Origin of the sequence: Actinoplanes sp. NPDC024001, assembly GCF_040638955.1 — a bacterium.
In the GTDB taxonomy this organism is placed as follows: Bacteria; Actinomycetota; Actinomycetes; order Mycobacteriales; family Micromonosporaceae; genus Actinoplanes.
In genome coordinates, this window is sequence record NZ_JBEZZB010000009.1 from 1 (window position 1) to 103,452 (window position 103,452).

At 71.8% G+C, this 103,452-nt stretch carries 90 protein-coding genes and 1 pseudogene; 49 read left to right on the plus strand and 42 right to left on the minus strand.

The window, feature by feature from the left end:
• Positions 1–108: 108 nt before the first annotated feature.
• Positions 109–873 (minus strand): annotated as a pseudogene (locus AB0F81_RS05560) (DUF1932 domain-containing protein); the annotation flags it as partial.
• 144 nt (positions 874–1,017) lie between these two features.
• Between AB0F81_RS05560 and AB0F81_RS05565 the strand changes: the two are divergent.
• From AB0F81_RS05565 to AB0F81_RS05580, 4 genes are read left to right on the plus strand one after another with little or no spacing between them, the layout of a single operon-like run.
• Positions 1,018–1,743 carry a PIG-L deacetylase family protein gene (locus AB0F81_RS05565; RefSeq protein WP_360191409.1) on the plus strand — a complete coding sequence of 242 codons (726 nt, stop codon included), beginning with the start codon at positions 1,018–1,020 and terminating at the stop codon, positions 1,741–1,743.
• The gene (locus tag AB0F81_RS05570) at positions 1,740–2,426 is read left to right on the plus strand and encodes a 4-carboxy-4-hydroxy-2-oxoadipate aldolase/oxaloacetate decarboxylase (RefSeq protein ID WP_360191412.1); all 687 of its coding nucleotides are present in this window, start codon (positions 1,740–1,742) and stop codon (positions 2,424–2,426) included. The genes AB0F81_RS05565 and AB0F81_RS05570 overlap by 4 nt, the downstream gene beginning before the upstream one ends.
• Positions 2,423–3,475 (plus strand): 4-oxalomesaconate tautomerase, encoded by a 1,053-nt coding sequence (locus AB0F81_RS05575; RefSeq protein WP_360191414.1) that lies wholly within the window; start codon positions 2,423–2,425, stop codon positions 3,473–3,475. The genes AB0F81_RS05570 and AB0F81_RS05575 overlap by 4 nt, the downstream gene beginning before the upstream one ends.
• Entirely contained in the window at positions 3,468–4,409 is a 942-nt protein-coding gene (locus AB0F81_RS05580) for a VOC family protein (RefSeq protein WP_360191416.1), read from the plus strand. Before AB0F81_RS05575 ends, AB0F81_RS05580 begins: the two co-directional genes overlap by 8 nt.
• On the opposite strand, the gene AB0F81_RS05585 is transcribed toward AB0F81_RS05580, so the two are convergent.
• Together AB0F81_RS05585 and AB0F81_RS05590 are read right to left on the minus strand one after the other, a co-directional pair.
• Entirely contained in the window at positions 4,406–5,152 is a 747-nt protein-coding gene (locus tag AB0F81_RS05585; protein WP_360191418.1) for a GntR family transcriptional regulator, read from the minus strand. The genes AB0F81_RS05580 and AB0F81_RS05585 overlap by 4 nt on opposite strands.
• A gap of 82 nt (positions 5,153–5,234) precedes the next feature.
• Complete coding sequence (locus AB0F81_RS05590; protein ID WP_360191420.1) at positions 5,235–6,002, minus strand: alpha/beta fold hydrolase; 768 nt, start codon at positions 6,000–6,002, stop codon at positions 5,235–5,237.
• 159 nt (positions 6,003–6,161) lie between these two features.
• Here AB0F81_RS05590 and AB0F81_RS05595 point away from each other — a divergent pair, with 159 nt between their 5' ends.
• On the plus strand, positions 6,162–7,118 hold the full coding sequence (locus tag AB0F81_RS05595; RefSeq protein WP_360191423.1) for a LysR family transcriptional regulator: 957 nt from the start codon (positions 6,162–6,164) through the stop codon (positions 7,116–7,118).
• A 623-nt stretch (positions 7,119–7,741) separates the two neighbouring features.
• Positions 7,742–8,341, plus strand: coding sequence for a hypothetical protein (locus AB0F81_RS05600; protein WP_360191426.1), 600 nt, complete (start codon positions 7,742–7,744; stop codon positions 8,339–8,341).
• Between the two features lie 55 nt (positions 8,342–8,396).
• Here the strand turns inward: AB0F81_RS05600 and AB0F81_RS05605 are convergent, their stop codons facing one another.
• The 8 genes from AB0F81_RS05605 to AB0F81_RS05640 all read right to left on the minus strand — a co-directional run bounded on the left by AB0F81_RS05605 (position 8,397) and on the right by AB0F81_RS05640 (position 17,094).
• Positions 8,397–9,608 (minus strand): VWA domain-containing protein, encoded by a 1,212-nt coding sequence (locus tag AB0F81_RS05605; RefSeq protein WP_360191429.1) that lies wholly within the window; start codon positions 9,606–9,608, stop codon positions 8,397–8,399.
• An 11-nt stretch (positions 9,609–9,619) separates the two neighbouring features.
• Positions 9,620–10,768 carry an SRPBCC family protein gene (locus tag AB0F81_RS05610; protein ID WP_360191432.1) on the minus strand — a complete coding sequence of 383 codons (1,149 nt, stop codon included), beginning with the start codon at positions 10,766–10,768 and terminating at the stop codon, positions 9,620–9,622.
• Complete coding sequence (locus AB0F81_RS05615; protein ID WP_360191435.1) at positions 10,765–11,628, minus strand: MoxR family ATPase; 864 nt, start codon at positions 11,626–11,628, stop codon at positions 10,765–10,767. The genes AB0F81_RS05610 and AB0F81_RS05615 overlap by 4 nt, the downstream gene beginning before the upstream one ends.
• On the minus strand, positions 11,615–12,193 hold the full coding sequence (locus tag AB0F81_RS05620) for a nucleotidyltransferase family protein (RefSeq protein ID WP_360191438.1): 579 nt from the start codon (positions 12,191–12,193) through the stop codon (positions 11,615–11,617). Before AB0F81_RS05620 ends, AB0F81_RS05615 begins: the two co-directional genes overlap by 14 nt.
• Positions 12,193–13,185: an XdhC family protein gene (locus tag AB0F81_RS05625; RefSeq protein ID WP_360191441.1), complete on the minus strand. Its 993-nt coding sequence runs from the start codon at positions 13,183–13,185 to the stop codon at positions 12,193–12,195. Before AB0F81_RS05625 ends, AB0F81_RS05620 begins: the two co-directional genes overlap by 1 nt.
• Before the next feature lie 62 nt (positions 13,186–13,247).
• Positions 13,248–15,641 carry an aerobic carbon-monoxide dehydrogenase large subunit gene (locus tag AB0F81_RS05630; RefSeq protein WP_360191443.1) on the minus strand — a complete coding sequence of 798 codons (2,394 nt, stop codon included), beginning with the start codon at positions 15,639–15,641 and terminating at the stop codon, positions 13,248–13,250.
• Between the two features lie 85 nt (positions 15,642–15,726).
• Entirely contained in the window at positions 15,727–16,215 is a 489-nt protein-coding gene (locus AB0F81_RS05635; RefSeq protein WP_360191446.1) for a (2Fe-2S)-binding protein, read from the minus strand.
• A gap of 3 nt (positions 16,216–16,218) precedes the next feature.
• Positions 16,219–17,094 (minus strand): xanthine dehydrogenase family protein subunit M, encoded by an 876-nt coding sequence (locus tag AB0F81_RS05640; RefSeq protein WP_360191449.1) that lies wholly within the window; start codon positions 17,092–17,094, stop codon positions 16,219–16,221.
• 120 nt (positions 17,095–17,214) lie between these two features.
• Between AB0F81_RS05640 and AB0F81_RS05645 the strand changes: the two genes are divergently transcribed.
• Complete coding sequence (locus tag AB0F81_RS05645; RefSeq protein WP_360191452.1) at positions 17,215–18,267, plus strand: XdhC/CoxI family protein; 1,053 nt, start codon at positions 17,215–17,217, stop codon at positions 18,265–18,267.
• Between the two features lie 134 nt (positions 18,268–18,401).
• Here the strand turns inward: AB0F81_RS05645 and AB0F81_RS05650 are convergent, their stop codons facing one another.
• Both AB0F81_RS05650 and AB0F81_RS05655 read right to left on the minus strand, forming a co-directional pair.
• Positions 18,402–19,310: an aminoglycoside phosphotransferase family protein gene (locus tag AB0F81_RS05650; protein ID WP_360191455.1), complete on the minus strand. Its 909-nt coding sequence runs from the start codon at positions 19,308–19,310 to the stop codon at positions 18,402–18,404.
• A gap of 218 nt (positions 19,311–19,528) precedes the next feature.
• Positions 19,529–19,825, minus strand: coding sequence for a metal-sensitive transcriptional regulator (locus AB0F81_RS05655; protein WP_360191458.1), 297 nt, complete (start codon positions 19,823–19,825; stop codon positions 19,529–19,531).
• Positions 19,826–19,923: 98 nt separating this feature from the next.
• On the opposite strand from AB0F81_RS05655, the gene AB0F81_RS05660 reads away from it, so the two are divergent.
• From AB0F81_RS05660 to AB0F81_RS05675, 4 genes are all read left to right on the plus strand, one after another.
• On the plus strand, positions 19,924–20,136 hold the full coding sequence (locus AB0F81_RS05660; protein WP_360191461.1) for a heavy-metal-associated domain-containing protein: 213 nt from the start codon (positions 19,924–19,926) through the stop codon (positions 20,134–20,136).
• Positions 20,133–21,062: a hypothetical protein gene (locus tag AB0F81_RS05665; RefSeq protein ID WP_360191464.1), complete on the plus strand. Its 930-nt coding sequence runs from the start codon at positions 20,133–20,135 to the stop codon at positions 21,060–21,062. Before AB0F81_RS05660 ends, AB0F81_RS05665 begins: the two co-directional genes overlap by 4 nt.
• Positions 21,063–21,070: 8 nt before the next feature.
• Positions 21,071–23,275 (plus strand): heavy metal translocating P-type ATPase, encoded by a 2,205-nt coding sequence (locus tag AB0F81_RS05670; protein ID WP_360191467.1) that lies wholly within the window; start codon positions 21,071–21,073, stop codon positions 23,273–23,275.
• Between the two features lie 101 nt (positions 23,276–23,376).
• Positions 23,377–25,659, plus strand: coding sequence for an esterase-like activity of phytase family protein (locus AB0F81_RS05675; protein WP_360191470.1), 2,283 nt, complete (start codon positions 23,377–23,379; stop codon positions 25,657–25,659).
• A 43-nt stretch (positions 25,660–25,702) separates the two neighbouring features.
• Here the strand turns inward: AB0F81_RS05675 and tuf are convergent, their stop codons facing one another.
• Positions 25,703–26,893 carry an elongation factor Tu gene (gene tuf / locus AB0F81_RS05680; RefSeq protein WP_360191473.1) on the minus strand — a complete coding sequence of 397 codons (1,191 nt, stop codon included), beginning with the start codon at positions 26,891–26,893 and terminating at the stop codon, positions 25,703–25,705.
• A gap of 311 nt (positions 26,894–27,204) precedes the next feature.
• Between tuf and AB0F81_RS05685 the strand changes: the two genes are divergently transcribed.
• The 4 genes from AB0F81_RS05685 to AB0F81_RS05700 all read left to right on the plus strand — a co-directional run bounded on the left by AB0F81_RS05685 (position 27,205) and on the right by AB0F81_RS05700 (position 31,454).
• Positions 27,205–28,479 carry a tyrosinase family protein gene (locus tag AB0F81_RS05685; protein WP_360191476.1) on the plus strand — a complete coding sequence of 425 codons (1,275 nt, stop codon included), beginning with the start codon at positions 27,205–27,207 and terminating at the stop codon, positions 28,477–28,479.
• A 76-nt stretch (positions 28,480–28,555) separates the two neighbouring features.
• Entirely contained in the window at positions 28,556–29,398 is an 843-nt protein-coding gene (locus tag AB0F81_RS05690; protein WP_360191479.1) for a hypothetical protein, read from the plus strand.
• Positions 29,391–30,536: an SCO family protein gene (locus AB0F81_RS05695; RefSeq protein ID WP_360191482.1), complete on the plus strand. Its 1,146-nt coding sequence runs from the start codon at positions 29,391–29,393 to the stop codon at positions 30,534–30,536. The genes AB0F81_RS05690 and AB0F81_RS05695 overlap by 8 nt, the downstream gene beginning before the upstream one ends.
• Positions 30,537–30,545: 9 nt before the next feature.
• Entirely contained in the window at positions 30,546–31,454 is a 909-nt protein-coding gene (locus tag AB0F81_RS05700; RefSeq protein WP_360191485.1) for a PfkB family carbohydrate kinase, read from the plus strand.
• Here AB0F81_RS05700 and AB0F81_RS05705 read toward each other — a convergent pair.
• Positions 31,420–31,785, minus strand: a complete 366-nt coding sequence (locus tag AB0F81_RS05705) for a nuclear transport factor 2 family protein (protein ID WP_360191488.1) — start codon at positions 31,783–31,785, stop codon at positions 31,420–31,422. The genes AB0F81_RS05700 and AB0F81_RS05705 overlap by 35 nt on opposite strands.
• A gap of 252 nt (positions 31,786–32,037) precedes the next feature.
• Here AB0F81_RS05705 and AB0F81_RS05710 point away from each other — a divergent pair, with 252 nt between their 5' ends.
• Complete coding sequence (locus tag AB0F81_RS05710) at positions 32,038–32,667, plus strand: DUF4360 domain-containing protein (protein ID WP_360191491.1); 630 nt, start codon at positions 32,038–32,040, stop codon at positions 32,665–32,667.
• A gap of 306 nt (positions 32,668–32,973) precedes the next feature.
• Here the strand turns inward: AB0F81_RS05710 and AB0F81_RS05715 are convergent, their stop codons facing one another.
• Entirely contained in the window at positions 32,974–33,636 is a 663-nt protein-coding gene (locus AB0F81_RS05715; RefSeq protein ID WP_360191494.1) for a response regulator transcription factor, read from the minus strand.
• Positions 33,633–34,841, minus strand: a complete 1,209-nt coding sequence (locus AB0F81_RS05720; protein ID WP_360191497.1) for a histidine kinase — start codon at positions 34,839–34,841, stop codon at positions 33,633–33,635. The genes AB0F81_RS05715 and AB0F81_RS05720 overlap by 4 nt, the downstream gene beginning before the upstream one ends.
• Before the next feature lie 116 nt (positions 34,842–34,957).
• On the opposite strand from AB0F81_RS05720, the gene AB0F81_RS05725 reads away from it, so the two are divergent.
• From AB0F81_RS05725 to AB0F81_RS05755, 7 genes are all read left to right on the plus strand, one after another.
• A complete protein-coding gene (locus tag AB0F81_RS05725) occupies positions 34,958–35,665 on the plus strand; it encodes an ATP-binding cassette domain-containing protein (RefSeq protein WP_360191500.1) in 708 nt (235 codons plus the stop codon).
• Complete coding sequence (locus tag AB0F81_RS05730; protein ID WP_360191503.1) at positions 35,662–36,411, plus strand: hypothetical protein; 750 nt, start codon at positions 35,662–35,664, stop codon at positions 36,409–36,411. The genes AB0F81_RS05725 and AB0F81_RS05730 overlap by 4 nt, the downstream gene beginning before the upstream one ends.
• Positions 36,408–36,986, plus strand: coding sequence for a hypothetical protein (locus AB0F81_RS05735; RefSeq protein WP_360191506.1), 579 nt, complete (start codon positions 36,408–36,410; stop codon positions 36,984–36,986). The genes AB0F81_RS05730 and AB0F81_RS05735 overlap by 4 nt, the downstream gene beginning before the upstream one ends.
• A 412-nt stretch (positions 36,987–37,398) precedes the next feature.
• The gene (locus AB0F81_RS05740) at positions 37,399–38,235 is read left to right on the plus strand and encodes an NAD(P)H-binding protein (RefSeq protein WP_360191509.1); all 837 of its coding nucleotides are present in this window, start codon (positions 37,399–37,401) and stop codon (positions 38,233–38,235) included.
• Between the two features lie 131 nt (positions 38,236–38,366).
• On the plus strand, positions 38,367–41,249 hold the full coding sequence (locus tag AB0F81_RS05745; protein WP_360191512.1) for an AAA family ATPase: 2,883 nt from the start codon (positions 38,367–38,369) through the stop codon (positions 41,247–41,249).
• 68 nt (positions 41,250–41,317) lie between these two features.
• Positions 41,318–42,709 (plus strand): FAD-binding oxidoreductase, encoded by a 1,392-nt coding sequence (locus AB0F81_RS05750; protein WP_360191514.1) that lies wholly within the window; start codon positions 41,318–41,320, stop codon positions 42,707–42,709.
• Complete coding sequence (locus tag AB0F81_RS05755; RefSeq protein WP_360191517.1) at positions 42,706–43,569, plus strand: SDR family oxidoreductase; 864 nt, start codon at positions 42,706–42,708, stop codon at positions 43,567–43,569. Before AB0F81_RS05750 ends, AB0F81_RS05755 begins: the two co-directional genes overlap by 4 nt.
• A gap of 16 nt (positions 43,570–43,585) precedes the next feature.
• On the opposite strand, the gene AB0F81_RS05760 is transcribed toward AB0F81_RS05755, so the two are convergent.
• The 3 genes from AB0F81_RS05760 to AB0F81_RS05770 are packed head-to-tail and all read right to left on the minus strand — an operon-like array spanning position 43,586 to position 47,641.
• On the minus strand, positions 43,586–45,283 hold the full coding sequence (locus AB0F81_RS05760) for a glycerol-3-phosphate dehydrogenase/oxidase (RefSeq protein ID WP_360191519.1): 1,698 nt from the start codon (positions 45,281–45,283) through the stop codon (positions 43,586–43,588).
• A 2-nt stretch (positions 45,284–45,285) separates the two neighbouring features.
• Complete coding sequence (gene glpK, locus AB0F81_RS05765; protein WP_360191522.1) at positions 45,286–46,803, minus strand: glycerol kinase GlpK; 1,518 nt, start codon at positions 46,801–46,803, stop codon at positions 45,286–45,288.
• On the minus strand, positions 46,796–47,641 hold the full coding sequence (locus tag AB0F81_RS05770; protein ID WP_360191525.1) for an MIP/aquaporin family protein: 846 nt from the start codon (positions 47,639–47,641) through the stop codon (positions 46,796–46,798). The genes glpK (AB0F81_RS05765) and AB0F81_RS05770 overlap by 8 nt, the downstream gene beginning before the upstream one ends.
• Positions 47,642–47,766: 125 nt before the next feature.
• Between AB0F81_RS05770 and AB0F81_RS05775 the strand changes: the two genes are divergently transcribed.
• Together AB0F81_RS05775 and glpK (AB0F81_RS05780) are read left to right on the plus strand one after the other, a co-directional pair.
• The gene (locus AB0F81_RS05775; protein WP_360191528.1) at positions 47,767–48,522 is read left to right on the plus strand and encodes an IclR family transcriptional regulator; all 756 of its coding nucleotides are present in this window, start codon (positions 47,767–47,769) and stop codon (positions 48,520–48,522) included.
• A complete protein-coding gene (gene glpK, locus AB0F81_RS05780) occupies positions 48,519–50,012 on the plus strand; it encodes a glycerol kinase GlpK (protein ID WP_360191531.1) in 1,494 nt (497 codons plus the stop codon). The genes AB0F81_RS05775 and glpK (AB0F81_RS05780) overlap by 4 nt, the downstream gene beginning before the upstream one ends.
• A gap of 1 nt (position 50,013) precedes the next feature.
• Here the strand turns inward: glpK (AB0F81_RS05780) and AB0F81_RS05785 are convergent, their stop codons facing one another.
• Together AB0F81_RS05785 and AB0F81_RS05790 are read right to left on the minus strand one after the other, a co-directional pair.
• Positions 50,014–50,580, minus strand: a complete 567-nt coding sequence (locus AB0F81_RS05785; RefSeq protein ID WP_360191534.1) for a hemerythrin domain-containing protein — start codon at positions 50,578–50,580, stop codon at positions 50,014–50,016.
• Between the two features lie 39 nt (positions 50,581–50,619).
• The gene (locus AB0F81_RS05790; protein WP_360191537.1) at positions 50,620–50,853 is read right to left on the minus strand and encodes a zinc-ribbon domain-containing protein; all 234 of its coding nucleotides are present in this window, start codon (positions 50,851–50,853) and stop codon (positions 50,620–50,622) included.
• A 132-nt stretch (positions 50,854–50,985) separates the two neighbouring features.
• Between AB0F81_RS05790 and AB0F81_RS05795 the strand changes: the two genes are divergently transcribed.
• The 4 genes from AB0F81_RS05795 to AB0F81_RS05810 all read left to right on the plus strand — a co-directional run bounded on the left by AB0F81_RS05795 (position 50,986) and on the right by AB0F81_RS05810 (position 53,950).
• A complete protein-coding gene (locus tag AB0F81_RS05795) occupies positions 50,986–51,495 on the plus strand; it encodes a pyruvoyl-dependent arginine decarboxylase (protein WP_360191540.1) in 510 nt (169 codons plus the stop codon).
• A gap of 24 nt (positions 51,496–51,519) precedes the next feature.
• On the plus strand, positions 51,520–52,248 hold the full coding sequence (locus tag AB0F81_RS05800) for an NAD(P)-binding domain-containing protein (protein WP_360191543.1): 729 nt from the start codon (positions 51,520–51,522) through the stop codon (positions 52,246–52,248).
• Positions 52,249–52,385: 137 nt separating this feature from the next.
• Entirely contained in the window at positions 52,386–52,757 is a 372-nt protein-coding gene (locus AB0F81_RS05805; protein ID WP_360191546.1) for a YciI family protein, read from the plus strand.
• Positions 52,745–53,950 carry a sigma-70 family RNA polymerase sigma factor gene (locus tag AB0F81_RS05810; protein ID WP_360191549.1) on the plus strand — a complete coding sequence of 402 codons (1,206 nt, stop codon included), beginning with the start codon at positions 52,745–52,747 and terminating at the stop codon, positions 53,948–53,950. The genes AB0F81_RS05805 and AB0F81_RS05810 overlap by 13 nt, the downstream gene beginning before the upstream one ends.
• Here AB0F81_RS05810 and AB0F81_RS05815 read toward each other — a convergent pair.
• On the minus strand, positions 53,898–54,941 hold the full coding sequence (locus tag AB0F81_RS05815) for a GNAT family N-acetyltransferase (RefSeq protein ID WP_360191552.1): 1,044 nt from the start codon (positions 54,939–54,941) through the stop codon (positions 53,898–53,900). The two genes, AB0F81_RS05810 and AB0F81_RS05815, sit on opposite strands and share 53 nt — an antisense overlap.
• A 237-nt stretch (positions 54,942–55,178) precedes the next feature.
• Between AB0F81_RS05815 and AB0F81_RS05820 the strand changes: the two genes are divergently transcribed.
• From AB0F81_RS05820 to AB0F81_RS05865, 10 genes are read left to right on the plus strand one after another with little or no spacing between them, the layout of a single operon-like run.
• Positions 55,179–55,949 carry a polysaccharide deacetylase family protein gene (locus AB0F81_RS05820; RefSeq protein ID WP_360191555.1) on the plus strand — a complete coding sequence of 257 codons (771 nt, stop codon included), beginning with the start codon at positions 55,179–55,181 and terminating at the stop codon, positions 55,947–55,949.
• Positions 55,942–57,084: an aminotransferase class I/II-fold pyridoxal phosphate-dependent enzyme gene (locus AB0F81_RS05825; RefSeq protein ID WP_360191558.1), complete on the plus strand. Its 1,143-nt coding sequence runs from the start codon at positions 55,942–55,944 to the stop codon at positions 57,082–57,084. Before AB0F81_RS05820 ends, AB0F81_RS05825 begins: the two co-directional genes overlap by 8 nt.
• Positions 57,085–57,091: 7 nt before the next feature.
• Positions 57,092–58,327: a glycosyltransferase family 4 protein gene (locus tag AB0F81_RS05830; RefSeq protein WP_360191561.1), complete on the plus strand. Its 1,236-nt coding sequence runs from the start codon at positions 57,092–57,094 to the stop codon at positions 58,325–58,327.
• An 18-nt stretch (positions 58,328–58,345) separates the two neighbouring features.
• On the plus strand, positions 58,346–59,992 hold the full coding sequence (locus tag AB0F81_RS05835; RefSeq protein ID WP_360191564.1) for a polysaccharide biosynthesis tyrosine autokinase: 1,647 nt from the start codon (positions 58,346–58,348) through the stop codon (positions 59,990–59,992).
• Positions 59,985–61,280 (plus strand): polysaccharide biosynthesis C-terminal domain-containing protein, encoded by a 1,296-nt coding sequence (locus AB0F81_RS05840; protein WP_360191567.1) that lies wholly within the window; start codon positions 59,985–59,987, stop codon positions 61,278–61,280. Before AB0F81_RS05835 ends, AB0F81_RS05840 begins: the two co-directional genes overlap by 8 nt.
• Positions 61,277–62,476: an O-antigen ligase family protein gene (locus tag AB0F81_RS05845; protein WP_360191569.1), complete on the plus strand. Its 1,200-nt coding sequence runs from the start codon at positions 61,277–61,279 to the stop codon at positions 62,474–62,476. The genes AB0F81_RS05840 and AB0F81_RS05845 overlap by 4 nt, the downstream gene beginning before the upstream one ends.
• Positions 62,473–63,612 carry a hypothetical protein gene (locus AB0F81_RS05850; protein WP_360191572.1) on the plus strand — a complete coding sequence of 380 codons (1,140 nt, stop codon included), beginning with the start codon at positions 62,473–62,475 and terminating at the stop codon, positions 63,610–63,612. Before AB0F81_RS05845 ends, AB0F81_RS05850 begins: the two co-directional genes overlap by 4 nt.
• Before the next feature lie 19 nt (positions 63,613–63,631).
• Positions 63,632–64,654 (plus strand): GNAT family N-acetyltransferase, encoded by a 1,023-nt coding sequence (locus AB0F81_RS05855; RefSeq protein ID WP_360191575.1) that lies wholly within the window; start codon positions 63,632–63,634, stop codon positions 64,652–64,654.
• 9 nt (positions 64,655–64,663) lie between these two features.
• A complete protein-coding gene (locus AB0F81_RS05860) occupies positions 64,664–65,896 on the plus strand; it encodes an FAD-dependent monooxygenase (protein WP_360191578.1) in 1,233 nt (410 codons plus the stop codon).
• Positions 65,897–65,925: 29 nt separating this feature from the next.
• On the plus strand, positions 65,926–66,939 hold the full coding sequence (locus AB0F81_RS05865; protein WP_360191581.1) for a GNAT family N-acetyltransferase: 1,014 nt from the start codon (positions 65,926–65,928) through the stop codon (positions 66,937–66,939).
• On the opposite strand, the gene AB0F81_RS05870 is transcribed toward AB0F81_RS05865, so the two are convergent.
• Positions 66,930–67,280: a MerR family transcriptional regulator gene (locus AB0F81_RS05870; protein ID WP_360191664.1), complete on the minus strand. Its 351-nt coding sequence runs from the start codon at positions 67,278–67,280 to the stop codon at positions 66,930–66,932. The genes AB0F81_RS05865 and AB0F81_RS05870 overlap by 10 nt on opposite strands.
• Before the next feature lie 62 nt (positions 67,281–67,342).
• Between AB0F81_RS05870 and AB0F81_RS05875 the strand changes: the two genes are divergently transcribed.
• A complete protein-coding gene (locus AB0F81_RS05875; RefSeq protein ID WP_360191584.1) occupies positions 67,343–68,383 on the plus strand; it encodes a 12-oxophytodienoate reductase in 1,041 nt (346 codons plus the stop codon).
• A gap of 26 nt (positions 68,384–68,409) precedes the next feature.
• On the opposite strand, the gene fdhA is transcribed toward AB0F81_RS05875, so the two are convergent.
• Complete coding sequence (gene fdhA, locus AB0F81_RS05880) at positions 68,410–69,657, minus strand: formaldehyde dehydrogenase, glutathione-independent (RefSeq protein ID WP_360191586.1); 1,248 nt, start codon at positions 69,655–69,657, stop codon at positions 68,410–68,412.
• 174 nt (positions 69,658–69,831) lie between these two features.
• On the opposite strand from fdhA, the gene AB0F81_RS05885 reads away from it, so the two are divergent.
• The 3 genes from AB0F81_RS05885 to AB0F81_RS05895 are packed head-to-tail and all read left to right on the plus strand — an operon-like array spanning position 69,832 to position 72,493.
• Positions 69,832–70,935, plus strand: coding sequence for a histidine kinase (locus AB0F81_RS05885; RefSeq protein ID WP_360191589.1), 1,104 nt, complete (start codon positions 69,832–69,834; stop codon positions 70,933–70,935).
• Entirely contained in the window at positions 70,932–71,585 is a 654-nt protein-coding gene (locus AB0F81_RS05890) for a response regulator transcription factor (RefSeq protein WP_360191592.1), read from the plus strand. Before AB0F81_RS05885 ends, AB0F81_RS05890 begins: the two co-directional genes overlap by 4 nt.
• Positions 71,586–71,596: 11 nt before the next feature.
• Positions 71,597–72,493: a fructosamine kinase family protein gene (locus AB0F81_RS05895; RefSeq protein ID WP_360191595.1), complete on the plus strand. Its 897-nt coding sequence runs from the start codon at positions 71,597–71,599 to the stop codon at positions 72,491–72,493.
• Here the strand turns inward: AB0F81_RS05895 and AB0F81_RS05900 are convergent.
• The 7 genes from AB0F81_RS05900 to AB0F81_RS05930 all read right to left on the minus strand — a co-directional run bounded on the left by AB0F81_RS05900 (position 72,484) and on the right by AB0F81_RS05930 (position 81,288).
• A complete protein-coding gene (locus AB0F81_RS05900; protein WP_360191598.1) occupies positions 72,484–72,957 on the minus strand; it encodes a DoxX family membrane protein in 474 nt (157 codons plus the stop codon). The genes AB0F81_RS05895 and AB0F81_RS05900 overlap by 10 nt on opposite strands.
• Before the next feature lie 1,120 nt (positions 72,958–74,077).
• On the minus strand, positions 74,078–74,500 hold the full coding sequence (locus AB0F81_RS05905) for a hypothetical protein (protein ID WP_360191601.1): 423 nt from the start codon (positions 74,498–74,500) through the stop codon (positions 74,078–74,080).
• Positions 74,501–74,882: 382 nt separating this feature from the next.
• Positions 74,883–76,121 (minus strand): hypothetical protein, encoded by a 1,239-nt coding sequence (locus AB0F81_RS05910; RefSeq protein WP_360191604.1) that lies wholly within the window; start codon positions 76,119–76,121, stop codon positions 74,883–74,885.
• 94 nt (positions 76,122–76,215) lie between these two features.
• Positions 76,216–77,292: a hypothetical protein gene (locus AB0F81_RS05915; protein WP_360191607.1), complete on the minus strand. Its 1,077-nt coding sequence runs from the start codon at positions 77,290–77,292 to the stop codon at positions 76,216–76,218.
• The gene (locus tag AB0F81_RS05920; protein ID WP_360191610.1) at positions 77,282–77,983 is read right to left on the minus strand and encodes a sugar transferase; all 702 of its coding nucleotides are present in this window, start codon (positions 77,981–77,983) and stop codon (positions 77,282–77,284) included. Before AB0F81_RS05920 ends, AB0F81_RS05915 begins: the two co-directional genes overlap by 11 nt.
• A 12-nt stretch (positions 77,984–77,995) precedes the next feature.
• Complete coding sequence (locus AB0F81_RS05925; RefSeq protein ID WP_360191613.1) at positions 77,996–79,252, minus strand: nucleotide sugar dehydrogenase; 1,257 nt, start codon at positions 79,250–79,252, stop codon at positions 77,996–77,998.
• A gap of 41 nt (positions 79,253–79,293) precedes the next feature.
• Entirely contained in the window at positions 79,294–81,288 is a 1,995-nt protein-coding gene (locus tag AB0F81_RS05930; RefSeq protein ID WP_360191616.1) for a nucleoside-diphosphate sugar epimerase/dehydratase, read from the minus strand.
• A 432-nt stretch (positions 81,289–81,720) separates the two neighbouring features.
• Here AB0F81_RS05930 and AB0F81_RS05935 point away from each other — a divergent pair, with 432 nt between their 5' ends.
• Complete coding sequence (locus AB0F81_RS05935; RefSeq protein WP_360191619.1) at positions 81,721–82,917, plus strand: glycosyltransferase; 1,197 nt, start codon at positions 81,721–81,723, stop codon at positions 82,915–82,917.
• Here the strand turns inward: AB0F81_RS05935 and AB0F81_RS05940 are convergent.
• From AB0F81_RS05940 to AB0F81_RS05955, 4 genes are all read right to left on the minus strand, one after another.
• Positions 82,832–83,413 carry a VanZ family protein gene (locus AB0F81_RS05940; RefSeq protein WP_360191622.1) on the minus strand — a complete coding sequence of 194 codons (582 nt, stop codon included), beginning with the start codon at positions 83,411–83,413 and terminating at the stop codon, positions 82,832–82,834. The two genes, AB0F81_RS05935 and AB0F81_RS05940, sit on opposite strands and share 86 nt — an antisense overlap.
• A gap of 50 nt (positions 83,414–83,463) precedes the next feature.
• A complete protein-coding gene (locus AB0F81_RS05945) occupies positions 83,464–84,069 on the minus strand; it encodes a response regulator transcription factor (RefSeq protein ID WP_360191625.1) in 606 nt (201 codons plus the stop codon).
• A gap of 480 nt (positions 84,070–84,549) precedes the next feature.
• Positions 84,550–84,966 carry a DUF6010 family protein gene (locus tag AB0F81_RS05950; protein ID WP_360191628.1) on the minus strand — a complete coding sequence of 139 codons (417 nt, stop codon included), beginning with the start codon at positions 84,964–84,966 and terminating at the stop codon, positions 84,550–84,552.
• Between the two features lie 87 nt (positions 84,967–85,053).
• Entirely contained in the window at positions 85,054–87,129 is a 2,076-nt protein-coding gene (locus AB0F81_RS05955) for a M14 family zinc carboxypeptidase (protein ID WP_360191631.1), read from the minus strand.
• Positions 87,130–87,290: 161 nt separating this feature from the next.
• Here AB0F81_RS05955 and AB0F81_RS05960 point away from each other — a divergent pair, with 161 nt between their 5' ends.
• From AB0F81_RS05960 to AB0F81_RS05970, 3 genes are all read left to right on the plus strand, one after another.
• Entirely contained in the window at positions 87,291–88,658 is a 1,368-nt protein-coding gene (locus AB0F81_RS05960; protein ID WP_360191634.1) for a hypothetical protein, read from the plus strand.
• A 99-nt stretch (positions 88,659–88,757) separates the two neighbouring features.
• Positions 88,758–89,996 carry an AAA family ATPase gene (locus tag AB0F81_RS05965; RefSeq protein WP_360191667.1) on the plus strand — a complete coding sequence of 413 codons (1,239 nt, stop codon included), beginning with the start codon at positions 88,758–88,760 and terminating at the stop codon, positions 89,994–89,996.
• Between the two features lie 199 nt (positions 89,997–90,195).
• Positions 90,196–91,416, plus strand: a complete 1,221-nt coding sequence (locus AB0F81_RS05970; protein ID WP_360191637.1) for a VWA-like domain-containing protein — start codon at positions 90,196–90,198, stop codon at positions 91,414–91,416.
• Between the two features lie 418 nt (positions 91,417–91,834).
• Here AB0F81_RS05970 and AB0F81_RS05975 read toward each other — a convergent pair whose 3' ends face one another.
• The 4 genes from AB0F81_RS05975 to AB0F81_RS05990 all read right to left on the minus strand — a co-directional run bounded on the left by AB0F81_RS05975 (position 91,835) and on the right by AB0F81_RS05990 (position 96,103).
• Positions 91,835–92,647 (minus strand): alpha/beta hydrolase, encoded by an 813-nt coding sequence (locus AB0F81_RS05975; RefSeq protein ID WP_360191640.1) that lies wholly within the window; start codon positions 92,645–92,647, stop codon positions 91,835–91,837.
• Positions 92,648–92,667: 20 nt separating this feature from the next.
• Complete coding sequence (locus AB0F81_RS05980; protein WP_360191643.1) at positions 92,668–93,315, minus strand: phosphotransferase; 648 nt, start codon at positions 93,313–93,315, stop codon at positions 92,668–92,670.
• Between the two features lie 462 nt (positions 93,316–93,777).
• Positions 93,778–95,355 (minus strand): DHA2 family efflux MFS transporter permease subunit, encoded by a 1,578-nt coding sequence (locus tag AB0F81_RS05985; protein ID WP_360191646.1) that lies wholly within the window; start codon positions 95,353–95,355, stop codon positions 93,778–93,780.
• A gap of 166 nt (positions 95,356–95,521) precedes the next feature.
• Positions 95,522–96,103: a CPBP family intramembrane glutamic endopeptidase gene (locus AB0F81_RS05990; protein ID WP_360191649.1), complete on the minus strand. Its 582-nt coding sequence runs from the start codon at positions 96,101–96,103 to the stop codon at positions 95,522–95,524.
• 260 nt (positions 96,104–96,363) lie between these two features.
• Between AB0F81_RS05990 and AB0F81_RS05995 the strand changes: the two genes are divergently transcribed.
• Positions 96,364–98,211 carry an elongation factor G gene (locus AB0F81_RS05995; RefSeq protein ID WP_360191652.1) on the plus strand — a complete coding sequence of 616 codons (1,848 nt, stop codon included), beginning with the start codon at positions 96,364–96,366 and terminating at the stop codon, positions 98,209–98,211.
• A gap of 42 nt (positions 98,212–98,253) precedes the next feature.
• Here the strand turns inward: AB0F81_RS05995 and AB0F81_RS06000 are convergent, their stop codons facing one another.
• On the minus strand, positions 98,254–99,087 hold the full coding sequence (locus AB0F81_RS06000) for an alpha/beta hydrolase (RefSeq protein WP_360191655.1): 834 nt from the start codon (positions 99,085–99,087) through the stop codon (positions 98,254–98,256).
• Between the two features lie 47 nt (positions 99,088–99,134).
• Positions 99,135–99,926, minus strand: a complete 792-nt coding sequence (locus AB0F81_RS06005) for a methyltransferase domain-containing protein (protein WP_360191658.1) — start codon at positions 99,924–99,926, stop codon at positions 99,135–99,137.
• Between the two features lie 143 nt (positions 99,927–100,069).
• Between AB0F81_RS06005 and AB0F81_RS06010 the strand changes: the two genes are divergently transcribed.
• Complete coding sequence (locus AB0F81_RS06010; protein WP_360191661.1) at positions 100,070–103,366, plus strand: tetratricopeptide repeat protein; 3,297 nt, start codon at positions 100,070–100,072, stop codon at positions 103,364–103,366.
• Positions 103,367–103,452 lie beyond the last annotated feature (86 nt).

Sequence of the window (103,452 nt, forward strand, 5' to 3'; positions counted from 1 at the left end):
GCCTGGCTCCATACCTACAATCACCATCGCGGACACACCGCGCTCAACGGCCTACCACCCGCCAGCCGCATCCCCAACCTCTCGGGTCAGTACAGTTAGCCAGTCGCGGCTCGCTTGCGCGACCCGCGACGGAACCCCCAGGTCGCCGAGAAGTTCGACGGCGGCGGCCATCTCCTCACGACGGCGTACGGCGTGCTTGTGCGAGCCGTCCCAGAGGCGCTCGAGGGTGCCGGCGTCGGCGCGGGTCAGCTCCGCGCTGATGTTGCCGCGCAGCCACTCCTCCAGGCCGGCCGCCCTCGCCGCGGTCAGCGCCTCCACCACGGCGGCGGCCATCCCCTTGTAGAAGACACTGCGCAGCAGCTTGCGGGTGGCGGCGGCGCCGACCGGGCCGTCCAGCACGTCGACGCTCGCGCCGAAGCCGCGCAGGACACCGGCCAGCTCTTCGGCGGCCGGGCCGCTCATGGTCATCGGGGTGCGCAGCCCTCGGCCGGGCACCGGGGACATCAGGGCCACGTCGACGACCCGGACGCGGCCTTCGCCCACCGTACCCAAGCTCTCTTTGAGGCCCGGGGTGGCGGTGTTGAGATCGGCCCAGATGGTGCCGGGCCGCAGGGCCGGCAGCGAGGCCCGCAGGGCGTCGGCAGCGTCGGCCGCGCTGTTGACGCTGAGCACGATCGCGGCGCCGGCGCAGGCCGCGGCGTCGCTGTCGGCGGCGCGGACCCCGGGCGGCGCGGGCACGTGCGGGTCGAAGCCCTGCACGATCACGCCGGCCGTGGCGAGATCGGCGGCGATCAGACTGCCGGCCTCGCCCAGGCCGAGCACGGCGACGACGGTTCCACTCACGGTGGCCTCCTTCTGCACCCGACTGATCACCCTACGCCCGGCGCCGATGCTGCAACCGGGTCACAGGATTGTCAACAATTGTTGGGTACGGCGGGTTGGCCTAGGCTGAGCCGCACAGCGAACGATGGCCGGTGATTGTTGACAATTTTGTCATTAATATGGACGGGAGGCGCGATGACCGACGCGACCCTGGTGCTCACCGCTCACCCCGGCGACTTCGTCTGGCGGGCTGCCGGCGCGATCGCCCTGGCCGCCTCCCGCGGGCAGCGCGTGGTGATCGGGTGCATGAGCTTCGGTGAGCGGGGCGAGTCGGCCTCGCTGTGGCGCAAGGGCTACACGCTCGACGAGGTGAAGGCGCACCGCCGGGGCGAGGCCGAGCAGGCCGCCGAGGTGCTGGGCGCGGAGATCCGGTTCTTCGACGCGAACGACTACCCCCTGGTGGAGACGCCGGAGCTGCTGCAGGGCCTGATCGACCTGTACCGGGAGGTGCAGCCGGCGGTGGTGCTGACCCACGCGGCCGCCGACCCCTACAACGGGGACCACCCGTTCGCGCACGCCATCGCGCTCAAGTCGCGGATCCTGGCGCAGGCACCCGGCGTCGAGGGGCCCGGCGAGGTGATCGGCGCGCCGCCGGTCTTCTGTTTCGAGCCGCACCAGCCCGAGCAGTGCGGGTTCGTCCCGAACGTGCTGCTCGACATCACCGAGGTGTGGGAGCGCAAGCGCGAGGCGATGCGGATCCTGGCCGCGCAGAAGCACCTGCACGCCTACTACACCGAACTGGGCGCCCGGCGCGGCCTGCAGGCGGCACGCAACTCCGGGCCGAACCTGGGCCTGCCCAACGAGACCAGGGCGGAAGCGTTCATGCGGCTCTACCCGCAGGTCACGCAGGTGCTGTCGTGAGCCGGCACCGGATCGTCCGGACCTCCCGGCGGGTGCCGCAGGACGTGCTGGCCGGGCTGGCCGAGGCGGGCGCCGCCACGGTGCACGAGGCCGACGGGCGGCGCGGCGCGGTCTCCCCCGACCTCAGGCCGATCCAGGCCGGGGCCCGGATCGCCGGGTCCGCGGTGACCGTCTCCTGCCACCCCGGCGACAACCTGATGATCCACGCGGCCGTCGAGCAGGTCCGGCCCGGCGACGTCGTGGTGGTCACGACGACCTCGCCGTGCACCGACGGGATGCTGGGCGACCTGCTCGCCACCTCGCTGCGGGCCCGCGGCGCGATCGGCGTGGTCCTCGACGCCGGGGTGCGGGACGTGGCCGAGCTGCGCGCGATGGGTTTCCAGGTGTGGTCACGGGCGATCAGCACGCAGGGCACCGTGAAGGCGAGCCCCGGCTCGGTGAACGTGCCGATCGTCGTCGGCGGCCAGGTGATCAACCCGGGTGACGCGATCGTGGCGGACGACGACGGCGTGGTCGTGGTCCCGCACGAGCGGGCCGCCGCCGTGCTGGAGCAGGCGAGGCAGCGGGCCGCGAACGAGGACGCCAAGCGCGAACGGCTGGCCGCCGGAGAGCTCGGCCTGGACATGTACCAGCTGCGGCCGCTGCTGGAGAAGCTCGGCGTGCGGTACGTGGACGAGTCATGAGCATCCCGGTTCTGATCATGCGCGGCGGCACCTCCAAGGGCGCCTACTTCCTGCGCGAGGACCTGCCGGCCGCCTCCGCGGAGCGCGATGAGCTCCTGCTGTCGATCATGGGCTCGCCGGACCCGCGGCAGATCGACGGCATCGGCGGCGGGCATCCGCTGACCAGCAAGGTCGCGGTGGTCGGCCGCTCGGCGGATCCGGAGGCGGACGTCGACTACCTGTTCCTCCAGGTGCAGGTGGACCGGCCCCGGGTCAGCGCCGAGCAGCCGTGCGGCAACATCCTGGCGGGGGTCGGACCCTTCGCGATCGAACGCGGCCTGGTGGCCGCGGCCGAAAAGATCACCCCGGTACGGGTCCGCATGGTCAACACCGGCGCGCTGGCGACGGTGCACGTCCCGGTGCGTAACGGCCGCCCGGTCTACGCCGGTGACACCGCGCTGAGCGGGGTTCCCGGCACCGCCGCCCGCATCGAGGTGGAGTTCCGGGACACGGCCGGCTCGGTCGCCTCGGGCTTGCTGCCCACCGGGCGGGTGCTGGACGACCTCGACGGGGTGCCGGCGACGCTCATCGACAACGGCATGCCGGTGGTCCTGGTGGCGGCCGCCGCACTGGGTGTCACGGGTTACGAGACACCGGCCCGGCTCGAGGCGGACGAGCGGCTGCGGCACCGGGTGGAGAGACTGCGGCTGATCGCGGGCACCCTGATGGGCCTCGGCGACGTGAGCGCGACGACCGTACCGAAGATGTGTTTGATCGCGCCCCCGGCGAAGGGTGGCGCGCTGTGCACGCGGATGTTCATCCCGCATCGCGTGCACTCCTCGATCGGCGTGCTGGCGGCGGTGACCGTCGGCACCGCCGTGGCGATGCCGGGCAGCGTGGCACACGCCGACACCGGCGCGACGATCCGGGTGGAGCACCCCACCGGCTTCTCCGACGTGGTCGTCGACCTCGACGCCGGCCGCTCGGCGATCGTCAGCACCGCCCGCCTACTCCTGGAGGGGCAGGTCCACCCTCGCCTGACTGCGGAAGGGGCCATCACGCATGGCTGAGAAGACCCGCGACATCGCGCACGTCTCCGCGGTGGAGCTGCTGACGCCGGTTCTCGACGACACGGTCCGGTTCTTCACCGACCAGATGGCGATGGAGGTCGTCGAGCGCCGCGGCGACAGCGCCTACCTGCACGCGTGGGACGACTACGAGCGGTTCACCGTGAAGGTGACCGGCGCAGCCACCTCCGGCATCGGCCGCACCTGGCTGCGCGCCCGCAGCCCGGAGGCGCTGGAGCGGCGGGTGCGCGACATCTCCGCCGCGGGCCTCGCGGAAGGCTGGAGCAAGGACGAGCCGGCCTACGGCCCGGTCTTCCACTTCACCGACCCGGACGGGCACCCGTTCGGCATCTACTACGAGACCGAGCGTTACGTGGCTTCGGACGCCACCCGCCCCTCGCTGAAGAACCAGGCCGCCCGCTTCCCCGGCCGCGGCGCCAACGTGCGGCGGCTGGACCACGTCAACTTCCTCGCCTTGAACGTGCCGGCCGACTTCGTCCCCACGGTCCTGACCGGCCGGGCCAGCGAGCAGATTGTGCTGGACAACGGCACGACCGCCGCGATCTGGTTCACTTTCTCCGACAAATCGTACGATGTCGTCTACACCCGTGATCGAACTGGCTCGCGGGGCCGGCTGCACCACGTGGCGTTCGCGACCGACACCCGCGAGGACATCCTGCGCGCCGCCGACGTATTCCTGGAGGCCGGCGTGCACATCGAGACCGGGCCGCACAAGCACGCCATCCAGCAGACATTCTTTCTGTACGTGTGGGAGCCCGGCGGCAACCGCATCGAGCTGTGCAACGCCGGCGCCCGGCTGCTGCTCGCCCCCGACCACGAGGTGGTGACCTGGACCGAGGCGGAGCGGGCCAAGGGCCAGGCGTGGGGTCTCAAGACGATCGAGAGCTTCCACACCCACGGCACCCCGCCGGTCTAAGGCATCACACCCCGGTCGTCGAGGGTCCGCAGCACCTCGATGACGCTGGCGATGTGGTCGCGCATCGCCGCCTCGGCCTCTTTCGGGTCACGCTCGCGGATCGCGGTGATGATCCGCTCGTGCTGCGGCAGCGAGACCATCGGGCGGCCCGGCAGCAGGGAGAGCATGAACTGGTGCCGGGCCAGCTGCGCGCGCAGCGTGTCGATCAGCCGGTCCGCGGTGCGGTGCCCGGAGATCCGGCGGACCAGGGCGTGCAGCTGCTGGTTGAGGTCGCTGTAGCGGCGGAACTCGCCGGCCTCGACGGCGCGCCGCATCAGCAGGCCGATCTCGTCGAGCTCGCTGGCCTCGTCGTCGGTGACCCGGGTCGCGGCCTGCGCCGCCACCAGGCCTTCCAGCACCATCCGCACCTGGGTGATCTCGATGGTCTCGGCGAGGGAGATCTTGCGAACCTGGGCGCCGCGGTTGCGCTGGATCTCGACCAGGCCCTCACCGGCGAGGTCCTGCAGGGCCAGGCGGATGTTGAACCGGCTCACCCCGAACCGCTCGGTCAGCTGCGCCTCGACCAGGCGCTCCCCCGGCGTGAACTCGCCCGCCAGGATCGCCTCACGCAACGCGTCGCGCGCGGCCGCCTTGTCCTTCCCCTCACCCGTTCTGCGCGGTCGTGGCCGGCGTGCGCCGGTGAGGTTGCTCTCCGCAGACATGTACGTCCCGTCGCCCTGGTGCCGATCGAACAGCGGTTCCACGAGCTGAGCAGCGTCGATCGCCAGCCGACGGCCCTGCCCGGTGCCGGTACGATACCGCGCGTCCGCACCCCCGGGTCGTCTGCTACTCGCCGAGGAACTCGAGCAGCTCAGCGATGAAGGTGGGCTCCCGCACCGCCCCGAGATGATCACCGTCGACGATGCTGAGCTGAGCCCCCGGGATCGCCTTCGCCAGCACCTCGGGGCGCCCGGCCAGCACGTCGTCGCGGCCGGCCAGCACCAGCGTCGGCGCCGCGATCGCGTCCAGCGGGATCGGCTCGGCGTGCATCCGCTGTGCCTGCGCGCCCAGCGCCACCCGGTCCCCGCCGACCGCGTCGATGAACGCCCGGAACCCGGCCGCCGCCACATCGGTGATCGTGGCCGGGTCCTCGGCGTCCAGCGCCTCCCGCAGCGGCCCCGGGCCGATCACCCGGGTGTCGACCCCGCCGAGCTCCACGACCGCCGCGCCCACGCCGCCGACGACCAGCCGCCGCAGCCGGCTCTCCCGGGCCGCCACCAGCAGGGAAACGACCGCGCCCATCGAATAGCCCACCAGGTCGACACTGGACAGCCGCAACAGGTCGATCAGGCTGACCACGTCCTCGGCCATCCGCGCCTCACCGTAGAACGCCGGATCGTGCGGGCGGCCCGACCGGCCGTGCCCGCGCGCGTCGATCGCCACCACCCGGCGGCCGGCCGCGTTCAGCGCGTCCACCACGCCGGTCAGCACCCAGTTGGTGGTGCCGTTGGCGATGAACCCGTGATGCAGCAGCACCGGCGGCAGGTCGGAGGAGCTTCCCGCCCAGTCCTGATAGAAGATCTCGACACCGTCGGTGGCCTGGAACGCGGGCATGGACAGCGGTCCTCTCTCTCAGCTGCTCTCGGCTTCGCGGAGCCTAGCGCCGGCATCGGCGTGTGCGGATCGGCTAGATCGCCGGTGTCACGCCGGGACGACGATCGCGATAGATTGCGGGTGAGCTACCAACCACTGTCGTAGGGGGATGGACGGGCTGTGACCCCCACTCAGTTACGTGCCTATTCCGCCGTCGTCCGGCTCGGGTCGGTCAAACAGGCCGCGGCTCAGCTGGAGGTGTCCGAGTCGGCGGTGTCGCTGCACATCGGGCAGTTGCGCAAGGAGCTGGGTGACCAGCTGTTCTCCCGTACGTCCGGGGGCCTCATCTTCACCCCCGGCGGCCTGCGGCTGGCCAGCCGCGCAACCGAGATGCTCGGGCTGCAGGACATCACCGTCCTGGAGGTCAGCTCCGCCGGGCAGGGCCGGCGCCTGCTGCGGATCGGCGCGTCCAGCCTCTTCGCCGAACACGCCGCGCCCGGCCTCATCGAGCTGTTCGCCAACCGGGCGGCCGACCTCGACCTGGAACTCAGCGTCCGCAACCCGGGAGCGTTCCGCGAACTGCTGATCGAACGCACCATCGACATCGCGATCGGTCCGCCGCCGGCCACGCCGGACCCGGCGATGGTGTGCCGGCCGGTCATGTACTACCGGGTGGTCACCGTGGCCGCGCCGGAACATCCGCTCGCCGGCACCCAGCCGACTCTGCGCCAGCTGCGTGATCAGACGTGGCTGCTGGGCCCGTCAGCGGCGGCGGACGGCGGGGCGATCCGCACGCTGGTGCGGCGGCTCGGCGTGCCGGACGACCGCCAGCAGATCTTCCAGAGCCACGCGGCGGCGGTGGAGGAGGCCAAACGCGGTCGCGGGGTGGCGGCGGCGTTGTCGTTCACGGTCGCGCCGGAGGTTCGTAAAGGGCATCTGGTGCAGTTCTGCGGGCCGCACGCGAGCCTGGAAGAGGTGTGGCACTCGCTGACGCTGGCCGAGCCCGGCACGCCGTCGGCGGCGGCGGAGCTGGCGCGGTTCGCCTCGACGCCGCGGGCGATCCAGGCGATGATGCGCGGGACGGGGATCAATGTGGGGCGCTTCCGCCCGTCGGTGCACGTCACCCTGTGGAGCTGACGGGGCGCTCTTTTTCAGCACGTCGCGGTAACGATCGGCCCGCAACAGCCCGGCCGGCCGGCGGCGTCCGGCGTCTCAGCGCCCCACGCCAGCCCGCCACACCAGCTGACAGCCAGCGCACCCCCACCGGACCGCGCACAACACCCCGCGACAGCCGGCCGAACCGGCTGACAGCCAGCCCACACCCGCCGGCCCCAACACAACACCCCACGACAGCCGGCCGAACCGGCTGACAGCCAGCCCACACCCGCCGGCCCCAACACAACACCCCACGACAGCCGGCCGGGCAGGCCGACAACCAGCCCACCCCCACCACCCCAACACAACACCCCACGACAGCCGGCCAAACCGGCTGACAGCCAGCCCACCCCCAGCAGCCCCAACACAACACCCCGCGACAGCCGGCCGAACCGGCCGACAACCAGCCCACCCCCACCACCCCAACACAACACCCCACGACAGCCGGCTGGACAGGCTGACGGCCGGTGCGCCCTCGGCAGGCTGGGTCTGATCCCTGGGACGCTTCCGCGGCGGGCTGACCGCGAAGACCCATGCCCTGGCTGGCAGCCGAGGCTGGCCTCCCTCGCCGCCGGGGCACTCACTGTGAGTGACACGATAGGGCGATGCTCTGGCCGGTCTTGCTCGACACTTCTCCTCGCGACACCGTGTGGTCACTGGGTGAACGGGTCACGACCCGCCTCCGATGGCTCGCCGAGCCGGATCTGCCCGGCGACATGGTGCTGCGCCGGGTCGCGGTGCGGGCCAGCATGTTGCTCACTGTCGAGGGGCAGCCCTGGGCGCAACTCATCGAGGCCGGCGACCTGCGCGCGGTCCGGGAAGGCGGGACCGGGGCGGGGGACGTCACGCTCGACGGATGCCTGGGCTTCGACGCCTTCCTGCGGCTCATCGGTGAGCTGCCTGTCACGGTGGGCGTCGTCCGGCGGGTCCGGGTGGTGCATGACCTGCACGATCGCGGCGCCACGGAGTGGATCCGGCGGCCTGGGAGCGTGCGGCTGACCGATGTCCCGGATGCCTGCCCGACACGTTTGCGCGACGAACCGTCGCTCGGCGAACCGATGCCGGACGACTGGGAACCCGAGCCCGGCGAAGTGCAGATTCTGAGCCCGGAGGAATACTTCCTGCTGGCACGCGAGCACCTGCCGGCGGAGCAGTGGCAGGCCCGCGGCTTCCTCGTCGATCTGGACGTCGCCGATTACTCCTGAGCCCACCTCCACGGCACCCAGCGATCTTGAGCGGTCGGGAGCGAGCGAGCTGAGGCTAGCGCCGGTGGGCGGACAGTGACTGCAGGTGGGTGGCGGCGGAGGCGAGGTCGGCGAAGGTCGCGGCGGGGAGCAGGTGGTCGCAGAACGGCAGGGCAGCGGCCATCCCGCCCACGCGCGGGGCGAAGCCCGGAGCGCCGGCGCGGGGGTTGAGCCAGAGGATGCGATAGGCGCGGCGGCGCAGACGGGCCATGGCGGCAGCCATCCGGTCGGGTGGGTCGCTGTCCCAGCCGTCCGAGGCCAGGAGCACGATGCCGCCGCGGAGGGTGTTGCCGTGGTGGGAGTCGAGCAGGGCGGTGATGTTGCGGGCTATCCGGGTGCCGGTGAAGCGGTCGGTCACGGCGAGGCTCGCCTGTTCGATCGCCTCGTGGGCTGAGGTGTGCCGCAATGCGGAAGTCAGGCGGGTCAGGCCGGTGGCGAAGGCGAACACCTCAGCGTCGGCCACCAGCGTGAAGGCGCGCATCAGATGCAGGTAGGCGGTGGCCTGGGCGCGCATCGACTCGCTCACGTCGCAGAGCAGCACCACCCGGCGGGGGCGGCGTAAGGGGCGTTCGCGGACCACCGAGACGGCCTCCCAGCCGGTGCGCCGGGCCCGGGCGATGGTGGGCCGCAGGGCGACGCGGCGGCCGCTGGGATCGGGGGCGTGCCGTCTGGTGCGGCGTTGCGGCCAGCGGGTGAGGGCGGCACGCAGGGCGTCGGCCAGGGCTTCGGTCTGGTGGGCGTCCAGGTCCTCGAAAGGGTGGTCGGCCAGGGCGGCCAGAGCGCTGGGGCGCAGCTCCGGGACTCGCAGGCCGGAGTCGTCGAGGGTGTCGTCGGCGGCTATCGGGGGCGGCAGGGTGGCCCAGGGCAGACCGCCGCCGGCCACGACCTCGTCGCCGCCGGCGGGGACGGTGACGTTCACGCCCTCGTCGCGTCTCGGCGCCGGGCCGGAGGAGCGGGTCAGCGGCAGTGGGGCGGCATCGTCGAAGACCGCGGCGAAGACCCGGTCGAAGACGGTCAGGTCGGCCTGCCGCCGGACCAGGGCGACCCGTGCGGTCCAGTACAGGGTGTCGCGCGAGGTGGGCGGGCTGACCTCGAAGGCCCGGACCAGGTCGTCGGTCTCGGTGATGCCGGCGTTCAGGCCCGCACGGCGCAACCGGGCCACGAACGCGACAGCGAACGCGGCCCGGTCGATGCCGCGCAGCAGCACCGGGGCGGGGTCGGCGGCCAACGGTTCGCCGATCAGGGACGGGCGGCGACCCAGACGATGACGGCGGCGGCCACGGCCACCCCGACGACCACCGGGATCACTCGCTTGTAGATCGACTTGCCGGCGATGTCGAGCAGATCCAGCGCCTCGGGCTCAGCGCTCTCGATCTTGCGCTCGACAGGGGCGGCCGACGAAGCCGGGGCAACGGACGAAGCCGGGGCAGCCGACGAGGCCGGGACGACCGACGAAGCCGGGGCATCGGACGAAGCCGCGGCAGCCGACGAGGCCGGGGCGTCAGCAGTTGCACCTGAGGCTTGCGGCACGGCACCTGCCGCCTTGGTCAGGTCGGCGGGCGGAACGTTGAGCGGGGCGATCGGCTCGGGCGTGCCTTCGGCGGTCTCCAGCCGGCCGGCGGCGGGCTCGACGGTTCCGGACGACGGGTCCGGCGCGATCGGCGCGGCCGCCGAGGTATCGACGTCGGGAACACCGGGCGCCACCGTGCCGAGCGACACTGCCGCGTCCGGAGCGGTCTCGACGGCCGCCGCCGAGGCCGTGCCCTCGGCCGCCCCACCGCCGACGGGAGCGGCAGCAAGATCAGCGGCGCCCGGCGCGGAAACCGGCCCAGAAGCAGGCGCGGAGGAAGCAGGACCGGAAGAAGCAGACGCAGCAGGCGCGGAGGAAGCAGGCACAGCAGACGCGGAGGAAGCAGACGCGGCGGAAGCAGGCGCGGCGTCATCGGCGGCCAGCTTGGCCTCCAGGTTGGTGACGAACTGGGCGAGCAGCTTCCCCGACACCTCCTTGATCATCCCGCTGCCGAACTGCGCCAGCTTCCCGCTGATCTTCAGGTCGGTGTCGACACTGACCTTCGTGCTGTTCTCGCCCTCGGGCGTCAGCACGGCCGTGACCAGCGCCGACGCGTTGCCCGCGGACCGCGCGTCGCGGCCCTTGGCGTCGATCACGGCCCGGTAGTTCGCGTCGTCCTTGGCGGTGAACTGGGCCGTTCCGGAGAAGTCCGAGATGACCGGGCCGACCTTGACCTTCACCTTGCCCTGGTAGACCTCACCCTCCACCCCGGTCAGCTGGGCGCCGGGCATGCAGGGGGCGATGCCCTCCAGATCGGTCAGCACCTGCCAGGCCCGCTCGATCGGGGTGTGCACGGTGAACTCGTTGGTGATCTTCATGCGCGGGTCTCCTGGTGTACGGCGTCGGCGACCAGGATCCGGTCGTCGGGGGTCTTGGCGATGGTGCCGATGGTGCGCAGCACGTCGGCGTCGGTGAGTTCGGAGACGCCGAGCGCGGCGAGGGCGGACACCCAGTCGATGGTCTCGGCGAGCCCGGGCGCCTTGTCGAGGTCGAGGCGCCGGACCCGGCCGATGAACTCGGTGGTGGAGCGGATCAGCGGCGCCGCGGCGCCGGGCACCGACCGGCGCACGATGTCGGCGGCGCGCTGGGCGGAGGGGAACTCGATCCAGTGGTAGAGGCAGCGGCGGCGCAGCGCGTCGTGCAGGTCGCGGCTGCGGTTGGAGGTGAGCACCACGATCGGCGGCCGGGTGGCGGCGAAGGTGCCCAGCTCGGGCACGGTGATCGCGGCCTCGCCGAGGAACTCGAACAGCAGCGCCTCGAACTCGTCGTCGGCCCGGTCGATCTCGTCGATGAGCAGCACCGGCGGGGTCGGCCCGGTGTGCCGCACGGCCCGCAGGATGGGCCGTTCCAGCAGGAAATCGGCGCCGAAGAGGTCGGCGTCGTGCACCGCGCGGCCCTGCGCCTCGGCGAGCCGGATGTGCAGCAGCTGCCGCTGGTAGTTCCATTCGTACAGGGCTTCGCCGGCGGTCAGGCCCTCGTAGCACTGCAGCCGGATGAACGGGGTGTCCAGCGCCTGGGCGAGGGCTTTGGCCGCGGCGGTCTTGCCGACGCCCGGTTCGCCTTCCAGCAGCAGCGGTTTGCCCAGCCGCAACGCCAGGAAGACCGCCATGGCCAGGCCGTCGTCGACCAGGTAGTCGACGGCGTCCAGCCGCTGGATGACCTCGTCAGGATTGTTCATTCGTCAGCAGCCGCTCGTAGTCTTCTCGGGTGTCCACATCGATCGGCACGGTACCGGCGGCGTCGATCTCGGTCACCGGGTACTTACCGGAGTGCAGCAGCTTCCAAACCGCCTTGTCGCCGTGCAGTTCCGCCAGCTCGCCGTAGACGAGACGGTGGAACAGGAACGGGTGGCCGAGGCCGTCGGTGTACCGGCACACGCCCAGGGGTGTCGGCACGTCGACCAGCCGCCGCACGTCCGATGGCCGAACTCCTGGCTGATCCCCCAGCAGCAACACCAATTTGTCAGCAATATCGGACAAGTGGCTGACGGCGGCGCTGATCGACGACCCACAGCCCGTCGAGAACGCCGGGTTCTCGATCACGCGTACCCCGGAAAGGTCCACAGCGGCGCGGATCGCCGCCGCCGATCCGCCCAGGGTGACCAGCAGGTCGTCGAAGCCGCAGGCGCGCGCCATGTCGAGGGTGGCGTCGAGCAGCGTGCGGCCGCGGAACGGCAGCAGCTGCTTGGCCTCGCCGAGCCGGCGGGAGCCGCCGGCCGCCAGTACCAGACCAGTGACGCCCACTAGGCCGCCGTGTACTTCTTCAGGCAGCCGGGGCAGCAGAACCAGTAGTCCTGGCCGTCCACCACGCCGTGCGGGGTGTCCGGTCCGATCACCACGGTCATCCCGCAGACCGGGTCGATCGCGGTGGCCGCCGGCGTCTCGGCGGCGGGGGCGGGGACCGGCCCGACGGGCAGTGTCGGGCCGGCGATCAGTTCCGGTCCGGCTTGGGCGAGGGCCGCAGCCTCCCCGTGGGCTGCGGCCCGGCGCGGCGCGGTCGCGCGCGCCGGTTCGGCGGATCCGGCGGCCAGGCCGCCGACCCGCACTTCCCGGACGATTTCGGCGAGCACGGAGAGCGCGATCTCCTTGGGCGTACGGGCGCCGATGTCGATCCCGGCGTGCGGGCGGATCCGGGCGCGTTCGCCGGTGCTGAGGTTCATGGCGTCGAGCAGGACCGCCGAGCGCCGGTGGCTGGCGATCAGCGCGATCAGGCCGACCCCCGCGTCCAGGGCTGCCCGGATGGCACGTTCCTCGTCGCGCCCGAGCCCGGCGACCACGGCCGCGGTGACCCCCGCGTACGACTCGTCCGGGGCCACCTCGAAGTCGAGGAACTCGGCCAGGTCGGCGACGGCCGTACCGATCGGGGTGTTGCCGGAGACCGCGACCAGCGGCCGCGGCAGCACCGGACGCAGGAAGATCTCGATGGCCCCGCCGGAGTGGCAGGGGTTGACGACGACCAGCGCGCCGGGCGTCTCCGGGAAGCCGGTCTCGTCCTCGGGCAGCACCCGCAGCAGGATCGTGTTGCCGTCGCGCAGGGTCTCCATGGCGGCGGCGCGCACCGACGTCTCCGCGCAGACCCCGCCGACGAAGCCCTCGATGGAGCCGTCGGCGAGGATCACCGCGTCGTCGCCGGCCCGGGCGGAGGTCGGCTCCTGGGCGCGGACCACGGTGGCGTGCACGAACGGCCGGCGCGCGTCGGCGAGTTCGCGCACCCGCTCGGCGATGCTGGTCGTCATCCGTACTCCTCAGGGGTGTTGAGACGGTGGGTGCCGCGCCGCGCGGCACCCACCGCGAGTGCCTAGATCGGCGGCGTGGCCTGTCCGCGCATCGCGTCCCAGACCCGGGACGGGGTGAGCGGCATGTCGGCGTGCCGCACCCCGAACGGCTTGAGCGCGTCGACGACCGCGTTGACGATCGCCGGCGGCGAGCCGACGGTGGCGGACTCGCCGATGCCCTTGGCGCCGATCGGGTGGTGCGGCGACGGGGTGACGGTGAAGCCGGTCTCCCAGTCGGGCACCTCCAGCGCCGTCGGGATCAGGTAGTCCATCAGCGAGGCGCCCAGGCAGTTGCCGTCCTCGTCGAAGGAGATCATCTCCATCAGGGCCATGCCGACGCCGTCGGTGAGGCCGCCGTGCACCTGCCCCTCGATGATCATCGGGTTGATCCGGGTGCCGCAGTCGTCGACCGCGATGAAGCGGCGGACCTTGACCTCGGCGGTGCCCGGGTCGATGTCGACGACGCAGATGTACGCCCCGTGCGGGTAGGTCAGGTTCGACGGGTTGTAGCAGATCTGCGCCTCGAGCGCGCCCTCCATGCCCTCGGGCAGGTCACCGGCGCCGTGCGCCTTGAAGGCGATGTCCTGGATGGTCACCGACTTGCCCGGGTCGCCCTTGACCTGGAAGGCGCCCTTGACCCAGTCCAGGTCGGCGACCGACACCTCGAGCATCGCCGAGGCGATCAGCTGCGCCTTGTCGCGGACCTTGCGGGCCACCAGGGCGGCCGCCGCGCCGGAGACCGGGGTGGACCGGCTGCCGTAGGTGCCCAGACCGAACGGGGTGTTGTCGGTGTCGCCGTGCACCACGTCGATGTCGTCCGGCGGGATGCCCAGCTCCTCGGCGATGATCTGGGCGAACGTGGTCTCGTGGCCCTGGCCCTGGGTCTTGACCGACAGCCGCACCACGGCCTTGCCGGTCGGGTGCACCCGCAGCTCGCAGCCGTCGTTCATGCCGAGGCCGAGGATGTCCATGTTCTTGCGCGGGCCGGCGCCGACCGCCTCGGTGAAGAACGCGATGCCGATGCCCATCAGCTCGCCCTTGGCCCGCTTGAGCTCCTGCTCCTTGCGCAGCTCCTCGTAACCGGCCATCTCCATGGCCAGCCGCATGGTGGGCTCGTAGTTCCCGGAGTCGTAGACCCAGCCGGTCTTGGTCGTGTACGGGAACTGGTCGGGCTGGATGAAGTTCTTCAGCCGCAGCTCGGCCGGGTCCATCTCCAGCTTGTGGGCGAGGCAGTCGACGATCCGCTCGACCAGGTAGACGGCCTCGGTGATGCGGAACGAGCAGGCGTAGGCGACACCGCCGGGCGCCTTGTTCGTGTAGACCGCGGTCATCTTGCAGTGCGCGGCCTTGAGGTCGTAGCTGCCGGTGAAGACGCCGAAGAAGCCGGCCGGGTACTTCACCGGGGCGGCGGTGCCGTTGAACGCGCCGTGGTCGGCGAGCACGTTCGTCCGGATCGCCAGGATCTTGCCCTCGGCGGTCGCCGCGATCTCCGCCCGCATGATGTAGTCGCGGGCGAAGCCGGTGCTGATCAGGTTCTCCGAGCGGTCCTCCATCCACTTCACCGGCTTGCCGGTGACGATGGAGCCGACGATCGAGTGCACGTAGCCGGGGTAGATCGGCACCTTGTTGCCGAAGCCGCCGCCGATGTCCGGCGCGATCACCTGGATCTTGTGCTCGGGGATGCCGGCGACGATCGCGTAGAGGGTGCGGTGCGCGTGCGGGGCCTGGGTGGTCGACCAGAGCCGCAGCTTTCCCTCGACCGGGTCGAAGTCGGCGACCGAGCCGCAGGTCTCCATCGGCGCGGGGTGCACCCGCGGGTAGACGATGTCCTCCTGGACGATCACGTCCGCCTCGGCGAAGACCCGGTCGGTCTCCTCGGCGTCGCCGGTCTCCCAGTCGAAGACGTGGTTGTTCGCCTTGCCCTCGAGGTCGTCGCGGATGATCGGGGCGTCCGGCTCCAGGGCCTTGCGGACGTCGACGACCGGGTCGAGCACCTCGTACTCGACGTCGATCAGCTCGAGGGCGTCGCGGGCCTGGTAGCGGTCCTCGGCGACGACGAACGCCACTTCCTGGCCCTGGAAGCGCACCTTGTCGGTGGCGAGCACGGCCTGCACGTCGTTGGAGAGCGTCGGCATCCAGGCCAGGCCGAGGCCTTTGAGGGTCTCGCCGGTGACGACCGCCTTCACGCCGGGCGAGGCCTCGGCGGCGCTGGTGTCGATGCTGAGGATCTTCGCGTGCGCGAACGGCGAGCGCAGGATCGCCAGGTGCAGCATGCCGGGCAGTTGCACGTCGTCGACGAAACGGCCGCGGCCGCGCAGCAGGCGGGCGTCCTCCTTGCGCAGCATCCGCCCGAAGCCGACCGGCTTCTGGTCGTTGTCCTCGAACTCGGTGAGCTTGCGGTCCTGAACGTCGGTCATGCTCGCCCCTCCGTCGTCATGCCCTTCTGGCCCTCGCCTGCGAGGCCACACGAAGCTGCGGCTGGGTGCCGCTCGGTGCAGTCGGTCATGACCTAGCCACCTCCTCCTTCGCGTTGGCCTCGTGGACCGCGGCCCAGCGGACCGAGCGGATGATCGAGGAGTAACCGGTGCAGCGGCAGATCTGGCCGGAGATGGCCTCGCGGATCTCGCCCTCGGTCGGGTCCGGGTTCTTGTCGAGCAGCGCCCGGCAGGTCATCAGCATGCCCGGCGTGCAGAACCCGCACTGCAGGCCGTGGCACTGCCGGAAGCCCTCCTGGATCGGGTCCAGCTCGGCGCCGTTGGCCAGGCCCTCGACGGTGCGCACCTCGCGGCCGCCGGCCATCGCGGCGAGCACGGTGCAGGACTTCACCGGCTCGTTGTCCATCCACACCACGCAGACACCGCAGTTGCTGGTGTCGCAGCCCCAGTGGGTGCCGGTCAGGCCGAGCACGTCGCGCAGGAAGTGCACGAGCAGCATGCGGCCCTCGATCTCACGGGTGTACTCGACCCCGTTGACGGTCATCGTGACCTGCATCAGCTAGCTCCTCGCCCTGTCGACGGCGCTGCGCAGCGTGCGCCGGGTCAGCTCGTCCGCCAGGTGCCGCTTGTAGTCGGCGCTGCCACGGGTGTCTGTGGCCGGGTCGCAGCTGCGTGCCGCGATCGCGCCGGCCAGTTCGTACAGACTCTCGTCGGGGGCCTGCCCGCGCAGCGAGGCGGAGATCTCCGGGATGCCGGTGGTGTTCGGGCCGACGGCGGCCAGCCCCACCCGGGCGTCGACGATCTTGCCCTGCTCGTCGAGCCAGACGGCGGACCCGGCGGAGACCACGGCCCAGTCGCCGGCCCGGCGCTCGACCTTGGCGTAGGCGCTGCCCGACCGGTACGACTTAACCGGGATGCGGATCTCGGTGAGGATCTCGTTGTCGGCGACCGCGGTCTCATAGGGCCCGACGTGGAACTCCGCCATCGAGACCACCCGCTCCCCCTGCGAGCCGCGGATGACGCAGCTGGCGTCCAGCGTGGTGCAGACCGCCGACAGGTCCTCCGAGGGGTCGGCCTGGCACAGCGAACCGCCCAGCGTGCCCCGGTTGCGCACCACCGGGTCGGCGATCACCCGCTCGGCGTCCCGGAAGATCGGGAACACCTCGGCGAGGGCATCGGACTCCAGCAGCTCCCGGTGCCGCGTCATGGCCCCGATCCGCACCTCGTCGCCGCTGAGCCGGATGTAGCCCAGCTCGCCGTGCAGATCGTTGATGTCGATGAGATATTCGAAGTTGGCCAGCCGGAGTTTCATCATCGGCAGCAGGCTGTGGCCGCCGGCCACCAGCCTGGCTGAACTGCCCAGACGTTCCAGCAGACCAATGGCTTGATCTACGCTCGTGGCACGTTCGTACTCGAACGGAGCCGGCACCTGCACCCTGCACCTCCCGCGAATTCGCGCCGACCCTCGCGCGCCGGGAGTCCAATGTCAACAGCTACCTAAGGGTTCTCTTAACTAGTCGTTGACTCGGCCGCGGAGATCACGGAATCTGCTGGGATGCGCGACATCGTGGACGGCCTGCTCGCCTGGCGTGCCGCGGGGATCACCTTCGCGGTGGCGACCGTGGTGAACACCTGGCGGTCGGCGCCCCGGCAGCCGGGTGCGGCGATGGCGGTCAACGAGCACGGCGACGTGCTGGGCAGCGTCTCCGGCGGGTGTGTGGAGGGCGCGGTCTACGCCGCCGCTCAGGATGTGCTGGAGACCGGAAAAGCGCAGACCCATACGTACGGGGTGAGCGACGGCGACGCGTTCGAAGTGGGGCTGACCTGCGGCGGGACCATCGAGGTGATGATCCAGCCGGAGTCGGCGCTGTTCGGCCTGGACGCGCTGCTGTCGGCGGTGGCCGCCGGCCGGCCGGTCGCCACGGTCTCGCTGCCGGACACTCAGCTGGTCGTCTGGCCGGACCGGGTCGAGGGCACCCTCGGTGACGCGGAGCTCGACCGGATCGCCGGTCAGCGGGCCGCCGGGCTGCTCGCCCACGGCCGCACCGGCATGATCACCGCCTGCGAGCGGGAGGTGTTCGTCCAGTCCTGGGCCGCTCCCGCCCGGATGATCGTCTTCGGGGCGATCGACTTCGCGGCGGCGGTCGCCCGGATCGGCAAGTTCCTCGGCTACCAGGTCACCGTCTGCGACGCCCGCGGGGTGTTCGCCACCGCGGCCCGCTTCCCGGACGCCGACGAGGTGGTGGTGGAGTGGCCGCACCGCTATCTGGAGGCCACCGAGGTCGACGAGCGCACCGTGCTGTGCGTGCTCACCCACGACCCGAAGTTCGACATCCCGCTGTTGCAGGTGGCACTGCACACGCCGGCCCGCTACATCGGGGCGATGGGCAGCCGGCGCACCTGCGAGGACCGCCTGCGGCGGCTGCGCGAGGCCGGAGTCTCCGAGCAGGCGCTGTCCCGGTTGCGCGCCCCGATCGGGCTGGACCTGGGCGCCCGCACCCCGGAGGAGACCGCGGTGGCGGTGGCCGCCGAGATCGTCGCGCTCTCCTGGGGCGGGTCGGGCGTCCCGCTGACCGGCCTGGACGCCCCCATCCACGGCCCGGCCTGACCCCGCAGGCAGGTCTCGGCCGCGCCTCCGGAGCGGCTCCCTCGCCTCTGAGCCCGGCTCCCGCGCCTCACCCCGGCCGCGCGCGCCGGTCCGGTTTCACGCACGCGGGGCCTCGGTGCCAGCCTCGCGGCCGGTCACCGGCGGGCGTGATCGGACAGCACCTCGGCGATCACGCGCATGTTGTCCTCGATCTGGGGCCGGTCGCCGGCGTCGAGGGCGCCGCCGAGCACGAGCATCGCCTTCCACAGGGCCCAGCCGCGGGCCCGGGCCCAGGTGCTCTCGTCCTGCGCGACGGTTTCCCGGAACGCCTCGCGGCTGTCGCCGTGGAAGACGGTCCAGGCGATCACCAGGTCGCAGGCGGGGTCGCCGACGCCGGACGTGCCGAAGTCGATCACGGCGGACAGTTTGCCGTCGACCACGAGCAGGTTGCCGGGGGCGATGTCACCGTGGAACCAGACCGGGCGGCCGCGCCAGTCGGCGGCCAGGGCGGCCTGCCAGACCTCGGCGGCCCGGGCCGTGTCGATGTGGCCGGCCAGATTGCGCAGGTCACGGTACACCTGGTCGGCGTAGTGCCGGGGTGAGCAGCCGCGGAACCAGCTGTGCTCACCGCCGGCCGGGCCGCCGGTGGTGTCGCACGCCTGGAGCGCCAGCAGGAACGCGGCCACCGAGCGGGCGAACTCCGGCAGGTCGGCGATGCGCTCCGGCACGGCGGTCTCGCCGGGCAGCCAGGCGCGGACCGACCAGGGAAATGGATACCCCTCCCCGGGTATGCCGGCGGCGAGCACCTGAGGGATCGCGACCGGTAGCTGCGGCGCCAGCCGGGGCAGCCACTCGTTCTCCTTGGCGACCGCCGCGACATAGCCGGCGGCGGTGGGCAGGCGCACGGTCATGTCGTCGCCCAGCCGGTAGGTGCGGTTGTCCCAGCCGTCGACCGCCACCGGGGCCACCGGCAGGTCCGCCCAGCGGGGGAACTGTGCCGCGATCAGACGCTTCACCAGCGCCGCGTCGATGCCGGCCCGGCCGTCGGGGCCTGTCGAAGTCATGTCATGGATCATCGTCAGTACGCACGGCGGGGCCAACCGATTTAGCGGGTGCCGGCAGGCACTGGGCCGGCAGCGGCCTCCGGCTCGGGACGGCACGACCGACCGCATTGACGGTGACGACAGGCATGAGCCGGCGGCGGTCTCGGGCCGCGGTGGCGGGCCTGGCCGGCCCGCCGCACTCAGGAGAGCCGTGCTGCTTGCGTACCTTTGCCTGGTTTTTATCCGCGTTTCATCAGGCGACCGACCGCGGCCATCAGCTCGGAGGCCATCTCATCGGCGCGCCCTTCCTGGGCGCCCTCGTGCATGCAGTGGCGGGCGTGCCCGTCGAGCAGGCCGAGCGCGACCTTGTCGAGGGCGGCCTGGATGGCGGAGATCTGGGTGAGGACGTCGATGCAGTAGCGATCGTCCTCGACCATGCGCTCGATGCCGCGCACCTGGCCCTCGATGCGGCGCAGCCGGGACTGCAGGTTGTCCTTGGTGGCCGTGTAACCGCGGATCGGCGCAGGGTTGGTCATACCCGCCATGATACAACCCCCGGGGGGTATTGAACCGGTGCTTGCAATACCCCTACGGGGTATGTGTATGGTGGTGGAGACGACGAAGGGAGCACGCCATGACCACCACGACCTACTCCGTCCTCGGAATGACCTGCGGGCACTGTGTCGAGTCGGTGCGCACCGAGATCGGCCGGATCCCGGGTGTCAGCGACGTCACCGTCGACCTGGCCTCCGGTTCGGTGACTGTCACCGAGCTGTCACCCGTCGACCGGCAGACTGTTCGTGCCGCGGTCGAGGAGGCCGGATATGAGCTGGGGGTGCCGTCGTGAGAACGTCCGTGAAGCTGACGGCCTACGCCCTGGGCCTGGTCGTCGTCTTCGGCGCCGCCGCCGGTGCGGGGCGCGCCCTGGGCCCGGAGGAGAAACCGGCGCCGGCACCGGCCGCGCACGGCGACGCCCACGCCCCGGCGCCGGACGAGACCGCCGCAACCGCCGCAACCGCCCATGTGCCCGGTGGCCTGCAGGTCGCGCAGGACGGTTATCGGCTGACCCCGGTCACCACCGCCCTGAGCACCGGTGATCCGCAGCCGTTCCGGTTCCGGGTGCTCGGCCCCGACGGCAAGCCCGTCACCGCCTACACGACCAACCACGACAAGGACCTGCACCTGATCGTGGTTCGCCGTGACCTGGCCGGGTTCCAGCACGTGCACCCCACCCTCGCGGCCGACGGCACCTGGTCGATCCCGCTCGCGGTGGATACCCCGGGGCAGTATCGGGTGTTCGCCGACTTCCAGCCGGCCGACCGCGACGAGGGCCTCACCCTCGGCGTGGACGTGCCCGCCGCCGGCGACTACCGGCCACGGCCGCTGCCCGCGCCGGCACGCACCACCGAGGTCGACGGCTACACCGTGACCCTCGCCGGTGACCTGACCGCCGGCGCGTCCGCCCAGCTCACCCTGACGGTGAGCCGCGACGGGAAACCGGTGGTCCCGGAGCCCTACCTGGGAGCGTCCGGCCACCTGGTGGCGCTGCGCGACGGCGACCTGGCCTATCTGCACGTGCACCCGACCGACGAGCAGAGCCTGTCGTTCGCGGCGGAGGTGCCGTCCGCCGGGGTCTACCGTCTTTATCTGGACTTCAAGCACGACGGGACGGTGCGCACCGCCGAGTTCACCGCCACCACCAGCGGCATCGTGGTGCCGGCGCCGCCATCGGCGCAGCCGGCACACGACGCCGACGGCCACACCCACGATTAGGAAGCGTCATGACGTTGCAGATTGCGCCCCAGCGGATCGAACTGGCGATCGGCGGCATGACCTGCGCCTCGTGCGCGGCCCGGATCGAGAAGAAACTCAACCGGATGGACGGGGTGACCGCCACGGTCAACTACGCCACCGAGAAGGCGACGGTCACGGTCGACGGCGGGGTCACCGCCGCCGACCTGATCGCCACCGTGGAGAAGACCGGCTACACGGCGGCGGTCCCGCAGACCGCCGAGCCGGACGAGCCGCGCGAGTCCGACCCGCTGCGCACCCGGCTGTTCGTGTCGATCGCGCTGAGCGTGCCGGTGATCGCCCTCGCCATGGTTCCGGCCTGGCAGTTCACCTATTGGCAGTGGCTGTCGCTGACGCTGGCCGCGCCGGTGGTGGTCTACGGCGGGTGGCCGTTCCACCGGGCCGCGGCGGTCAACCTGCGGCACGGCGCGGCCACCATGGACACCCTGGTCTCGCTCGGCACCCTGGCCGCGTTCGGCTGGTCGCTGTGGGCGCTGTTCCTCGGCACCGCCGGCGAGCCGGGGATGACCCACCCGTTCAGCATCGACATCGCCCGCAGCGACGGCGCCGGCAACATCTATCTGGAGGCGGCCGCCGGGGTGACCGCGTTCATCCTGGCCGGGCGCTATTTCGAGGCCCGCTCGAAGCGCCGCGCCGGCGCCGCCCTGCGGGCCCTGCTGGAGCTCGGCGCCAAGGACGTGGCGGTGCTGCGTGACGGCGCCGAGGTGCGGGTGCCGATCGGCCAGCTGGCCGTCGGTGACCGGTTCGTGGTCCGGCCGGGCGAGAAGATCGCCACCGACGGCGTCGTGGAGGACGGCTCGTCGGCGGTGGACCGCAGCATGCTCACCGGCGAGAGCGTCCCGGTCGAGGTCGGCCCGGGCGGCTCGGTGGCCGGCGCGACGGTCAACGCCGGCGGCCGGTTGGTCGTGCGGGCCACCCGGGTCGGCGCCGACACCCAGCTGGCGCAGATGGCGCGCCTGGTCGAGCAGGCGCAGGCCGGCAAGGCCGACGTGCAGCGCCTCGCCGACCGGATCTCCGGGGTCTTCGTGCCGATCGTCATCGCCCTCGCCGTGGGCACCCTCGGCTGGTGGTTCGGCACCGGCTCCGGCTGGACCGCCGCGTTCACCGCCGCGGTGGCCGTGCTGATCATCGCCTGCCCGTGCGCGCTCGGCCTGGCCACCCCGACCGCGCTGCTGGTCGGCACCGGCCGCGGCGCCCAGCTCGGCATCCTGATCAAGGGGCCGGAGGTGCTGGAGTCGACCCGCCGCGTGGACACCGTGGTGCTCGACAAGACCGGCACGGTCACCACCGGCACGATGGCGCTGGCCACCGTGGTCGCGGCGCCCGGCGTCGACCGTGACGAGCTGCTGCGCCTGGCCGCGGCCGTGGAGGCCGCGTCCGAGCACCCGATCGCCCGCGCGATCGCCGTCTCGTCGAGCGAGACGGTCAGCGACTTCACCAACATCGAGGGCCTGGGCGTGCGCGGCACGGTGGACGGCCGGGACGTGCTGGTGGGCCGGATCGCCCTGCTGCAGCGGGAGGGTTTCGAGATCCCGGCCGAGGTGGCGCAGGCGGCCGTCACCGAGCAGGAGGCCGGGCGGACCGCGATCGTGGCCGGCTGGGACGGGGTGGCCCGCGGTGTCCTCGCGGTCGCCGACGCGGTGAAACCGACCAGCGCCGAGGCGGTCGCCGGGCTGCGCCGGCTCGGCCTGCACCCGGTGCTGCTCACCGGCGACAATCGCACGGTCGCGACAGCGGTGGCCGCCGAGGTCGGCATCGACGAGGTGATCGCCGAGGTGCTGCCGGCCGACAAGGTCGACGTGGTGAAACGGCTGCAGGATTCCGGCAAGGTCGTCGCGATGGTCGGCGACGGGGTGAACGACGCGCCGGCGCTGGCCCAGGCCGACCTCGGTTTGGCGATGGGCACCGGCACCGACGTGGCGATCGAGGCGTCCGACCTGACCCTGGTCCGCGGCGACCTGACCGCCGCGGTGGACGCGATCCGGCTGTCCCGGCACACCCTGCGGATCATCAAGAGCAACCTGTTCTGGGCGTTCGCCTACAACGTGGCGGCGCTGCCGCTGGCCGCCGCCGGCCTGCTCAGCCCGATGATCGCCGGCGCGGCGATGGCCTTCAGCTCGGTCTTCGTCGTCGCCAACAGCCTGCGGCTGCGCCGCTTCCAGCCGCTGGCCTGATCACGTTCACTCCACATCGGCCGTCGTGTTCATGTGCTGTTCCGCCCGGCACTGCAGGGTGTCGGGCGGCATGAACACACAATCGGGCCCGTGGAGGGAACGTGGCTGGTAATTCGATTCGCATTCCGGCAGTCGCGGCCGTCGCCGCGACCGTCGTGCTCACGGCGGCCCCGCTTCCGGCAGCCGGCGGCACGGGGCCGGCCACCGGCACGGCCGGCCCGGCCACCGCGGCCGGCCCGGCCGGCGGGACCGGGCCGGCCACCAGCGCCGCCTGTTCGCCGGACGCCTCGCTGCTCGGCTTCACCGACTCGCTGGACAAGACGACCTTCGCGGGTACCCCGGTGTCCGGGCTGTCCGCGCTGGCGCTCGCCGGCCGGGGCCGGGCGCTGGCGCTGGTCGACAACATCGCCACCACCCCGGCCCGGGTCTACGAGCTGGGCCTGAGCACCGGCCGCCGCGGGGTCGCCGCCGCAGTCAGGGACGTCATGCTGCTCACCCGGGCGGACGGCACCGCGTACACCGGGGCCGACTTCGACGGTGAGGGGCTGATCGCCGAACCGGGCGGCACGATCCTGGCCAGCTCGGAGCGGGAGCCGTCGATCCGCCGGTTCCGGCTCTCCGACGGGCGCGAGATCGCCTCGCTGCCGGTGCCGGCCCGCTTCCAGGTCGCCCCGGCCGGTGAGGCGGCGACCAACCAGACGTTCGAGGCGCTCACCGCCACCCCGGATCACCGGGTGGTCTACGCCGGCATGGAGGGCGCGCTCGCCGGGGACGGCCCGGGACTCAACCGGATCATCCGCTACCAGGGCCGCTCCGGCGGGGCCTACACGGTGGCGGCCCAGCACGCGTACCGTACCGACGCCGGCCTGAACCTGGTCGAGCTGGTGGCCCTCGGCGACGACCAGCTGCTGTCGGTGGAGCGCGGCTTCACCGCCGGGGTGGGCAACACCGTCCGCGTCTACCAGGTCGACGCGACCGGCGCGGCCGACGTCTCCGGCGCCGCGTCGCTCACCACGGTGACCGACTCGCGTGCCTGGCTGGGCAAGCAGCTGCTGGCCGACATCGCCGACTGCCCGCCGTCCGGCGCCACCGCCAAGCAGCCGCAGCCGAACCCGCTGCTGGACAACATCGAGGCGGCCGCGGTCGGCGAGAGCCTGCCGGGCGGGCGCCGGCTGCTCTACCTGCTCTCCGACGACAACGGCAGCGCCACCCAGATCACCCGGGCGTACGCGCTGTCGGTCAAGCCGCGCCCGCGGGTGACGCTGCGGGAGCGGGCCATCCTGCCGGCCACCGCCTACCAGCCGGGCCCGGTCTCCGGCACCCAGCTGGGGACGGCGCCGGTCAACGGGATCACCGCGCCCTTCCCGGGCCAGCCGATCCCCGGCTTCTCCGCGGTGATCCCGGCGCGGGCCGGCGACACCTCGGGCAAGCGCCTGCTCGCCATGCCGGACAACGGGTTCGGCGCCAAGAACAACTCGGCTGACTTCCTGCTGCGCGCCTACGACATCTCCCCCGACTACCGCCGCGGCACCGTCAAGGTCAACGGGTGGATCAGTTTCCGCGACCCGGGCCGCAAGGTGCCGTTCCCGATCGTCAACGCCGACACCACCGAGCGGCTGCTGACCGGCGCGGACTTCGACATCGAGTCGCTGGCCCGCGACTACCGCGGCGACCTGTGGATCGGTGAGGAGTTCGGGCCCTACCTGGTGCGCACCGACCGGACCGGCAAGGTGCTGCAGGCGCCGATCCCGCTGCCCGACGGCGGCAAGTCGCCGCAGTCACCGGACCTGAAGCCGGGTGAGGCGGCGACCGTGCCGGGCAGCCGCGGTTTCGAGGCGATGGCGGTCAGCCGCGACGGCAAGTGGCTCTACCCGATCCTGGAGGGCGCCCGCACCGACGACGCCGACCAGAAACGCCGCATCGTCTACGAGTTCGACGTCCGCGCGAACAGGTACACCGGCCGGACCTGGTCGTTCTTCGTGTCCGACCCGTCGCTGGTGGTCGGCGACGCGGCCGTCCTCGACGGGCGCCGGCTGCTGCTGATCGAACGGGACAACTTCATGGGCGCGCAGTCGCAGGTCAAGCGCCTGGTGGTGACCGACCTCGACGAGGCCGCCGCCGACGGCAGACTGACCGACCGCACCGCGGTCGACCTGATGCGCATCGCCGACCCGCGCGGTGTCTCCACCCCGGCCCGCCCCGGCGAGTACGGCGTGGGCCCGCTGTTCTCGTTCCCGCTGCAGTCGGTCGAGTCGGTCCTGCCGCTCGGCGGTGGCCGCATCCTGGTCGCCAACGACAACAACTTCCCCGGCAACGACGGCCGCATCCCGGGCCGCGCCGACGACACCGAGCTGATCGTCATCGACGTGCCCGGCCTGCGCTGACCCGGCGAAGGCCCCCGGCCGGACAGCCGGGGGCCTTCGTCTCTCAGTCCAGAACCGCGGTCACCGTGCCGGCCGCGACCGTGCGGTTGCCCTCACGGACCGCGAAGCCGAGACCCACCTCCAGGGCGATCTCCTTGCCCAGGGTCACGGTCACCTCCTCCAGGGTGTCGCCCGGCATGACCAGGTCACGGTCGCCGAGGTCCATCCCGCCGGACACGTCGGTGGTGTGGAAGTAGAACTGCGGCCGGTAGTTCGCCTCGAACGGCGTGTGCCGGCCACCCTCCTCCTTCGTCAGCGCGTACATCCGGGCCTTGAAAACCCGGTGCGGCTGCACGCTGCCGGGCGCGGCAAGCACCTGGCCCCGCTGCACCTGCTCGCGCTTGATGCCGCGCAGCAGGACGGCGGCGTTGTCGCCGGCCTGCGCCGACTCCAGGACCTTGCCGAACATCTCCAGGCCGGTCGCGACGCTGGAGACGGTCGGGCCGAGGCCGACCACCTCGACCGGCTCGCCGGCGCGCAGCTCGCCGCGCTCCACCTTGCCGGTGACCACGGTGCCGCGGCCGCTGATCGACAGCACGTTCTCGATCGGCATCAGGAACGGCTCGCCCAGCTCGCGCGGCGGAACCGGCACGTAGTCGTCGACCGCGTCGAGCAGCTCGACGATCTTGGCGGTCCAGTCCGGGTCGCCTTCGAGGGCCTTCAGCGCGCTGACGCGCACCACCGGCACCTCGTCGCCGGGGAACCCGTACTGCGACAGCAGCTCACGCACCTCCAGCTCGACCAGGTCGAGCAGCTCCGGGTCGTCCACGGTGTCGCTCTTGTTCAGGGCGACCACAAGGTACGGCACGCCGACCCGCTGAGCGAGCAGCACGTGCTCACGGGTCTGCGGCATCGACCCGTCCTGCGCCGAGACGACCAGGATCGCACCGTCCACCTGCGCCGCACCCGTGATCATGTTCTTCACGTAGTCGGCGTGGCCGGGCATGTCGACGTGGGCGTAGTGGCGGTTCGGGGTCTCGTACTCGACGTGGGCGATGGTGATGGTGATACCGCGCGCGGCCTCCTCCGGGGCCCTGTCGATCCCCTCGAACGCGACGTACCGGTTGGAGGCCGGGTCGCGGTCGGCGAGAACCTTGGTGATGGCGGCGGTCAGGGTCGTCTTGCCGTGGTCGACGTGACCCATCGTGCCGATGTTGACGTGCGGCTTCGTACGGATGAACTGGCTCTTGGCCATCGTTGATCAATCCTCACTGGATGCGAGGCGTGGGGTGTCGCGCCACCCGATGCCAGCCGGGAAGCGCCAGAACCGCGCAGGGAACAGCCACCCTTCCCCTGGGTTCTGCTGCTGGTGGGGAAGGGTCAGATTCGCGAATCGGCGCCGGTGAGAAACGCGCACACGGGAGCCACCGTCGAGGGCAGCTGCAGACCGGGCGCGAACATGAACAGCACGATAGGCGTCAACCGTCTCCTGCGCGACTGAATTCCCGGACGCCTCTCACTACCGTCGGTGCGAGGCAGCACCCGACAGCGCCGGAAGGCGGAGCCATGGCAATCGGGCTCGAGCTCACCATCAACGACACCACCGACCAGGGCGGCCGCTACCTCACCTGGGCCGCCACGCCGTGCCAGCTGCGGGTGTCGGCCCCGGACGGCGCGGTCCAGCCGATCCCCGTCACGATCTCGACCGGCGCCGGCAGCCGCGGCCGTCTGGAGTTCCGGATGTCGCGGGACGGCCAGGCGGCCGGTCAGCTGCGGGCCGAGCTTCCCGTCGACGGTGAGGCCGTTGCGTTCTTCGTCTCGGGCAGATTCGGATCGCCGAGCGTCGACGACGGCGACACCCACATCGAGATCAGGAATCGCGACACCGGGGCCGTGCTGTCGTCGGTGCCCGTCATGGTCCGCATCCGCAAGAACGCCAATCTGCTCCGGCCCGCCGAACGTGACCGGTTCCTGTCCGCGATCGCCCGGTTGAACAACCAGGGCCAGGGCCTGTATCAGAACTACCGCGACACCCACGTCGACAACACCCGGCTGGAGGCGCACGGCAGGCACGGATTCCTGCCGTGGCACCGGGCCTACCTGCTCGACCTGGAACGCGAACTCCAGCGGATCGACCCGGCCGTCACCATTCCGTACTGGCGTTTCGACCAGCCGGCCCCGAACGTGTTCACCGCCGCGTTCCTCGGCACCACGGGCACCTCCGGCTTCGCGCGTTTCCTGCCGTCGAATCCGCTGCGGGTCTGGACCACCGACGGCCAGATCGGCATCCTGCGCCGCCCCTTCTTCGAACCGGGCACCTCGGCGGCGCACGACGACAACGGCCAGCGGGTACGACGGGAAGCCGTCATCGTCGGCTTCCGCGGCCCGTTCAGCACCCTGACCGGCCCGTTCGAGAGCAACCCGCACGGCAGCGCCCACGACAGCTTCAGCGGCCACGTCAGCGCGATCGGGTCGGCGGTGCGCGACCCGCTGTTCTTCCTGTTGCACTGCAACGTCGACCGGCTGTGGGCCAAGTGGCAGTGGTTCAACCGGCGCTTCGATCCGCAGGACCCGGGCACCTACCAGTTCAACGGCGCCGCCGGCACCGCGAACGCGACCCGGATCGGGCACAACCTGCGGGACACCATGTGGCCGTGGAACGGCGACACCCGCAATCCGCGCCCGGCCACCGCGCCCAGGACCCCGTTCCCCGACTCGCCGGTCACCCACCTGCCCGGCCCCGCGCCGACGGTCGGATCGATGATCGATTTCCAGGGCCTCGGCCCGGACGCGCATCACCTCGGCTTCGACTACGACGACGTGCCCTATCAACCGGAGTGACACGATGGACCCTGAGGAGTACCGCCGTCAGTACGCGACGGAGATAGCGCAAGTCGCCGGGCCGGACCAAGCGGCGATGACCGCGATGGAACCGGACGCCGCGGTCGCGCTCATCGGCGACACCGGCACGGCAGTGGACCTGCGGCTGGCCGCCATCGACGCGGCCCGGTTCGACGCCACGTCCCATCCCGAGGTGATCGCGAGCCTGCTCGCGGTGCTGGGCAACCGTGCCGACGAACCGGCCGTGCGCCGGGCCGCCCTCGGCGCCCTGCGGGAGAACACGTTCCGGGTGGCCGCCTTCCGGCAGTACGCCCCGGACTACCTGAACACCCTGCGCGGCATCCTCGACGACCCGAACCAGCAACTGCGCGAACGCGTCGTCGAAGTCCTGGCCCTGGAGAACGACGAATACACCCAACGCCGGCTCCTCGACGGGCTCGAGAACCCGGAGGTGGCGCTGGTCGCGCCGCAGCGAGCGCTTCAGCTGCTGGGGTACGACCTGCACGCCGAGCACTACGAGTTGCTGCGCGACTTCGCCGGTCAGGACACGGACCCGGCCGCGCGCAACACCGCGCTGCGCCTGCTCGCCGCCGACGGCGCATCGGCGGATCTGTTCGCGCGGATCCTGCAGGACCGGTCGCAGGACCTCGGTGCCCGCGCGCTGAGCGGCGTCGCCCTCAGCTCACTGGCCCCGGCTGAGTTCTCGTCGGTCGCCGAGGAGATCGTGCTCGACGACACCGACGACGACGACCTGCGCGCCACGCTCCTCACGGCGTTGTCGCACGGCACCGCCCGACCGGAACGCGCGGACCTGGCCGAGCGGGTGCTCGCGCACGCGTCGACGCCGGAGCTGACCCGGGCCGCGGAGCAGTACGCGCAGGCCGCACCGGCAGAGGCCGAGGAAACCACCGATGGATAGCGGGGCCGGCGCCCGGACGGCGTCCGAGGACCGGGTCGCCGACGTCGTGCGCGCGGTCCGGGCGGATCCGGAGCAGCGCGAATCTCTCATCGACCTGCTGCGCGAGGACTCGCCGCTCTACGACGGGCGCGGCGCCGGCGCCACCGCCCGGATCCGGGCCTGGGTGATCGCCACATTCGCCGACGTCGGGCTTCCGGACTCGGGACTGCCGTACGTCCTGGAAGAGCTGGAAAGCGGCCGTGAGCCGCTGCTCGTCGCCGCAGCCGCCCGGGCAGTCCGCGGCCGGGCGGAGCCGAGCCCGTCCCTCGCCGGGTTCCTGGTGCGGGCACTGCGCAACGTCGGCGACCGCGACGACACGGTGACCTTCGAGGCGCTGCGGCCGCGGTGGCCGGCACAGCAACCCACGACGGCGGCCCGCGAGATCCTGGCCGGGCTGCGCCACGTCGGTGTCGACGCCGGGACACGGGCCGAGCTGGTGGCGGTCCGTTCGGCGTACGCCGACGCCCTCCCGCCGGACATCCACCAGTCACTGGACGAGCTGATCGGTGCGGCGCCGCCGGGACACTGCTGCGCGCCAGCGGCCGCGGCGCGACCCGAGGCCGGCCACCCGGTCGCCGGGCGGATGAGTTCCCCGGACATCGTCTGGGAGGACCAGGACGGGGCCCGGCTGGGTTTCGACGACTTCTTCCTCGGGATGCCGAGCGTCGTCGCGTTCTTCTACACCCGGTGCGGCAACCCCAACAAATGCTCGCTGACGGTCACCCAGCTGGCCGCGCTCCAGCGGCTGTTCGCCGAACGCGGCCTGACCGGCGCCGCCCGGATCGCCGCGGTCACCTACGACCCGGCCTACGATCTGCCCGGCCGGATGCGCCGCTACGGCCAGAGCCGGGGGCTGGCCTTCGGCCCGCACGTGCGGATGTTGCGCGCGACATCAGGTCACCTCGAGGTACGGCGGCTGTTCGCGTTACGCGTCGGCTACACGGGATCCCTGGTCAACCGCCACGCCATCGAACTGTTCCTGCTCGACGGGAACGGCGGCGTCGCCCACACCTGGTCCCGGCTGCGCTGGGAACCGGCCGAAGTCACGGCCCGCGTCGCCGCCCTCACCGGCACGTGTCGGACGGCGCTGAGTGGGTAGCCGCAGAGCGTGACCTCGGAACGTGTGGTGGTGGCCGGACAGCTGGCCCGGGACCTGGTGCTGCTCGTCGACGACATGCCGGAGGCCGGCACCTCCGCCGACGCCCGGCTGCGCCGCGAGATGCTCGGCGGCAAAGGGGCCAACCAGGCGGTGGCGCTCGCCCAGCTCGGCGCGGCGCCCGCGCTGGTCGCGGTCCGCGGCGACGACCTGATCGGGGACGAACTCGTCGCGCAGGCCCGCCGCGACGGCATCGACGTGTCCGCGGTGGTGTGCCGGGCCGGCACGCTCACCGGACTGATCGTGGAAGCGCTCGACAGCGACGGGAACTGGCGTTACCTGCAGCACCTGCCCGAACCGATGCTGCTCACAGCGGACGACGTCGCCGCGGCGGAGCCGGTGTTCCACGGGGCTCAGGCCGTACTCGTGCAATTGCAGCAACCCGGCGCCGCGGCACTCGCCGCAGCCCGGCTCGGCCGCGCGCAAGGCGCGCTCGTCGTGCTCGACGGCGCGCCCGGCGACGACGCCGACCGCGACGCCCTGCTCGCCGCGGCCGACGTGGTCCGCACCGACGACACCGAGACCGAACTGCTCACCGGCCTGCCGGCCAAAGACCCGGCCGCCCTGCGCGACGCCGTGCGCCGGCTGACCGGGCCCCGGCTGTACGCGCTCGGCCTGCCGGACGCCAACTACTTCGTCTGGCCCGACGGGGAACTGCTCATCCCCCTCGGCGACGCCAGGGTCGTCGACACCACCGGCGGCGGCGACGCCTTCACCGCCGCCCTCACCGTCGCCCTGCTGCGCGGCTGCCCGCCGCAGGCCGCCGCACGGTACGCGGTGGCGGCCTCCGCAGCCACGGTCGGTCACCCCGGCGGCCGCCCCGACCTCACCGACCTGGGGCCGGTTCCAGCGGATTGCTGACCGCCCAGTGCTCGACGATCAGGAAATTCTCGAACCGCCAGATGTCCACCACCGCCTCGCTGAGCCCACCCTCGGGCGGGGTCACGTGATAGTGCGCGACGACGAACTCCGGATCGGCGACCACATGGATCAACTCCAGCGTGGCGGACGCAATCGGCGAGTTCTTGATGAACTCGATCCAGGCGTCCCGCCCGGCCGGCGCACCCGGAACATGAGAGACGAAATCCTCTCGGATGATCTGCCGGAGCACCTCGGTGTCACCCTCCGCGAACCGGGTGAACGCCTCCAGGAAAAGCCTCTTGTTCTCTGCCGCGACATCGATGTCAGTCATGACCCCACCGTGGCACCGACCGCACCGGCCTGTCGACCGTCCAGACAGGCATAGCATCGACTGCCGCGTTTGTCCGGCGTTTCCGCAATGTCTGCCCGGACGTCCGGGCGCGGTGCGCCCGGACGGTCAATAAATCAGCCCGGCAGCACACCGGGAGGCGTTTCACTCGCGCTATTCCCTGCGCCGCCCAACAGCCCTTACGTACGTTTCTTCAGCGGCGCTCTGCCCATTCTCACTTTCTGGAGGACATTCATGCTGACCGCGATCACCGCCGGAGCCATGCTCGCCTCGACGCTGGGCGCGCCGGCCACGACATGGCCGATCGCCCCGCCACCACCCGACGAGATGGTCATCGACGTGGTCGCGGCCAACGGATCCGGCTGCCCGAAGAACACCGCGGTGGTGTCGGTCTCCCCCGACAACAAGGCGTTCACCGTCGCCTACAGCGAGTTCGTCGCCCAGGTCGGACCGGACGCGAAACCCACCGACTTCCGCAAGAACTGTCAACTCGCGCTGGACGTGCACGTTCCGGAGGGCTACACGTACGCGGTGGCCGGCGCGGACTACCGCGGATACGCCAGCCTGGAAGAAGGCGCCACCGGATCGGAAACCGCCTACTACTACTTCCAGGGGGAACCGCACACCACCCGCATCCGGCACGAGTTCAAGGGATTCATGGCGGAGAACTGGCAGCGCACCGACAAGGTGGAGATCAGTTCGATGTCGTTCCTGCCGTGCGGTGAGAAGCGATACCTCAACGTGAACACCGAACTGCGGGTCAATGCCGGCACGGCGAAGAAATCGAGCACGAACTTTTTGACGATGGACTCCTCCGACGGCAACCTGGAGACGATCTATCACATCTCCTGGATGAAGTGCTGAAACCGGCCGGCGCCGACGTGCCGCGGTCGCGCGGCACGTCGACCGCGCTGCTCAGCGGGGATGTACCAGGCCGGCGGTGACCCGCTGGGGCGCGGTGGCGCGGCACGTCGGCCGCAGCGCTCAGCGGAGGTCTACCAAGGCCGGCGGTGACCCGGCTGCGCGGCACGACTGCCGCAATTGCTCACCTCGGGCCCCTTGAAGGCAGCGAAGCCCCTTGGTCGCGGTCACGCGGCACTGGTCAGCGGGGGCGCACCAAGCCCGCGTTGAAGGCAGCGAAGCTCCTTGGTCGCGGTCACGCGGCACTGCTCAGCGGGGGCGCACCAAGCCCGCGTTGAAGGCGGCGATGACCAGCTGGGCGCGGTCGCGGGCGGCCAGCTTGGCCAGCAGGTGGGTGATGTGCGTTTTCACCGTCTTGATCGAGATGACCAGAGCGTCGGCGATCTCGTCGTTCGACAGCCCGTTGCCGATCAGCGCCAGCACCTCGACCTCGCGCGGGGTGAGGCCGCGCAGCTCCGCAGCCGGACGCTCCGGGCGGGGCGCCGCCACGTAGTGGGCGACGAGCCGGGTGAGAATCGACGGCGCGAACAGCGACTCACCCCGGTGGGTCCGCCGAACAGCGTCCAGCAGTTCCTCGGGGCGGGCGTCCTTCAGCAGGAAGCCGGACGCGCCCGCGTGCAGGGCCTCGTACACATACTCGTCCAGCTCGAACATGCTCAGCACGAGCACTCGGCAGGATGTCAGCGCCGGGTCGGCGCAGATCCGGCGGGTGGCCTCCAGGCCGTCCAGGCCCGGCATGCGCACGTCCATCAGCACGACATCGGGCCTGGTGGCGTGCGCGCACCGCACCGCTTCGGCGCCGTCCCCGGCCTGACCCGCCACGATCAGGTCCGGCTCGTTGTCGATGATCATGGCAAGGCTGCGCCGCAGCAGCGGCTGGTCGTCCACCAGCAGCACCCGGATCTTGGTCACGGCCGCTCATGCCCAGGACTGCGCCCGTCCGGGCTGTGCTCCAGCGGCTGCGCCCCAACAGCGCGGCCCAGCCGCGGTCCGGCAATGCGGTCCGGCCGCGGGCCGGCAGCGCGGTCCAGTTGCGGGCCGGCAGCTTGGTCTGCGAGCTGCGGGCTGGCAGCGAGGCCCGGCGGCTGCGGGCTGGCAGCGAGGCCCGGCGGCTGCCGGCCGGCAGCCTGGCCCGGCAGCTGCGGGCTGACAGCGAGGCCCGGCGGCTGCGGGCTGGCAGCCTGGCCCGGTGGCTGCGGGCTGGCTGCGGGGCCCGATGGTCGAGAACCGGGGGCGTGGTCGGGCGGCCGCGGGTCGGCGGTGTGCTCCGATGGGTGCGGGTCGGGGATTCGGGCGGTCAGCCGGAAACCGCCGTCGACCGGCTCAGCGGTCAGCGTGCCGCCCAGGCTGGTGACTCTCTCCCGCAAGCCGGCCAGGCCGTGGCCGGCGCCGGGCACGGCGTGCCAGCCCGGTGTCGCGGGGCCTCGATCGGCCACGCTGACCACCACGAACCCGCCGTCACGGTGCAGCCGCACCAGCACGTCGCACGGACCGGCGTGGCGGGCGGCGTTGTTCAACCCTTCCCGTACCGTCCGGCAGACCGCGACCTGCACGCCCTGAGTGACCTCGCCCAGCGGCTCGGCCGCGAGCCGTGGCCGCAAGCCGGCCGCCTCGGCGGCCCGGACGATCTCCGGCAAGGCCTCCAGGCTCTCCAGCGGAGCCCGCGGACCGGCCGCCCCGGGCTCGCGCAGCACCGTGAGCATCCGGCGCAGCTCAGCCGTCGCATGCCGGCCGGCCTCCTCGATGTCGGTGAGCGCCTCCCCCACCTCAGCCGATTTCGGCAGGTGCCGGGTGCTCGCCGCCCGCACCGTGATCAACCCCAGCCCGTGCGACACCAGATCATGCAGATCCCGCGCGATCCGCAGCCGCTCCTCGAGCACCGCCTCGGCCGCCGCCCACTCGGTGAGCCGCCGCTCGTAGTCGGCCCGGTCGGCACGCCACCGCCGCACCGCCCAGACCGCCGCGGCCACCGCGCCGCCGCCGATCAGCACCGGCACCACCCGCGCCGCCGGCCCGGACGCGCCGACCGTGCACATCGCCAGCACCAGCACGGTCGCGACCACGGCGACGACCGGGACGGCACGGCTGCGCCAGGCCGGACGGGGATGGATGAACACCCGCCCGACTGTAATCTCCGAACCGCGCCCCGGCCTCGGACCACGGTCCGAGACGGCCGCCGACAATCGGAGCACGGTCCGATGTGCACGCGGCGCGGCACCGGTTGACTGGCCCCATGCTCACGATCGATCAGGTCTGCCGGACCCGCGGCCGCACCCGGATTCTGCACGAGGTCAGCTTCGACGCCCGGCCCGGCCGGGTCACCGGCTTCCTCGGGCCCAACGGCGCCGGCAAGACGTCCACCCTGCGCATCCTGCTCGGCCTGGACCGCCCGCAGAGCGGCACCGCACTGGTCGACGGCCGGCCATACGCCGCCTGGGACCGTCCGCTCGCCGTCGTCGGCGCGCTGCTCGACGGCAGCGGCGCCCACCGCGCCCGCACCGCGCGCGCCCACCTGCGCTGGGTGGCCGCCAGCAACGGCCTGCCCCGCTCCCGCATCGACGAGGTCCTCGACCTGGTCGGCCTCACCGCCGACGCCCGCAAGCGAGCCGGCAGGTTCTCCCTCGGCATGAGCCGCCGGCTCGGGCTGGCCGCCGCGCTGCTCGGCGACCCACCCATCCTCGTCCTCGACGAGCCCGTCAACGGCCTCGACCCGGCCGGCATCCGGTGGATGCGCACGTTCCTGCGCGACAGCGCCGACCAGGGCCGCACCGTGCTGCTCTCCAGTCACCTGATGGGCGAGCTCGCCGAGATCGCCGACGACGTGGTGATCATCGACCACGGCCGGGTGGTGGCCCGGGGCACCCTCGCCGAGGTCACCGGCGGCCACCCCACGCTGGAAGACGCCTTCCTCTCCCTCACCGCGGCCGGCCAACCGTGGTGAGCCTCGTCCACGCCGAGCTGCGCAAACTGCTCGGCCTGCCGACCGCCTGGGTCGGCCTCGTGCTGGGCCTGCTCGCCGCCCCCGCGCTGGTCGTGCTCAACGCGCCGGCCACCCGCCGAGCGCTCGCCGACGGCATCGTCAGCGACGCCTCCGACGTCGGCTTCCAAAACCTCGGCATCGGCGTGCTCGGCGCCATGATCCTCGGCGTGGTCACCGTGAGCAGCGAATACACCGCCACCGGCGACGACACCCCAGGGGCACGCCAGCTCACCGCCACCCTCACCGCGGCACCACGCCGCACGCGGCTGCTGGCCGCCAAGGCGGCCGCGCTCGCCCTCATCGTCGCGGTCCAAGGCACGCTCACCGCGATCGCGACCCTCGCGCTGACCACACACCTGCACGGTACGGCGGTGCCAGCCCCCCATCCGGTACGAATCGGGGCCGCCGTCCTCTACTGGACCCTGATCGCCCTGCTCGCCTACGCCATCACCCTGATCGCCCGCAACGGCATCATCACGCTGACCGTGCTGATCGTGAACTCCGCCGTGGTCTCCTTCTCCTACCTGCTGACCAAGGTGACCCCGATCGCCGCCTACCTGCCGGACATCGTCGGCGCCCACATGTTCCTGCGCAGCATCGACGTCCCCGTGCACATCTCCCCGCTGACCGCCGGCATGGTCATGACCGCCTGGGTCGCCGCCCTGCTGGCGCTCGCCGGCTACCTCTTCCACCGGCGCGACGCGTGAACGCACTCCGCGCCGAGATCGGCAAACTCCTCACGCTGCCCTCACTGTGGATCACCGCCCTGCTCACTCTCGCGGTGACGCTGCTGCTGCGCGCCCTGGACCTGCCCGGCTCGGTGCTCGTCCACACCCAGGCCGGCCTGCTGGTCTTCGGCGTCCTCGCGGCCACCCACGAATACCAGGGCGGCGGCCAGATCCGGACCACCCTGCTGGCCCTCCCCCGCCGGCTGCCCCTGGCCATGAACAAAGCGCTCGCCCTGACCATCGTGGCCGCACCGCTCGCAGCGACCACGGCCCTGCTAGGCGGTGACACCTCCGCCGCCCTGCCGCTGACCGCCTCAATGCTGCTGGCGGCCGGCATCGGCGGGTTACTCCGGCAGGCAGTCGCCGGTGTCGGTGTGGTACTGACGGCCTATCTCATCGCCTGCCCATTGCTGCGGGCTCGCTGGCCCGCAAGCGATCCCTGGCTGCCGGACACCGCCCTGCTCGACCAAGCCCAAGGCCTGCCAGGCGCACTCGTCTGGACCGCCGCCACTCTCGGCGCTGCCGCCTTCGCCCTCCATTCCCGCGACGCCTGACCACCCACCGCCTCGGCCGAACCAACGCTGTCAGCTCCGCCTCAGCCGTCGCCCGCCTCAGCCGTCGCCCACGCAGGTGTCGCGAAGCTGGTTGGGTGCCTGGCGCGGCGGCTGGCACCGCGCGGCCGTCGCCAATGCTTGCGCCGCAAGGCAGGTTGGTTGCATGAGCGACGGCTCGCGCTGCTCGGCCGCCTCTCATGGAAGGCAGGCTCGCTGACCGTCGCTGGGCGTGCAGGCGTCCGGACCGCGGTAGGTCTCCGGAGGGGCTAGGCACATCGCGTAAAGCATCCTAGGAACCCATCCCAATAGGCTATGCAGCCGTGGGATGCGCACGGGAGACGACGGCGGGGCGACTTCGGATCAATGAATGCTGCGGACAGGGAGTGACCGCAATCGGTCCTAGCGTGCGGGCATGACGACTTCCGAACCTCGCACCGTCCTCGTCACCGGCGCCACCGGCAACGTGGGCCGCCCGCTTGTCGACAGCCTGCTCGCCGCCGGCCACCGGGTGCGTGCCCTGACCCGTGATCCGTCCCGGGCCGCCCTCCCCGAAGGGGTCGAGGTGCTGGCCGGCAACCTGTCCGACACCGCCGCCCTGGCCCCGGCGTTCGAGGGCGCGGACGCCGCCCATCTGATCACGTTCGGCGATGACTATGCCCCGCTGACCAACGGCGAGCAGATCACCGAGCTGGCCGCCAAGTCCGGTGTCTCGGCTGTGTCGGTTCTCAAGGGCGACGTCACCAAGAGCCCACTCGAGGAGGCCATCGAGGCCAGCAGCCTGCGCTGGACCTTCCTCGGCCCGGTCGAGTTCATGTCCAACACCCTGGAGTGGGCCGACTCAGTTCGCACCGAGTCGGTGATCCGGGCCGGCTTCCCCGGCGCCCGCAGCGCGATGATCCACGACGGGGACATCGCCGAGACCGCGGCCGCCGTGCTGACCGGCGACGGGCACCACGGCCGGGAGTACTGGCTGACCGGCCCGGAAGTGCTGACCCCGCCCGACCAGGCGAGGATCATCGGTGAGGTGCTCGGGCGGGAGATCCGCTTCGTCGAGCTGTCCCGCGACGAGGTCGTCGCGCAGTGGCGGTCGCAGGGCTTCGGCGACGAGGACATCGAGTTCTTCCTGACCATGCGCACCGACCCGCCGGAGGCCGGCTATACCGTGCTGCCGACGGTCGAGGAGGTGACCGGCCGACCGGCCCGCACCTACCGGACCTGGGTCACCGAGAACCTGGAGGCCTTCCAATAGGTACGAACCAAAAGGTACGAAGGCGCGGCGGGGATGACGGCAGCTGGCAGCGCTGGGCGATGAGAACTGCCGGCCCGACGCCCGCACCCCGGCACCTGGCGGCCTTTCCTCAGGACGGCGAGGATAGGGCTGTGCTGGAGGCACGCCTGTTCGGCGCATTCGCCCTGTCCGCACCGGACACGCCCGTCACGCCGGCCTCGGCCCGGGCGCGGTCCCTGCTGGCCTATCTGGCTCTGCGCCCGGACATCCCGCACCCCCGCGACCGGGTCGCCTTCCTGTTGTGGCCGGACTCCACCGCGTCGCAGGCCCGCACCAACCTGCGCCACCTCCTGCACACCCTGCGCCGGTCCGTCCCGGCCCTGGACGCCCACCTGGTGACCGGAGCCGGGACGCTGACGCTGCACCACGTCCGCTCCGATGTGGCCGATTTCGACGCCGCCCTCGCCAAGGCGGACAGCGCCGAGGACCCCACCCCCTGGCTGCGGGCCGCCGCCGACCTCTACACCGGTGACCTGCTGGACAGCTGCTACGACGACTGGCCGGCCGGCGCCCGGGACGACTACCGCCGTCGGGCCGGTGCGGCGCTCGACCGGCTCGTCCCACTGCTCGAGTCCTCCGGCGACCCGCACGCCGCGGTGCGCTACGCCGAGCAGGCCCGGCGGCTGGACCCGCTGGCCGAGGCGCCCTACCGCAACCTCATGCGCCTGCACGACGCGCTCGGCGATCGGGCCCGGGCGATCCGGGTCTACCACGAGTACACATCGGTGCTCGCGGACGAGCTCGGCGTGGACCCGTCGCCGCGGGTGCGGGAACAGTACGAGGCCCTGCTCCCCCGCCACGACCCCACTCCCCGCAGGGGCGGCGGCACCCCGTACGTCGGCCGCCGTACGGAGCGGCAGCGCCTGACCGGCCTGTGGCGCGACGCCGCCGCCGGCGCCTCGCACCTGGTGGTGGTGACCGGCGAGCCGGGCATCGGCAAGACCCGCCTGGTCGAGGAGTTCCGCCACTGGGTGGCGCACCAGGGCGCCGCGCACGCGTTCGCCCGTTCCTATCCCGCGGAGGGCACCCTGGCGTACGCGCCGCTGGCCGCCTGGCTGCGTGATCTCGGCCCGGCCCGGTGGCGGGCCCGGCTCACCGCCGCCCAGCTGGCCACGCTCGCTGTGCTCCTGCCCGAACTTCCCGTCGATCCGGCGCCGCCGGAGCCGGGCGCCCGCCTGCGGCTGTTCGACGCGGTGGCCGCCGCCCTGCGCGACGGCGACCGCCCGGTCCTGCTGGTCGCCGACGACCTGCACGCCGCCGACCCGGCCACCTGCCAGTTCGTGCACTACCTGCTGCGCACCGGCTCCCGGTCTCCGCTGCTGCTGGCCGCGACGGCCCGGCCCGCCGAGACGGATCCCGGGCACCCGGCGCACATCCTGCTCGCCGAGTTGCGAGCCCGCGGACACTGCACCGAGTTGCCGCTGGAGCGGCTGGACCGCGCGCAGACCGGAGCGCTCGCCGCCCGGCACGGGCACTCGTTCAGCGAGCGCGACCTGACCCGGCTGCACACCGAGACGGAGGGCAATCCGCTCTTCATCGTGGAGGCTCTGCGGGCCGGCTGGCACGGCGGCGGCACGCCACCGGTGCTCACCCCGCGGGTGCAGGCGGTCCTGGAGAGCCGGCTGCTCCAGCTGAGCGACGGCGCCCGCGAGCTGCTCGGGGTGGCCGCCACGGCCGGGTCGTCGGTGTCGGTGGACGTGCTGGCCCGCGCGCATCCCGGCGGCGCGGACCGGGTGGCGCCCGACCTGGACGAGCTGTGGCGGCGGGAGCTGTTGCTCACCGGCGGCGGGGACACCTACGACTTCAGCCACGACAAGTTGCGGGAGGTGGCGTACCGGAGGCTGTCGCCGGCCGGGCGCCGCCGCAACCACGAGCTGCTCGCCCGCGCTCTGCCGGAGGTGCACGCCGGCCGGCTGGATCTGGTCGCCGGCCAGGTGGCCGCGCATCTGCGCGCGGCCGGGAAGGCCGACGAGGCGGTCGGCTGGTATGTGCGCGCGGCGACCGCCGCGAGCCACCGCTACGCCGACGCGAACGCCGCCGACCTGCTGCATCAGGCGTGGGAGTCGGTACGCTCCGATCCCGGCACCGACCGCGAGCTGGAGCTGCTGTCCCGGCTTCCCGGCCCGCTCGTCGCCGCCGAGGGGTACGCGTCGCGGCGGCTGCGCACCGTGCTGGACCGGGCGTTCACCATCGCCGCCCGGCTCGGCACCGAACCGGGCGCCCCGCTGCTGCGGGCCCGGGCGATGGCCGAGCTGTCCCGCGGCGAGTTCGAGGCGGCCCGCGAGTCCGGCGCCCGGCTCTGCGCGCTCGGCGCCGACGACAACGTGCTCGCCGTGGAGGGCCATTTCGTCCAGGGCGTGGCCGCGGCCTGGCGCAACGAGACGGCGCTGGCCCGGATGCACCTGCGCGCCGCCGTCGACCGCTACCGGCCGGAGAACCGGTCGGCGCACCTGCTCGCGTACAGCCAGGATCCGCAGGTGCTGTGCCTGGCCCGGCTCGCGCACGTGCACTTCTGCTCGGGCGAGCCGGCGCGGGCCCGTACCCTGCAGGGCCGTGCGGTGGAGCTGGGCCGCGCCGTCGGTCATCCGTTCACCCTGGCCGCCGCGCTGCTCTTCGCCGCGCTGCTCGACCTCGACCTGGCCGACCTGGGGTCGCTGCGCGGCCGGGCCGGCGAGCTGGCCGCGCTCTGCGACCGGGTCGAGGCCCCACCGATCCGGCTGTGCGCGCAGGCCATGACGGGCTATCTCGCGGTGCTCGACGGGTCGGCCGGCCCCGGCCTGGACCGCATCGACGCCGCGCTGGCCGATCCGGGCCGCGACTCCGCGCCGGGCGTGCCGGCGATCCTGCTGCGGATCCGGCTGGCCGCGGCCCAGGCGGCCGGGCTGACCGGCGAGGCGACGGCCACCGCCCGGCGGCTGCTCGCCGGCAACGTGCGGGTCTGGGACGCGACGGCCCGGGAGGCGCTGAGCGGTTAGCCGCGTGACCGCGGGCCCGGCCTGTCCGTGGAACGCCGGTGGAACGCCTCCCGGCGCATCCTGCCCGCATGACCACAACAGTGCATCGCGATCTCGCGAACCGGCTGCGTGCCCGCTTCCGCGGCACGCTGCTGCGGCCCGGCGAGGAGGGTTACGCCGAGGCCCGCCGGGTCTGGAACGGCGCGATCGACCGGCATCCGGCTCTGATCGCCCGCTGCGCGGGCGCCGACGACGTCCAGGAGGCGATTCGCTTCGCCCGCGAGCACGACCTTCCGGTCGCGGTCCGCGGCGGCGGTCACTCGGTCCTGGGGTACGGGGTACGCGACGGCGGCCTGGTCATCGACCTCTCGGGGCTGAAGTCCGTCACGATCGACCCGGTCCGCCGCACCGCCCGCGCCGCAGCCGGCCTGACCTGGGCCGAGTTCGACCTGGCCGCCCAGCGGCACGGGCTGGCCACCACCGGCGGGACGATCAGCTCCACCGGGATCGCCGGGGTGACGCTCGGCGGCGGCTTCGGGCATCTGCTGCGCCGCCACGGCCTGACCGTCGACAACCTGCGCGGCGCCGACGTCGTGACGGCCGACGGCGAGCGGGTCCGGGCCGACGCCGACCTGCTCTGGGGCCTGCGCGGCGGCGGCGGCAACTTCGGCGTAGTCACCGCGTTCGAGTACGACCTGCACCCGGTCGGGCCGCTGGTGCTGGGCGGGCCGATCTTCTGGCCGCTCGACCAGGCCGCCCGGGTGCTGCGGTTCCTGAACGACTTCGCGCCCACCGCCCCGGACGAGCTGAGCGTCGTCCTCCTCGCCGCGCCGGCGCCGCCGATGCCGTTCCTGCCGGCCGACCGGTACGGCACCCCGGTTCTCGGCCTGCTGCCGGTCTGGTGCGGCGACCTCGCCGAGGGCGCCCGGGTGCTGGCCCCGCTGCGCGGCACCGGCACGCCGATCGGTGACCTGGTCCGCCCGGTCCCGTACCGCTCGATCCAGTCGATGCTCGACCTGAGCGCCCCGGCCGGTACCGCCTCCTACTGGCGCTCGCGCCGGCTGCCCGCCCTCACCGGCGCGGTGGCCGACCTGATCACCGCGTTCGTCACCTCGATGACCTCGCCGTTCTCGCTGGTCAACGGCTGGGTGATCGGCGGGGCGGCGAGCCGGGTGGCGCCGGAGGCCACCGCGGTCGGCGCCCGGGCACCCGGCTTCGAGCTGCGGCTGATCGCGAACTGGCGCCCCGGCGACCCGGACCCCGGCCGCCACCGCGCCTGGGTGCGCGACGGCTGGGACCGGCTCGGCCCGCACAGCGACGGCCAGTACGCCACCTTCCTCTCCGACGAGGGCCCGGACGGCGTCCGGGCGGCGTACGGCGACCGGCTCGCCCGGCTCACCGCCCTCAAGCAGCGTTTCGACCCGGAGAACGTCTTCCACCTCAACCCGAACATCCGACCCGGCAAGGGAGAAATCCGATGACCATCCTGGTGACCGGCGCCACCGGCAATGTGGGCGGGCACCTCGTCCGCGTTCTCACCGCCCGTGGCGTGCCGGTACGCGCCCTCGTCCGCCGTCCCGCCCGCTCCGGCGAGATCACCGGCGACTTCGCCGACCGTGCCTCGCTGGACCGCGCCCTGGCCGGCGCCGACCAGCTCTTCCTGGCCTGCGGCAACGTTCCCGGCCAGGTGGAGTACGAGTGCGCGGCGATCGACGCGGCCGTCGCCGCGGGTGTCCGCCGGATCGTCAAACTCTCCGGCCCGGACGCCTCCCCCGGCTCGCCGCTGCTCTTCGAGCGCTGGCACGGCGCCATCGAGCAGCACCTGGCCACGAAGAACATGGCCACGGCCGTGCTGCGCCCCAGCACCTACCTCACGAACCTGCTGGCCTACGCCGGGTCGATCGCGCGGACCGGCATGCTGTTCGCCCCGGCCGGCACCGCGGCGATCTCGTTCGTGGATCCCCGCGACGTCGCGGAGGCCGCCGCCGAACTGCTGACCGGCGACCTGACCGGGATCTACACCCTGACCGGCCCGGAGGCGGTCACCTATGAACGGATCGCCGCCGAACTGTCCGCGGCCACCGGCCGCACCGTCTCCTACGTGCCGGTCAGCGACGACGACGCCCGCCGGGCGATGACCGCCGAGGGGATGCCACCGGAGACCGCCGACGCCATCGTCGCGATCTTCGCCGCCCAGCGGTCCGGCCGGATGGCCGGCGTCACCGACACGATCCCGCGGCTCACCGGGCGGCCGGCCCGGACGCTGGCCGGCTTCGCCCGGGACTACGCCGCGGCGTTCCGCCCGATCGCGGATCAGCCGGCCACCACCGCCGCCGGCTGATCATCGCCGGGTTCTCTCAGGACAGCCGGACGGGGATGACATCCGGGGCGCCCAGCCGGGCGGCGTCGGCGGTCTCGTCGTCCTGCTGTTCCTGGGAGGCGCGTTCGGCCTCCACCCGCAGCCGGTAGTTCTCCACCTCACGGTCGCACTGCTCGGGTGTCCACCCCAGCACCCGGCCCATCAGCTCGGCCGCCTCCGGCGCGGCCACGATGCCGCGGTCGAAGGTCTCGATGGAGATCCGGGTACGCCGGGCCAGCACGTCCACCAGGTGCCGGGCCCCTTCGGCCGCGGCCGCGTAGATGAACTCGGCCCGCAGGTAGTCGTCGGCCCCGTCGATCGGCCGGCCCAGACCGGGCTCCTCGCGGATCAGGTCGAGCAGTTCGCTGGTGAGCGTCCCGTACCGGCGCAGCAGGTGCTCGACCCGGGCCACGTGCAGCCCGGACTCGGCGGCCAGCAGCCCGCGCCGGTTCCACAGCGCCGGATAACCCTCCGCGCCGAGCAGCGGCACCTCGTCGGTGACGCAGCGCGGCACCGTGCGGGCCAGCCCGTGCACGCACGCGTCGATCGCGTCGCGGGCCATCACCCGGTACGTCGTGTACTTACCCCCGGCGACCACCACCAGTCCGGGGACCGGGCTGCCCACCGAGTGCTCGCGGGACAGCTTCGACGTCGAGTCGGACTCACCGGTGAGCAGCGGCCGCAACCCGGCGTAGACGCCTTCCACGTCAGCGCGTTCCAGCGGCCGCGACAGCACCTTGTTGACCTCGGCGAGCAGGTAGTCGATGTCCTTGCTGGAGGCGGCCGGGTGCGCCTTGTCCAGCGACCAGTCGGTGTCGGTGGTGCCGACGATCCAGTGCCGGCCCCACGGGATGACGAAGAGCACGCTGGTCGTGGTACGCAGGATCAGCCCGGTCGACGACTGGATCCGGTCCCGCGGCACGACCAGATGGATGCCCTTGGAGGCGCGGACGTGGATCTGCCCGCGTTCGCCGACCAGTGACTGGGTGTCGTCGGTCCACACCCCGGTCGCGTTGACCACCTGCTGGGCGCGGATCTCGAAGGTCCGGTCGTGTTCCAGGTCGTGGACCCGCACCCCGGTGACCCGTTCCCCCTCGCGCAGGAAGCCGACCACCTCGGTCCGGGAGGCGACGTGTGCCCCGTACGCGGCGGCGGTACGGGCCAGGAACATCGTGTGCCGGGCGTCGTCCACCTGCGCGTCGTAGTACTGCAGCGCGCCGACCAGGGAGTCCGCCCGCAGTGCCGGGCAGGCGCGCAGCGCGCCGCGCCGGGTCAGGTGCCGGTGCCGGGGCAGCGAGTGCGACCAGGCCATCGTGTCGTAGAGGGTGACGCCCAATCCGGCGTACAGGCGCTCCCATCCGTGGTGCTTGAGCGGGTAGAGGAACCGGACCGGCCGGGCCAGGTGCGGCGCGAGGCGCTGCAGGATCAGACCACGCTCCCGCAGCGCCTCACGGACCAGCCCGAAGTCCAGCATCTCCAGATAGCGCAGCCCGCCGTGGATCAGTTTGCTGGACCGGCTGGACGTGCCGGAGGCGAAGTCGCGCGCCTCGACGAGGCCCACGGTCAGTCCCCGTGTGACCGCGTCGAGCGCGCAACCCGCCCCCACCACTCCCCCACCGATCACCAGCACGTCGACCTCGGCCGCGGCGAGCGCGGTCAGGGCGGCGTCCCGGTAGGAAGGTGACAGAGCTGTCATGATCAGTCCACATCCACCCAGTCGAGGGTTCGCTGCACCGCCTTCTTCCACTTGCCGAAGCCCTGCTCGCGCTGTTCCTGCGACCAGTTCGGCTGCCAGCGCTGCGACTCGTTCCAGTTCTCGCGCAGCTCGTCGGTGTTCTTCCAGAAGCCGACCGCGAGCCCGGCCGCGTACGCGGCGCCGAGCGCGGTGGTCTCGGCCACCACCGGGCGGCTGACCGGCACGCCGAGCACGTCCGCCTGGATCTGCATGCAGAGGTTGTTGACGGTGATGCCGCCGTCCACCTTGAGCACGTCCAGCGTCACCCCGGAGTCCTGCGCCATCGCGTCGACCACGTCGCGGGTCTGATAGCAGATCGATTCCAGGGTGGCGCGGGCGATGTGCGCGCTGGTGTTGAAGCGGGACAGCCCGACGATGGCGCCCCGGGCGTCGGAGCGCCAGTACGGCGCGAACAGCCCGGAGAACGCCGGCACGAAGTAGACGCCGCCGTTGTCCGGCACCTGCGCCGCCAGTGTCTCGCTCTCCGGCGCCGAGTTGATGATGTGCAACTGGTCGCGCAGCCACTGCACGGCGGAGCCGGTCACCGCGATCGAGCCCTCCAGGGCGTAGACCGGTGCGGCGTCGCCGAGTTTGTAGCACACCGTGGTGAGCAGCCCGTTCTCCGAGCGGACCAGGTTGTTGCCGGTGTTGAGCAGCATGAAGTTGCCCGTACCGTAGGTGTTCTTGGCCTCGCCGGGCGCGAAGCAGACCTGGCCGACCGTGGCGGCCTGCTGGTCGCCGAGATCGCCGGTGATGGGCACGTCGCCGCCGAGGGGTCCCGGCGAATGGGCCACGCCGTAGGTGTTCGGGTCGGACGACGGCCGGATCTCCGGCAGCATCTGCCGGGGGATGGTGAAGAAGGACAGCAGTTCGTCGTCCCAGTCCAGCGTCTCCAGGTTCATCAGCATGGTGCGGCTGGCGTTGGTGACGTCGGTGAGGTGGTTGCCGCCCTCGACGCCGCCGGTCATGTTCCAGATCAGCCAGCTGTCGGTGTTGCCGAAGATCGCGTCGCCGCGTTCGGCCGCCTCGCGGACCCCGTCGACGTTCTCCAGGATCCATTGGATCTTGCCGCCGGAGAAGTAGGTGGCCGGCGGCAGGCCGGCCTTGCGGCGGATGACGTCGCCACGCCCGTCGCGGTCCAGCGCGGAGGCGATCCGATCGGTACGGGTGTCCTGCCACACGATCGCGTTGTAGTAGGGCCGCCCGGTGCGCCGGTCCCACACCACCGCGGTCTCGCGCTGGTTGGTGATGCCGACCGCGGCCAGGTCGCTGGCCGCCAGGTTGGCCTTCTGCATGGCCGTGCGCACGACGGCGACCGTCCGCTCCCAGATCTCGATCGGGTTGTGCTCCACCCATCCGGCCTGCGGCAGGATCTGCTCGTGCTCCAGCTGGTGACGGCCCACCTCGTTGCCGCCGTGGTCGAAGATCATGAAGCGGGTGCTGGTCGTGCCCTGGTCCACGGCACCGACGAAATCAGCCACGGCGTGCCTCCACGTTGTCGTCGTCTCCTCGGGGTGTCGGCACCCGGCCCGGTTCCGGCGGCCCCTCGGCGGGCAGGAAGCGCCCGACCAGAACTTTGTACAGGCCCGCGCCGAGAATCCCACCGAGGATGGGCGCGACTATCGGCACCCAGAAGTAGAGATACCCCGTCTGATCTCGGAAAGCGTCCTCATAGCCGGTGAGGAAGCTGGCGAGGCGCGGCCCGAAGTCACGGGCCGGGTTGATCGCGTAGCCGGCGGCGGTCCCCCACGCCATGCCGATGCCGACGACGATCAGGCCGATGATGAACGGGGCCAGGTTGGCCTGCGGCGGCGTGCTGAGCACGTCGGTGACCGCGAGGATGAGGAACAGCAGGATCGCGGTGCCGATGATCTGGTCGCGGAACGCGCCCCACTCGCTGATCGGCAGCGTGCCGTTGCCCGGCAGGGTGGAGAAGACACCCTGCGTCTTGATGGTCAGTCCGGGGTCCGCCGCGTTCAGGACCTCGGTGTAGTTCCAGCGCACCAGCAGGGCGGCGACGAAAGCGCCGAGGAACTGGGCGACGATGTAGGGTGCCACCTTGCGCCACTCGAAGCCCTTGAAGACCGCGAGCGCGATGGTGACCGCCGGGTTGAGGTGCGCGCCGCTGATCCGCGCCGCGACGTAGACGCCGAACACCACGCCCAGGCCCCAGGCCCAGGCGATGCTGTCGTGGTCTCCGATGCCCGCGCCGGCGACCTGCGCCACCACGCCGACACCGAACAGGATGAGAATCATCGTGCCGGCGAACTCGGCCGCACACTCGCCGAGCAAGCCTGGAATCCTGGGTCGTTTAGCCATGCTCCCTCCCCTAATCCGTTGCCTGGGACGCTAGGAACGACATCGGTATGGGGCAATGAACAGCGGTCGACAATGTCGAACGCCGAACACAGCGGGTCGTCACACGGTGGCATAGGGTCCGGAACATGCCCGGTACGGTGCAGTCGATCGAGCGAGCCGCCGCGATCCTGCGGATACTCGCGACTGGGCCGGGCAAGCTGGGCCTCAGCGAGATCGCCCGGGCGCTCGACCTGGCCAAGGGCACCACCCACGGCATCCTGCGCACCCTGCAGGTGGTCGGCTTCGTCGAGCAGGACCGGGTCTCCGGGCAGTACCAGCTCGGCGGCGCCCTGCTGCACCTGGGCACCAGCTATCTGGACATCAACGAGCTGCGGTCCCGGTCGATCAACTGGGCCGATCCGCTGGCCGCACGCAGCGGGGAGGCGGTCCGGATCGGGACCGTCCTGGAGGGACGGGTGCTGGTCGTGCACCACGTCTTCCGGCCCGACGACACCTTCCAGACGCTCGACGTCGGGGCTCTGCTGCCGTTGCACGCCACCGCTCTCGGCAAGGTGCTCCTGGCGTACCGGGCCGGCGCTTTTGATTTCAACGACCTGGAGGCCTTCACCCGCCGCACCCTGGTCGAGCCGCGCGCGCTCGGCGCCGCCCTGGACGGCGTGCGGGAGTCGGGCTGGGCCGCCGAGGTCGAGGAGTTCCTGCTCGGCCAGGCCGCGGTGGCCGCGCCGATCCGCGGCTACGGCGGTCTGGTGGTCGGCGCGATCGGCGTCTCCGGGCCGGTCGAGCGCATCTGCGACAGCCACTACCGGCCGCATTCCCGCCTCGTCACCTACGTCCGGGACGCCGCCCGCGCGGTCTCCCGGGACCTGGGAGCCACCCGATGACCGAGCGTTTCGTGGTCGCGATCGATCAGGGCACCACCTCCACCCGCTGCATCGTGTTCGACCGGCGCGGCCAGCTGGTCTCGCTGGCCCAGCAGGAGCACAAGCAGCACTTCCCGAGGCCCGGCTGGGTCGAGCACGACGCGGCCGAGATCTGGCGCAACGTGGAGCGGCTGGCGCCGCGGGCGCTGCGCCGGGCCGGGATCGGCCTGGACCAGGTGGCCGCGCTGGGCATCGCCAACCAGCGGGAGACCACCGTGCTGTGGGACCGGCAGACCGGCACCCCGATCGGCCGGGCGATCATCTGGCAGGACACCCGGACCGACGCACTGGTGCACGAGCTGGCCGCCCGGCCGGAGGCGAAATCCGTCGAGGAGCGGTGCGGGCTGCCGCTGGCCACGTACTTCTCCGGGCCGCGCCTGCAGTGGGCGCTGGACCACACGCCCGGCCTGCGCGAGCGCGCGGAGCGCGGCGACGTGCTCTGCGGAACCATGGAGACCTGGCTGATCTGGAACCTCACCGGCGGCCTGCACGTCACCGACGTCACCAACGCGAGCCGCACCATGCTGCTCGACGTGCGCACCCTGGACTGGTCGCCCGAGTCGCTGGCCTTCTTCGGCATCCCCCGGGCCATGCTGCCGGAGGTCCGCCCGTCCATCGGCGTGTTCGGTACGGCGACCGCGGCCTTCCCCGGGGTGCGGATCGGGGCGGCGCTCGGCGACCAGCAGGCGGCGCTGTTCGGGCAGACCTGTTTCACGCCGGGCGAGGCGAAATGCACCTACGGCACCGGCAGTTTCCTGCTGCTCAACACCGGCACCGAGCTGATCCGCTCGGACCACGGGCTGCTCAGCACGGTGGCGTACCGGATCGCCGGCGAACCGGCGGCGTACGCCCTGGAGGGCTCGATCGCGATCACCGGATCGCTCGTGCAGTGGTTCCGCGACCAGCTGGAACTGATCTCCAGCGCGCCGGAGATCGAGACCCTGGCCCGGACCGTCGCCGACAACGGCGGCTGCTACATCGTGCCCGCCTTCTCCGGCCTGTACGCCCCCTACTGGCGCAGCGAGGCCCGGGGCGTGATCGTGGGCCTGACCTCGTACATCACCAAGGGGCACCTGGCCCGTGCGGTGCTGGAGGCGACCGCCTGGCAGACCCGCGAGGTGGTCGACGCGATGAACGCGAACTCCGGGCTCACCCTCACCACGCTGAAGGTCGACGGCGGGATGACCGCGGACAACCTGCTGATGCAGATGATCGCGGACGTGCTGGACGTGCCGCTGGTCCGGCCGCTCGCGGTGGAGACGGTGTCGCTGGGCGCGGCGTACGCCGCCGGGCTCGCCGTCGGTTACTGGCCGGACCTGGACGGGCTGCGCCGCAACTGGCACATCGCCGGGCAGTGGATGCCGGCCATGGACCCGGCGGTGCGCTCCACCGAGTACGCCAACTGGCGCCGCGCGGTGGAACGCACCTTCGACTGGATCCAGCCGGCCTGAGTCACTTCGTGGCGCGGCCGGTCAGCTTGTCGCGGAGCCGGTCGACCAGGCCGACGCCGGGGCCGACCAGCTTGTGGAACAGCTCGGCGTTGGGGGCGCCGGGGTGCGGCCGGGTGGGCGCCAGCTTCTTGGCGGTCTCCACCTTGCCGGCGAGCTCGGTCAGCTCCTCCGCCGGGACCCGGCGGCGCAGCTCGGGGAACTGCTCGTTCTCCTCGTCCTGCACGTGGTCGGCGAGCAGCTCCTCCAGCTTGTTCAGCGCCTGGGAGAACTCGGACGTCTCGACGTCCAGGCCCTCGAGGCGCTTCATCGTCGTCTCGAGCTCCTTGTGCTCCTCGATGTCGTGCTGGACGGCCTTCTCGCCGTCGGGCAGGTACTTCTTCATGACCGGGTAGACGTACATCTCCTCGGCCACGGCGTGCCGTACCAGCTCGCTGATCGCGGTGTCGGTGAGGTCGCGCCGGATCATCGGGTCGGCCACCGACCGGATGTTGCCGATCAGTGCGGTCACGTCGCGGTGGTCGGCGACGAGGACGTCGATCACGTCCCCGCCGCTCTGCGGGTTCGCCACGGTCTCCTCCAGGGGGCAGTCGGTTGGAACGACTGCCGCCTACCCCGGATAGGCCAGATCATGCGAGCGGCCCGCCTCGCGGAATCCGCGGCAGTGGCCGCACACCAGGTATTCCCGGCTGGGCTTGACCGGGAACAGCGGGATGAAGAACAGGGTGAACTTCGTGCTGCGCCGCAGCACCGACTGCGGCGCCTCCCACCCGCAGATCTCGCAGGTCATCATGCGGGTGCCGACCATGTGGTCCTTGGTCCGCAGACCGAACAGCAGAAACACGGGATCTCCTCGACGTGCGGGCGTGACTGGATCCCATGGTCTTACCCACAGGCAAACCCTTCAGTACGCCCGCCGGCCTGCCGACTGAGAAGTCCGAGAGTTGACGACGCAACGAGCAAAGGACGGCTTGGCTTGCAGACTTCCGCGGTTTACGACGAGATCCCGGTCATCAAGGTCATCGGGCGGGGCTCCACCACGCTGTCGGCGTTCCACGACGCGCTGGTGCAGGCCGACATCGCCGTTTACAACCTGGTCCGGCTGTCGAGCGTGATCCCGCCCGGCACCCAGGTCGACGCGACCGGCAAGACGCCCGCGCCGCAGGGCGCCTGGGGCGACAAGCTGTACTGCGTCTACGCCGAGCAGTACGCGACCGAGCCGGGCGAGCAGGCCTGGGCCGGCATCGGCTGGGTGCAGCGCCTCGACGGGCAGGGCGGCCTGTTCGTGGAGCACGAGGGCACCAGCGAGGGCTACGTCACCCAGGCCATCAAGAACAGCCTGCGTGACCTGGTCCGCGGCCACGAGGAAGGGTTCACGGACCCCGACTTCGTGGTGCACGGCGCGGTCTGCGAGGGCGAGCCGGTCTGCGCGATGGTGATCGCGCCGTACGAGACCGCGACCTGGGCGGGCGCCGCGCGCAACTGATCCACCGCATCGCCGATCCGGCCGGTGTGCCACCCGTCACGGTGTGCCGCCGGCCGGAATCGGTCGGGCCCGCCGGAGGTTCGCGCTGACATGACGACGATCGGACTCATCGGCAGCGGAAACATCGGCAGCACCGTGGCCCGCCTCGCGGTGGCCGCCGGCCACGACGTGGTGCTCAGCAACTCGCGTGGCCCCGAGACTCTTCAAGATCTGGTCGGTGAGCTGGGCCCGAAGGCCCGCGCCGCGACCCCGGCCGAGGCCGCTGCCGCAGCCGACATCGTGGTGGTCACCGTGCCGCTGCGCGCCTACCGGGACGTCCCGGTGGAGCCGCTGGCCGGCAAGGTGGTCATCGACACCAACAACTACTACCCCGAGCGCGACGGCAAGTTCCCCGAGCTGGAGGACGGCTCCAGCACCACCGGTGAGCTGCTGCAACGACACCTCGCCGAGGCGTCCGTGGTGAAGGGCTTCAACAACATCTGGTTCGAGCACCTGCGCACGCTGGGCCGCCCGGCGGGCAGCCCGGACCGCTCCGCGCTGCCGATCGCCGGTGACGACGCGGCCGCCAAGCAGGCGGTGACCGCCTTCTTCGACAGCATCGGCTACGACACCGTGGACGTCGGCCCGCTCGCCGAGAACCGGCGCACGCAGCGGGACACGCCGGTCTACGTGACTCCTTACGGCCCCCACGGGGTACTTCCCGGTACGCCGGCGAGCGCGCAGGCCGTCCGCGACCTGGTCGCCGCGGCCTGACAGGTCTTTCCCCGGGCTGAGGCCCGCCGCCGAGGGGCGTCGGCGGCGGGCCCAGCGCATCCCCCTTCTTTCTCCGCGATGATGTCGAAACCCGGCCGGCCGGGTTCGACGTCCCGGACGAGAGGAAGGGGAGACACATGAAGTACCTGATCCTGATCCAGTCCAACCCGCAGTCGCTGGCGGCCTGGGAGACCCTGACCGACCAGCAGCGCACCGACTTCGGCCTCGGCCATCTGCGGCTCACCGAGCAGATGCGCGAGGCCGGCGTGCTGGTGGTGAGCGAGGGACTGGGCGATCCGGCGCTGGCCACCCAGGTGTCGGTCCGCGACGGCCGGACGATCACCTCAGACGGGCCGTTCGCCGAGGTCAAGGAACATCTGGCCGGGTTCTACCTGATCGACGTCGCCGACCTGGACGAGGCGGTCGCGTGGGCCGCGAAGGCGCCGGACGCGGCCTACACCCGGGTCGAGGTGCGGCCGGTCCTGGACATGAGCACGTGGGAGATCTGACCACCCTGCCGGACCTGCTGCGCGAGTACGCACCGCAGGTCCTGGCCGCGGTGGTGCGCCGCTACGGCGACTTCGAGGCCTGCGAGGACGCGGTCCAGGAGGCGCTGCTGGCGGCCGCCCAGCAGTGGCCGGCGAGCGGCATCCCCGCGCAGCCGCGGAACTGGCTGATCACCGTGGCCGGCCGCCGCCGGGTGGAGCTGCTGCGCAACGAGAGCGCCCGGCGCCGCCGGGAGGAGACGGTCCGGCACGAGCCGGCGCCGGAGGTTCGCGGCGACGACGAGCTGGCGTTGCTGCTGCTCTGCTGCCATCCCGCGCTGGCCGTCCCGGCGCAGGTGACGCTCACCCTGCGGGCGGTGGGCGGGCTCACCACCGCGGAGATCGCTCGGGCGCTGCTGTTGCCCGAGTCCACCGTGGGCCAGCGGATCAGCCGCGCCAAGCAGCGGATCCGCGACACCGGCACCCGCTTCGAGATGCCCGCGCCGCACGAGCTCTCCGATCGCCTCGCGGCGGTGCGCCAGGTGCTCTACCTGATCTTCAACGAGGGCTACACGGCGAGTTCCGGCGAGCAGTTGCACCGCCTCGACCTGACCCGGGAGGCGATCCGGCTGACCCGCCAGCTGCACCGGCGCCTGCCCGACGACGGCGAGGTGGCCGGGCTGCTGGCGTTGATGCTGCTCACCGACGCACGGCGCCCGGCCCGTACCGGTCCGGACGGCAGCCTGATCCCGCTCGCCGAGCAGGACCGGGGTCGCTGGGAGGCGGCCGCGATCGCCGAGGGCGTCGCGATCATCACCCGCACGCTGGCGCGGGCCCCGATCGGCCCCTTCCAGCTGCAGGCCGCGATCGCGGCGATCCACGACGAGGCAGCGCGGCCCGAGGAGACCGACTGGCCGCAGATCCGGATTCTGTACGGCATGCTGCACGCCCTCGCGCCCAGCCCGATGGTGACCCTGAACCGGATCGTGGCCGGCGCCATGGTCGACGGCCCGGCCGCCGGGCTGGCCGCCCTCGACGAGGCCGCGACCGACCCGGTGCTGGCCCGCCACCACCGCACCGCCGCGGTCCGCGCCCACCTGCTGGAGCTGGCCGGTGACCTCGACGGCGCCCGGGAGCAGTACCGCCGGGCGGCGCGGCTGACGCTCAGCCTGCCCGAGCAGCGCTATCTGGAGTCGCGGGCTTCCCGGCTCCGTTGAGCCGCGCCGCCGCCCGCTGCTTGAGCGCAAACCCCTGCTTGGCCGCGTCGCGCAGCCGGGCCACCAGCGGCGAGCGGGACCGGCGGGCCCACGGCACCGGCACGTCGGTGGTGCCGTACTTCGCCTTGTAGGCGTTGCCGCCGACGAAGTCGAACTCGGTGACGCCGCGCTCCTTCGCCCAGCGCAGCGCGTGCCAGATCAGCGTCTCGTTGGGCCGCAGGTGCTGGTGCTCGCGGTAGCTCGCGCCGCCCCAGAAGTACATGGTCCGGTGGTACCAGGGCAGCACCGCGGTGGCGATGCACCGGCCCTGCGGGTCGCGGGCGCGTAACAGCAGGATCCGCCCGGCGGGTTCCAGGTGACGGATCAACGACCGAACTCTTTCCACCGAATAGGTGGGCACCAGATTCTGCTTGGCGAATACGTCCCGCAATTGATCGTAGAATTCATCGGCGAATGCGGGATCGTCGTGCACCTCTTCGACGACCACACCGGACTTCGCCGCCTTGCGGATGTTGCGGCGGCAGGCGCTGGCCATCGCACCGAAGAGGGCATCCTGCGCCGGGCTCAGGTCGATCACCGCGGTCGGCGCGCTGTCCCAGACCAGGCCCATGCCGCCGAGCTCCGGCTCGGTCAGGAACCGGTCGCGGATCTCCAGGTGCGCGCAACCGAGCTCGTCGAAGGCGAACGGCATCAGCGCCCGCAGCGCCTCGCGCCGCGGCACCCGCGGATCCAGGTTGAAGCCCACGTAGGACGTGGTCCAGCCGGCCATCGGGCTGCCCAGGATGCGCAGCCCGTACTTCTTCGTGATCAGGCCGGTGAAGTGGCCGACCGGGGTGCCGCCGTCGGTGACGGTGGCCAGCACCGGGTCGGCGCCCTGGCACTCGGCCACGAAAGAGATCCACTCGGGAGTGTGGAAGATCAGGCGATCGGGGTAGCCGGCCCGGTCGCCGAAGAGGGCGGCTGACGGCTCCACCCGGTGCAGACGCAGCATGACACTCCCCGCTGAAGGAATTAGGCCTATTGCCGGATGATGCTCCGCCGTGAGGCTATTCCACAAGAAGCCGATCGGGCTATTCCTAATTGAAGTGAATAATACTCGCGTTCCTTATGACAATTGCTACTGCCGCCGCCCGTACGCATTTGCAATCGTGGGTGAAGGCCGCGATGGGCCACGCTGCGCCGTGGCCGGGAGCGGGTCGGGAACGACTAGCGGGAGGATGCCGATCGCATGCAGCCGCCGACGGCGATCAAGCGACGCCTGAACGAGCTGGGGTTGCGCAGCCGCCTGCGGGCCCGGCCCCGATTGCAGGGCCGGATCCTGGCCCCGGCCGGCCTGCGCCGCCGGCTGCCCCGGGCGCCCGGCCTCTACTTCCCCTTCTACCACGACGTCCCGCCGGAGTACGGCAACGATCTGCGGCGCCACCTGCGCACCCTGCAGCAACTCGGGCCGATGGTCTCCTGGGACGAGGCGCTGCGGATCCTGGCCGGTGACCGGCCGCTGACCGGGCCGGTGTTCTGCCTCTCCTTCGACGACGCCCACCTGACCTGGCGCGACGTGGCCGCGCCGGTGCTGCTGGAGATGCGGGTGCCGGCGATGTTCTTCCTCACCTCCGGGCTGGTCGGGCAGCCGGGCAACCTGACCTGGCAGGACTGCCGCGACCTGCTGGCAGCCGGCTTCGACTTCGGGTCGCACACGGTCACCCACCACCGGCTGGCCGACCAGGACGACGCCACCGCGGCCGCCGAGATCGCCGGCTCCAAACGCGAGATCGAGGCCGAGCTCGGCGTCGAGATCCGCGACTTCGCCGCGCCGTACGGGCATCCCACGGTCGACTTCGGCGAGCGCGACGTGCGGGCCGCCCGGGAGGCCGGCTACCGCAGCTTCGCCACCACGCTGCGCCCGGCGATGCACCCCGGCGACTCACCGATGTTCATCCACCGGCAGGGCCTGCACCCGGCCTGGCCGATCCTGGCGCTGAGGACCCGGGTCCATGACTGACACCCGCATCTACCTCTCCCCTCCGGACGTCACCGACGTCGAGCGCAAGCTGCTGCTCAAGGCGTTCGACTCGAACTGGGTCGCCCCGGTCGGCCCGGACCTGGACGCCTTCGAGGAGCAGGTGGCCGAGGTCACCGGGGTGCGCCACGCGGTGGCACTCAGCAGCGGCACCGCGGCCCTGCACCTGGCGCTGATCGCGGCCGGGGTGCGCCGCGGCGACACCGTGCTGGTGCCCTCGTTCACCTTCGCCGCCACCGCGAACGCGGTCGCCTACCTGGGCGCCCGCCCGGTCTTCGTGGACAGCACCCCGCACAACTGGAACATCGACCCGGAGCTGGTCGCCGAGGAGCTGCGCACCCGGGCCGAGCGCGGCCGGCTGCCGCGCGCGGTGATCGCCGTGGACATGTACGGGCAGTGTGCCGACTACGACCCGCTGCTCGCCGCCTGCGACCGCTACGGCGTGCCGCTGATCGAGGACGCCGCCGAGGCACTCGGCGCCACCTACCGCGACCGGCCGGCCGGGTCGTTCGGGCTGGCCGGCGTGCTCTCCTTCAACGGCAACAAGATCATCACCACCGGTGGCGGCGGGATGCTGGTCACTGACGACAGCAGCGTCGCCAAGCAGGTCCGGCACCTGTCCACCCAGGCCCGCGAGCCGGTGCCGCACTACGAGCACCGCAGCGTCGGCTACAACTACCGGCTGAGCAACCTGCTCGCCGCGGTCGGCCGCGGCCAGGTCCAGCGCCTCGGGCAGATGATCGAGGCCCGCCGCCGGACCTTCGAGCACTACCGCGCGGCCCTCGGCGACCTGCCCGGCCTGCGATTCATGCCGATCGCCGGCTACGGCGTGCCCAACTACTGGCTGACCTGCCTGCTGATCGACGCCGAGATGTTCGGCGCCGGCCGCGACCGGATCCTCGCCGCGCTGGCCGAGCGGGACATCGAGGCGCGCCCGGCCTGGAAACCGATGCACCTGCAGCCGGTCTTCCAGGACTGCGTGGTGCGCGGCGGCGAGGTCAGCGCCGACCTGTTCCACCGCGGGATCTGCCTGCCGAGCGGATCCGCCCTCACCGACCGCGACCGGGACCGCGTCGTCGACGCCGTCCGGTCGGTCGCCTCCGAGAAGAAAGGCTGACAGGCCGGTGCGCATCGTCTACATCCACCAGTACTACTGCAATCCGCGGATGGCCGGCGGGATCCGCTCCTACGAGCAGGCCCGCCGCCTGGTCGCACGCGGCCACAGCGTCGACGTGATCACCACCGACATCACGCCCGGAGCCCGGGAGCTGGGCTGGCGGGTGACCGACGACGACGGGATCACCGTCCACTGGTTCCGGGTGCCCTACTCCAACAACATGTCGTACGCGCGGCGGCTGCGCGCCTTCGCCGAGTTCATGGTTCTGGCCGGGGCGAAAGCCGCCCGGCTCAAGGCCGACCTGGTCTTCGCCACCAGCACCCCGCTGACCGTCGCGGTGCCCGGGGTGATCGCCGCCAAGCTGCGCCGGGTGCCGTTCGTCTTCGAGGTCCGCGACCTCTGGCCGGAGGTGCCGATCGAGATGGGCGCGCTGCGCAACCCGCTCGCCCGGGGCCTGGCCGGCGCGCTGGCGAACTTCGCGTACCGCAACGCCCGGGAGGTCATCGCGCTGTCGCCGGGGATGGCCGCCGGGGTCACCGCGCGCCGGCCCGGCACCCCGACCACGATCATCCCGAACGCCGCCGACCTGGACCTGTTCGCGGTCGCCCCGGAGCAGGTGCGGCACTTCCGGGCCGCGCACGACTGGCTCGGCGACCGGCCGCTGATCGTCTACACCGGGGCGCTCGGCGCCGTCAACGGCGTGGAATACCTGGTGCGCGCCGCGCAGCGGATGCGGCAGCTGGACCCGGACGTGCGGGTGCTGATCGTCGGGCACGGCAAGGAGTGGGAGCCCACCAAGCGGCTCGCCGCGGAGTCCGGCCTGCTCGGCGACGTGGTGCACATGTGGGAGAAGGTGCCCAAGACCCAGCTGCCGGTGATCCTCGGCGCGGCCACCATGTCGTCCAGCTTCGTCCGGCCGATCCGCGGACTGTGGGACAACTCGGCCAACAAGTTCTTCGACGCCCTCGCCGCGTCCCGGCCGATCGCCATCAACTACGGCGGCTGGCAGGCCGACCTGCTGCGCGAGACCGGCGCCGGCCTGGTGCTCCACCCGGAGAACACCGAGGAGGCCGCCGGCCTGCTGGTGCGGCACCTGCGCGACGAGCAGTGGCTGCGGCAGGCGCGGCAGGCGGCGCACCGGCTGGCCGTCGAGCAGTTCTCCCGGGACCTGCTCTTCGACCGTTTCGAGGAAGTTCTGGACCGGGCGCACGGCCGGCGTCCGATGCTGTCCGAGCGGGTCTGACGATCGGGGGAAGTCAGCGTGGAACTTCGTGCGTACGTTCGGGCCTGCCGGCGCCGATGGCTCTGGCTGGTGGTGCCGGTGCTGCTCGCCGCCGGCATCGCGGCGGGGCTGACGCTGACCGCGCCGCCCGCCTACCGGTCCTCCATGATCCTGTTCGTGACCGGGGGCAACGGCGACCCGGACGCCGAGGCACGCCGGCTGAACTCCTACATCGCGCTGCTGACCGGGCCGCGGGTGGCACAGGGTGTGGTGGACCGGCTCGGTCCCGAGCTCACCGCCGACCAGGTGCAGAAGAGCCTGTCCGCGCAGGTCCAGGAGGGCACCGATCTGCTGGTCGTCTCGGCGGTGGACGCCGACTCGGTGCGCAGCCGGGAGATCGTCACGACCGCGGCGTCGGTGCTGGTCGGGCTGGCCCGGCAGATCGGCACCCCGGCCGGTGAGGACGGCCCGGCCCCGGCGGTCTCGATCGTGCAGGACGCGGTGACCGTGCAGGATCCCGACAACATGCTGCGCAACGTCGGCTTCGCCGCCGTGCTCGGGCTGCTGATCGGGGCGATCGCGGTCGCCGTCCGGGAGGCCACCGCGAAGACGGTCGGCGACGAGGACGACCTGCGGCGGCTGGGCCTGGAGACGGTCGGGATGATCTCGCTGGGCAGCCGGGCCGGCCGGGCCGGCCACCCCGACCGGGACCTCGCCGAGGCGTTCCGGCGGTTGCGCACCCTGATGCCGGCGCTGGCCGACCCGCATCGCGGCGGCCGCGGGCGCTCGCTGCTGCTCACCGGCTCGCACCGTAAGGAGGGCACCACCGCGGTGACCTGCGGGCTGGCCATCGCGATGGCCGAGACCGGCGCCCGGGTGGTGCTGGTCGACGCCAACATGCGCCACCCCGGGATGGGCCGCTTCCTGGCGATGGAGGGCGCTCCGGGCCTGGCCGAGGTGCTGTCCGGCACGGCCCGGATGACCGACGTGCTGCAGACCTCGCTGAACGGCCGGGTGACCGTGCTGCCGGCCGGTGAGCACGCCCCCGACCCCGGGGAGATCCTGGCGTCGCCACGGCTCAACGCGACGGTCCGCACCCTCACCGAGCGCTTCGACGTGGTGCTGGTGGACGGGCCCGCACTGCACGGCGTGGCCGACGCGACCGTGCTGAGCCGGGTCACCGACAGCGCGCTGCTGGTCGTGCGCGCCAACCGGACCCGGACCGCCGACGTTCAGCGCTCCATGGACCTGCTGGAACGGGTCGGCGCCCAGCTCGCCGGCGCGGTGCTCAACGCGCTGCCGCGCAAGCTGCCGACCGGCAAGGACTGGCCCGAGGGCGTGGCCGAGGTGCCGGCCGCCGACACCGGCCTGAGCCTGTTCTCCGACGCCGACCAGGCCCGCCCGGCCCGGCCCGACGACACCTTCGTCTCGCTGCCGCCGGTCGGCACCGCGCGGGGCCGCGCCCGGGTGGTGAAGGCGGTGATCGACGCCGAGCCGGAGCAGACCGGCACCGACGAGCCCGGCGCGGAGGCGAACGTGGTCCGCGGCTGGGCCCGGGTGTTCACCACGCCGGCCGAGCAGAAGGACGCCCCGCACCTGCCGGTGCAGCGCAACTCCGGCGAGATCGAGGCGCCGGCCGCCGAGACGCCGAAGGACACCGACGAGGAGCAGCAGCGCGGTGAGTGAGGTCCAGGTGGACCGGCCGCAGGCCGGCCCGCTCAGCCCGCCACGCCAGGGTGGCCCGGTCACCTGGGTGCGGACCCTGCTGCGCGAGCCGACGGTCCTGCTGCTCGCCTCGCAGGTGCTCACCGGCGTGGTGGCGCTGGCCGCGAACATCCTGATGGTCCGCTCGCTCACCCCCACCCATCGCGGCGAGGTCGCGCTGCTGCTGCAGGTGGTCTATCTGGCGACCCAGGTGATGCTGCTCGGCACCGAGCGCAGTTTCGTGGCGAGCTACCACAACGTGGCCCCGGCGTCGGCGGTCCGCGCGTACGCTCGGCTGCTTGCCGTGCCGTGCTGCCTGTTCCTGACCGCCGCGCTGATCTGGTGGATGGCCGCCCCGGAGAGGCTCACGCCGGGCGCCGCGGTGTGCGCGATGGTCGCCTGGTTCGCGCTGATCGAGACCACCGGCCTGGCCACCCGGTCGATCGCGATCGCGGTGGGCCGGACCCGCGACTTCCTGCTCAGCCGGGTGATCGAGGCGCTGCTGCTGCTCACCATGCTGATCGGGCTCTACCTGGCGGGCGCCGGCAACCCGGCCGCCTGGCTGCTGGCCTACCTGATCGCCGGCGCCGTGCCGACCGTGGCCTATCTGGTCTTCTGGCTGCGGTTGCCGCCGGCCGCCGATGCGGTCCCGGTGCGGCCCGAGCAGAACCGCCTGGTCCGCCGGGAGGGCCTCGCGCTCTTCCCGGCCGCGATCTCCAACATGGCGATGCTGCGGGTCGACCGGCTGGTCATCCCGGCGCTGGCGTCCACCGCCGCCCTGGGCCTGTACGCCTCGGTCGCCACCATGACCGAGTTGCTGGCGTGGCCGCTGCGGGCCTACGCGGACTCCCGGCTCGGCCGGTGGCGGTCGGCGCACCAGGAGGGCACGCTGCGGACCCGGCCGATCATGACGGCGGTCGGTCTCTACGTCCTGGCGGTCGTGCCGATCGCGGCGGGCTCGCTCTACCTGCTGATCGTGCCGCTCTTCGGCGAGCAGTACGCGGAGGCCGTGTCGATCGTGGTGCCGCTGGTCGTCGCGGCCGGTCTCTACGGGATCTCCCGGGTCGCCCTCGGCCTGCTGATCGCGAAAGGGCACGCCAAGCTGGTCTCGGCCGCCGAGATCACCGGCTTCGTGGTGAGCTTCGCGGCATACGTCCTGCTGATCCCCCGCCTGGGCATCCTCGGGGCGGCCTGGGGCTCGCTGGCCGGCTATGCCACCTGCCTGGTGTTCGCGCTGGTCACCACGGTGACCACCAGGGATCGGGCATGAGCTCGCGGGTCTTCTTCGCGCCGGGGCTGCTGCTGGTCCTGGTGACCATCGGCGGCCGGTACACGCTGGACCGGGCCGGCCTGCTCGACCTGGCCTGGGTGGACCTGCGGGTGATCGGCCTGGCGATCGCGCTGGTGCTGCTCGGCCTGGACGCCGCACACCGGCCCCGGAGCACCGGCGGCCCGGGCCGGGAGGGCTGGCTGGTCGCGGCCGTGCTGTTCTTCCTCTATCAGATCGCCTCCGGCCTGTGGGCGCCGCCGGCCGCCCGGGTCGGCCCGCAGACCCTCGACCTGGTTCTGCTCGGCGTGCTGGTGCTGGCCTTCTACGCGTACGCGACCGCCGATCCGGAGCGGGTGATCCGGATCGTGTTCGTGCTGATGTTCGTCGCCGCGGTGGTGTTCGCGCTGGCCGCGCTCGCCGGTGGTCCGGGCGAGCAGGGCCGCTACTCGGCGTTCGGCGGCGGGCCGAACGTGTTCGTCCGCATCCAGATCCTCGGGGTGATCAGCGCGGTTGCCATGTTCCTGCTGACGGGCCGGGTCTGGCCGCTGCTGGTGACGCCGTTGTTCCTGCTCGCGGCGGTGCTCTCCGGTTCCCGGGCCGGGCTGCTCGCCGGTGGTGTGGTCGGGTTCGCCGCCCTGCTGAAGCTGCGCCGCCGGCTGCGGACCGGGCCGGTGGTGGCGGCCGGCGTGCTGCTGCTGGGGGTGTGCGCCGCGCTCTGGGCGTTCGCCCCGCCCGCCTTCACCGACCTGTTCCAGGAGCGGTTCGTCGAGCAGACCGTGCAGGAGCAATATCTGTCCGACCGCACCTCGATCTGGGCGGCCGCGTGGAACCTCTTCCTCGACCATCCGATCCTCGGCGCCGGGCTGGACGGCTTCTACGGGGAGATCGGCGTCAACCAGATGGTCGAGTACCCGCACAACTACGTGCTCGGCGTCGCCGGCGAGGGCGGCCTGATCGGGCTCGGCCTGCTCGCCACCTCGCTCGTGCTGTGGACCCGGATCGTGCACGGCGGCGGGCAGCGGCCGCAGCTGACCGGGCTGGCCGTGGCCGCGTCCGTGTTCGTGTCGCTGAGCAGCCTGTTCTCCGGCGACTACTACGACTCCCGGCTGGCCTGGATCTTCGCTGCGCTGGCCGCCGCGGCCGCCCTGACGCCCGACGGCGCCAGGCAACCCGAGCGAGAGCTGGTCGTCCGATGAAACGACGCACGCTGATGATCACGATCGGTCTGGGGGCGGCGGCCGCCGCCACCGCCGCGGCACACACCGCGGTGAGCGACCGCGCCGACGTTCCCGAGGTGCGCGAGCCGATGCCGGGCGCGCCACCGTCCGCGCAGGACGCGGAGAAGGTCAAGACGGTCGCGTTCTGGACCGGGATCTTCATGAAGAGCTGGGATTTCTCGTACCGCAACGGGCTGCCGCTGAGCCAGTCGGGCGACAGCCGGGACCACTACGACCTGGCGTACGACGTGGACGGTTGCGTCGCCATGTTCCGGGCCACCGACCAGCGCCGGTTCCTGGACCGGGCGCTGCTGCTCGTGGAGAACGTGGTCGCCATGGCGAAACCCTCCACGGCGCTGGCGGTCAGCTCGTTCCGCGACCAGTACCAGGGCTGGTCGTCGCAGCGCACCGGCGAGAACGACGAGGTGCCGCTCTACGAGAGCTACTTCTGGCGCTACGCGACCGCGCTGCTCGTCGCGATGCGCGACAACAAGGGCGTCTTCGCCGACCCGGCGTACCGCGCCCGGTACGACAAGCTCCTCGCCTTCGCCGAGACGCAGATCTTCGAGAAGTGGTTCTCGCGGGGCGCCGACGAGACGATCTACCGCTCCCGCACCCACATGGCCTCGCACTGGGCGCTGATCTCGCTCCACCTCGGCCTGCTCACCGGCGACGAGGGCCGCCGGGCGCGGTACGCGACGGTCGCCGGCACGATCAGCACCCGGCTGCACGCGCAGATGCGCCGCAACCCGGTCGAGCCGACCGCCTACTTCTGGAGCGACGTCTGGGACTCGGCGAAACGGCCCGGGCAGGACGTCGGGCACGGCAACGGCGTCCTGGCGTACGTGGTGGAGGCCCGCGACCGCGGCACCAGCTGGACCGCCGCCGACATCGCGGCGTTCTCCGCCCTGCTGACCAGGGTGATCTGGCCGAGCGGGACCACCTATCGCGCCTACGTGGACGGCACCGGCGAGGACAACGGCTGGTTCGCCGACGGTTTCGTGAAGCTGGGCCGGTACGACCCGGCCGTGCAACTGCGGCTGGAGAAACACCAGGTGGTGAACGACCAGTTCGCCGCGAACATGGCGCTCAACGCCCGCATTCTGCGGTCGTGAGGCGCCGGAAGGGGATGCGATGACGGCAACGCTGCTGGACCCAGCGGCACGCGAGTGGAAGGAGACGCTGCAACACGTCAACCACGACATGTACCACGTGCCGGACTACGTCGTCCTGGACGCCCGTCTCTACGGCGGCTCACCGGCCGCGTTCTGGTTCGAACGCGACGGACGGCGACTGCTCGTTCCCCTGATCGTCCGGGAGATTCCCGACTCGGAGTGGCGCGACGCGCTCTCGCCGTACGGGTATCCCGGCCCGGTCAGTGACGCGGCGCCGGGGGACGCCGGGTTCTGGGAGGCGGCCTGCGCCGCGTTCGTGGACACGCTGCGCGGGGAGGGCGTCGTGTCCGCGTTCATCCGAATGCATCCGCTGCTGAACGTGCTGCCGCCGGCCTTGGGGAAGTTCGGCGCGCTGGTCTACCACGGCGAGACCGTGTCGATGGACCTGACGGTGAGCGTCGAGGAGATGTGGAAACAGACCCGCAGCGATCACCGCAACCACATCAACCGGGCCAAACGCGCCGGGACGCGGGTGGTCTTCGACGACTGGGACCGGCTGCCCGAGTGGGTGGAGGTCTACCACGACAACATGCGGCGGGTGGGGGCCACGTCGTACTACTTCTTCACCACCGAGCACCTGGCCGCGCTGCACGACGCGGTCGGCGACCGGATGCACCTCGCGGTCGCGCTGGAGGGTGACGAGGTGGTCGGCGGCAACACGTTCTTCGAGTACGACGGGATCGCCACCGGTTACGTGTCGTCGACCCGCCGGGCGCCGAAACGCTACGCCGACGAGCTGCTCTACGACGAGGTGCGGCGCTGGTGCAAGCAGCGCGGCGCGGAGGTCTTCCACCTCGGCGGGGGCAAGGGCGGCTGCAACGACTCGCTGTTCACCTACAAGGCGGGCTTCTCGACGAGCCGGCACCCGTTCCACACCTGGCGGGTGGTGGCCGACCGTCCGGCGTACGAGCGGCTGGTGCGCCGGCGCCGCCCGGGCGCCGACCCGGCCGATCTGACGACCACGTTCCCCTCGTACCGATAGGAGACCGCCATGCGGATCACCTGCGTCGGCGGCGGCCCCGCCGGCCTGTACTTCGCGGTGCTGGCGAAACTCGCCGACCCCGGCCACGAGATCACCGTGCTGGAGCGCAACCCGGCCGGCGTCACCTGGGGCTGGGGCGTGGTCTTCTGGGACGACCTGCTCGACGACCTGTTCCGCTACGACCCGGTCAGCGCGGAACGGATCTGGCAGTCCGCCCGCCAGTGGGACGAGTACGAGGTGCGCGCCACCGGCAAACCGGTCACCCACCTGGCCGGTTACGGGTTCAGCCTGGGCCGGCACCGGCTGCTGGAGATCCTCGCCGAGCGGGCCACCGAGCTGGGCGTGCAGATCAGCTACCGCGACGAGCTGGACGATCTCTCGGATCTGCCGCCGGCCGACCTGGTGGTGGCCTGCGACGGCGCCCGCAGCCGGATCCGCGAGCAGCACGCCGAGCACTTCGGCGCCGAGGTCGAGGTGGCCCGCAACAAGTACATCTGGCTGGGCACCCCGCACGTCTTCGACACGTTCACCTTCGGCTTCGAGAAGACCGAGGCCGGCTGGATCTGGTTCCACGCGTACCCGTTCAACGACCGGACCAGCACGTTCATCGTGGAGTGCCAGCCGTCGACGTGGGCCGCGCTGGGCTTCGACACCCTGGACGCCCGGGCCGGCTGCGCCAAGCTGGAACAGATCTTCGCGAAGCACCTCGACGGCAAGGCACTGATCGACCACCGCGCCGAGGTGGGCGGCACCGGCTGGCTGAACTTCCGCCGGGTCACCGCGCAGCGCTGGGACCACGGCAACGTCGTGCTGATGGGCGACTCCGCCCACACCACCCATTTCGCCATCGGCTCCGGCACCAAGCTGGCCATGCAGGACGCGATGGCGCTCGCCGACGCCGTCGCCTCCGGCGACGAGCTGCCGGTGGCTCTGGAACGCTACGAGCACCGGCGCAAGGTCGCACTGGCCCCGCTGCAGCGGGCCGCGCGGGCCAGCAGCGCCTGGTTCGAGAGGATGCCGGAGTACGGGGACCTGCCGGCCAAACGTTTCTCGTACGCTCTGTCGAACCGTCGTGGTGAATATCCGATGTGGCGTTACCTGCTGCACATGGCGACGCAGAGCACCGTGCCGCGCACCCTGTTGCGCTGGACGCTGAGCCTCCGGCGATGGAGCCGGGCCCGGCGCCGGCCGGCCACCGATCACTCCGTGGCCGCCGGGCAGGCGATACCGAACACCGCGTGAGAGAACTCCCCACCGCGAAGGGATGACCGATGGCCGAAGGCGCCCTCCTGCAACCCGACGACACGGCGTGGGCGGATGCCCTGGACCGGATCCGCCACGACGTGTACCACCTGCCCGCGTACGTCACCCTGGACGCCCGGCTCTCCGGAGGCACACCGGTCGCGTTCCGCTACGACGAGGCGGACCACGTCCTCCTGCTCCCCCTGGTGTTACGCCCGGTGCCGGGAACCGGGCTGCGCGACGCCGTCTCCCCGTACGGCTACCCGGGCCCGATCAGCGACGTCCCCTCGACGAGCACCGGCTTCTGGGCCCGCGCCGCCCGGGCCATGGTCGAGCTGCTGCGGACCCACGACGTGATCACCCTGTTCGCCCGGCTGCACCCGCTGCTGCCGGCCCCGCTGGTCTCGCTGGAGCGGGCCGGCACGGTGGTGCACCACGGCGAGACCGTCTCGGTCGACCTCACCCTCTCCCCCGAGCAGATCTGGCAGCAGACCGGCCGCACCCACCGCAACCAGATCAACAAGGCGGGGCGGGCCGGGGTGCGGATCGTCTTCGACGAGTGGGACCTGCTGGACGAGTGGATCGGCACCTACCACGCGACGATGCGGCGGGTCGGCGCCACCGAGTTCTACTTCTTCGAGCGCGACCACTTCCACCGGTTGCGCGAGGCGCTCGGCGGCAGCCTGCATCTGGCGGTGGCGCTCTGCGACGACGAGGTCCTCGGCGGCAACCTCTTCTTCGAGCACGGCGGGATCATGCACACCCACCTGCAGTCCACCCGGGACGGTCAGATCTGGTGGGCGGACAAGCTGCTCTACCACGAGGTCCGGCTCTGGGGCCGGGAGCGCGGCAACCGGGTCTACCACCTGGGCGGCGGCGTGGGCGGCGCGGACGACTCGCTCTTCCGCTACAAGGCGGCCTTCGCCGCGGGCCGGCAGCCGTTCCACACCTGGCGGGTGGTCACCGACCCGGCGGTCGTCACGGAGCTCGCCGGGCCGTTGACCCCGGACTCGCTGACCGGGCACTTCCCGCCTTACCGCTGATCGACGTCGTAGCGTTTCACCAGGCCGGCGAGGATGTCGCGGGTGCGGTGCAGGTCGGCGATCTGGGTCTCGACGCGCTCCAGCTCCGCGCCGAGGCGGGCGGCCAGCCACGGGGTCCGGATGCTCTCGTCGGCGACGCAGGGCAGCACGTCCCGGATGGTCGCGGTGGTGAGGCCGGCGCCGAGCAGGGAGCGGATCAGCCCGACCCGGTCGACGTCGGCAGCGCAGTAACTGCGCTGCCCGCCCGGACCGCGGTCGCTGGCCAGCAGGCCCTGCTCCTCGTAGTAGCGCAGCGAGCGCGCGCTCGCGCCGGTCGCCGCGGCCAGGTCGCCGATCCGCATCGCTGTCTCCCGGGTCACAAAGGCTTGAACCTCACATCTGTGTCAAGTTTTAGCGTGACCGCATGACGACGACAACCCGCCTGCTCGGCCCGCTCACCAGCCCGGTCACCCTGGCCGGCCTCGACCTGCCCAACCGCTTCGTGATGGCGCCGATGACCCGGTTCCGCTCGCCCGGCGGGGTTCCCACCGCCGAGGTGGCCGGGTACTACCGGCGGCGCGCGGAGAACGGGATCGGGCTGATCGTCACCGAGGGCGTGCTGGTGGATCACCCCAGCGCCGGCCACGAGACGACCGTGCCGCGGATGACCGCCGGGCCCGCCGAGGAGGGCTGGCGGCGGGTCACCAGCGAGGTGCACGCGGCCGGCAGCCGGATCGCCGCCCAGCTCTGGCACATGGGCAGCGAGCGGGAGCCGGTCGACGGTTACCCGTCCTGGACCCCGTCGACCATGTCGGTGGCGGACATCGGCACCCTGGTGGCGGCCTACGCGGAGGCGGCCCGGGTGGCGGTCCGGGCCGGGTTCGACGCGGTGGAGATCCACGCTGCGCACGGATACCTGCTGGACGAGTTCCTCTGGCCGCACACCAACCGGCGCACCGACCGTTACGGCGGCGGCCCGGCAGGCCGGGCCGCCTTCCCGGCCGAGGTGATCAGCGCGGTGCGGGCCGAGCTTCCCGCGACAACCCCCTTGATCGTACGGTTCTCGCAGTTCAAGGAGCGCGACTACACCGCACGCATCGCCGAGTCACCCGACGAGCTGGCGGCGCTGCTGTCCCCGCTCGTGTCGGCCGGCGCGGACGTGCTGCACGCCTCCCAGCGCCGTTTCTGGGAGCCGGCCTTCGACGGTTCGCCGCTGAACCTGGCCGGCTGGGCCAAGCGGATCACCGGCCTGCCCACGATCACCGTCGGCTCGATCGGCCTGACCCGCGAGTTCCCGGTCTCGGCCGGGATGGACGAGCTGGTCTCCCGCCTCGGCAGCGAGTACGACCTGGTCGCCCTCGGCCGGATCCTGCTCGGCAACCCGGCCTGGGCGCGGCTGGCCGGCGCAGGCCGGCTCGACGAGATCCGCGACTACACCAAGGCCCACGAGGAGACCTACTTCTAGGGCTCCCCGTGGGCGGATGCGGTGTCTCAGTTCGAGCGGCCGCGGAGGTAGCCGTGCGGGTCCAGCACGTACTTGCGGGCGGCGCCCTGGTCGAACTCCTGGTAGCCCTGCGGAGCCTGCTCGATCGGGATCGCGGTCGCGTTGACGTTCTTCGCGATCTGCACCCGGTCGTGCAGGATCGCCATCATCAGCCCGTGGTTGTACTTCATCACCGGGCACTGGCCGGTGACGAAGGAGTGCGACTTCGCCCAGCCCAGGCCCAGCCGCAGGGAGAGCGAGCCGACCTTGGCGGCCTCGTCGACGCCGCCCGGGTCGCCGGTGACGTAGAGGCCCGGAACGCCGATCGCGCCGCCGGCCCGGGTGAGGTCCATCAGCGAGTTCAGCACGGTCGCCGGCATCTCGGTCTGCGCGTCCCGGCCGTGGCCGCGCGCCTCGAACCCGACCGCGTCCACCGCGGAGTCGACCAGCGGCTGGCCGATCGCCGGGGCGGCCTTGCCGAGGATCTGCTGCACCTGCTCCGCCGGTTCGCCCTGGGACACGTTGATCGTCTCGCAGCCGAAGCTGCGGGCCTGGGCGAGCCGCTCGTCGTTGAGGTCACCGACGATGACGACCGCCGCGCCGAGCAGGAACGCCGAGGTGGCCGCGGCCAGGCCGACCGGTCCGGCGCCGGCGATGTAGACCGTGGAGCCGGTGGTCACGCCCGCGCTCACGCACCCGTGGTAGCCGGTCGGGAAGATGTCGCTGAGCATCGCCAGGTCCAGGGCCTTCTCGATGGCCTGGTCCCGGTCCGGGAACCGCAGCAGGTTCCAGTCCGCGTACGGCACCAGCACGTACTCGGCCTGACCGCCGACCCAGCCGCCCATGTCGACGTAGCCGTACGCCGAGCCGGGCCGGTCCGGGTTCACGTTGAGGCAGACACCGGTCTTGCGCTCCTTGCAGTTGCGGCACCGGCCGCAGGAGATGTTGAACGGCACCGAGCAGACGTCACCGACCCGGATGTACTCCACGTCCGGCCCGACGTCGACCACCTCGCCGGTGATCTCGTGGCCGAGCACCAGGCCCTCCGGCGCGGTGGTGCGCCCGCGCACCATGTGCTGGTCGCTGCCGCAGATGTTGCTGGCGACCGTCTTCAGGATCACCCCGTGCGGTGTCTTGCGCCCGACGTTCATCTTGTTGACGCCGGGTCCGTCCTTCATCTCGTAGGTCGGGTAGTCGAGATCGCGGATCTCGACCCGGCCGGGGCCCTGATAGACAACGGCTTTGTTGCCTGACATGGTGCGCTCCCATCCTCGAGCGTGGAACGAGCCTCCTGGCGCCATGCTTCTCGCGCAGTGACCGAAACAGAACCGTCGGTAGTCTCGATAAACGTCGATAGTCCCATTTGGTGCGCTCCGATCTACGCTTCCGGACGGATGACGGACCCGGAGCGCGTCGGCCAGAGTGGACCCGTGACTTCCGTCCGCAGACGAGACCTGGTGGGTGCGCTCGTCATCTGCGCCTGGCTGCTCGCGTGGACCCGGTGGGTGTCCCCGCAGATGCCGTTCGGCCGCGAGATCGACGTCGGCGCGTACCTCTTGGTGGCCGTCAACTCACTCGCGCTGATCTGGCGGCGCTCCGCCCCGCTGCGCGTTCTGGCCGTCACCACCCTCGCGTCGTCGGCCTACATGTGGCTGGAGTACGCGTACGGCCCGGCGCTGCTGCCGTTCGCGATCGCCGTCTACACCGTCGCCCGGCACCTGCCGTGGCGCACCGCCGCGGTGGCCGCCGGGATCGCCCTGCCGGTGCTCGCCTCGCACAACCTCAACGACGGCCTGGCCGTCACCGACCTGACCAGCATCTTCCCCGCCGCCGGGTGGGTCGCCGTGCCGTTCGCGATCGGCACCACCATCGCCCAGCGCACCGAATCGGTCACCCGGGACCGCCGGGAAGCCGTCGAGCGCGGCATCCAGGAGGAACGGCTGCGGATGGCGCAGGAGGTGCACGACATCGTCGGGCACGGCCTCGCCGCCATCAAGATGCAGGCCGACATCGCCCTGCACGTGCTGCACAAGCAGCCCGAGATCGCCCGGCCGACGCTGGAGGCGGTCAGCACCACCAGCGCCCAGGCCCTCGACGAGCTGCGCACCACGTTGCGGATGCTGCGCTCGGCCGACGAGTCGAAGGCGTCCACGCCGGGGCTCGCCGACCTCGACGCCCTGTACCAGCGGATGCGCGACGCCGGCCTGCGCGTGCGCGTGCGCACGATCGGGTCGCCGAGCGCCCTGCCCGCCGAGACGGACATGACGGCGTACCGGACCATCCAGGAATCGCTGACCAACGTGCTGAAGCACGCGTACCCGAAAGAGGCCGACATCGTGCTGGAGAACGAACCCGGCGCCCTGCGCATCCGGGTGATCAGTGCCCACCCGGAGTCGGAGACGCCGCGCAGCGGCGGCCTGGGCATCGCCGGCATGCGCGAGCGCATCGCCGCCCACGGCGGCAGATTCGCCGCCGGCCCGGCGCCCGGCGCGCGGTTCGTCGTCGATGCCTGGCTCCCGGTGGGCACGTCATGATCTCGGTCCTGCTCGTCGACGATCAAGATTTGGTACGGCTGGGCCTGCGCACGTTGCTGTCCAGCGAAGATGGGTTCACCGTCACCGGAGAGGCGGCCGACGGGCTGGCCGCGGTCGAACGGGCCGCCGCCCTGCGGCCCGACGTGGTGCTGATGGACGTGCGGATGCCCGGCATCGACGGCCTGGAAGCGACCCGCCGCATCATGGCCCGCCCCGACCTGACCGGCACCCGGGTCATCGTGCTGACCACTTTCGAGCGCGACGAGTACGTCTTCGAGGCGCTGCGCATCGGCGCCAGCGGTTTCCTGCTGAAGGACACCCCGCCGGTCACGCTGCTGGAGGCGATCCGCACGGTCGCCGACGGGGGCGCGCTGCTGTCGCCGTCGGTCACCCGCACGCTGATCCGGGAGTTCGTCACCAACGGGCCGCGGCGGCTGAGCCCGCATCCCCGCCTCGGCCGGCTCACCGAGCGGGAGCGTGAGGTGGTGGCCCTCGCGGCGGAAGGCCTCAGCAATCAGGAGATCGCCGGCCGGCTCGTGGTGAGCCCGGCCACCGCCCGTACCCATGTGAGCCGCGCGATGGTCAAGCTGGGCGCGCGGGACCGCGCGCAGCTGGTGGTGTTCGCCTTCCAGTCCGGTCTGGTCACCTAAGATCGGGGCGCATGACCACAGGCTCGGCGGCGTTCCTCCTCGACAGGCTGCATCGGGCCGGGATGCGCGATGTCGTCGCCGTGGAACCGGCGGAGGGCGGGCTCGCCGCACTCGCCGGCATAGCGACCCGCCGGGACGCGCCACCGGTGTTCGTCAAGGCGTTCGCCGAACCGCCGGACGACGACGTCTTCGCCGCGGAGGCCGAAGGGCTGGCCGCCCTGCGCGAGCTCGGCGGCATGCCGACACCCGAGGTGATCCTCGCGGGCCGGGACCTGCTGGTCCTGTCGGTGCTGCGGCCGCGACCGCCCAGCGAGACCTATTGGGAACACTTCGCGCACGCGCTCGCCCGCCTGCACCTGACCACGGTCCACCCGCGCTTCGGGTGGCGCCGCGACAACTGGCTGGGCCGGCGCCGGCAGATCAACACGTGGAACGACGACGGCTTCGCCTTCTTCGCCGAGCATCGGCTGCTCCGCTGGCTCGGCGAACCCCGCGTCGAGGCGGCCCTCGACGCCGTCGACCGGGCGGCGCTGGAGCGGCTGTGTCACCGGCTGCCCGAGCTTCTGCCGCAACGGCCGGCCTGCCTGACCCACGGTGACCTGTGGGCGCAGAACCTGCTGTCCACCCCGGAGGGCCGGCCCGCGCTGATCGACCCGGCCGTGTCGTACCTGTGGGCCGAGGTCGATCTCGCCCACGTCTGGACCACCGCGCCCCCACCCGAGGCGCACCGGTTCTTCGCCCGCTACGCCGAGCTGACCTCCCTGGACGCCGGCTGGCAGGACCGGATGCCGATCATTCAGCTGCGCCAGCACCTGGCGGTGCTGGCGCAGTTCGACGACGACTGGGGTGCGGCCGACCAGATCCGTGCCACGCTGGCCCCGTTCCGGGCCACCGGCCGCTATCGGTGAAGAGCCCGGCCCGCGACGACCATGGCGGCCGCGGCCAGAATGACGTCCTTCAGGATGTACTGCGCTTCCAGCGTCGGCAGCATCCCCGGGAACATGTCCCCCGGGAAGAGAACCAGCGGCGACATCATCCCCGCGATGACCGGGAAGAGCAGCAGCACCCCGAACCGCAGCCCGACCCCGGTGATCAGCGTCAACCCGATGATCGTCTCCACCACCGCCGTGGCGGCGACCGCCGGCGTGCCGGAGATCAGCCCGAAGGTGAGCGCGTCGACGGTACGCATGACCAGCGCCTCGGCCGGGGAGGCGCCCGGAAAGAACTTCAGCGCCCCGAAGCCCAGCAGAACCAGGCCGAGGCTGACCCGCAGCGCGACAGCCCCGTAGGCGGCGAACATCCCCGCCGCGCGCTCCCGCAGCGTAGGCGCGACAAGGACAGCAGCGGGCGGGGCGAGTTCGGTGACGGACATGGGTGGCTCCTTCGAGGTCCCGGACGCCGTGTCGCGTCCTGCACCTGACGATCCCGGCAATCCCCCGCCCCCGAATCCCGCTCGCAGCGGCCTCCCCCCTGCGCACCCCGGCCCCGCCGGGGCCGTTCCGCCTACGCCCCCAGCGGTACTCCTCGTCCCTTCACCCGTCCAACGCAGCGCGGCCCCAGCGGTAACTGTCCGTCACCCCAGCCTTCCGCCGCGCTCCCTCCCGCCGCGCGTCCTCTCCCCGCCTCCGCCGCGCTCACTCCCACCACCTGGGCACCCTCAGCGCTCAACCGCGCTCGCCCCCGCCACCTGGGCGCCCTCCCAGCCCTCCACCACGCTCGCCCCCGCGCGTGGGCACCCTCCCAGCCCTCCACCGCGCTCGCCCCAGCCGCGTGGACACCCTCCCAGCCCTCCACCGCGCTCGCCCCAGCCGCGTGGACACCCTCCCAGCCCTTCACCGCGCTCGCCCCAACCGCGTGGACACCCTCCCAGCCTCCGTCGCGCTCGCCCCGCCACGTGGGCACGTTCCAACTGGCGTCGCGCTCACTCCCCGGCCGCCCACCCTCAACACCAGCCACCCCGCCGCCCGAAGCGCAATGCTCGCTCGGCAAGTCCCACCCCAACACCCAGCCGCAGCCGCCCTACCCCGGCTGACACACAGAGCTGGGCCAACATCCCGCACGCAACACCAGCCGTCAGCCGACCAATCTGGCCGACGCACAGCGCTCGCCCAACAGCCCGCACCCAACCCCAGCCGCCAGCCGACAACCTTGGCCGACACATAGCGCCCACTTCGCCGCCCGAAGGCGACGCTGAACGCCAGCCGACCAAACCGGCTGACACACAGCACCCACCCGCCCACCCGAACACGACCCTGAACGCCAGCCAACCAAACCGGCTGACACACAGCACCCACCCGCGCACCCGAACACGACCCTGAACGCCAGCCGACCAGACCGGCCGACGCGCAGCGCTCGCTCGGCCGGCCGAAGGCGGCGCTGGATGTCGGCCGGGATGATCGGCGTTAGGCGGTGGCTCGCCGAGCGCGTGAAGCAACGGGAAGCCTTAGATCACCAGCGCCGGTGGGCCTGGCGCGGGGAACTTCCGGCGGGCTTCAGGCCGCGATCACCGCGCCGGTGGTGGTCGGCGGCCTGGAGGTGGCGAGGGTGAGCCGGGTCAGGACCGGCTCCTCGGGGATCGGCGCGGCTCCCGCGCCGATGATCGGCCGGGGACGGCGAGGCTCGGTGCGGCCCGCGCTACCACCCCGGCCGGGGTAGATCAGCAGCCCGTTGACCGGATCGGGCACGGCGTCGAGCGCGGCGCGGACGATGGGCAGATCCCGGTAGGAAGACCAGCGATCCTCACTCCGGAAGCCGATCTCGAAAAGCACGCCCCAGGTGAATCGGTGCCAATGCCACTCATAGGCCCCGTGCGTGATGGCGGCCTCGACCAGAACATTGCCGTAGGAATCCTGCCAGCGCGCCGCGGAGAGCTGCGCGCCGTCCAGAACCTCGATCGACCACCACTGCAAATTCATGGTGCCCCGATGCTACTGCGCATCGACAAGCATGCTCGCCGTTTCCGCCGACAAGACTGAGGTTGGCATCCGCCCGGAGCCACGCACAGCTCCCGGACACATCCGACGGCGGCGTCACCCCACAAGCTACGGCAAGGGCCCGAGCAAGAAACCAGAACGCCGGCGCGCTACGGCGGAAGGGCGAGCATGAGGCCGGAACGCCAGCGCGAGCGCGGCAAGAGAGCGAGCAGCATCAAACAGCGGCGGAACGCCAGCGCGAGCGCAGCAAGAGAGCGAGCAGCATCAAACAGCGGCGGAACGCCAGCGCGAGCGCAGCAAGAGAGCGAGCAGCATCAAACGGCGACGGAACGCCGGCGGGGGTGCGGCGAGAGGGCGAGCGGCGTCAGGCGGCGGTGGAGCGGCGGCGGCCCGAGGGGAGCGCGTGTGCCGGCTTGTGACCTAACGGGCGGCGGGCACGCCGCAAGGCGGGCTGGGCGCCGGCGGCGTGGCGGGCGTCGGGGAGCTGGGGGCCGGCCCAGGCGGGGAGCGCGCCGGGTGGGTTGAGGGTGCGGTTGGGTGGCACCCAGAGCGCCTGCGGCGCCGTCGGCGAACCCCACCACAGGAACGTGCCGTAACCGCGGACCAGCGGAGGCTGCAGAGCCGGCCAGTGCGCTTCGGGTGGGATCGCCAGCCGCCACGCCTCGGCGGGAATCAAGGCCAGGCCGGCCTGGGGCGGCGGGACCGGCAGGCGGGCGCCGGCGCCGGCAGAACCAGAGGCAGAACCAGAGGCAGTGGCGGGCACGGTGCCGGCGGGGGCGGTGGCGGCGGGAGCGGAGGCCAGGACGACGGCGGCGCCGATGGTGACGATGCCGGCGATCAGGGCGGCCGGCTCCCAGCCGGGGCGGACGGTGTCGCCGAGCAGGGTCAGGGCGATCACCGAGGGGGCGACGACCTCGCCGGTCCAGTGGACCGCGGTGACCCGGCCGACGTCGCCCGTCTGCAGGGCGTTCGCATACATGATCATGCCGTTGACCGGGTAGATCAGCAGCGCCCAGACCAGCGGCTCGGTGGCGATCGCGAGGATCGTCGACGTCGTGGTGGTCATCGACTCGGCGGGAATGTGCAGGGCCCGGCCGCAGAGGGCGGCGCCGCCGAGGGAGAAGCCGCCGACGGCGGCCATCAGGCCGGGATTGCCGATGCGGGTGGTGGCCCAGCCGAGGACGACGAGGGCGACCGCGCCGGCGCAGAAGGCGAGCCGCATCGTCTGGCTGGGCAGCACCTCGTGCTGCTGGCCGGCGGACATGGCGAGCACGGTCAGCGCCGTGCTGGTGCTGATGATCGCGACGACGTCGCGGCGCCGCAGCCGGGATTTCAGGAACAGCCAGGCGAGCACGGCGGTCACGGCGAGGGAACCGGCCAGCACCGACTCGACCACATAGACCGCGAGCTGCTGCAACGCGAACATCGCGGCGACCCACGCGGAGATGTCCAGCGCGATGCCGATCATGTAGAGCGGATGGCCGAGCGTGCTGACCGTGCTGGTGCTGCGGCTGGCGCCGACCGCCTGCAGGATCGACCCCACCGCATAGCTGAGGGCGCCGTAAACGGCCAGGCCCAGTGCGATCCAGCCCGCGGTGGTCATCGCTCACCGCCCGGGCCGAGCGGAAAGCTGATCACTCAGCGTAGATCGACCGATCACGCCCCGATGATATGACGTGGGATGAATCCACGCGACCCTATGCGGCCCCGGCAACGCGCGATGGCACGAACGACCGCACGACCTCGGCGATCCGCCGCACGTCGCCCGGTCCGCAGCGGTGATCCACCGGCAGCGTCAGCATCCGCGCGGCCAGGTCGGCGGCCTCCTCGTCGCCGCTCCACAGTCGATCCCGGTCCTGCCGCCAGTGCACCGGCGCGTAGACACCGTGGGCGGCCAGGTGCGCGAGCAGGGCGTCGCGCACGCTTTCCGACGCGCACTCCAGCTGCACACGGAACGGCCCACCGGCCGAGACCCACCAGGCAGCCGTACGGGAGGACAGCGCCTCCGCGAGGGTGGCGGCGTGCCGGGCGCTCGCCGTACGCAAGCCGGTCACGTCGAGGAGCGGCAGCGACGCGGCGGTGACCGCGCTGACCGGCGCCGTGCTGCCGAGAAGTTCCTGCTCGCCCTGCTGTTGCAGGGCGCGGAACCGGTCCTTGGGGATCGGCCGGCCGTCCCGCCAGGCCGCCTTGAGCAGCATGCCGGCGAGTTTCAGGGCGGCGCCCGGGCTGGGCGCGCCCCGCGGCCGGGGCAGGTCGAGGCCGCGCGGCGACCAGAGCAGGCCGCCGTCCGGCAGCGGCAGCGTCTTGCGCAGGGAGGCGACCGCGTACGCCGCGGTGCTCGTGCACGCCCACTCGCTGAACGGGTCGTGCGAGTGGTCCTCGATCACCGTGACGCCGGGGTGTGCCCGCATCCAGGTGTCCCACGGCGCGCCGGTGTCGCGCCCGAACAGATTCTGGGCGAGGACCACGTCTCCGTCGGCGACCCGCAGCGTCTCCCAGTGCGGGCCGTGCCCGTCCGGCAGATGCCGGTACCAGGTGATCGGGATCTGCGCGGAGAGGAACTCGGCGACGCCCATGCAGAAGTAGGACGGGACGTGCAGCCGCCCGGCCGGGGCGAGCAGGCGCAGCAGGTCGCTCAGCGCCCCGCACCCGGTGGCGTAGAGCGCCCGCCGGGCCGGCAGCCATCCGGGCAGGCCGCCCTGCTCGGCGCTGAGCAGGGCGGCCGGGTCCCAGTGGAACTCCGACCCGATCTCCCGGGGCGGTTCAGGCGGCACGGCTCATGTCCTGGTCAGGTGCTGCCTCGGCCGGAGCCGCTGACGCCGGCGAGGCCTGGGCGGGCGGCTGCGCGTGCTGCGCCCGCTGGATGTTGAGCTGGTCGACGTGCACCGGCGGCTCGCCGCGCTGCAGCGTGACCGCGGTCCGCCAGAGGATCTTCAGGTCGAGGGCCGGCGACCAGTTGTCGACATACCACCGGTCGAGGATGAAGCGCTGCGGCCAGTCGATGTCGTCGCGCCCGTTGACCTGCGCCCAGCCGGTGATGCCGGGCTTGACCTCGAGGCGCCGGGCGTCCTCGGCGGAGTATCCGGCGACCTGCGGCAGCACGTCGGGGCGGGGCCCGACCAGGTTCATCTGGCCGAGCAGCACGTTGATCAGCTGGGGCAGCTCGTCGAGGCTGGTCCGGCGCAGGAACCGGCCGCAGCGGGTGATCCGCGGGTCGTCCTCGATCAGCCCGAACGGGTCGTCGATGCCGAGCTGGGCGCTGAGCGCGACCGAGTTGTGGACCATGGAGCGGAACTTGAGCATCCGGAACGGTCGGCCGTCCTTGCCGGCCCGGTCCTGCACGAAGAGGACACCCTTGCCGTCGGCGATCCGGATCCAGGCGGCGATCGCCAGTATCACCGGAGCGAGCAGGAGCAGGAACACGGCGGCGACCAGTCGATTCAGGCCGTTCCAGAACAAGCGCACGGATTGTCCCCTTTACAGTGACTCGACCGTTGGTCCGGTCAAGCGGTGGCGGGTGTCCAGCACGTACTGCGCGTGCTCGACGACGAGGTCGAGGTCGAAGTCGTCGTGGTCGGCGAGCAGGATCACCGCGTCGGCGGCGGCGATCTGCTCGGCGCTCAGCACGACCCGTTCCACCCGGCTGTCGACGTGGGCGTCCTCGACGACGTGCGGGTCGGCTGCGCGTACCTCGGCGCCCATGTCCAGCAGGAGCGCGGCAACGCGCCGGGCCGGCGACTCGCGCGCGTCGCCGCTGTTCTTCTTGTAGGCGAGGCCGAGCAGCAGGACGGTGGAGCCGTTGACCGCCTTGCGCCGCTGGTTGAGCGCGGCGACCAGGCGGCGCGCGACGTAGTCGGGCATGTGGTTGTTGATGTCGTTGGCCAGCTCGACGAAGCGGAAGCTCTGGCCGAGGGTCCGCTGCACCCGCCAGGACAGGTAGGACGGGTCGATCGGCAGGCAGTGGCCGCCGACGCCGGGGCCGGGCACGAACCGCATGTAGCCGAACGGTTTCGAGGACGCGGCGCCGATCGCCTCCCAGACGTCGATGCCGAGGTCGTGCGCGTACACCGCCAGCTCGTTGACCAGGGCGATGTTGACGTGCCGGAAGGTGTTCTCGAGCAGCTTGGCGAGCTCGGCGACCTTGGTGTCGGAGACCGGCACCACGTGGTCGACGACCGAGGCGTAGAAGGCCTGGACGTGTTCCAGGGAGGCCGGGTTGACGCCGGAGACGACCTTCGGGGTGGTGGTGAGGTTCCACTCGCGGTTGCCCGGGTCGATGCGCTCGGGGCTGTAGCCGAGGTGGAAGTCGACGCCGGCGATCAGGCCGGAGCCCTCCTCCAGCAGCGGCGCGACCAACTCGGTCGTGGTGCCCGGGTAGGTGGTCGACTCGAGCGCGACGGTGGCGCCCGGCCGCAGGTAACGCGCCAGCGTACGCGCGGAGTCCTCGATGTAGCGCAGGTCGGGCGTGCCGTCGCGCAGCGGGGTCGGCACCGCGATGACCGCGACGTCGAAGCCGGCGCAGGAGCGCGGGTCGGCGGAGGGCAGGAACCTCCCGGTGGCGAGGATGGCCTGCAGGTCGGCGGAGGAGATGTCGTCGACGTAGGACTCGCCGGCGGCGAGCCGCTTGATCCGGTCGTCGTCGACGTCGAAGCCGACGACCGTGTGGCCGACCTGGGCGGCGCGGACCGCGAGCGGCAGCCCGACATATCCCTGGCCGGCGATGACGACCCGCATGGGTGTGTTCTCCCTCTTGTCGGTTCGGGCCCGGCGGCGGCTCACGAGCGCCCGCCCGGTGGGACGGCGGCGGTCTCGGGGTGGCGCTGCTTGCGGCCGACGGCGGCCGGGTGCCGCCCGCTCGGGATCGGGCCGCCGGGTGTCGGCTTGTCCCGCCCGGTGGGCAGGGCCGGCGACTCGGCGAGCCAGTGCAGGACGGCGATCAGGTCCTCGCGGGGCGCGGCCGCGTCGAGCAGCGACAGCACCGCGCCGTCCAGCGGCGGCACCGGCGCCTGCGAGATCAGCGGGTGGTTGGGCCGGTGGTCGGGCTCGTCCGGGCCGAGCAGGATCTCGGCGAGTTTCTCGCCGGGGCGCAGTCCGGTGTAGACGATCTGGATGTGCTGGTCGGCCGCGTCGGCGATGCGCCGGGCGACGTCGGCGATGCGGACCGGCTCGCCCATGTCCAGCACCAGCACCTCACCCTTGCTGTCCAGCGCGCCGGCCTGGATGACCAGCCGGACCGCCTCCTGCACGGTCATGAAGTAGCGGGTGACGTCCGGGTCGGTGACGGTGATCGGGCCGCCGGCCTCGACCTGGGCGGCGAACGCGGTCAGCACCGACCCGCGGCTGCCGAGCACGTTGCCGAAGCGGACGCTGCTGTAGGTGCCGGAGGCGGTGGCGTCGGCCGCGGCGGTGAGCCGCTCGGTGATCCGCTTGGAGTAGCCGAGCACGCTGCACGGGTCGGCGGCCTTGTCGGTGGAGATGTTGACCAGCCGGTCGACGTTGTGCCGCAGCGCGGTCTGCAGGATCTGGTACGTCCCGATGATGTTGGTCTTGAGCGCCTCGGACGGGTGCATCTCCAGCAGCGGGAGGTGCTTGAGGGCGGCCGCGTGGAACACCACGTGCGGCTTGTGCTCGGCGAACACCTCGTCGAGGCGCTGCTGGTCGCGGATGTCGGCGACGACCAGGTTGCGGTCGTCGAGCATGCCCCGGCCGTCGAGGGACAGCTGGACGGCGTGCAGGCCGGACTCGTCGCGGTCCAGCATGATCAGCTTGGCCGGGTTGAAGCGGGCCACCTGCCGGCACAGCTCCGAGCCGATCGACCCGCCGGCGCCGGTCACCAGCACCCGGCGGCCGGCCAGGTAACCGGCGACGGCGGCCAGGTCGATGCCGATCTCGCGGCGGCCGAGCAGGTCCTCGTGGCTGACCGGGCGGATGTCCTCGACCCGGACGGTGCGCCCGAACAGCTCCACCACCGGCGGGACGACCTTGAGGTCCACGTTGAGCGGCTGGGCCAGGTCGGTGAGCCCGCGGATCAGGTCGGCGCTGGCGCTCGGGATGGCGATCACCACGGCCTCGGCGTTGAACCGGCGGACCACCTCGGCCATCGCGTACCGGTTGCCGGCGACCGGGACGCCCATCACGTGCAGGGCGCGCTTGGCCGGGTCGTCGTCGAGCAGCGCGACCGGGACATACGGACTGTTCGGGCTGCGCAGCATGGCCCGGATCACCTGAGTGGCGCCCTCCCCGGCGCCCATCACGACGACCCGGGCGCCGTGCTCGAACGACGGCCGCAGCCGGCTGTCCTGCAGCAGGCGGACGAAATAGCGGACGCCGGCCGCGAGGACCAGCATGATCAGGCCGGCGCCGATGATCGCCGAGCGCGGCACCAGCCGGCCCAGCAGGGTGTCCAGGACGAAGACGGCCGGGACGGTGACGGCGACGGTTTTCGCCAGGGCGGCGATCTCCTCGAAGCACCCGTAGGACCAGCGGCCGGTGTAGAGCCCGAAGCGGATGCCGGCGGCGGTCAGCACCACCGCGGCGACGGCGGAGAGCACCGCCAGGTCGAGCAGGTGCACGTCGCCGATCTGGCCGTCGTGGCGCAGCAGGGTGGCGATGAGCAGCGCGACGGCCAGGGCCAGCGCGTCGGTGGCGGCCCGGGCGGCCCGGCCGGGCAGAACGGTGCGGACCCAGGGCGCCGGACCGGTAATCCCGCGCCACTCACCGGGATTGGCGTCGGCCTCGGAGTCACCGGGCCGGGTTCGCCTTACCTGCATGGATTCCCCCTCGTACGATGCCGGCGCAGCCGGCCGCGGATCCTTCGCTCGACAAGGAAAAGCAAGTGGTCGAATTCGCAATTCCGGCCACCGGAAATGCCCGTCGCCACTCGCTGTGCAACGCCCTTTCGCCCTATCGCAAAAATCAGGGTTCCAGCCCGCCAGGGCGGTTTACAGTAGCAATTGTCATGGGCTATGTGAGAATTCTTCACGTTCCCTGATTAGCCCAGAACACGCCCTTGATCGGCGTTGGCCGCAAATACTTTCAGACCCGCCCCACCGGCCATTCGGCGGAGGATGTCATAGGGAGAGTGAGAAGCTCTCACCTTAGGCATGACATCTGCGACTTCCATTACGGCGCACATTACGGCAGCGTTCTGACCGCGGGAGTGTCGCAAGCGTTCTGTCGAAAATGCGACCGGGGGATACGAGATGCGGGTGCTGCACGTCATCAGCACGCTGGAGCCGGGTGGGGCCGGGCACCAGCTGCGCCTGCTGGTGCGCCGACTGCCGCACGACAGCGAGGTGGCGGTGCTGACGTCACCCGCCGCCGTGGACACCCTGCAGTCCGACGGCACGCGGGTGCACCACCTGCACACCCGGGGCGACCACGACGCGGCGGCGGTCGGCCGGCTGCGCCGCCTGATGCGGTCGGGCCGCTACGACGTGGTGCACACCCATCTCTACCGGGCCTGCGTGCAGGGCCGGATCGCGGCCCGGCTGGCCGGCGTCCCGCATGTGGTGGCCACCGAGCACCACCTGGGCAGCGAGGTCATCGACGGCCGGCGGATCTCGCCCGGGGTGCGCGCGCTCTATCTCGCCGGTGAGCGGCTCGGGCAGGTCACCATCGCGGCCTCCCCCGCCATCGCGACCCGGCTGCGCGCCTGGGGAGTGCCGGACGCGCGGATCACCACGATTCCCAAGGCGATCGACGCCCGGGAGTACCGGTTCGACCCCGAGCTGCGCGCCGCGGCCCGGGAGCGGCTGGGCATCGCACCCGGCACGCCAGTCGTCGGCGGGATCGGCCGGCTCGAGCCGGACAAGCGCTTCGACCTGCTGATCCGCGCGGTCGGCGAGGTGCCGGGGGCCACCCTGGTGCTGGTCGGCGACGGTTCGGCCCGGGCCACCCTGGAACGTCTCGCGGACATCGAGGGGGTGGCCGACCGGGTCCGGTTCACCGGCGCGGTCGGCCATGTCCGCGAGATGCTCTGCGCGATGGACGTGTTCGCCTCACCGGGTCAGGAGACGTTCGGGCTGGCCACGCTGGAGGCGATCGCGTCCGGGCTGCCGGCGCTCTACGCGGCGTGCCCGCCGCTGGAGGAACGGGTCGCCGCCCGCACCCCGGTGCGCGGCACGCACCGGATCTCCCGGGACCCGGAGTCGCTGCCCCGGGCGCTGCGCGCCGAGCTGCTCTGCCTCGCCGAGCGCGACGGGGAACGGTTGCCGGCCCGCTCGACCGGTTTCCGCTACGACGCCGACCACCTGGCCGCCTCGGTCGGGCGGCTCTACGAACGGATCGCGAATCGTCCCGGGCGCCGCCGGGTCATCGCACCGCTGCTGGCGTACCGCGGGCGGTTCGGGCGAAAGAACAGCTTTCCACTGCCCGGCGGAAATGTGCGAAACGCATGAGCCGGCGGAACGCCAGATAGCCGAGGTAGGCGCCGAGCGTGTTGGACATCAGGTCGTTCACGTCGGCCCACCGGTTTCCGTGCAGGGTGAGCACCAGAATCGCCTGGGTCAGCTCGATGGCGAGGCTCAGCAGAAAGCCGATCAGCACCACCCGCCGCTGATCGCGGACTCCGAACAGGATGTACAGCAACCCGGCCAGCGGCAGGGTCATGACGGTGTTGAGCACGAAGTCGAGCGGCCGCATGCCGAGCACCGGCTCCAGGATCAGCCGGTACGGCTCGAACTCGCCGGCGGCCGGCCCCCAGGCCAGGCGCATCGGCAGCATCGTCGCACCGAGGACGGCCGCCGCGTACCACCCGGCGAACCAGCCGACGGCCACCCGGCGGACGGTCAGCAGGCCGCGCCGGGCCAGGACGAGACCGGTCAGGACCATGAGGGCGACGCCGAGGGGCACCAGGATCGGCAGCGCCGGGATGGTGAGCTGATGGGTTGACATCGGTCCCTAAAGTACGCCCCCGCGCTGGACGCGCCCTGAGAAAGGGCGAGTCAGCGCAGCCAACCCTGCTTCCGGGCGATCCGGATCGCGTCCAGCCGGTTGCGGGCGCCGGTCTTGCTGATGATGGCGGACAGGTAGTTGCGCACCGTCCCGCCGGAGAGATAGAGCCGGCCGGCGATCTCCTTCACCGACTCCCCCTCGGCGGCCAGCCCGAGCACCTCCAGCTCCCGGGTGCTCAGGCCGCGGTCGGTGTTGAGCGAGGCGGCCTGCAGCATCGGCGAGACGACCCGCTCGCCGCGGGCGAGGCGGCGCACCGCGTCCGCCAGCATGGGCGGCGAGGAGTCCTTGACCAGGAAGTTCAGCCCGCCGTTCCAGCGGCGGGGCGGCAGCATGCCGCGCTTGGAGGGGTCGCAGAGCAGCAGCATCGAGCAGGACGGGATGGCGGTGTGCAGCTCGTCGGCGATCGGCAGGACCTGACTCACCATGTACTGCGTGTCGATCACGACGACGGTCGGCCAGAGCTGGGCGGCGCGCTGGGCCAGGTCGGCTCCGATCGGCAGGGTGTCGACGTAGTGCATGTCCGGTTCGGTCTCGAGGAACGCGCGCACGGGGACACCGAAGTAGCCCTCGTCTCTCACCACCACGACCCGGATCATCACACCACCCTCGTCGATGGACGTCGGCTCAAGCCGGAGCGCCGTCCTGTCAGGAACGCTGGATGCAGTTACCTTTCTATCGCCCCGTGTCCATTCGGAGGACGCCGGGTCGACAGATCTTCCATTGATCCGGAAGAACGCGAGTCCCCCCAGCTCATAACCGTTTCGTGCCAACGGAGATCGCCGTGGGCCTGGTACTTAACGTAACGGTCGGAGGCACACTTCGCACATAGCCATAGCCGATCGACTGACTGAGGTTTACCGGATCTACGAATCCGCGGGTGAAAACTCGCCCGACATCGATCAGATACGCCCCGGTAACTTCCCCCAAATACGGCTATATCCGCTGCAAACGGACAGCAAAGTGATCCTTATTCGCCATGGCGATCACCTGAAAGTGATATTGACGGACCCACCGCAACCAGACCGTTATCAGCGCCATTCATGATCGCATGTGAAAGTGTGCCCGACCGAAAAGGATTACCCGTCCAGGCTCTTGCGCGGAAGCCGCAGCGGCCGCCGGATCATCGTGGACAGTGACGGGCCACCGGCCAGGCACCAGAGCGCGATGACCGGGTCGCAGATCGCGCAACCGAACGACGAGTCGTGCGCGAACGGGACGATCGGCTCGCCGCGCAGGTGGTGCACGACGTCCCAGACGGTGTGCAGCAGCCAGCCGATGCCGATGAAGGTCCAGGACGTCAGCCCGCGGTAGGCGACCACCGTCAGCACGGCGGTGAACAGGAACTCGCCGATCCCCAGCCCACCCCCGCTCAGGTAAGCCGCACCCGCGCCGGCCAGCAGGATCGCGCTGAACGGGCGGCGGTGCCGATCGGGGATCAGCGAGGACAGGATCACGACTGCGGCGCCGATGAGCAACGGCATGACGATGTTCATGATCGGAAAGGTAGGCCCGCGACGGCGCGGGCGACAGTGGCCGGAATGCCAGGTGTCAACGGGATCCGGCCACTGCCGCCACGAGGACTACCGCAGGTCGCCACCGCCCTCCTTGGCGATGCGGACCAGCTCCATCAGGCCGCTCGCGTACTCCTGCGACTCGGCGTGCGCCTCGTCGAACGGCGGCTGGAAGCCGACGCCCTCCCACTGCTGGGTGGCCTCGTTCCACCGGTCGTTGCCGACCTCGAAGTTCCACGCGGTGATGCCGAGGTCGTAGTAGAGGTGGTCGGCCGAGTTGCCGGCCGCCGAGTAGAGCACGTCGGCGACCGGACCGGTGTACGCCGGCCAGGTGACCGTGCCGCGCTCGGTGCTGATCGCCCCGACGATCCGGCGGGCGCTGTCCAGGAAGAACTTCTGCTCGTCGATCGACGGGCGGGGCAGCGTGATCCGCCCGGGCACCTTGTAGGCGCCCGGCGACCACATGAAGTAACCGCCGTAGCTGTGCACGTTCATCGAGAACTTGATGTTGGAGTTCGCCTCGGCCAGCGCGATCACGTTGCGGCTCTCCGCCTCGGACAGTTCGGCGGTGCCCGCGTACGTGCCGGACAGACAGTTCTGGCTGGCCCCGACATAACCGTCGAAGTACGACCCGACGGCGTAGTTACGGTTCACGTCCACGCCCCACGAGTTGCGGTTGACCGGGTCCCGCGCCGCGCCGGTGCAGTGGTTGACCAGGTTCTTGCGCTGGAAGTTGAAGTCGTTGAACGAGTAGTTCGCCCCGTCCGGATTCACCATCGGGATGATGAACACCTCGACCCCGTCGACCAGCTCCCTCGTCGCCGGGTCGGTCGCGTAGTTCGCCAGCAGCCGCTCCGCGAACTCCAGCGTCACCAGCGGCGTCGCCCACTCCCGGGCGTGTTCCTGCGAATAGGCGAGCACGCCGGGCTTCGACCCGTCGCGCGTCTTGCCGATCCGCAGCGCCTGCACGGTCCACGGCTTCTTCGAGACCTCGGCGCCGGCCAGGCCGTCGTCCAGGCGCGCCGGTCCGGCGACCGGCATCACCAGGCCCGCCGAGCCCTGCTCGACGAAGGCCCGGAAACGCTGCGGGTAGCGGGCGGCGATGAACGCGGCCACCTGGTCGGTCGTGCTGATCACGCGGCCCGAGGCGTCAGTCGCCAGGCGCACGGTCAAAACCCGGTCACGGTACGTCGCCGACAGCGGGCGGTTGGCGGCGCCGGGGTCGACCGTACGGACCTGAACGCCGTTCATGCCCTGGTCGCCGAACTTGACCGACTCGACGACGACGGCCGCGGTGGCCGGGTCGCCGAGGTACGCGACGGCCGTCCGCCGGTAGCCCTGGGTCTTGTTCGGCAGGTTGATGACGTCGACCAGCTTCGGGTACTGCCGGGCCAGCCGCTTGATCCGCGCGCTGATGTCGGTCGGCGTCATGTAGGCGTCGATGAAGTCCTTCTGGTAGCCGCTCGGCAGCGCCGGCGGGGTGCTGCCGGGCCAGACCGACGGGGTGATCGCCCGGGACGCGCCACCCAGGCTGGAGACCGCCTTGACGGAGACCGGGCGGCCGGGCAGCGGCTGCGGCAGCGCGTAGTGGTACTGGTACTCGTCGGCGTCCTCGAAACGGACCAGCGGGTACGTGCCGGTGGCGCCGTCCGCGGTGGTCCAGGTGACCGTGATCTCCACGTCCGGGTCGTCGCTGGCCGTGGTGGCGACCTGGGTCTGCAGGAAGGTGCGGCCGTTGCTGGTCCACCAGTAGGCCTGCAGGAACTTGAGGGTGTCCGCGGCCTGGACGGCGATCCGGCTGCCGGCGGCCGACCGGGCGGCGTCCGACTCGCGCTGGATCAGCTGGATCGGTTTCGCCCCCTCCGCGGTCAGCGCGGCGAGTTCCCGGTCGTCGACCACGACATCGGCGAGGACGGCGCCGGGGACGACCCGGGGGCGTGCGGCGACGTCAGCGCCGCGGGCGAGCAGGCGGTCGAACGCCGCCTCGTCGGGAAGCTGGAATCGGATCAGGCCCCGTTCGCCCGCGGTGAGCGCGATCGGCGCTTCGGCCCGCGCGGTGGCGGGGCTCGCGAACGGGACGGTGAGCAGTGCGGCGGTCAGGACTGCGGTGGTGACGGTGGCCGACCAGCGGTGTCCGGACGACATCGAACCTCCTGCGGCGTCGAAGGATGTTGTCCTCACACCGCAATCCAGTGATTCGAATCTGTCAATGTCACTTTACGAGATCTTGCGCCCGGCGGTACTCTGCCCGCGATGACTACCTCCTCGTACGGATTGGGGGTCTCGTTCGCCGAAGGTGAGTGCTGATGCGCTCCTGGACCGCGAACGGGAAGACCCGCCTCCTCGCCTGGCAGCGCGTGCGCGAGTTCGCCGTGCCGCCCGCGATGATCGAAACCGCGACCGCCCGCCGGATGGTGGGCGACTGGGCGGGCGCGTGTGCGGCGGCACGCGTCGACGCCGATCTGCAACCGCGCGCCGTGGCGCGTACCCATGGCCGGGACATCGCCTCGCGGCTCCGGGCCGACCTGCGCCATCTGGCGCCTGACCTGCTGCGCTGGCACTTCCCCAGGGTGGCGCCGGACGGTCTGCTGCGGCCGGGGGTGACGGTCGCGCTGGCCCGGTACGACTCGCTCCACCTGGTGGCCCGCACGCCGCCGGCGTGGGCTGACGCCGGGCAGCGGATCAGCCTGGCGCTGTGGACACGGGCCGGGGACGAGGGCCGTGCGCATCCTCATCCGCGGCCGGACCGGCGCTTCCGGCTCGACCTGCACCGGCACCTGTGGGATGCGCGGCGAGTGGGTGAGCTGCGGCAACGGGCCTGCCCGGAGGGGTGGACGGCGGGGTCGGAGTACGCCACGCACCGGTGGGGTGCGGAGGCGCGCCTCCTGCTCGACGCCGACCGGCGTCCGGACGGACCGGTGCTGGTGCGGCTCGATGATGGACGGCGCTTGCTGCTGTCCCCATCCGGCGGCCCTCACTCCTCTTTCGCTGGCCCGTCTCTGCCCGGAGGTGCTGACTCCATCGGCGGCTCTGGTCCGCCCCTGCCCTGGCCTGTCGCCGGCGGCCGGTCGGTGGCTGGACTGCCGGTGCTTCCGGATGCGGCCGTGCGGGTGCCACCTGACCTGGAGCTCCTGCGAGCGGGCTTGATTCACCCCGAGCAGCTGCATCCGCTCGTGGCGGCCGCGCTCGCGCCGGACGCCCCGCCCCGGCCGGCGAACGATCAAGGGCCGGGCGGCGGACTCGAACGGGTCGTCGACTGCGGCGGCGCTCGGCACCGGATCGGACTGGCCGGCGGGAGACTCGCCCCGCTCGACCACGACCCGGCCGAACTCCGGCGGGAAGAGCTGCTGGCCGCCCTGGGCGGCACGCCGATGCCGTGCCTGCGGGCGGTCGCCGAAGCCGTCCACAGCCCGGAGAACCTCGACGACGTCCGGGCCCGCATCGACCACGGCGACTACGCCGGCGCGCTGAACGTGGTGGAAGCCCTCCTCGGGCCGGACGCGCTGCTGCGCAGCGCCGCACTGCACGACGAATGGGAGACGGCCGCGCGCCGGCGGCTCACCCACGGCATGTTCCGCGCGGGACTGACCGGGTACGGGCCGCCGCGCCACGAGACGGAGATCCGCCGCCGGCGTGAGCGCCGGACGCATCCGCGGCACGCCAAGCTCCGCTGACCCCGCTCGGCCCTTCTCTCTTCACCTTTCTTCTCCTCCCTTCTCCCCTCGCCTTTCTTCTCCTCCCTTCTCACAAACCCAGGGTGATCGCACTTGACCATGACTCTGTCCTCCCCCGGCAACCTCGACGTCGCCGACGAACTGCTCGCGCTGCTCGGCGCCACCGCAACCGAATCGCGTCCCGACATCCAGCTCGAAGCCCTGACCCTGGCGGTCAGCGCCGACCTGCCGGTGCTGCTCTGGGGTGAACCGGGCATCGGCAAGACCTCCGCGCTGACCCAGCTCGCCGACGCGCTCGACCTGCCGCTCACCACGGTGATCGCCAGCGTGCACGAGCCGTCGGACTTCGCCGGGCTCCCGGTGGTCGGCGACGACCCCGCGGTGCAGGGTGTCCCGATGGCGCCTCCGGACTGGGCGGTGCGCCTTGCCCGTACCGGGAAGGGTTTGCTGTTTCTCGATGAGCTGTCGACCGCGCCGCCTGCGGTGCAGGCGGCCTTGCTGCGGGTCGTGCTGGAACGCCGCGTCGGCGCCCTGCGGCTGCCGCCCGGCATCCGGATCGTGGCCGCCGCGAACCCGCGCGCCTCCGCCGCCGACGGCTGGGAACTCAGCGCGCCGCTGGCCAACCGGTTCGTTCATCTGCAGTGGGCGTACGAACATGACGTGGTGGTCCGCGGCCTCGGCGGCACCTGGCCGCGGGCGAGGCTGCCGCGGCTCGACGCCGGCCGCCTGCCGCAGGCCGTGGCCCTGGCCCGGCGCGCGGTTTGCGGCCTGCTGGCCGCCCGTCCCGCTCTCGTGCACAAGCTCCCGAACAGCGAGACCCGCCGCGGCGGCGCCTGGCCCTCCCCGCGCAGCTGGGAGATGACGTTGCGGCTGCTGGCGTTCGCGACCGCCGCGAACGCCTCCCGCGACGCGCTGTCCCTGCTGGTGCGCGGCACCGTCGGCGACGGTCCCGGCCTGGAGTTGCTGGCCACCCTGGACCGGCTGGACCTGCCCGACCCGGAGGACCTGCTGGCCGCCCCCGAATCGGCCGTCCTGCCGGACCGCGGCGACCTGCGCCAAGCCGTGCTCGACGCCGTGGTGGCCGCGGTCCGCAACCAGCCGGACCGCTCCCGCTGGGACGCGGCCTGGCAGATCCTGGCCCGGGCCCTGGATTCCGGCGCGCCTGATCTGGTGGTGGTCCCCGCAACCGCTCTGGCCGAACTGCGCCGCGACGGCTGGGAGGTCCCCGCCACGATCGAACGCCTCAGCTCGGCGGTCACCCTGTCCCAGCGGGCCGACCACGCCGCCGTGTCCCAGCGGACCGACCGCGCCGCCGTCACCCAGGGTGAGAGCCGATGACCGACCTCCTCCCCGCAGGCCGATCCCGCACCGCCGTTATCCAGGGTGAGAGCCGATGACCGACCTCCGCACCGGCGACCTCCCTTCCGCGTCCGACCGCCGGCCGGCCGCCCATGATCATTCCCGAGCGCCCGGGGACGGATCTGACGTAACTGGCCCGAAGCGACAATCCGGCCCGGCGCCGGGCGGCAGGGGCCGGATGGAACTGGACTGGGAGAAGTTGTTCGCGGCGCGGCTGTATGCGACGCGGGCCCGCCCCTACCTGGCGACCGCGTTGTTCGCGTTGCAGCCGGTGGAATCGTGGCTGACGCCGACGATGGCCGTCGACGCGCACTGGCGCTGCTACGTCTCCCCGCGGTTCGTGGCGCAGACACCGCTGGCGGACCTGGCCGGGGTGTGGGTGCACGAGGTGTCCCACCTGCTGCGCGACCATCACGGTCGCGGCGACCGCTACGCGGCCCGCGAGGGCCGCGACCGCATCGGCGAACGCCTGCGCATGAACATCGCCGCCGACTTCGAGATCAACGACGATGCGTACGGCGACGGGCTCCCCTGCCCCGCCGACGCCGCCCTGCCCGGACTGCTCAACCTGCCCGCCGACCTGCTCATGGAGGAATATCTGGATCGGTTCCGGCTCGGCCCCGGCACGCAGCAGTGGGCCTGGCTGGACTGCGGCAGCGGCGCCGACGGCCAGGAACGCCCCTGGGATCTCGGCCCGGACGGCGCCAACGGGCTCACCCGGGAGGAACGCGACGCGATCCGGTTCCGGGTCGCGCAGGGCATGACCGGATCCCCGGGAAGCGTCCCCGCCGGCTGGCGGCGCTGGGCCGAGGAGGCTTTCCACCCACCCCAGCCCTGGCGCGCGTTGCTGGGCGCGGCAGTCCGCTCGGCGTTGTCCGCCGGCGGCACCGGCGACGACTACACCTATGCCCGCCCGGCCCGCCGCTCGTCGAGCCTGCCCGGCGTGGTCCTGCCAAGCCTGCGACGGCGCCCACCACGGGTGTGCGTGATAGTCGACACCTCCGGTTCCGTCAGCGACGCCGAGTTGGGCAGCGCCCTGCTGGAGGTGACCGCGATCGGCCGGGCCGTAGGCGGCCGCCGCGAATCGGTCACCGTGATCTCCTGCGATGCCGCCGCCCACGTGACGGCCCCGCTGTGCGCAGCCGAGGGCATCTCCCTGATCGGCGGCGGCGGAACCGACATGTGCGCCGGCTTCACCGCCGCCCTGCGCGTCACCCCGCGCCCCGACGTGATCGTCGCCCTGACCGACGGTCAAACCCCGTGGCCGCGCACGCCACCCCCGTGCCGCACGGTGGTGGGCCTCTTCCCCCGCCCGATCGCCGACGAGGAGACCGGCTACGTGACCGAGGCGCCCCCGAGCTGGACTCGGGTGGTCACCATCGGCCGGCCGGCGTCATGAGCCCACACCCGCCCAGGGCCGGCACTCGCCGAAGTGGTGCCGCCACCACAGCGCCCCTCCCCCACCGCTGAGCCGAGTAGGTGCGTGACCGACGGCCTTGGCCGCCCAGCCTGCTGCCATGGACAGTGTCCACCGGCTCAGTGCGTGATCGACGGCTGACCAGCCCGCCTTTCCTGCCGAGGAACGCCGTGGCCGTCCGATCGGTGCTGGTTGATCGGCCCCGCCGCGCTCTTGGATAGGTCCGGACGTCTAGCAGGAAGGCCACGCCGGGCCGGCGAGGCCGTGAGACGGCGAGGCCGCGAGGCCGCGAGACGGCGAGGCCGCGAGGCCGCGAGGCCGCGAGGCGGCGAGGCCGCGAGGCCGCGAGACGGCGAGGCCGCGAGGCCGCGAGGCCGCGAGGCGGACTACCAGGCCTGGGTCAGTCGGTCATGGAGCGGTCGATCCATTCGTTGATCAAGGCGTTGAAGAGAGCGGGCTGCTCAATCTGCAGGTTGTGGCCGGCCACGTCCAGGACGGCGAAGCTCGCCCTTGGGTAGTGCGGCAGCAAGGCGAACTGGTCGGCGTAACCGACGATGCTGTCCTGGCGGCCGGCCAGGATCAGGGTTGGGCGGTTGAAGGGGGCGCCTGCCTCCGGCTCCGCGGTGAGCTGTTGGCGCTGGGCGATGCGGGCCATCGCCGTGCGGTCGGCGACCTCCAGGCCGGACCAGATCTCGTCGCGGAAGCGGCGCTGGGTTTCCGGGGTCTGCACCACGGCGATGGACTCGAACTCGGCGGTGAAACGGGCGTCGTCGACGGCGGGCAGGCCGGGGTCGCGGCGCAGGACCTGGTGGTCGGGCAGGGTGCGGTTCTCGTGCCGCAGCTCGGCGCCGACGGGGCAGATCAGGGCGAGGCCGCGGACCTGGCTGGGGCGGTCGCGGGTGAGCGCACGGGCGAGATAGCCGCCGTAGGACTCGCCGAGCAGCAGGAACGGGGTGTCGCCGAGGTGGTCGTCGATGAAGTCGTGCACGGTGGCGAGCATGTCGTCGGAGCCGGCGATGGACTCGGGGGCGGGCGAGCGGCCCATGCCTGGCAGGTCGGGATAGAGACGGCGGAAGCCGGGGCGTGCGGTGAAGACCGGCTCCAGGCAGCCGAGCATCAGGCGGTGGTCGGGGGTCCACCCGTGCAGGGCGAGCACCGGGGTGCCGGCGCCTTTCTCGACGAAATGCAGGATCGACGACGTGCGAGTTGGCATGCCGCGATCGTGCCACCCACCTATGACAAAAACGCGGCGGCGGCAGCCAGCCGGTCGGCTTCCGCGCCGGTGGCGGAGAGTTGGGCGCGGCGCAGGGCGAGGGCGCGGTCCAGGATGGAGAGTGGGTGGCCGCCGGCCTGCCGCAGGAACTCGGCCAGCAGCGCGGCGGCCGGCTCGGCCAGGGCATGGGTGGGGTCGACGGCGACCTCGGCCAGGATCAGTGCGGAGATGGCAAGGTCGAGATCGGGTGGGCCCTCGGTGCCGTTGCGCCAGTCGATGACCATCGGTCCCCGCTCGGTCAGCATGACGTTCTCGGGGTGCAGGTCCAGGTGCAGGATGCGGTCGCCGGGCTCACGGCCGGGGCGGGGCGGGATCTCGTGCAGGCGCCGGTGCAGGTCGGCGAGGAGGGTCGCTGACTCGGCGACGCTCATCGCGCCCGTCACGGCCGCGGTGGCGAGGGTGGGGCCGTCGAGCCGCTCCAGGACCAGGTCGGCGCCGCGTGACTCGTACACCTGGGGGACGGGGTAATCGAAGCGTGCGACCCAAGCCATGATCTCGGCCTCGGCGGCGGTGTCGCCGCCGTCGCGATAGCGGCGCAGGACGCGGCCCTCGCCGTGTGCGTAGACGTCGGCCTCCCGGCCTGATCCGAGGAGCTCCGGCATGGTCATGAGCACGACCGTAGCCGCACGCCGCCGTCCGTGCCGCGGCGCAAGGGTCGACGCACTCACCGGCGCCAGGCGGCGGCAGCCGGGCAGCAGTGCCGGTCCGGGGTCAACCGTGCGGCGCGGACGGCTGGGCCGAGGACAACAGCAATCGGGCGGACGCGGACGGCTGGGCCGAAAGCGCAGCAGCAATCAGGCGGACGCCGCCGGCTGGGCCGAAAGCGCAGCAGCAATCAGGCGGACGCCGCCGGCTGGGCCGAAAGCGCAGCAGCAATCAAGCGGACGCCGCCGGCTGCGTCGAGAGCGCAGCAGCAATCGGGCGGACACGGACGGCCGGGCCGAGAGTGCAGCAGCAATCGGGCGGACGCGGACGGCTGGGCCGAGAGTGCGGCAGCAACAGGGCGGACGCCGCCGGCCCGGTGGTGAGCTGATCAGCTCACCACCGGGCCGGGTGGGACGTGCGGTGGGTCAGTGCAGCGGGACCGCGGCGCGGCCGGCCTGGTCCTCGTCGAGGAGGTGGGAGACCTCCTTCTTGCGCGGCAGGAAGAACGCCGGGATCAGGGTGAGCAGGGTCAGCACGAAACCGACCATGAACGTCGAGGCGAACGCGTCCGCCGCGAACTGCAGACCCCGCTCCAGGATGCTCGGGTCGGGGACCTGCTGGGCGAGCGCCGGGTTGAACTGGGCGGCGGTCGCCAGGCCGGCCTCCGTGATCGGAGCGCCGGTCTCCGGGTTCGTCATGCCGGGGATGGCCGGCGAGTCGTTCAGCTCGCTGGTCAGGATGACCGACATGACGGCGGTGCCGACCGAGCCGGCGATCTGCTGCAGGATGTTCAGCAGGGTGGAGCCGCGGGCCACGTCGTGGTTCTTCAGCGTCCGCAGCGCCGAGGTCATGATCGGCATCATGGTGCCGCCCATGCCGAGGCCCATCACGAAGAGCGAGCCGCACAGGATCAGGTACGACGTGTCGGTGCCCACCTGGGTGAAGGTGAAGAACCCGGCCGCGATGAGCAGCAGCGCGAACGGCACGGTCCGCCCGACCGGCACCTTGTCGGCGAGGATGCCGGCGATCGGCATGGTGACCATGGCGCCGATGCCCTGCGGGGCCATCAGCAGACCGGCGTCGAGGGTCGACTCACCGCGGATCTGCAGGAAGTAGCTCGGGAAGAGCAGGCCGGCGCCCATGAACGCGACGGTGAACACGGCAAGCGTGATCGTCGCGACGGTCAGGTTCCGGTTGCGCAGCAGGCGCAGGTCGAGCAGCGGGTGTTTCGGCTTGAACGAGTAGAGCACGAAGCCGATCACCAGCAGGCCACCGACGAGCATCGGCAGCCACACCTTGGTGGCGCTCATCGTGCCCGTCTCCGGCAGCGTGGAGACGCCGTAGAGGAACAGGGCGAGGCCGGGCGAGAGCATCAGCATGCCGAGGAAGTCGAACGACTCGGACGGCTCCGGGGTGTCCTTCGGCAGCACGACGAACGCGTAGATCAGGGCGACCGCGCCGATCGGCAGGTTGATCAGGAAGATCCAGTGCCAGCTGGCGATGTCGATCAGCCAGCCGCCGAGGATCGGGCCACCGATCGGGCCGAGCAGCATCGGGATGCCGAGCACGGCCATCAGCCGGCCGATCCGCTCCGGGCCGGCGGCCCGGGTCATGATCGTCATGCCGAGCGGCATCAGCATGCCGCCGCCGAGGCCCTGCAACACCCGGTACGCCACCAGCTGCCCGATGTCGTCAGCCGTGGCGCAGAGCACCGAGCCGAGGGTGAACAGGACGAGGGCCGCCATGTAGAGACGTTTCGTCCCGAACCGGTCCGCGGCCCAACCGGTCAGCGGAATCACCGTGGCCAGCGCCAGGGTGTAACCGGTCATCGTCCACGCGACCTCGGCATAGGTCGCGTTGAACTCGCTCTGGAACGTGGGAATCGCGACACTGACGACGGTGACGTCGAGGATCGACATGATCGCACCGAGGACGACAACCCCGGCGATCTTGAGTACGGCGGCGTCGAGCTTGGCCGGCGGCGCCGCTGGTTGACTACTCACAGCGAAACTCCTGAGAAGCTGGGCGGGAAACGCCAAGCGGCCGCGCACGGACTGCACGCGGCACGATGCGATGTAACGCACCCAGGCGACCGCCCAGGATGCACGCCGTGAGCGTAACCATGCGTCTCCATCTCCACCTCCCCTTTTACGACGGAGGCGCGGACGCCTACGACGGAGGCCGCGGACGCGAGACCAGGGCGGAGGCGAGAACTCCCAGGCCATTGGCCGCCCAGTGCACCGCGTAGGGGGCGAGCACGCCCCCGCCGATGTGGCGCAGGCCACCCAGGGCGACGCCCGCCAGCGTCGTGAAGGCCACCGCGCCGGGCGTGCCCCAGTGCCAGAGACCGAAGACCACCGCGGTGACAGCGGTCGCCCAGAGTGGCCCGTGGTCCCGGGCGATCAGGGTCCACAGCACACCGCGAAAGGCCACCTCCTCGAAGGTCACGGTGGCCAGCGGCACGGCGACCAGCGCGGTGAAGACCGGTCGTGGGTACTCCGCGGCGGCCAGAGCCCGGCGGGCCGGCGGGATCAGCAACGCCAGCCCGTAGCCGGCCGCGATGACGGTGACGCCGCTGAGGGCGTACCCCAGACCGGAGAGAACGACCCCGGCCTCGGCGGGAGTGAGGCCGGAGAGCGCGACCAGCAGGGCCGCCGCCGGCGGCCCGGTGACGGGCTGCGCCCAGCGCGGCCCGCGGTGGTTCCAGACGCGGACCGCGGCCATCACCAGCAGTACGAGCGCGACCGTCACCCCACCAGCGTGCGGTAAATCGATCGACACCGCCGCCCGGGCATTCGTATCGTCTGCGGCGACATCAGCGAGCAGAGGGGAGACCGCCGTGCGTTACCGCACCGCCGTCGTCATCCCCGCGTCGCGTTTCGAGCTGATCCTCGTGTCTGGTGTGCCCGGCTCCGGCCGCGCCACCGGGGCTGGACGTTCCTGACCGCCGAGCATCACCGCGGTCGGGTGGGCGCCGTCCACCGATCACTCTCGACACGAAGAGAACAGCAATGCATATCCGCAACATCGGCATCCTCGCGCACGTCGACGCCGGCAAGACCACCCTGACCGAGCGGATCCTGTTCGCCACCGGCGCCACCTACAAGACCGGGCGGGTGGACGACGGCAACACCGTCACCGACTTCGATCCGCAGGAGCGCGACCGGGGCATCACGATCTTCGCCGCGGCGGTCAGCTGCGAGTGGAACGACCACCGGCTGAACCTGATCGACACGCCGGGGCACGTCGACTTCTCCGACGAGGTGGAGCGCTCGCTGCGTGTCCTCGACGGCGCGGTCGCGGTCTTCGACGGGGTCGCCGGGGTGGAGCCGCAGTCGGAGGCGGTGTGGCGTAAGGCGGACCGCTACCGGGTGCCGCGGATCGCCTTCGTCAACAAGCTGGACCGCCCGGGCGCCGACCTGGACGCGGCGGTGGCCTCGATCCGGGAGAAGCTGGAGGTCGTCCCGCTGGTCGTGCAGATGCCGATCGGCAGCGACGCCGTCATCGACCTGGTCAACGATCCTCCGCCGGAGGCCGCGCGGGCCCGGCGCCGCCTGGAGGAGGCGGTCGCCGAACTGCATCCGGCCGCACTGGAGGAATTGGGCGACATTTCGGACAGCACCCTGCGAGCGGCGCTACGCGATCTCACGCTCAACGGAGAGGCCGTCGTCGTTCTGTGCGGCTCCGCCTACCGCAACGTCGGCGTGGAACAACTGCTCGACGCGGTCGTCGACTACCTGCCCGGCCCCGCCGGGAACCCGGACGACCACCTCGCCGCGCTGGTGTTCAAACGGCGGGAACGCCTCACCTACCTGCGCGTCTACGACGGCACGATCACGAAGGGAGACACCGTGTGGGACGCGGGCGCCGGCCGTACCGAACGCATCGCCCGCATCCTGCGGGTGCAGGCCGACCGGCACACCGACATCGACCGGGCGGTCGCCGGCGACATCGTCGCCGTCGCCGGCGTGAAGGGCGCGCGGGCCGGCACCACGCTCTCCACCCGGCAGCATCCCGTGCTGCTGGAGGCGCCGCAGGCGGCCGAGCCGCTGGTCTCGGTCGCGGTCGAGGCGCGCACGCGCGCCGACGCGCAGCGCCTGCCGGGCGCGCTCGCCGCGCTGGTCGAGGAAGATCCGTCCTTGACCGTACGCACCGACGCCGAAACCGGGCAGACACTGCTGTCCGGCCTCGGTGAGCTGCACCTGGAGGTGGCCGTGGAGAAACTGCGCCAGGCGACCGGCCTGCACGTGACGACCGGTGCGCCACGGGTGGCGTTGCGCGAGACGGTCGTGTCCGGGGTGACCGGATTCGTCCACCGGCACGCCAAACAGGACGGCGGCGCGGGCCAGTTCGCGCACGTCGTGCTGGACGTCGAGCCGCTCGACGGCACCGGCTTCGCGTTCGCCTCGACGGTGACCGGTGGGCGGGTGCCGGCCGAGTTCGTCCGGGCGGTCGAGGCCGGCTGCCGGGAGGCACTCGCGGACGGTCCGCTCGGCGGTCACCCGGTGGTCGGCCTGCGGGTCACCCTCACCGACGGTCAGACGCACGTGAAGGACTCGTCGGAGATGGCGTTCCGGGCGGCCGGGCGGTTCGGCCTGCGGGCCGCGTTGCACGCGGCCACGCTGGAGCTGCTCGAACCGGTCGCGGAGGTCACCGTGAGCGCGCCCTCGGACGCGCTCGGCGCGGTGCTCGGCGACCTCGCCGCGCGGCGCGGTCAGGTGACGGACTCCGGCGTACGGGCGGTCACGGCGATCGTGCCGCTGGCCGAGTTGTTCGGCTACGCGACGAGGCTGCGCAGCCGGACCCACGGGCGGGGCACGTTCACCAGCCGCCCGGCCGGCTACCGTCCGGCGGCGTAACAGCGACGGGCCCGGCACCACGACGGTGCCGGGCCCGGTCGCTCACCCGCCGAACTCGTTCAGGAAGTCGAGCAGGTCACGCCCGAGCTGCTCCTTGTGCGTGTCGGTGATGCCGTGCGGTGCGCCCGGGTAGACGATCAGCCGCGCCCCCTTGATCCGCTCGGCGGACGCCTTGCCGCCCACCTCGAACGGCACCACCTGGTCGTCGTCGCCGTGGATCACCAGCGTCGGCACGTCGAACCGGGCCAGGTCGTCGCGGAAGTCGGTGGCGGAGAAGGCGGCGATGCACTCGTACGCGTTGCGGTGCCCGGACGCCATGCTCTGCAGCCAGAACGCGTCCCGGATGCCCTGCGACACCTGCGCGCCGGGCCGGTTGTTGCCGAAGAACGGCCCGTCCGCGAGGGTCTGGTAGAGCTGCGACCGGTCCGCCAGCGACCCGGCCCGGATCCCGTCGAACACCTCGACCGGCACCCCGTCCGGGTTGTCGCCGGTGCGCACCATGAACGGCGGCACCGCCGACACCAGCACTGCCTGCGCCACCCGGGCCGTGCCGTGCCGCCCGATGTAGCGGGCCACCTCGCCGCCACCGGTGGAGAACCCGACGAACGTGGCGTCCCGCAGGTCCAGCGCACCGGCCAGCGCCGCCAGGTCGTCGGCGTAGGTGTCCATCTCGTTGCCGTGCCAGGTCTGCGTCGACCGCCCGTGGCCGCGCCGGTCGTGCGCGATCACCCGATAGCCGTTGTCGGCCAGGAACAGCGCCTGTGCCTCCCAGCTGTCCGAGTTCAGCGGCCAGCCGTGGCTGAGCACCACCGGACGCCCAGCGCCCCAGTCCTTGTAGAAGATCTCCGCGCCGTCGGCGGTCGCGATGAAGCCCATGAGGTTCCTCTCCCCTTGGCGGCGCCCGGTGCGGCGCCGCCGTGACCTCATGCAACCGGGGTTCGCGGCGGCAGACCATGCGGAACGTCCGGCAGAACCGCCTCGATCAGCGTGCGGGTGGAGTGCGCGACGAAGGGGCCGTCCGCGCGAATCCGCCGGTCGAGGCGTTCCAGGTGGTCGCGGTAACGGCCGACGCTGAAATCGGGCACCCACCAGACGCATTTGCGCAGGATGTAGACGATCGCGCCGACGTCGCGGAACTCCATCCGGCAGCGCGCGGTGCGCAGGTCGACGATCTCCAGGCCCGCGGCTTGCGCCGCTGCGACCTCGCCATCCGGGTGCCGGTCGAGGTTCTCCCGCGAGAGCGGTCCGAGGAAGACTTCAATCAGTTCGTACGCGGACGCGGGGCCGACGTGCTGTGCGAAGTAGGTGCCGCCTCCCTGGAGCACGCGGGCGATCTCGGTCCAGGGCGGGGCCACCGGGTGCCGGCTGGTCACCAGGTCGAAGGTGCCGTCGGCGAAGGGCAGGCGGGCGCCCTGCTCGACCTCGACGACCTCGACGTTGCGGGGGCCGAGCAGGCGGCGGGCGCGTTCCGCGTTCGGTGGCCAGCCCTCGGTGACGACCATGCGGGGTGGCAGCGCCGGGGCCTCGGCGATGATCTCGCCGCCGCCGGTGTCGAGGTCGAGCGCGTACTCGGCCCTGCTGAGGCGGTCGGCGAGCAGCTTGGCATAGCCCCAGGGTGGGCGCTCCTCGGTGGCCCGGCCGTCGAGCCAGCTGAAGTCCCAGCCGCTGACGTCGGCGTTGGCTGCCTCGTCGATCAAGTCCTGGAAGGTGCGCACAGAATCATGCTGCCGCCCTCGTCAAACGGGATTTTCCCGCCGTCTCGGTGATGCCGGGCTGTCGATTTCCGGTCAATGTGGAAGGTGCGCGGCAGGTGTAGGTTCGGCGCGGCTCAGCGGCGTGCCAGCGGAGGGACGGGTCGGTGGGGCGGTTCTTCGGTATCGGGGTCGACAAGTACCAGCACCATCGCGACCTTCGCCATGCGGTGTCCGACATCGCCGCGTTCGCCGAGCTGCTGGGTGAGGGCTTCACGTGCTCGTCGCTGGAGAACCCGACCGAGGGTGTCGCGCGCGACCGTCTGCAGGAGCTCGAAGGCACGGCGCAGGGTGAAGAGCTGGTGGTGCTCTGGGCCGGGCACGGGATCGGCTCGCCGTCAGGGCTGCGGGTGCTGGCCGGCAACAGCCGCACCGGGCCGACCGCGGGTATCAACGCGACCGACGTCGCCAGCTACTGCGCGGAGTCCGGCGCGAGCCAGCTCCTGCTGATCCTGGACACCTGCCACTCCGGGGACGCGCTGGACGCCGGTGCGGTGGCCGTGAAGGTCCTCGAAGATCTGCCGCAGGAGAACCGGCATATGTGGGTCGGTGTGCTGGCCTCCTGTATGGGCATCGAGACCGCCCAGGACGGGCTGCTCGGGCAGCGCCTGCGACCCCTGCTCGACAAGGGGCCTACCGATCCGATGCTGCGGTTGCGCTGGTCCGTGCACAACAGCCGGATCCGCGGTGACGACCTGTGCGACGCGTTGATCAAGGAGTGGGCCAGCGACCGTCAGACACCTCAGTTTCAGAGCCGGGGCAGCGCCTGGTGGATGTTCCGCAATCCGCGCTACGACCCGGGCGCCCCGGAGCAGGTGGTGGAACATCTTCTGCGGGCGGCACGTGGTGGGCCGCTGGAGGACGAGCGCTCCTGGTTCACCGGCCGCACTCTCGAGGTCAACCAGGTGGTGTCGTGGATTCGCGCGGGTCAGCCCGGGATGTATGTGATCACCGGGTCGGCAGGCACCGGCAAGTCCGCGATCACCGGCCGGGTGGTCAGCCTGGCCAACCGCGAAGAACGCCAGCGGCTCTTCGCTAGCGGAGACCGGTGGGAGCACGAGAATCCCGATGAGGGCTCGGTCCATGCGAATGTCCATGCCCGAGGACTGGCCACCGACCAGGTCGCCGCCCAGATCTCCGGTCAGCTGATCGGTCAGGGTGTCCTGGAGGCGCAGGAAAATCCACGAAATGCAGCAGAGCTGGTCGGGCATCTTCAGCGAGTAGTTAGAGACGGTGCGCCGCCGCCCGTGATCGTGGTCGACGGCCTTGACGAGGCACGCGGCGAGGCATTCAAGATCGCCGAGCATCTGGTGCAGCTGGCCGAGCACTCCGTCCTAGTGGTTTCCACGCGCGACATCCCGGGGCCGGAAGGGGACACGCGGCTTGTATCCAAGCTCAGCCCGACCGGACCCGCCATCGACCTCGACACCCCAGAAGCGCAGGAACGCACTCGCGGCGACCTGCGAGATTACGTGGCGAGGCGGTTGGACCAGCCCGCCGCCCGCCAGGTGATGGAACCGACGGCGGTCGCAGACCGGGTTGCGGCGGGCAGCGCCGTCGAAGAGTCGCCGTTCCTTCTCGGCAGGCTGATCATCGATCAGTTGTTGGCCGCTCCGATCGACACCGCCAAGGCCGGATGGCAGGAGGAGATCGCCTTCTCGGTGGCGCAGGCGTTCGACAGGGACATCGCGGGCATCGAGGCGCCGGAACAACGGCGGAATTCGCAGCTGGCCCGGACGCTGCTCGTGGCTCTGACTCGCGGCTATGGCGCCGGCCTACCGGAAGACGAGTGGCTGGCGATCGCCAACGTGGATGCCGCTGCCAGTCGAGAAGACGTGAGCTGGGTGCTGAATCACCTCGGCCGCTACATCGTGCAGGACGGTGAGGACGGGACCGCAGTATACCGACTCGCCCACCAAAGCTTGGCCGATCATCTCCGACCCTCGTTCTGCCCCAGCCCTAAAGCGGTGTTCGACCCGAAGGCCCCTGCGATCATGGTTGCCCTCGCCGCTCTGCACCTCGCCAGTGTCACGAGCGAGCGCCGCTTGGATACATCCGCATACCGCCGGCGGCACCTCTGGCGCCACAGCATCGACGCTGGGTTGGATGGCCTAGACATCCTGCGAGATCTTGCAGCAATCGATGGAACTGTGACCGCCGACGTCGCTTCGTCGGGCGTCGTCATCTCAGGACGGCTCAACGAATGGGGCCTTCGCCAGCTAGCCGTTGCACCTATCGAGGAAGCCGTCGGTATCTATCGCAAGCTCAGCACCGACAACCCCGCAATCCTCCCCACCCTCGCGGGCGCCCTCAACAACCTCGGCGTCAACTACAACGGCATCGGACGCCTCACCGACGCCATCACACCCACCGAAGAAGCAGTCGGTATCTATCGCAAGCTCAGCACCGATAACCCCGCATACCTCCCCAACCTCGCCAGCGCCCTCAACAACCTCGGCGTCAACTACAACGGCATCGGACGCCTCACCGAGGCCATCGCACCTACCGAAGAAGCCGTAGCTCTACGACGCAAGCTCAGCATCGACAACCCCGCATACTTCCCCGACCTCGCTGGGGCCCTCAACAACCTCGGCATCCGCTACAGCGACGTCGGACGCCGCACCGACGCCATCACACCCACCGAAGAAGCAGTCGGCATTTGCCGCAAGCTCAGCGCTGACAACCCCGCGTTCTTCCCTGACCTCGCCATGGCCCTCACCAACCTCGGTAGCCGCTACAGCGAAGTGGGACGCCGCGCCGACGCCATCACGCCCACCGAAGAAGCCGTAGCTCTACGACGCAAGCTCAGCACCGACAACCCCGCCTTTCTCCCCGACCTCGCGGGCGCCCTCAACAACCTCGGCGTCAGCTACAGCGAAGTCGGACGCCTCACCGAGGCCATCACACCCACCGAAGAAGCAGTCGGCATTTACCGCCAACTCGGCACAGACAATGCCGCCTTCCTCCCCGACCTCGCGGGCACCCTCAGCAACCTAAGCATCCGCTACAGCGAAGTCGGACGCCTCACCGACGCCATCACACCCACCGAAGAAGCCCTTGCGATTTACCGCAAGCTCACCGCTGACAACCCCGCCTTCCTCCCCAACCTCGCCATGGTCCTCAACAACCTCGGCAGCCACTACAGCGGAATCGGACGCCTTACCGACGCCATCGCACCTACCGAAGAAGCCGTAGCTCTACGACGCAAGCTCAGCACCGACAACCCCGCCTTTCTCCCCAACCTCGCAGGTGCCCTCAACAACCTCGGCATCCGCTACAGCGAAGTCGGACGCCTCACCGACGCCATCACACCCACCGAAGAAGCTGTCGGCATTTGCCGCAAGCTCAGCACTGACAACCCCGCCTTCTTCCCCAACCTCGCCAGCGCCCTCACCTGGGCTTGACCCGATTCGACGGACAGGGTCGATGAGTTGATCTTCACGCTACCTTGAGGGCGGGTAGCGGGGCGAGGCTGGTGCCCGTCTCGTAG

What these genes read in the sequence shown, in the direction of transcription:
- AB0F81_RS05855 (WP_360191575.1), top strand. Translation starts at nt 63,632, where the DNA reads ATGACGGCAACGCTGCTGGACCCAGCGGCACGCGAGTGGAAGGAGACG.
- AB0F81_RS05960 (WP_360191634.1), top strand. Translation starts at nt 87,291, where the DNA reads ATGCGCTCCTGGACCGCGAACGGGAAGACCCGCCTCCTCGCCTGGCAG.
- AB0F81_RS05900 (WP_360191598.1), bottom strand. Translation starts at nt 72,957, where the DNA reads ATGTCCGTCACCGAACTCGCCCCGCCCGCTGCTGTCCTTGTCGCGCCT.
- AB0F81_RS05660 (WP_360191461.1), top strand. Translation starts at nt 19,924, where the DNA reads ATGACCACCACGACCTACTCCGTCCTCGGAATGACCTGCGGGCACTGT.
- AB0F81_RS05775 (WP_360191528.1), top strand. Translation starts at nt 47,767, where the DNA reads ATGCCCGGTACGGTGCAGTCGATCGAGCGAGCCGCCGCGATCCTGCGG.
- AB0F81_RS05870 (WP_360191664.1), bottom strand. Translation starts at nt 67,280, where the DNA reads ATGCGGATCGGCGACCTGGCCGCGGCGACCGGCGCGAGCGCGCGCTCG.
- glpK (WP_360191531.1), top strand. Translation starts at nt 48,519, where the DNA reads ATGACCGAGCGTTTCGTGGTCGCGATCGATCAGGGCACCACCTCCACC.
- AB0F81_RS05590 (WP_360191420.1), bottom strand. Translation starts at nt 6,002, where the DNA reads ATGCCCGCGTTCCAGGCCACCGACGGTGTCGAGATCTTCTATCAGGAC.
- AB0F81_RS05865 (WP_360191581.1), top strand. Translation starts at nt 65,926, where the DNA reads ATGGCCGAAGGCGCCCTCCTGCAACCCGACGACACGGCGTGGGCGGAT.
- AB0F81_RS05725 (WP_360191500.1), top strand. Translation starts at nt 34,958, where the DNA reads ATGCTCACGATCGATCAGGTCTGCCGGACCCGCGGCCGCACCCGGATT.
- AB0F81_RS05980 (WP_360191643.1), bottom strand. Translation starts at nt 93,315, where the DNA reads ATGACCATGCCGGAGCTCCTCGGATCAGGCCGGGAGGCCGACGTCTAC.
- tuf (WP_360191473.1), bottom strand. Translation starts at nt 26,893, where the DNA reads ATGGCCAAGAGCCAGTTCATCCGTACGAAGCCGCACGTCAACATCGGC.
- AB0F81_RS05935 (WP_360191619.1), top strand. Translation starts at nt 81,721, where the DNA reads ATGCGGGTGCTGCACGTCATCAGCACGCTGGAGCCGGGTGGGGCCGGG.
- AB0F81_RS05685 (WP_360191476.1), top strand. Translation starts at nt 27,205, where the DNA reads ATGGCAATCGGGCTCGAGCTCACCATCAACGACACCACCGACCAGGGC.
- AB0F81_RS06000 (WP_360191655.1), bottom strand. Translation starts at nt 99,087, where the DNA reads ATGGGCTTCATCGCGACCGCCGACGGCGCGGAGATCTTCTACAAGGAC.
- AB0F81_RS05670 (WP_360191467.1), top strand. Translation starts at nt 21,071, where the DNA reads ATGACGTTGCAGATTGCGCCCCAGCGGATCGAACTGGCGATCGGCGGC.
- AB0F81_RS05565 (WP_360191409.1), top strand. Translation starts at nt 1,018, where the DNA reads ATGACCGACGCGACCCTGGTGCTCACCGCTCACCCCGGCGACTTCGTC.
- AB0F81_RS05695 (WP_360191482.1), top strand. Translation starts at nt 29,391, where the DNA reads ATGGATAGCGGGGCCGGCGCCCGGACGGCGTCCGAGGACCGGGTCGCC.
- AB0F81_RS05975 (WP_360191640.1), bottom strand. Translation starts at nt 92,647, where the DNA reads ATGCCAACTCGCACGTCGTCGATCCTGCATTTCGTCGAGAAAGGCGCC.
- fdhA (WP_360191586.1), bottom strand. Translation starts at nt 69,657, where the DNA reads ATGTCAGGCAACAAAGCCGTTGTCTATCAGGGCCCCGGCCGGGTCGAG.
- AB0F81_RS05910 (WP_360191604.1), bottom strand. Translation starts at nt 76,121, where the DNA reads ATGACCACCGCGGGCTGGATCGCACTGGGCCTGGCCGTTTACGGCGCC.
- AB0F81_RS05850 (WP_360191572.1), top strand. Translation starts at nt 62,473, where the DNA reads ATGAAACGACGCACGCTGATGATCACGATCGGTCTGGGGGCGGCGGCC.
- AB0F81_RS05650 (WP_360191455.1), bottom strand. Translation starts at nt 19,310, where the DNA reads ATGACTTCGACAGGCCCCGACGGCCGGGCCGGCATCGACGCGGCGCTG.
- AB0F81_RS05825 (WP_360191558.1), top strand. Translation starts at nt 55,942, where the DNA reads ATGACTGACACCCGCATCTACCTCTCCCCTCCGGACGTCACCGACGTC.
- AB0F81_RS05955 (WP_360191631.1), bottom strand. Translation starts at nt 87,129, where the DNA reads ATGTCGTCCGGACACCGCTGGTCGGCCACCGTCACCACCGCAGTCCTG.
- AB0F81_RS05930 (WP_360191616.1), bottom strand. Translation starts at nt 81,288, where the DNA reads ATGCAGGTAAGGCGAACCCGGCCCGGTGACTCCGAGGCCGACGCCAAT.
- AB0F81_RS05615 (WP_360191435.1), bottom strand. Translation starts at nt 11,628, where the DNA reads ATGAACAATCCTGACGAGGTCATCCAGCGGCTGGACGCCGTCGACTAC.
- AB0F81_RS05630 (WP_360191443.1), bottom strand. Translation starts at nt 15,641, where the DNA reads ATGACCGACGTTCAGGACCGCAAGCTCACCGAGTTCGAGGACAACGAC.
- AB0F81_RS05655 (WP_360191458.1), bottom strand. Translation starts at nt 19,825, where the DNA reads ATGACCAACCCTGCGCCGATCCGCGGTTACACGGCCACCAAGGACAAC.
- AB0F81_RS05945 (WP_360191625.1), bottom strand. Translation starts at nt 84,069, where the DNA reads ATGATCCGGGTCGTGGTGGTGAGAGACGAGGGCTACTTCGGTGTCCCC.
- AB0F81_RS05705 (WP_360191488.1), bottom strand. Translation starts at nt 31,785, where the DNA reads ATGACTGACATCGATGTCGCGGCAGAGAACAAGAGGCTTTTCCTGGAG.
- AB0F81_RS05760 (WP_360191519.1), bottom strand. Translation starts at nt 45,283, where the DNA reads ATGACAGCTCTGTCACCTTCCTACCGGGACGCCGCCCTGACCGCGCTC.
- AB0F81_RS05950 (WP_360191628.1), bottom strand. Translation starts at nt 84,966, where the DNA reads ATGAACATCGTCATGCCGTTGCTCATCGGCGCCGCAGTCGTGATCCTG.
- AB0F81_RS05925 (WP_360191613.1), bottom strand. Translation starts at nt 79,252, where the DNA reads ATGCGGGTCGTCATCGCCGGCCAGGGATATGTCGGGCTGCCGCTCGCG.
- AB0F81_RS05580 (WP_360191416.1), top strand. Translation starts at nt 3,468, where the DNA reads ATGGCTGAGAAGACCCGCGACATCGCGCACGTCTCCGCGGTGGAGCTG.
- AB0F81_RS05690 (WP_360191479.1), top strand. Translation starts at nt 28,556, where the DNA reads ATGACCGCGATGGAACCGGACGCCGCGGTCGCGCTCATCGGCGACACC.
- AB0F81_RS05635 (WP_360191446.1), bottom strand. Translation starts at nt 16,215, where the DNA reads ATGCAGGTCACGATGACCGTCAACGGGGTCGAGTACACCCGTGAGATC.
- AB0F81_RS05750 (WP_360191514.1), top strand. Translation starts at nt 41,318, where the DNA reads ATGACCACAACAGTGCATCGCGATCTCGCGAACCGGCTGCGTGCCCGC.
- AB0F81_RS05610 (WP_360191432.1), bottom strand. Translation starts at nt 10,768, where the DNA reads ATGAAGATCACCAACGAGTTCACCGTGCACACCCCGATCGAGCGGGCC.
- AB0F81_RS05755 (WP_360191517.1), top strand. Translation starts at nt 42,706, where the DNA reads ATGACCATCCTGGTGACCGGCGCCACCGGCAATGTGGGCGGGCACCTC.
- AB0F81_RS05820 (WP_360191555.1), top strand. Translation starts at nt 55,179, where the DNA reads ATGCAGCCGCCGACGGCGATCAAGCGACGCCTGAACGAGCTGGGGTTG.
- AB0F81_RS05625 (WP_360191441.1), bottom strand. Translation starts at nt 13,185, where the DNA reads ATGACGACCAGCATCGCCGAGCGGGTGCGCGAACTCGCCGACGCGCGC.
- AB0F81_RS05995 (WP_360191652.1), top strand. Translation starts at nt 96,364, where the DNA reads ATGCATATCCGCAACATCGGCATCCTCGCGCACGTCGACGCCGGCAAG.
- AB0F81_RS05710 (WP_360191491.1), top strand. Translation starts at nt 32,038, where the DNA reads ATGCTGACCGCGATCACCGCCGGAGCCATGCTCGCCTCGACGCTGGGC.
- AB0F81_RS05815 (WP_360191552.1), bottom strand. Translation starts at nt 54,941, where the DNA reads ATGCTGCGTCTGCACCGGGTGGAGCCGTCAGCCGCCCTCTTCGGCGAC.
- AB0F81_RS05805 (WP_360191546.1), top strand. Translation starts at nt 52,386, where the DNA reads ATGAAGTACCTGATCCTGATCCAGTCCAACCCGCAGTCGCTGGCGGCC.
- AB0F81_RS05905 (WP_360191601.1), bottom strand. Translation starts at nt 74,500, where the DNA reads ATGAATTTGCAGTGGTGGTCGATCGAGGTTCTGGACGGCGCGCAGCTC.
- AB0F81_RS05965 (WP_360191667.1), top strand. Translation starts at nt 88,758, where the DNA reads ATGACTCTGTCCTCCCCCGGCAACCTCGACGTCGCCGACGAACTGCTC.
- AB0F81_RS05875 (WP_360191584.1), top strand. Translation starts at nt 67,343, where the DNA reads ATGACGACGACAACCCGCCTGCTCGGCCCGCTCACCAGCCCGGTCACC.
- AB0F81_RS05940 (WP_360191622.1), bottom strand. Translation starts at nt 83,413, where the DNA reads ATGTCAACCCATCAGCTCACCATCCCGGCGCTGCCGATCCTGGTGCCC.
- AB0F81_RS05845 (WP_360191569.1), top strand. Translation starts at nt 61,277, where the DNA reads ATGAGCTCGCGGGTCTTCTTCGCGCCGGGGCTGCTGCTGGTCCTGGTG.
- AB0F81_RS05770 (WP_360191525.1), bottom strand. Translation starts at nt 47,641, where the DNA reads ATGGCTAAACGACCCAGGATTCCAGGCTTGCTCGGCGAGTGTGCGGCC.
- AB0F81_RS05740 (WP_360191509.1), top strand. Translation starts at nt 37,399, where the DNA reads ATGACGACTTCCGAACCTCGCACCGTCCTCGTCACCGGCGCCACCGGC.
- AB0F81_RS05575 (WP_360191414.1), top strand. Translation starts at nt 2,423, where the DNA reads ATGAGCATCCCGGTTCTGATCATGCGCGGCGGCACCTCCAAGGGCGCC.
- AB0F81_RS05890 (WP_360191592.1), top strand. Translation starts at nt 70,932, where the DNA reads ATGATCTCGGTCCTGCTCGTCGACGATCAAGATTTGGTACGGCTGGGC.
- AB0F81_RS05895 (WP_360191595.1), top strand. Translation starts at nt 71,597, where the DNA reads ATGACCACAGGCTCGGCGGCGTTCCTCCTCGACAGGCTGCATCGGGCC.
- AB0F81_RS05970 (WP_360191637.1), top strand. Translation starts at nt 90,196, where the DNA reads ATGGAACTGGACTGGGAGAAGTTGTTCGCGGCGCGGCTGTATGCGACG.
- AB0F81_RS05860 (WP_360191578.1), top strand. Translation starts at nt 64,664, where the DNA reads ATGCGGATCACCTGCGTCGGCGGCGGCCCCGCCGGCCTGTACTTCGCG.
- AB0F81_RS05645 (WP_360191452.1), top strand. Translation starts at nt 17,215, where the DNA reads ATGCGCGACATCGTGGACGGCCTGCTCGCCTGGCGTGCCGCGGGGATC.
- AB0F81_RS05600 (WP_360191426.1), top strand. Translation starts at nt 7,742, where the DNA reads ATGCTCTGGCCGGTCTTGCTCGACACTTCTCCTCGCGACACCGTGTGG.